At 72.8% G+C, this 111,006-nt stretch carries 102 protein-coding genes, 1 rRNA gene, 2 pseudogenes and 1 riboswitch; of the genes and pseudogenes, 42 read left to right on the top strand and 63 right to left on the bottom strand.

Annotation, left to right across the window (positions count from 1 at the left end; translation table 11 throughout):
• The first annotated feature begins 120 nt into the window (after positions 1-120).
• A complete protein-coding gene (locus ACFY1P_RS12815) occupies positions 121-861 on the top strand; it encodes a GntR family transcriptional regulator (protein WP_361529219.1) in 741 nt (246 codons plus the stop codon).
• An 18-nt stretch (positions 862-879) separates the two neighbouring features.
• Here the strand turns inward: ACFY1P_RS12815 and ACFY1P_RS12810 are convergent, their stop codons facing one another.
• From ACFY1P_RS12810 to purB, 4 genes are all read right to left on the bottom strand, one after another.
• On the bottom strand, positions 880-2,046 hold the full coding sequence (locus ACFY1P_RS12810; protein ID WP_361529216.1) for an ROK family protein: 1,167 nt from the start codon (positions 2,044-2,046) through the stop codon (positions 880-882).
• 84 nt (positions 2,047-2,130) lie between these two features.
• Complete coding sequence (gene mug, locus ACFY1P_RS12805) at positions 2,131-2,655, bottom strand: G/U mismatch-specific DNA glycosylase (RefSeq protein ID WP_361529246.1); 525 nt, start codon at positions 2,653-2,655, stop codon at positions 2,131-2,133.
• 25 nt (positions 2,656-2,680) lie between these two features.
• Positions 2,681-3,115, bottom strand: a complete 435-nt coding sequence (locus ACFY1P_RS12800; protein WP_361529213.1) for an MscL family protein — start codon at positions 3,113-3,115, stop codon at positions 2,681-2,683.
• 170 nt (positions 3,116-3,285) lie between these two features.
• The gene (gene purB, locus ACFY1P_RS12795; RefSeq protein ID WP_361529210.1) at positions 3,286-4,728 is read right to left on the bottom strand and encodes an adenylosuccinate lyase; all 1,443 of its coding nucleotides are present in this window, start codon (positions 4,726-4,728) and stop codon (positions 3,286-3,288) included.
• 162 nt (positions 4,729-4,890) lie between these two features.
• Here purB and ACFY1P_RS12790 point away from each other — a divergent pair, with 162 nt between their 5' ends.
• The 3 genes from ACFY1P_RS12790 to ACFY1P_RS12780 all read left to right on the top strand — a co-directional run bounded on the left by ACFY1P_RS12790 (position 4,891) and on the right by ACFY1P_RS12780 (position 9,462).
• A complete protein-coding gene (locus ACFY1P_RS12790) occupies positions 4,891-6,264 on the top strand; it encodes an NAD(P)/FAD-dependent oxidoreductase (protein WP_361529207.1) in 1,374 nt (457 codons plus the stop codon).
• Between the two features lie 91 nt (positions 6,265-6,355).
• On the top strand, positions 6,356-7,702 hold the full coding sequence (locus tag ACFY1P_RS12785) for a GNAT family N-acetyltransferase (RefSeq protein WP_390750626.1): 1,347 nt from the start codon (positions 6,356-6,358) through the stop codon (positions 7,700-7,702).
• 74 nt (positions 7,703-7,776) lie between these two features.
• The gene (locus ACFY1P_RS12780) at positions 7,777-9,462 is read left to right on the top strand and encodes a DUF885 domain-containing protein (protein ID WP_390750625.1); all 1,686 of its coding nucleotides are present in this window, start codon (positions 7,777-7,779) and stop codon (positions 9,460-9,462) included.
• Between the two features lie 49 nt (positions 9,463-9,511).
• On the opposite strand, the gene ACFY1P_RS12775 is transcribed toward ACFY1P_RS12780, so the two are convergent.
• Together ACFY1P_RS12775 and ACFY1P_RS12770 are read right to left on the bottom strand one after the other, a co-directional pair.
• Complete coding sequence (locus tag ACFY1P_RS12775) at positions 9,512-9,883, bottom strand: toxin Doc (protein WP_116210477.1); 372 nt, start codon at positions 9,881-9,883, stop codon at positions 9,512-9,514.
• Complete coding sequence (locus ACFY1P_RS12770; protein ID WP_116210478.1) at positions 9,883-10,113, bottom strand: hypothetical protein; 231 nt, start codon at positions 10,111-10,113, stop codon at positions 9,883-9,885. The genes ACFY1P_RS12775 and ACFY1P_RS12770 overlap by 1 nt, the downstream gene beginning before the upstream one ends.
• 150 nt (positions 10,114-10,263) lie before the next feature.
• On the opposite strand from ACFY1P_RS12770, the gene ACFY1P_RS12765 reads away from it, so the two are divergent.
• Positions 10,264-10,710: an Lrp/AsnC family transcriptional regulator gene (locus tag ACFY1P_RS12765; protein ID WP_361529197.1), complete on the top strand. Its 447-nt coding sequence runs from the start codon at positions 10,264-10,266 to the stop codon at positions 10,708-10,710.
• On the opposite strand, the gene ACFY1P_RS12760 is transcribed toward ACFY1P_RS12765, so the two are convergent.
• Together ACFY1P_RS12760 and ACFY1P_RS12755 are read right to left on the bottom strand one after the other, a co-directional pair.
• On the bottom strand, positions 10,700-13,762 hold the full coding sequence (locus ACFY1P_RS12760) for an AAA family ATPase (RefSeq protein ID WP_390750624.1): 3,063 nt from the start codon (positions 13,760-13,762) through the stop codon (positions 10,700-10,702). The two genes, ACFY1P_RS12765 and ACFY1P_RS12760, sit on opposite strands and share 11 nt — an antisense overlap.
• A complete protein-coding gene (locus ACFY1P_RS12755) occupies positions 13,759-14,925 on the bottom strand; it encodes an exonuclease SbcCD subunit D (protein ID WP_390750623.1) in 1,167 nt (388 codons plus the stop codon). The genes ACFY1P_RS12760 and ACFY1P_RS12755 overlap by 4 nt, the downstream gene beginning before the upstream one ends.
• A gap of 420 nt (positions 14,926-15,345) precedes the next feature.
• On the opposite strand from ACFY1P_RS12755, the gene ACFY1P_RS12750 reads away from it, so the two are divergent.
• Both ACFY1P_RS12750 and ACFY1P_RS12745 read left to right on the top strand, forming a co-directional pair.
• Positions 15,346-15,777 carry a roadblock/LC7 domain-containing protein gene (locus ACFY1P_RS12750; protein ID WP_361527761.1) on the top strand — a complete coding sequence of 144 codons (432 nt, stop codon included), beginning with the start codon at positions 15,346-15,348 and terminating at the stop codon, positions 15,775-15,777.
• An 86-nt stretch (positions 15,778-15,863) separates the two neighbouring features.
• The gene (locus ACFY1P_RS12745; RefSeq protein WP_390750622.1) at positions 15,864-16,238 is read left to right on the top strand and encodes a hypothetical protein; all 375 of its coding nucleotides are present in this window, start codon (positions 15,864-15,866) and stop codon (positions 16,236-16,238) included.
• A gap of 10 nt (positions 16,239-16,248) precedes the next feature.
• Here the strand turns inward: ACFY1P_RS12745 and ACFY1P_RS12740 are convergent, their stop codons facing one another.
• Entirely contained in the window at positions 16,249-17,091 is an 843-nt protein-coding gene (locus tag ACFY1P_RS12740; RefSeq protein WP_390750621.1) for an alpha/beta fold hydrolase, read from the bottom strand.
• Positions 17,092-17,211: 120 nt separating this feature from the next.
• On the opposite strand from ACFY1P_RS12740, the gene ACFY1P_RS12735 reads away from it, so the two are divergent.
• Positions 17,212-18,105, top strand: coding sequence for a LysR substrate-binding domain-containing protein (locus tag ACFY1P_RS12735; RefSeq protein ID WP_390750620.1), 894 nt, complete (start codon positions 17,212-17,214; stop codon positions 18,103-18,105).
• A gap of 85 nt (positions 18,106-18,190) precedes the next feature.
• On the opposite strand, the gene ACFY1P_RS12730 is transcribed toward ACFY1P_RS12735, so the two are convergent.
• Positions 18,191-18,862, bottom strand: coding sequence for a LuxR C-terminal-related transcriptional regulator (locus ACFY1P_RS12730; RefSeq protein ID WP_390750686.1), 672 nt, complete (start codon positions 18,860-18,862; stop codon positions 18,191-18,193).
• Between the two features lie 346 nt (positions 18,863-19,208).
• Here ACFY1P_RS12730 and ACFY1P_RS12725 point away from each other — a divergent pair, with 346 nt between their 5' ends.
• A complete protein-coding gene (locus ACFY1P_RS12725) occupies positions 19,209-20,105 on the top strand; it encodes a polysaccharide deacetylase family protein (RefSeq protein ID WP_361527770.1) in 897 nt (298 codons plus the stop codon).
• A 36-nt stretch (positions 20,106-20,141) separates the two neighbouring features.
• Here ACFY1P_RS12725 and ACFY1P_RS12720 read toward each other — a convergent pair whose 3' ends face one another.
• Positions 20,142-20,768, bottom strand: a complete 627-nt coding sequence (locus ACFY1P_RS12720) for a YigZ family protein (RefSeq protein WP_390750619.1) — start codon at positions 20,766-20,768, stop codon at positions 20,142-20,144.
• A gap of 58 nt (positions 20,769-20,826) precedes the next feature.
• On the opposite strand from ACFY1P_RS12720, the gene ACFY1P_RS12715 reads away from it, so the two are divergent.
• Complete coding sequence (locus tag ACFY1P_RS12715; RefSeq protein WP_361527774.1) at positions 20,827-21,234, top strand: CoA-binding protein; 408 nt, start codon at positions 20,827-20,829, stop codon at positions 21,232-21,234.
• Positions 21,235-21,255: 21 nt separating this feature from the next.
• On the opposite strand, the gene ACFY1P_RS12710 is transcribed toward ACFY1P_RS12715, so the two are convergent.
• From ACFY1P_RS12710 to ACFY1P_RS12700, 3 genes are all read right to left on the bottom strand, one after another.
• Complete coding sequence (locus ACFY1P_RS12710; protein ID WP_361527776.1) at positions 21,256-21,693, bottom strand: MarR family transcriptional regulator; 438 nt, start codon at positions 21,691-21,693, stop codon at positions 21,256-21,258.
• An 18-nt stretch (positions 21,694-21,711) separates the two neighbouring features.
• The gene (gene asnB, locus ACFY1P_RS12705) at positions 21,712-23,556 is read right to left on the bottom strand and encodes an asparagine synthase (glutamine-hydrolyzing) (RefSeq protein ID WP_390750618.1); all 1,845 of its coding nucleotides are present in this window, start codon (positions 23,554-23,556) and stop codon (positions 21,712-21,714) included.
• A gap of 307 nt (positions 23,557-23,863) precedes the next feature.
• The gene (locus ACFY1P_RS12700; RefSeq protein ID WP_361527780.1) at positions 23,864-24,436 is read right to left on the bottom strand and encodes an XRE family transcriptional regulator; all 573 of its coding nucleotides are present in this window, start codon (positions 24,434-24,436) and stop codon (positions 23,864-23,866) included.
• Between the two features lie 117 nt (positions 24,437-24,553).
• Here ACFY1P_RS12700 and ACFY1P_RS12695 point away from each other — a divergent pair, with 117 nt between their 5' ends.
• Positions 24,554-25,423, top strand: coding sequence for an EamA family transporter (locus ACFY1P_RS12695; protein WP_390750617.1), 870 nt, complete (start codon positions 24,554-24,556; stop codon positions 25,421-25,423).
• A 7-nt stretch (positions 25,424-25,430) separates the two neighbouring features.
• On the opposite strand, the gene ACFY1P_RS12690 is transcribed toward ACFY1P_RS12695, so the two are convergent.
• From ACFY1P_RS12690 to ACFY1P_RS12680, 3 genes are all read right to left on the bottom strand, one after another.
• On the bottom strand, positions 25,431-26,210 hold the full coding sequence (locus ACFY1P_RS12690) for an acyltransferase (protein WP_361527784.1): 780 nt from the start codon (positions 26,208-26,210) through the stop codon (positions 25,431-25,433).
• A 129-nt stretch (positions 26,211-26,339) separates the two neighbouring features.
• Positions 26,340-26,999: a DedA family protein gene (locus ACFY1P_RS12685; RefSeq protein WP_361527786.1), complete on the bottom strand. Its 660-nt coding sequence runs from the start codon at positions 26,997-26,999 to the stop codon at positions 26,340-26,342.
• Between the two features lie 176 nt (positions 27,000-27,175).
• On the bottom strand, positions 27,176-27,628 hold the full coding sequence (locus tag ACFY1P_RS12680) for a DUF4442 domain-containing protein (RefSeq protein ID WP_361527788.1): 453 nt from the start codon (positions 27,626-27,628) through the stop codon (positions 27,176-27,178).
• 83 nt (positions 27,629-27,711) lie between these two features.
• On the opposite strand from ACFY1P_RS12680, the gene ACFY1P_RS12675 reads away from it, so the two are divergent.
• Positions 27,712-28,758, top strand: a complete 1,047-nt coding sequence (locus ACFY1P_RS12675; protein WP_390750616.1) for a hypothetical protein — start codon at positions 27,712-27,714, stop codon at positions 28,756-28,758.
• A 21-nt stretch (positions 28,759-28,779) separates the two neighbouring features.
• Here ACFY1P_RS12675 and ACFY1P_RS12670 read toward each other — a convergent pair whose 3' ends face one another.
• Together ACFY1P_RS12670 and ACFY1P_RS12665 are read right to left on the bottom strand one after the other, a co-directional pair.
• On the bottom strand, positions 28,780-29,625 hold the full coding sequence (locus ACFY1P_RS12670; RefSeq protein ID WP_390750615.1) for a spermidine synthase: 846 nt from the start codon (positions 29,623-29,625) through the stop codon (positions 28,780-28,782).
• A gap of 50 nt (positions 29,626-29,675) precedes the next feature.
• On the bottom strand, positions 29,676-30,791 hold the full coding sequence (locus ACFY1P_RS12665) for a GTP-binding protein (RefSeq protein WP_361527794.1): 1,116 nt from the start codon (positions 30,789-30,791) through the stop codon (positions 29,676-29,678).
• A 431-nt stretch (positions 30,792-31,222) separates the two neighbouring features.
• On the opposite strand from ACFY1P_RS12665, the gene ACFY1P_RS12660 reads away from it, so the two are divergent.
• Entirely contained in the window at positions 31,223-31,933 is a 711-nt protein-coding gene (locus ACFY1P_RS12660; RefSeq protein ID WP_361527796.1) for a TVP38/TMEM64 family protein, read from the top strand.
• A 2-nt stretch (positions 31,934-31,935) separates the two neighbouring features.
• Here the strand turns inward: ACFY1P_RS12660 and ACFY1P_RS12655 are convergent, their stop codons facing one another.
• A complete protein-coding gene (locus tag ACFY1P_RS12655) occupies positions 31,936-32,742 on the bottom strand; it encodes a DUF4097 family beta strand repeat-containing protein (protein WP_361527798.1) in 807 nt (268 codons plus the stop codon).
• Between the two features lie 147 nt (positions 32,743-32,889).
• Between ACFY1P_RS12655 and ACFY1P_RS12650 the strand changes: the two genes are divergently transcribed.
• From ACFY1P_RS12650 to ACFY1P_RS12640, 3 genes are read left to right on the top strand one after another with little or no spacing between them, the layout of a single operon-like run.
• Complete coding sequence (locus ACFY1P_RS12650) at positions 32,890-33,213, top strand: nuclear transport factor 2 family protein (protein WP_361527800.1); 324 nt, start codon at positions 32,890-32,892, stop codon at positions 33,211-33,213.
• The gene (locus tag ACFY1P_RS12645) at positions 33,210-33,788 is read left to right on the top strand and encodes a hypothetical protein (protein ID WP_390750614.1); all 579 of its coding nucleotides are present in this window, start codon (positions 33,210-33,212) and stop codon (positions 33,786-33,788) included. The genes ACFY1P_RS12650 and ACFY1P_RS12645 overlap by 4 nt, the downstream gene beginning before the upstream one ends.
• 60 nt (positions 33,789-33,848) lie before the next feature.
• Complete coding sequence (locus ACFY1P_RS12640; RefSeq protein WP_361527804.1) at positions 33,849-34,907, top strand: enoyl-CoA hydratase/isomerase family protein; 1,059 nt, start codon at positions 33,849-33,851, stop codon at positions 34,905-34,907.
• 149 nt (positions 34,908-35,056) lie between these two features.
• On the opposite strand, the gene meaB is transcribed toward ACFY1P_RS12640, so the two are convergent.
• The 4 genes from meaB to ACFY1P_RS12620 form a co-directional block, all read right to left on the bottom strand.
• Positions 35,057-36,043, bottom strand: coding sequence for a methylmalonyl Co-A mutase-associated GTPase MeaB (gene meaB / locus ACFY1P_RS12635; protein ID WP_361527806.1), 987 nt, complete (start codon positions 36,041-36,043; stop codon positions 35,057-35,059).
• 4 nt (positions 36,044-36,047) lie between these two features.
• Positions 36,048-38,249, bottom strand: a complete 2,202-nt coding sequence (gene scpA, locus ACFY1P_RS12630; RefSeq protein ID WP_361527808.1) for a methylmalonyl-CoA mutase — start codon at positions 38,247-38,249, stop codon at positions 36,048-36,050.
• Positions 38,249-40,135, bottom strand: coding sequence for a methylmalonyl-CoA mutase small subunit (gene mutA, locus ACFY1P_RS12625; RefSeq protein WP_390750613.1), 1,887 nt, complete (start codon positions 40,133-40,135; stop codon positions 38,249-38,251). The genes scpA and mutA overlap by 1 nt, the downstream gene beginning before the upstream one ends.
• 105 nt (positions 40,136-40,240) lie before the next feature.
• Positions 40,241-42,343, bottom strand: a complete 2,103-nt coding sequence (locus tag ACFY1P_RS12620; RefSeq protein ID WP_390750612.1) for a SpoIIE family protein phosphatase — start codon at positions 42,341-42,343, stop codon at positions 40,241-40,243.
• Between the two features lie 68 nt (positions 42,344-42,411).
• Between ACFY1P_RS12620 and ACFY1P_RS12615 the strand changes: the two genes are divergently transcribed.
• Positions 42,412-43,839 carry a lipase maturation factor family protein gene (locus tag ACFY1P_RS12615; RefSeq protein WP_390750611.1) on the top strand — a complete coding sequence of 476 codons (1,428 nt, stop codon included), beginning with the start codon at positions 42,412-42,414 and terminating at the stop codon, positions 43,837-43,839.
• Between the two features lie 184 nt (positions 43,840-44,023).
• Here ACFY1P_RS12615 and ACFY1P_RS12610 read toward each other — a convergent pair whose 3' ends face one another.
• Complete coding sequence (locus ACFY1P_RS12610) at positions 44,024-45,445, bottom strand: NAD(P)/FAD-dependent oxidoreductase (protein WP_390750610.1); 1,422 nt, start codon at positions 45,443-45,445, stop codon at positions 44,024-44,026.
• Between the two features lie 130 nt (positions 45,446-45,575).
• On the opposite strand from ACFY1P_RS12610, the gene ACFY1P_RS12605 reads away from it, so the two are divergent.
• Both ACFY1P_RS12605 and ligD (ACFY1P_RS12600) read left to right on the top strand, forming a co-directional pair.
• Positions 45,576-46,592 carry a PHP domain-containing protein gene (locus ACFY1P_RS12605; protein ID WP_390750685.1) on the top strand — a complete coding sequence of 339 codons (1,017 nt, stop codon included), beginning with the start codon at positions 45,576-45,578 and terminating at the stop codon, positions 46,590-46,592.
• A gap of 57 nt (positions 46,593-46,649) precedes the next feature.
• The gene (ligD, locus tag ACFY1P_RS12600) at positions 46,650-47,603 is read left to right on the top strand and encodes a non-homologous end-joining DNA ligase (protein ID WP_361531468.1); all 954 of its coding nucleotides are present in this window, start codon (positions 46,650-46,652) and stop codon (positions 47,601-47,603) included.
• A gap of 3 nt (positions 47,604-47,606) precedes the next feature.
• On the opposite strand, the gene ligD (ACFY1P_RS12595) is transcribed toward ligD (ACFY1P_RS12600), so the two are convergent.
• Positions 47,607-48,509: a non-homologous end-joining DNA ligase gene (gene ligD, locus ACFY1P_RS12595; RefSeq protein ID WP_390750609.1), complete on the bottom strand. Its 903-nt coding sequence runs from the start codon at positions 48,507-48,509 to the stop codon at positions 47,607-47,609.
• A gap of 41 nt (positions 48,510-48,550) precedes the next feature.
• Between ligD (ACFY1P_RS12595) and ACFY1P_RS12590 the strand changes: the two genes are divergently transcribed.
• Entirely contained in the window at positions 48,551-49,552 is a 1,002-nt protein-coding gene (locus ACFY1P_RS12590; RefSeq protein WP_361531474.1) for a Ku protein, read from the top strand.
• A 29-nt stretch (positions 49,553-49,581) separates the two neighbouring features.
• Here the strand turns inward: ACFY1P_RS12590 and ACFY1P_RS12585 are convergent, their stop codons facing one another.
• The gene (locus tag ACFY1P_RS12585; protein WP_390750608.1) at positions 49,582-52,290 is read right to left on the bottom strand and encodes an ATP-binding protein; all 2,709 of its coding nucleotides are present in this window, start codon (positions 52,288-52,290) and stop codon (positions 49,582-49,584) included.
• 422 nt (positions 52,291-52,712) lie between these two features.
• Here ACFY1P_RS12585 and ACFY1P_RS12580 point away from each other — a divergent pair, with 422 nt between their 5' ends.
• From ACFY1P_RS12580 to ACFY1P_RS12560, 5 genes are read left to right on the top strand one after another with little or no spacing between them, the layout of a single operon-like run.
• Positions 52,713-54,221 (top strand): ATP-binding protein, encoded by a 1,509-nt coding sequence (locus ACFY1P_RS12580; protein ID WP_390750607.1) that lies wholly within the window; start codon positions 52,713-52,715, stop codon positions 54,219-54,221.
• A 50-nt stretch (positions 54,222-54,271) separates the two neighbouring features.
• Positions 54,272-54,658 (top strand): roadblock/LC7 domain-containing protein, encoded by a 387-nt coding sequence (locus ACFY1P_RS12575; protein WP_390750684.1) that lies wholly within the window; start codon positions 54,272-54,274, stop codon positions 54,656-54,658.
• Entirely contained in the window at positions 54,655-55,020 is a 366-nt protein-coding gene (locus tag ACFY1P_RS12570) for a DUF742 domain-containing protein (protein ID WP_361534176.1), read from the top strand. The genes ACFY1P_RS12575 and ACFY1P_RS12570 overlap by 4 nt, the downstream gene beginning before the upstream one ends.
• Entirely contained in the window at positions 55,001-55,639 is a 639-nt protein-coding gene (locus ACFY1P_RS12565; protein ID WP_390750606.1) for an ATP/GTP-binding protein, read from the top strand. The genes ACFY1P_RS12570 and ACFY1P_RS12565 overlap by 20 nt, the downstream gene beginning before the upstream one ends.
• Positions 55,636-57,069, top strand: coding sequence for a cytochrome P450 (locus ACFY1P_RS12560; protein WP_361534170.1), 1,434 nt, complete (start codon positions 55,636-55,638; stop codon positions 57,067-57,069). Before ACFY1P_RS12565 ends, ACFY1P_RS12560 begins: the two co-directional genes overlap by 4 nt.
• Here the strand turns inward: ACFY1P_RS12560 and ACFY1P_RS12555 are convergent.
• A complete protein-coding gene (locus ACFY1P_RS12555; RefSeq protein WP_361534167.1) occupies positions 56,961-58,142 on the bottom strand; it encodes a hypothetical protein in 1,182 nt (393 codons plus the stop codon). The two genes, ACFY1P_RS12560 and ACFY1P_RS12555, sit on opposite strands and share 109 nt — an antisense overlap.
• Positions 58,143-58,479: 337 nt before the next feature.
• Here ACFY1P_RS12555 and lnt point away from each other — a divergent pair, with 337 nt between their 5' ends.
• Positions 58,480-60,039, top strand: coding sequence for an apolipoprotein N-acyltransferase (gene lnt / locus ACFY1P_RS12550; protein ID WP_390750605.1), 1,560 nt, complete (start codon positions 58,480-58,482; stop codon positions 60,037-60,039).
• Here lnt and ACFY1P_RS12545 read toward each other — a convergent pair.
• From ACFY1P_RS12545 to ACFY1P_RS12535, 3 genes are all read right to left on the bottom strand, one after another.
• A complete protein-coding gene (locus tag ACFY1P_RS12545) occupies positions 60,026-60,163 on the bottom strand; it encodes a hypothetical protein (RefSeq protein ID WP_361534161.1) in 138 nt (45 codons plus the stop codon). The genes lnt and ACFY1P_RS12545 overlap by 14 nt on opposite strands.
• 75 nt (positions 60,164-60,238) lie before the next feature.
• A complete protein-coding gene (locus ACFY1P_RS12540; RefSeq protein ID WP_390750604.1) occupies positions 60,239-61,147 on the bottom strand; it encodes a Gfo/Idh/MocA family protein in 909 nt (302 codons plus the stop codon).
• Positions 61,144-62,355, bottom strand: coding sequence for an FAD-dependent monooxygenase (locus tag ACFY1P_RS12535; protein WP_390750603.1), 1,212 nt, complete (start codon positions 62,353-62,355; stop codon positions 61,144-61,146). The genes ACFY1P_RS12540 and ACFY1P_RS12535 overlap by 4 nt, the downstream gene beginning before the upstream one ends.
• 74 nt (positions 62,356-62,429) lie before the next feature.
• Between ACFY1P_RS12535 and ACFY1P_RS12530 the strand changes: the two genes are divergently transcribed.
• The 3 genes from ACFY1P_RS12530 to ACFY1P_RS12520 all read left to right on the top strand — a co-directional run bounded on the left by ACFY1P_RS12530 (position 62,430) and on the right by ACFY1P_RS12520 (position 64,361).
• Positions 62,430-63,026, top strand: coding sequence for a TetR/AcrR family transcriptional regulator (locus tag ACFY1P_RS12530; RefSeq protein WP_361524032.1), 597 nt, complete (start codon positions 62,430-62,432; stop codon positions 63,024-63,026).
• 41 nt (positions 63,027-63,067) lie between these two features.
• A complete protein-coding gene (locus ACFY1P_RS12525) occupies positions 63,068-63,583 on the top strand; it encodes a DinB family protein (protein WP_390750602.1) in 516 nt (171 codons plus the stop codon).
• A 106-nt stretch (positions 63,584-63,689) separates the two neighbouring features.
• Entirely contained in the window at positions 63,690-64,361 is a 672-nt protein-coding gene (locus ACFY1P_RS12520; protein ID WP_390750601.1) for a hypothetical protein, read from the top strand.
• Positions 64,362-64,415: 54 nt separating this feature from the next.
• On the opposite strand, the gene ACFY1P_RS12515 is transcribed toward ACFY1P_RS12520, so the two are convergent.
• The 6 genes from ACFY1P_RS12515 to ACFY1P_RS12490 all read right to left on the bottom strand — a co-directional run bounded on the left by ACFY1P_RS12515 (position 64,416) and on the right by ACFY1P_RS12490 (position 68,920).
• Positions 64,416-65,102, bottom strand: a complete 687-nt coding sequence (locus ACFY1P_RS12515; protein ID WP_361524040.1) for a uracil-DNA glycosylase — start codon at positions 65,100-65,102, stop codon at positions 64,416-64,418.
• A 101-nt stretch (positions 65,103-65,203) separates the two neighbouring features.
• Positions 65,204-65,956: an SDR family oxidoreductase gene (locus ACFY1P_RS12510; RefSeq protein ID WP_390750600.1), complete on the bottom strand. Its 753-nt coding sequence runs from the start codon at positions 65,954-65,956 to the stop codon at positions 65,204-65,206.
• Positions 65,957-65,973: 17 nt separating this feature from the next.
• On the bottom strand, positions 65,974-66,735 hold the full coding sequence (gene fabG / locus ACFY1P_RS12505) for a 3-oxoacyl-ACP reductase FabG (RefSeq protein ID WP_361524046.1): 762 nt from the start codon (positions 66,733-66,735) through the stop codon (positions 65,974-65,976).
• A 147-nt stretch (positions 66,736-66,882) separates the two neighbouring features.
• Positions 66,883-67,278 (bottom strand): DUF3037 domain-containing protein, encoded by a 396-nt coding sequence (locus tag ACFY1P_RS12500; protein ID WP_361524049.1) that lies wholly within the window; start codon positions 67,276-67,278, stop codon positions 66,883-66,885.
• A complete protein-coding gene (locus ACFY1P_RS12495) occupies positions 67,275-68,099 on the bottom strand; it encodes a HipA family kinase (protein WP_361524052.1) in 825 nt (274 codons plus the stop codon). Before ACFY1P_RS12495 ends, ACFY1P_RS12500 begins: the two co-directional genes overlap by 4 nt.
• 287 nt (positions 68,100-68,386) lie before the next feature.
• On the bottom strand, positions 68,387-68,920 hold the full coding sequence (locus ACFY1P_RS12490; RefSeq protein WP_390750599.1) for a hypothetical protein: 534 nt from the start codon (positions 68,918-68,920) through the stop codon (positions 68,387-68,389).
• Positions 68,921-69,133: 213 nt separating this feature from the next.
• Between ACFY1P_RS12490 and ACFY1P_RS12485 the strand changes: the two genes are divergently transcribed.
• The 4 genes from ACFY1P_RS12485 (at position 69,134) to ACFY1P_RS12470 (ending at position 74,504) form a co-directional block, all read left to right on the top strand.
• On the top strand, positions 69,134-70,276 hold the full coding sequence (locus tag ACFY1P_RS12485) for a type III polyketide synthase (RefSeq protein WP_390750598.1): 1,143 nt from the start codon (positions 69,134-69,136) through the stop codon (positions 70,274-70,276).
• Between the two features lie 162 nt (positions 70,277-70,438).
• Positions 70,439-71,746 carry a hypothetical protein gene (locus ACFY1P_RS12480; RefSeq protein WP_390750597.1) on the top strand — a complete coding sequence of 436 codons (1,308 nt, stop codon included), beginning with the start codon at positions 70,439-70,441 and terminating at the stop codon, positions 71,744-71,746.
• A gap of 255 nt (positions 71,747-72,001) precedes the next feature.
• Complete coding sequence (locus ACFY1P_RS12475; RefSeq protein ID WP_390750596.1) at positions 72,002-73,618, top strand: hypothetical protein; 1,617 nt, start codon at positions 72,002-72,004, stop codon at positions 73,616-73,618.
• A 160-nt stretch (positions 73,619-73,778) separates the two neighbouring features.
• Positions 73,779-74,504: a dienelactone hydrolase family protein gene (locus tag ACFY1P_RS12470; RefSeq protein ID WP_390750595.1), complete on the top strand. Its 726-nt coding sequence runs from the start codon at positions 73,779-73,781 to the stop codon at positions 74,502-74,504.
• A gap of 211 nt (positions 74,505-74,715) precedes the next feature.
• Here the strand turns inward: ACFY1P_RS12470 and ACFY1P_RS12465 are convergent, their stop codons facing one another.
• From ACFY1P_RS12465 to ACFY1P_RS12445, 5 genes are all read right to left on the bottom strand, one after another.
• Positions 74,716-76,458, bottom strand: a complete 1,743-nt coding sequence (locus ACFY1P_RS12465) for an ABC transporter ATP-binding protein (protein ID WP_390750683.1) — start codon at positions 76,456-76,458, stop codon at positions 74,716-74,718.
• Positions 76,459-76,565: 107 nt separating this feature from the next.
• Positions 76,566-77,000: a lasso peptide biosynthesis B2 protein gene (locus ACFY1P_RS12460; protein WP_390750594.1), complete on the bottom strand. Its 435-nt coding sequence runs from the start codon at positions 76,998-77,000 to the stop codon at positions 76,566-76,568.
• Positions 76,997-77,251 carry a lasso peptide biosynthesis PqqD family chaperone gene (locus ACFY1P_RS12455; RefSeq protein WP_390750593.1) on the bottom strand — a complete coding sequence of 85 codons (255 nt, stop codon included), beginning with the start codon at positions 77,249-77,251 and terminating at the stop codon, positions 76,997-76,999. The genes ACFY1P_RS12460 and ACFY1P_RS12455 overlap by 4 nt, the downstream gene beginning before the upstream one ends.
• A gap of 49 nt (positions 77,252-77,300) precedes the next feature.
• Positions 77,301-79,142 (bottom strand): lasso peptide isopeptide bond-forming cyclase, encoded by a 1,842-nt coding sequence (locus tag ACFY1P_RS12450; protein WP_390750592.1) that lies wholly within the window; start codon positions 79,140-79,142, stop codon positions 77,301-77,303.
• Positions 79,143-79,165: 23 nt separating this feature from the next.
• Positions 79,166-79,276: a keywimysin-related RiPP gene (locus ACFY1P_RS12445; protein ID WP_390750591.1), complete on the bottom strand. Its 111-nt coding sequence runs from the start codon at positions 79,274-79,276 to the stop codon at positions 79,166-79,168.
• Between the two features lie 313 nt (positions 79,277-79,589).
• Here ACFY1P_RS12445 and ACFY1P_RS12440 point away from each other — a divergent pair, with 313 nt between their 5' ends.
• Both ACFY1P_RS12440 and ACFY1P_RS12435 read left to right on the top strand, forming a co-directional pair.
• Positions 79,590-81,641 (top strand): prolyl oligopeptidase family serine peptidase, encoded by a 2,052-nt coding sequence (locus ACFY1P_RS12440; protein WP_390750590.1) that lies wholly within the window; start codon positions 79,590-79,592, stop codon positions 81,639-81,641.
• A 60-nt stretch (positions 81,642-81,701) separates the two neighbouring features.
• Positions 81,702-82,208, top strand: coding sequence for a Rieske (2Fe-2S) protein (locus tag ACFY1P_RS12435; RefSeq protein WP_361524083.1), 507 nt, complete (start codon positions 81,702-81,704; stop codon positions 82,206-82,208).
• Here ACFY1P_RS12435 and ACFY1P_RS12430 read toward each other — a convergent pair whose 3' ends face one another.
• On the bottom strand, positions 82,209-82,862 hold the full coding sequence (locus ACFY1P_RS12430) for a cysteine hydrolase (RefSeq protein WP_361524086.1): 654 nt from the start codon (positions 82,860-82,862) through the stop codon (positions 82,209-82,211). It abuts the gene before it with no gap.
• A gap of 133 nt (positions 82,863-82,995) precedes the next feature.
• Here ACFY1P_RS12430 and ACFY1P_RS12425 point away from each other — a divergent pair, with 133 nt between their 5' ends.
• Entirely contained in the window at positions 82,996-83,463 is a 468-nt protein-coding gene (locus ACFY1P_RS12425) for a pyridoxamine 5'-phosphate oxidase family protein (RefSeq protein ID WP_361524089.1), read from the top strand.
• Positions 83,464-83,633: 170 nt separating this feature from the next.
• On the opposite strand, the gene ACFY1P_RS12420 is transcribed toward ACFY1P_RS12425, so the two are convergent.
• The gene (locus ACFY1P_RS12420) at positions 83,634-84,539 is read right to left on the bottom strand and encodes a LysR family transcriptional regulator (RefSeq protein ID WP_390750589.1); all 906 of its coding nucleotides are present in this window, start codon (positions 84,537-84,539) and stop codon (positions 83,634-83,636) included.
• 74 nt (positions 84,540-84,613) lie between these two features.
• Between ACFY1P_RS12420 and ACFY1P_RS12415 the strand changes: the two genes are divergently transcribed.
• The gene (locus ACFY1P_RS12415) at positions 84,614-85,621 is read left to right on the top strand and encodes a DMT family transporter (protein ID WP_361524095.1); all 1,008 of its coding nucleotides are present in this window, start codon (positions 84,614-84,616) and stop codon (positions 85,619-85,621) included.
• A gap of 19 nt (positions 85,622-85,640) precedes the next feature.
• Here the strand turns inward: ACFY1P_RS12415 and ACFY1P_RS12410 are convergent, their stop codons facing one another.
• Positions 85,641-86,948 (bottom strand): aminotransferase class I/II-fold pyridoxal phosphate-dependent enzyme, encoded by a 1,308-nt coding sequence (locus ACFY1P_RS12410; RefSeq protein WP_390750588.1) that lies wholly within the window; start codon positions 86,946-86,948, stop codon positions 85,641-85,643.
• 35 nt (positions 86,949-86,983) lie between these two features.
• On the opposite strand from ACFY1P_RS12410, the gene ACFY1P_RS12405 reads away from it, so the two are divergent.
• The gene (locus ACFY1P_RS12405) at positions 86,984-87,727 is read left to right on the top strand and encodes a pyridoxamine 5'-phosphate oxidase family protein (protein ID WP_390750587.1); all 744 of its coding nucleotides are present in this window, start codon (positions 86,984-86,986) and stop codon (positions 87,725-87,727) included.
• Here ACFY1P_RS12405 and ACFY1P_RS12400 read toward each other — a convergent pair.
• The 4 genes and pseudogenes from ACFY1P_RS12400 to ACFY1P_RS12385 form a co-directional block, all read right to left on the bottom strand.
• Entirely contained in the window at positions 87,714-88,730 is a 1,017-nt protein-coding gene (locus ACFY1P_RS12400; protein ID WP_390750586.1) for a DMT family transporter, read from the bottom strand. The two genes, ACFY1P_RS12405 and ACFY1P_RS12400, sit on opposite strands and share 14 nt — an antisense overlap.
• Before the next feature lie 161 nt (positions 88,731-88,891).
• A pseudogene (locus ACFY1P_RS12395) lies at positions 88,892-89,885 on the bottom strand (DMT family transporter).
• A 12-nt stretch (positions 89,886-89,897) separates the two neighbouring features.
• The gene (locus tag ACFY1P_RS12390) at positions 89,898-90,467 is read right to left on the bottom strand and encodes a Clp protease N-terminal domain-containing protein (protein ID WP_390750585.1); all 570 of its coding nucleotides are present in this window, start codon (positions 90,465-90,467) and stop codon (positions 89,898-89,900) included.
• 154 nt (positions 90,468-90,621) lie between these two features.
• Positions 90,622-91,230 (bottom strand): PadR family transcriptional regulator, encoded by a 609-nt coding sequence (locus ACFY1P_RS12385; protein ID WP_361524113.1) that lies wholly within the window; start codon positions 91,228-91,230, stop codon positions 90,622-90,624.
• Between the two features lie 135 nt (positions 91,231-91,365).
• Here ACFY1P_RS12385 and ACFY1P_RS12380 point away from each other — a divergent pair, with 135 nt between their 5' ends.
• A complete protein-coding gene (locus ACFY1P_RS12380; RefSeq protein ID WP_361524115.1) occupies positions 91,366-92,181 on the top strand; it encodes a PhzF family phenazine biosynthesis protein in 816 nt (271 codons plus the stop codon).
• Positions 92,182-92,480: 299 nt separating this feature from the next.
• On the opposite strand, the gene ACFY1P_RS12375 is transcribed toward ACFY1P_RS12380, so the two are convergent.
• Positions 92,481-93,317, bottom strand: coding sequence for a CPBP family intramembrane glutamic endopeptidase (locus ACFY1P_RS12375; protein WP_390750584.1), 837 nt, complete (start codon positions 93,315-93,317; stop codon positions 92,481-92,483).
• 97 nt (positions 93,318-93,414) lie between these two features.
• Positions 93,415-94,917 carry a glutamate--cysteine ligase gene (locus tag ACFY1P_RS12370; RefSeq protein WP_390750583.1) on the bottom strand — a complete coding sequence of 501 codons (1,503 nt, stop codon included), beginning with the start codon at positions 94,915-94,917 and terminating at the stop codon, positions 93,415-93,417.
• A gap of 494 nt (positions 94,918-95,411) precedes the next feature.
• Here ACFY1P_RS12370 and ACFY1P_RS12365 point away from each other — a divergent pair, with 494 nt between their 5' ends.
• Both ACFY1P_RS12365 and ACFY1P_RS12360 read left to right on the top strand, forming a co-directional pair.
• Complete coding sequence (locus ACFY1P_RS12365; RefSeq protein ID WP_361524125.1) at positions 95,412-95,999, top strand: hypothetical protein; 588 nt, start codon at positions 95,412-95,414, stop codon at positions 95,997-95,999.
• 307 nt (positions 96,000-96,306) lie between these two features.
• The gene (locus ACFY1P_RS12360) at positions 96,307-96,513 is read left to right on the top strand and encodes a DUF5999 family protein (protein WP_361524128.1); all 207 of its coding nucleotides are present in this window, start codon (positions 96,307-96,309) and stop codon (positions 96,511-96,513) included.
• 155 nt (positions 96,514-96,668) lie between these two features.
• Here ACFY1P_RS12360 and gcvP read toward each other — a convergent pair whose 3' ends face one another.
• Positions 96,669-99,551, bottom strand: coding sequence for an aminomethyl-transferring glycine dehydrogenase (gcvP, locus tag ACFY1P_RS12355; protein WP_390750582.1), 2,883 nt, complete (start codon positions 99,549-99,551; stop codon positions 96,669-96,671).
• A gap of 185 nt (positions 99,552-99,736) precedes the next feature.
• A riboswitch (glycine riboswitch) is annotated at positions 99,737-99,844 on the bottom strand.
• Between the two features lie 131 nt (positions 99,845-99,975).
• Here gcvP and ACFY1P_RS12350 point away from each other — a divergent pair.
• Complete coding sequence (locus tag ACFY1P_RS12350; protein ID WP_361524134.1) at positions 99,976-100,410, top strand: PRC-barrel domain-containing protein; 435 nt, start codon at positions 99,976-99,978, stop codon at positions 100,408-100,410.
• A gap of 7 nt (positions 100,411-100,417) precedes the next feature.
• On the opposite strand, the pseudogene ACFY1P_RS12345 reads toward ACFY1P_RS12350, so the two are convergent.
• The 11 genes and pseudogenes from ACFY1P_RS12345 to rrf form a co-directional block, all read right to left on the bottom strand.
• Positions 100,418-101,774 (bottom strand): annotated as a pseudogene (locus ACFY1P_RS12345) (DNA polymerase IV); the annotation flags it as partial.
• 80 nt (positions 101,775-101,854) lie between these two features.
• Entirely contained in the window at positions 101,855-102,469 is a 615-nt protein-coding gene (locus ACFY1P_RS12340; protein WP_361524137.1) for a MerR family transcriptional regulator, read from the bottom strand.
• A gap of 179 nt (positions 102,470-102,648) precedes the next feature.
• Positions 102,649-103,122, bottom strand: a complete 474-nt coding sequence (locus tag ACFY1P_RS12335) for a bifunctional nuclease family protein (protein ID WP_006123076.1) — start codon at positions 103,120-103,122, stop codon at positions 102,649-102,651.
• Positions 103,123-103,174: 52 nt separating this feature from the next.
• The gene (locus ACFY1P_RS12330; RefSeq protein ID WP_361524140.1) at positions 103,175-103,948 is read right to left on the bottom strand and encodes a MerR family transcriptional regulator; all 774 of its coding nucleotides are present in this window, start codon (positions 103,946-103,948) and stop codon (positions 103,175-103,177) included.
• 43 nt (positions 103,949-103,991) lie between these two features.
• Entirely contained in the window at positions 103,992-104,837 is an 846-nt protein-coding gene (locus tag ACFY1P_RS12325; protein ID WP_390750581.1) for an FHA domain-containing protein, read from the bottom strand.
• Between the two features lie 133 nt (positions 104,838-104,970).
• Entirely contained in the window at positions 104,971-106,008 is a 1,038-nt protein-coding gene (locus tag ACFY1P_RS12320) for a DUF881 domain-containing protein (protein ID WP_390750580.1), read from the bottom strand.
• A 5-nt stretch (positions 106,009-106,013) separates the two neighbouring features.
• On the bottom strand, positions 106,014-106,346 hold the full coding sequence (locus ACFY1P_RS12315) for a small basic family protein (protein ID WP_030364457.1): 333 nt from the start codon (positions 106,344-106,346) through the stop codon (positions 106,014-106,016).
• Positions 106,343-107,266, bottom strand: a complete 924-nt coding sequence (locus ACFY1P_RS12310) for a DUF881 domain-containing protein (RefSeq protein ID WP_361524147.1) — start codon at positions 107,264-107,266, stop codon at positions 106,343-106,345. Before ACFY1P_RS12310 ends, ACFY1P_RS12315 begins: the two co-directional genes overlap by 4 nt.
• A 90-nt stretch (positions 107,267-107,356) precedes the next feature.
• Positions 107,357-109,852, bottom strand: a complete 2,496-nt coding sequence (locus tag ACFY1P_RS12305; RefSeq protein ID WP_361524150.1) for a mannose-1-phosphate guanyltransferase — start codon at positions 109,850-109,852, stop codon at positions 107,357-107,359.
• A gap of 104 nt (positions 109,853-109,956) precedes the next feature.
• Positions 109,957-110,577 carry a CDP-alcohol phosphatidyltransferase family protein gene (locus tag ACFY1P_RS12300; protein ID WP_361524152.1) on the bottom strand — a complete coding sequence of 207 codons (621 nt, stop codon included), beginning with the start codon at positions 110,575-110,577 and terminating at the stop codon, positions 109,957-109,959.
• A 165-nt stretch (positions 110,578-110,742) separates the two neighbouring features.
• Positions 110,743-110,859 (bottom strand): 5S ribosomal RNA (gene rrf / locus ACFY1P_RS12295).
• Between the last annotated feature and the right edge of the window lie 147 nt (positions 110,860-111,006).

The following is a 111,006-nucleotide window of genomic DNA, read 5'->3' as shown; positions in this document are numbered from 1 at the left end:
GGCCGGTCCGACAATCACGCCATTGGTCTTGACCAAGTCTGCGTGCCGCCTTATGGTCGCAGGCATACTGCAACAACCTTTAATAAAGAAGCGCGCGAAAAGCCTTTGCGGAGGATCAGGGTGGGGACCACGCAGCTGGACACGGTGCCGGAGCCGAAGTACTGGCACCTGAAGACCGTGCTCACCGACGCACTCGACTCCGAGTTCGCGGTGGGCGAGATCCTGCCGAACGAGCGCGAGCTCGCGGCCCGCTTCGGCGTCGCGCGGGCCACGCTGCGCCAGGCCCTCGAACAACTGGAGCTGGAGGGGCGCCTCCAGCGCCGCCGTGGCGTCGGCACCACCGTCGCCCCGCCCCGCATGGGCGTCTCCGTCGGCGACACCGACCACTCCTGGCCCGGCGCGGGCCCGGACGCCTGGCTCGCCGTCGGCTGCGAAGAGGCGGTCCCGCCCGCGGCCGTCGCCCGCTTCCTGGACACCCGCGGCGGCGAGCCGGTGCACACCGTCCGCCGCACCCGCCGCACCCACGGGCAGCCCGTGGCGGCCGAGTTGCTGTACGTCCCGCTGAGCAGTGTGCCCGGCCTCACCGGCATCGACGCGCCAGCGGGCGCGGCCCGGGCCCGTGCCGTGCTCCGGGAGTTGCAGCGCCTGGAGCTCGACGGCCAGGACCAGGCCGTGGAGCTCGGCTCCGCGCGCGCCGACGACGCCAAGCAGCTCGACCGGCTGCCGGGCTCGCCCGTGCTCGTCGTCACCACCCGCTATTTCACCGGGGGCCGCACGGGGGCGGTGGCCGTGGCCACCTATCGCGCGGACACCTGCCGGCTCACCTTCGGCGACTCGGGGATGCAGCTGCTGGCCGGCTGACGCCGGTCGCGGTCCGGCTCAGCGCCGCGCCGTCACCGTGCTCTCGACCGCGAAGAGTTGCTCCTCCACGTGGTCGAGGGCCAGCCGCAGCGCGCCCGTCGCCACCGCCGCCTCGCCCAGCAGCGACTGCACGACCCGCGGCGGGCGCAGGCAGTAGCGGGCCAGCTCGGCGCGCAGGGGTTCCAGGACACCGCTGAGCCCGGCGGCCCAGCCGCCCACGACGACGAGCTCCGGGTCGAGGGCGAGCACCAGGGCGGCCACGTCGTGCACGAGCCGCCGCATGAACCGGTCGACGGCCGCCCCGGCCCGCTCGTCGCCCTCACGCGCCAGCGTGAACACCCGTGCCACCTGCGCCTCGTCCAGCGGGTGCAGGGGTTCGCCCGTGGTGGACAGCACCACTTCGGGGGTGGCCTCGCGGCCCAGCAGGTGCAGCGCGCCGATCTCCCCGGCCGCGCCGCCGTACCCCCGGTGCAGCCGGCCGCCGATCAGCGACCCGGCGCCCGGGCTCAGCCCGGCGAGGACGAACACCACGTCGTCGGAGGCGGTGGCCGCGCCCTTCCAGTGCTCGGCCACGGCGGCGGCGTTGGCGTCGTTCTCGACCAGCACCGGACACCGGAACGAGCGCTGCAGCCGCTCCCCGAGGGGCAGTCCGGTCCAGCCCGGCAGGGCGGTGCCCAGCCGTACGGTCCCGTCGGCCTCCACGATGCCGGGGCTGGCCACTCCGACCGCCCGGAGCCGGCTGCGGGGCACGCCCGAGCGCTCCAGCAGGTCGGCGACCGCTACGCGTACGCAGCCCAGGCGCTCGTCCGCCGAGGCGGTCTCCGCGACGTCGAGGGAGGCCGAGCCCATGACCCGCCCGCCGAGGTCGGCCATCAGGGCGGCGATGCGGTGCGGGCCGATCTCGATGCCCATGAGGTGGCCGGCCTCCACGCGGAAGCGGAAGCGGCGCGCCGGGCGGCCCTGGCGCCGGGCCTCGCCCTCCTCGGCGGGCGCCTCCACCACCAGGCCGGACTCCATCAGGCCCTCGACCACGCCCTCGACGGTCGGCCGGGACAGGCCCGTCACCTTGGTCAGGTCGGTGAGCGTGGGGGCACCGGGTGGCGCCGCCGAGCGCAGCGCGTGCAGCACCACGGCCGAATTGATCCGCCGCAACAGAGACGGATCCCCGCCGGTGAGCCGCCCCAACGTCGCCGCCTCCTCGCTTTGCGTGTCCTTTGCTGTCGCGTCGGATGGTATCCGGTGCGAGGGAGAGCGGCGAGCCTCGGGACCTCACCCGGAGCGGGCGGCTCCGGGCAGCTCCGTCGCCGCGCGCAGCCGCTCGAATTCCTCGGTCATCTTCGGGAGCGGCCAATGGGCATTGAGACCGCTGGGGTTGGGGAGGGCCCAGATGCGGGTGGCGCCGATCGTCCGGTCCTGCGGGCCGATCCGGGCGCGCTTGTCGTCGAAGGCGACGCGGTAGGCGGTGATGCCGACGACGGCCAGCCAGCGCGGCCGCAGCCGGGTGACCTTCTCGACGAGGAGCCGTCCGCCCTCGCGGAACTCCTCGTCGGCGATCTCGTCGGCCCGCGCGGAGGGGCGCGCCACCACGTTGGTGATGCCCAAGCCGTACGTCAGCAGCTCGTCCTGCTCGAAGGGGGCGAGGCGGCGGGGGGTGAAGCCGGAGAGGTGGAGGACGGGCCAGAACCGGTTGCCGGGGCGGGCGAAGTGGTGGCCGGTGGCCTCGGACATCAGGCCGGGGTTTATGCCGCAGAACAGCACGCGGAGGTCTTCCGCGACGACATCGGGTACCACCAGGCGTCCCCTCCTTTTGGGGAAAACCCTATACCGGCGGTGCAGGCGGCTGGTCCGTGCCGCAGTGGAGGCACTTCCGGGCGCGCTCGGGCAGGTCTTCCGAGAGGCAGGCCGGACAGACCTTGAGCGGTCCGGGCTCGGCGAAGACGACGAGTCCGCGGCGGGCCTGGACGTGCTTGTAGGGCACGACGATGAGGAAGTAGACGACGGCCATGAAGATGAGGAAGTACACGAGGGCGGAGAGGAAGGAGCCGAGGTCGAGGTAGGTGGCGCGGTTGCCGGTCCGGCCGAGCTGCCAGCCCAGGCCCATGGAGTGGCCGCCCTGGGCGCGGGTGATGATCGGGTTGATCACGAAGTCGGTGAACGCCTTGATGAGCGTGCTCATCGCGAGGGCGATGATCAGCCCCACGGCGACGGTGACGATGTCACCGCGCATGACGAAGTTCTTGAATCCCTTGAGCACGGCCGTCTCTCCTAGCGTCGGGCATCCGATGAGACCACGCAGAACGGTACATTCCGGACTTCCGTCGTCGGCGGTACGGCGCGGCCGACCCGGATACGCCGACCGCCCGTGGCGGTGCCCCCACGAGGGAGGACACCGCCACGGGCGGCGAGGAACGGGACGCGTCGGCTCTAGAGGATCGACCCCGGGGCGTACGCGGCGGCCTCCGGGTGCTGCTTGGCGATCTCCTCGATGCGGGCGACGACCAGGGTCACCTGGTCAGCGGCGGCACCGCTGAAGGACAGCTTGTCGGCCATCAGGGCGTCCAGGCCCGCCCGGTCCAGCGGGATGCGGTCGTCGGCGGCGAGCTTGTCGAGCAGCTCGTTGCGCTCGGCGCCCTGCTCGCGCATGGCCAGCGCGGAGGCCACGGCGTGCTCCTTGATGGCCTCGTGCGCGACCTCGCGGCCGACCCCGGCCCGCACCGCGGCCATCAGGACCTTGGTGGTGGCGAGGAAGGGGAGGTAGCGGTCGAGCTCGCGGGCGACGACGGCGGGGAAGGCGCCGAACTCGTCGAGGACGGTGAGGAACGTCTCCAGCAGGCCGTCGAGCGCGAAGAACGCGTCCGGCAGCGCGACGCGGCGCACCACCGAGCAGGAGACGTCGCCCTCGTTCCACTGGTCGCCCGCCAGCTCGCCGGTCATCGAGGCGTAGCCGCGCAGGATCACCATGAGGCCGTTGACACGCTCGCAGGAGCGGGTGTTCATCTTGTGCGGCATGGCGGACGAGCCGACCTGGCCCGGCTTGAAGCCCTCGGTCACCAGCTCGTGGCCGGCCATCAGCCGGATGGTCTTGGCCAGCGAGGAGGGGGCCGCGGCCAGCTGCACCAGCGCGGTGACGACGTCGTAGTCGAGGGAGCGGGGGTAGACCTGGCCGACGGAGGTGAAGGCGTGCGCGAAGCCGAGGTGGCCCGCGATCCGGCGCTCCAGCTCGTCCAGCTTCGCGGCGTCGCCGCCGAGCAGGTCGAGCATGTCCTGGGCGGTGCCGACCGGGCCCTTGATGCCGCGCAGCGGATAGCGGCCCAGCAGCTCCTCCAGCCGGCCGTAGGCGACGAGCAGCTCGTCGGCCGTGGTCGCGAAGCGCTTGCCGAGGGTGGTGGCCTGGGCGGCGACGTTGTGCGAGCGGCCCGCCATGACCAGCTCGGCGTGCTCGCCGGCCAGCTTGCCCAGCCGGGCCAGCACGGCGACGGCACGGTCGCGGACGAGCTCCAGCGAGAGCCGGATCTGGAGCTGCTCGACGTTCTCCGTGAGGTCGCGGGACGTCATGCCCTTGTGGACGTGCTCATGACCGGCGAGGGCGTTGAACTCCTCGATCCGGGCCTTCACGTCGTGGCGGGTGACCTTCTCGCGCTCGGCGATCGAGGCCAGGTCCACCTGGTCCAGGACCCGCTCGTAGTCGGCGAGTGCGGCGTCCGGCACCTCGATACCCAGGTCCTTCTGGGCGCGGAGCACGGCCAGCCAGAGCTTCCGCTCCAGGGTGACCTTGTACTCGGGGGACCACAGGACGGCGAGCTCGGCGGAGGCGTAGCGGCCGGCGAGGACGTTGGGAATGCGGGGCTTCAAAGGCGCAGCTGTCACACGACCAGAGTCTACTGGCGGTTCGCGCAGGCCAGCGCCCCGGCCCGGTTCGTGCGTTGCTACGAGAGCAGCCACGACGGAAGCAGTGGGCGTGCCGCGGCGCCGCGGCGGTGGGATGGTGGGTGCGCACGCCCGGGACGCCGCGAGCGGAAGGTGGCACGCATGGCCGAGCAGGTGGACGTCGTCGTCATCGGCATGGGTCCGGGCGGTGAGCAGGTGGCGGGGCGGCTGGCCGAGGCCGGGCTGAGCGTGGTGGGTGTCGAGGCGGAGCTGGTCGGCGGCGAGTGCCCGTACTGGGGGTGCGTCCCGAGCAAGATGATGATCCGGGCGGGGAACCTGCTGGCCGAGGGGCGCCGGATCCCCGGCATGGCGGGGGCCTCGCAGGTGACACCGGACTGGGCGCCGCTGGCCCGCCGGATCCGTGACGAGGCCACCGACGACTGGAACGACCAGGTGGCGGCCGACCGCTTCACCGGCAAGGGCGGCAGGCTGGTCCGGGGCCGCGGCAGGCTGGCCGGGCCCGGCCGGGTCGAGGTGGACGGCCAGGTCTTCGAGGCCCTGCGCGGGGTGGTGATCGCGACGGGCACCAAGCCGTCCGTCCCGCCGGTGCCGGGCCTGGCGGACGTGCCGTACTGGACCAACCGCGACGCCGTCTCCGCGAAGGAGGCGCCGGGCTCGCTGCTCGTGCTCGGCGGCGGCGCCATCGGGCTCGAACTCGCCCAGGTCTACGCCCGCTTCGGCACCCGCGTCGAGATCGTCGAGGCCATGGAGGGCCTGCTCCCGGCCGAGGAGCCGGAGGCGGGCGAGCTGCTGGCGGAGGTGCTGCGCCGGGAGGGCGTGGGCATCCGGACCGGCGCCCGGGCGGCCGGGGTGCGGCACGGCGGGGACGCCTTCACGCTCACGCTCGCGGACGGCACAGAGCTCGCGGCAGACCGGCTGCTGGTGGCCACGGGCCGCCGGGCGGACCTCACGGACCTCGGCCTGGAGACCGTGGGACTCGACCCGCAGGCGCGGTCGCTGAAGGTGGACGGCCAGCTGCTCGCGGCGCACGCGCTGTGGGGCGTGGGCGACGTGACGGGGCACGGGGCGTTCACGCACGTCGCGATGTACGAGGCCGGGATCGTGGTCCGGGCCGTGCTGGGCGAGCCGGGGCCCGACGCCGACTACCGCGCGCTGCCGAGGGTGACGTTCACCGACCCGGAGGCCGGCGCCGTGGGGCTGACGGAGCATCAGGCACGGGAGAAGGGGCTGCGCGTGCGCACCGGCCTGGCGCGGGTGCCGTCCTCGGCACGCGGGTGGATCCACAAGGCGGGCAACGACGGCCTGGTCAAGCTGGTCGAGGACGCGGACCGGGGCGTCCTGGTCGGGGCCACGACGGTGGGTCCGATGGGCGGTGAGGTGATGTACGGCCTGGCCGTGGCGGTCCAGGCGGAGGTGCCGGTGGAGGCCCTGCGCCATATGATCTACGCGTATCCGACCTTCCACCGGGGCGTGGAGGACGCGCTCGCCGACCTCCACGGGCGGCCGGAGGGCTGACAACCGGGACAGTTGACGACAAGGCCGCCCTTTAACCCATCGGTCACAAGCCGTTCGTGATCACGCAACACCGTTCGGCCAGGGTGGGTCCATGACTGACGAGACCCGCACGAAGAGCGCCCGGGCGCGCCATCACTGGCGGCGGGATCTGGTGGAGCTGGCCGCCCTGTTCACCGCTGTCGCCGCCGCCGACTCCGTGGCCGACACCGTCGTGCACGGCGCGAACGGCCCCGTCCTGCTGGTCTCCTCGGCCGCCGCGCTGCTGGCCACGGCCGGCTTCCACACCTGGTGGGCACGGCGGCACGGCCCCGCGGCCCTCCCTCCCGCCGAGCCCGGCCGCGAGGAGCCCGAGGCCTGCGGGAGCACCGCACTGTGGCGGATGCGGACCACCGTGCGGGACGAGCCCGGCAGTCTCGCGGCGCTGTGCGTGGCGCTGGCCCACCACCGCGTCGACATCCTCGCGCTCCAGACGCACCCGCTGGCCGACGGCGCCGTCGACGAGCTGCTGCTGCGCGCCCCGGACGCCCTGACGCCCGCCGAGCTGGCGGACGCCGCCACCACGGGCGGCGGCAGCGGGACATGGCTGGAGCGCGCCGACGCCCACGACCTCGTGGACGCCCCGACCCGGGCGCTCACCCTCGCCACCCGCACGGCACTGGACGCCGCGGAACTGCCGCTCGCCCTGCGGCAGTTGTTCGGCCGCTGCACCATCCGCTCACTGCCCGGCACGGATCCGGCGGTGCCGCCGGAGGGGACGTGGGACGAGACGGTGATCCGGCTGCCGGACCCCTCGGGCGGGACGATCACCATCGAGCGCCCCCACCCGCCCTTCACCCCCACCGAGTTCGCGCGGGCCCGCGCGCTGGTCGAGCTGGACGCCCGCCTCGGCCCACGCGTCCCGCCGCTCAGCGACGTGCTGACGCTGCCGGAGGGCAACGAGATCACCGTGCGCCGCGCCGGCCCCGGCGACCTGGCCGCGGCGCGCGAGATGCACGACCGCTGCTCCCCCGCGACGCTCTCCCGCCGCTACCACGGGCCGGTCGGTGACGCGGACCGCTATCTCCGGCACCTGCTGAGCCCGCGCTTCGGCCGCACCCTGGCCGCGTACACGGCCTCCGGCCGGCTGGTGGCGCTCGGCCACCTGCTGTGGGACGGCGAGGAGACCGAGATCTCGCTGCTCGTCGAGGACGCGTGGCAGCGGCGCGGGGTCGGCGGTGAACTCCTGGGCCGGCTGGTCGCGATGGCCTCCGAGGCCGGGTGCGAGAGCGTCTACGCCGTCACCCAGTCGTCCAACACCGCGATGGTGGCGGCCATGCGCGCGCTCGGCCTGCCGCTGGACTATCTGATCGAGGAGGGCACGCTGGTCGTCACGGCCCGGCTGCCCCGGGAGCCGGCCAGGCCCGCGGCCCGTACGGGATCTTCCGCCCACAAGCGCTGAATTGCCGCACCGCTCCGATATCCGGAAGCCAAATCCCGGTGACGCGGCCGCCCCACGCGTACGAGGATGACCGCATGCCGAACGACACCAGGAACCTCCTCCCCCGCCAGGTCGCCGACGCCTACGTCGACGCGTTCATCGAAGTCGACCCGCTCACCGGCACCTATCTCGGAGTGGCGGAGTCCACGCGGCGGCTGCCGGACTTCTCCCCGGCGGGCCAGCAGGCCCTCGCCGACCTGGCCCGCGAGACCCTCGTCCGGCTCGCCGAGGCGGAGCGGCAGCCGGGCGCGGACAGCGACATCGAGCGGCGCTGCGCCCGCCTGCTGCGCGAGCGGCTCACCGCCGAACTCGCCGTCCACGAAGCGGGCGAGCCGCTGCGCGCGGTGAGCAACCTCCACTCGCCGCTGCACAGCGTGCGGCAGACGTTCACCATCATGCCCGCGGAGAGCACCGAGGACTGGTCGGCGATCGCCGAGCGGCTGCGGGCGGTTCCCACGTCGCTGGAGTCCTACCGCGCGGCGCTCGCCGAGGGCCTCGACCGGAAGCTGCCCGCCGGGCCGCGCCAGGTGACCACCGTCCTCGGGCAGTTGGACGAGTGGATCGGCACGGACGGCGGCTGGTTCGCGGACTTCGTCGCCCAGGGGCCCGAAGCGCTGCGCGCGGAGCTGGCGGAGGGCGCCGCCGCCGCGACGGGCGGGCTCGTGGCGCTGCGCGACTGGCTGCGCGACGTCTACGCCCCGGGCGTCGAGGGTGCCCCCGAGGTGGTGGGCCGCGAGCGGTACGCCCGTTGGGCGCGCTACTGGAACGGCACGGACCTCGACCTCGAGGAGGCGTACGCCTACGGCTGGTCGGAGTTCCACCGCATCCTCGGCGAGATGCGCGTGGAGGCCGAGAAGGTGCTGCCCGGCGCGCAGACCCCCTGGGAGGCACTGGCCCATCTCGACGCCCACGGCCCGCACATCGAGGGCGTGGAGGAGGTGCGCGAGTGGCTCCAGGAGCTGATGGACGAGGCCATCGAGGCACTGGACGGCACCCACTTCGAGCTGGCCGAGAGGGTCAAGCGGGTGGAGTCCCGGATCGCTCCCCCCGGCAGCGCCGCCGCCCCGTACTACAGCTCGCCGTCCGAGGACTTCTCGCGGCCGGGCCGCACCTGGCTGCCGACGATGGGCGAGACCCGGTTCCCGGAGTACGACCTGGTGTCCACCTGGTACCACGAGGGCGTGCCCGGCCACCACCTCCAGCTCGCGCAGTGGACGCACGTGGCGGACCAACTCTCCCGATACCAGACCACCGTCGGCCACGTCAGCGCCAACTGCGAGGGCTGGGCGCTCTACGCGGAGCGGCTCATGGACGAGCTGGGCTTCCTGACCGACCCCGGGCGCCGGCTGGGCTATCTCGACGCGCAGATGATGCGCTCCACACGCGTGATCGTGGACATCGGGATGCACCTGGAGCTCGAGATCCCGGAGCACTCGCCGTTCCACCCCGGCGAGCGGTGGACGCCCGAGCTGGCACGGGAGTTCTTCGGGCTGCACAGCGGCCGCCCGGCGGGCTTCGTCGACAGCGAGCTGGTGCGCTATCTGGGCATGCCGGGCCAGGCGATCGGCTACAAGCTCGGCGAGCGGGCCTGGCTGGCCGGGCGCGACGCGGCCCGCAAGGCGCACGGTGACGCGTTCGACGCGAAGGCGTGGCACATGGCGGCGCTGTCGCAGGGGTCGCTGGGTCTGGACGACCTGCTGGCGGAACTGTCGATCCTCTGAGCCGCGCGGGCGGGTCCGGTGCGGCAGCCGGGCCCGCCCCGCGCCGCGGTCAGATGCGCCAGGTCCGGATGCGGTCGGCGCACTCGTAGACGTCGACCCGGTATTCCTTGATGTCCCGCGCGAGATCCACTATGGAGCCGTAGGGCGGGTCGATGCCCTCGCCCGCGGCGGCCATGTAGGCGACGACGACCATGCAGGCGTAGAGGCTGCTGCGCACCGGCAGCGGCTGGAGCCTGACGAGGGTGTGCATCAGGGCGGCGGCCCGCCAGGCGGCGTCGGGCTCATGGTCGAACTTCGCGACGTCGAAGGCGTGCCGGGAGACCGCCGCGGCGAGGGCGGTGTAGTCGTGGACGGCGGGCTCCTCGTACAGCTTCTGCTCCTGCACGCCCAGGAGCCAGGGCAGATCGATGAGCAACGTCATCAGGCGGCCGCACCGCCCTCGGACGGAGGGGCCTCCTCGGGGAAGGCGGCGTCGAATTCCTCTATGTGTTCGTTCCAGAACTTCGCGGCACGCTCCACGAAGCGGCGCCGCTGCTGCTCGCGCACGGACAGGTCGTGCACATACGCCTTGATGCTCTTCCCGTCGGCGGCAGCGGCCTCACGGATGGCCGCGAGCTCCTCTTCCGTGAATTCAATGTTGAGTGCCGGCATGTCTCCACGGTACCGGCCCAGTACCGGCGGGGGCAGGGACACCGCGTGGCCGCCATGGCGGAAAATCCACGGCCCGACCACCCCTTCCCGAACAGTCAATCCCCGGTAAAAGCCTTGTTCAACCGGGGTTTCCACTGTTAGACATCACCCATGACCGGCTATTCCCCCGACGCCACCGACTGGCGCATCCTCGACGCCCTCCAGAGCAACGGCCGTGCGGGCTTCGCGGAGTTGGCGCGCGTGGTGAGCATGTCCTCCAGCGCCGTGACCGAACGCGTCCGCCGTCTGGAGGAGGCGGGAGTCATCGGCGGGTACACGGCCGTCGTCGACCCCGGGAAGCTGGGTCTGCCCGTCCTCGCCTTCGTCCGGCTGTGCTGTCCGAACGGCGACTACCAGCCCTTCCGCGACCTGCTGGCCACCACCCCGGAGATCCTGGAGGCGCACCACGTCACCGGCGACGACTCCTTCGTCATCAAGGTCGCGGCGCGGTCGATGCGGCACTTGGAGGAGGTGGCGGGGCGGATCGGCGCCCTCGGCTCGGTGACCACGAGCGTCGTCTACTCCTCGCCGCTCGCCCGCCGCGCGCTCAGCCGCTGACCCCCGCCGTGCGGTGCCGCACGGCGGACCCCGACCGGCCCTTGACGACCTGGAGTTGAGCCGGGACGCGCTGGCGGAGGTCGGCGACGTGACTGACGATGCCGACCGTACGGTCCCGCTCGCGCAGGGAGTCGAGCACGTCGAGCACCTCGTCGAGGGTCTGTTCGTCGAGGCTGCCGAAGCCCTCGTCGATGAAGAGCGTGTCGAGCCGGATGCCGCCCGCCTCCTCCGTCACCACGTCGGCGAGCCCGAGCGCGAGGGCCAGGGAGGCGAAGAAGGTCTCCCCGCCGGAGAGGGTCGCGGTGTCGCGCTCGCGGCCGGTCCAGGCGTCGACGACGTGCAGGCCGAGGCCGGAGCGGCGGGTGCCGCCGGAGCGGGCGTCGGAGTGCACCAGGGTGTAGCGCCCGGCCGACATCCGCTGGAGCCGCAGGGTCGCGGCGGCCGCGACCTGCTCCAGCCGGGCGGCCAGTACGTAGGACTCCAGGCGCATCTTCCGCTCGTTGTGGGCGGACGTCCCGGCGACGAGCGTGGCGAGGCCCGCCACGCGGTGGTGCTCCTCGCGCAGCGGGGCCAGGCGGCGGACGTCGGCGGCGGCCCGCGCGGAGAGCTGGTCCAGCTCCCGGCAGCGCGTGCGGGCGGCGGACTCGGCGGCCGAGGTCTCGCGCAGCCGCCGGGTCGCGGCGGCGAGCAGCGCGTCGGCGGCGGCCGGGTCGGCGGGGGGCCGCTGCGCGGCGGCCGCGTTCCGCGGGTCGGCCAGTTCGGCGGCGACGGCGGCCCGCTCGCTGTGCCAGTCGTCGAGGCGCTGCCGCAGGGCCCGCTGCTCGTGTCCGGGGAGTACGGCGCCGGCCGCGTCCGTCGGCGTGGGGAAACCGGCCCGCTCGGCCGCCGCGGCGAGCCGTGCCCCGGCCTTCTCCAGGTCGTCCGCGGCGCTCTCCGCGGCCCGTACCGCCTCGGCCGCCCCGGCGAGGAGGGTCAGGCGGTGCTCCAGCAGCGCGGCGTGCGCGGCGACGGACTCCGCTCCCCCGCGCGCCTTCGCCAACTCCTTCTCCAGCGCCGCCAGTTCGCCTTCGAGGTGTTCCCTGCGGGCCGTGCGGGCGGTGGCGCGCAGCTCGGCCGCCCGCTGCTCGGCGCGCCTGCGCTCGTACTCCCGCTCCGCGCCCTCCAGCGCTTCGCGGGCCTGGTGCGCGTCGGCCCCCGCCGCCCGGGCCTCGGCGTAGGAGCGGCTGATGTCCTCGGCGGCCGCGGCCAGTTCGGCGACGGGCGCCGCTCCCGCCTCGGCCTCGGCGTGGGCGAGGGCGTCGCGCAGTGCCTGGAGGTCGCGCTCGGACCGCTCGCGGACGGACTCGGCGTCCTGGAAGAGGCCGAGGGCGCGGGCCTCTTCGGCGCGGTCGACGTGGTCGGCCGCGGTGCGGGCGGGGTCGGGGTGCTCGGTGGATCCGCAGACCTTGCAGGCCGTGCCGGGGGTCAGCTCGGCCGCGAGTTCGGCGGCGATGCCGAGCAGGCGGCGTTCCTTGAGGTCGAGCCAGTGCTCACGGGCCGCGGTGGCCCGCTCCCGGGCTTCGAGCAGCCGGGCGCGGGCGGCGGTGACCTGACCGGCGAGACGGTCGCGTTCCCGGGCGGCGTCGAGCCTGCGCCGGGCGGGGGCCACCTCGCCCTCCAGGCGGGCGGCCCGCGTGGCCGCGTCCTGTGCGCGCTCGACGCGCCACTGATGGGCGGCGTGCCGGTCCTCCCAGCCGGCGAGCCAGTCGGCGGCCTCGGTGAGGGTGTCCTCGTCGAAGCGGGCCTCGCGGTCCAGGCCGGCCAGTTCGGCGGCGATGCCGGTGGCGCGCTGTTCGGCGCGGCGGGCGGCCGAGAGCGAGCCGAGCTCCTCGCGGTGGGCCCGCTCCAGTGCGGCGAGTTCCGCCGCGGGGGCGTCCCGGTGGGTGGCGGAGAGCCGGTCGCGGGCGGCCCGTTCGGCACCGGCGGCGGCGCGGTGCGCGCGCCGGGCCTCTTCGTGCAGTTCCAGGGCGGGCACCACGGACCCGGCGGCCTGCGCCCGTTCCAGGCGCTCGCGCAGCCGCTCGGCCTCGGCGTCGCGCTCCTCGAAGGCGGCGGCGCGCTGCCGGGCCGCCGCGTACCGCCCCTGGAGACCGGCCAGTTCACGGGTGTCGTCGGCGTGCCGCTGGGCCGCGCGGTGGGCGTCCTCCGCGGTGCGTACGGCGACGGCCGCGATGTCCCGCCGCTCCCGCGCCCCGGAGCGGGCCAGCGCGGCCCAGGTCAGCACGGCCTCGGCCAGCCCGGCGTCGCCGGGGGCCAGGGGCGCCCGGCCGGCGGATGCCGTACGGGAGGAGGTGCGCTGTCCGGGCACGGCGGCGATGCCCGGTTCGGGCAGCGAGGGGTCGGCGGCGGCCTGCCGCATCCGGTGGAGGAGGGCCAGGAGCTGCTCGTCGCCGGTGGTGACCTGCTTCTCGGCGGCCCGGCGCAGCTCGGCGAGGTGGTCCTCGACGGCGGCGAAGCGGCTGGTGTCGAAGAGCTTGCCGAGCAGCTTGCCGCGGGCGGTGTCCTCGGCGCGCAGGAAGCGCGCGAAGTCGCCCTGGGGCAGGAGCACGACCTGGCAGAACTGTTCGCGGCTCATGCCGAGCAGCTGGGTGATCTCCTCGCCGATCTCCTGGTGGGAGCGGCTGAGGCCCTGCCACTGTCCGTCGTCGTGGCGTTCGCGCAGCGTGCTGTGGGCCTTCTCGCGGGTGAAGCCGTCGCCCCGCTTCTTGGGGCGCAGTTGCTCGGGCCGCCGGGTGATCTCCAGGCGCCGGCCGCCGACGGTGAGGTCGAGCGTCACCTCGGTGAGGGTGGCCGGGTCGGCGTGGTCGCTGCGCAGGGTCAGGCCGCTGCCCTGCCGGGCGCCGGGGACCCCGCCGTAGAGGGCGTAGCAGACCGCGTCGAGCACGGAGGTCTTGCCGGCGCCGGTGGGGCCGTGCAGCAGGAAGAGCCCGGCGGACGACAGGGCGTCGAAGTCGATCTCCTGGGAGTCGCCGAAGGGCCCGAAGGCGTGCAGGGCGAGCCGGTGCAGCCTCATCGGGCCTCCTCGCCGAGGGTCTCGGCCAGCCGTACGGAATCTACGACGTGGGTCAGCACCGCGCTCTCGGCGGGGTCGGGGCCGAGGCCGCCGCGCACGTGGGCGACGAAGTCCTCGGCGATCTGGTGGTCGCTGCGGCCGCGGAGCCGCTGGGCGTAGGAGGCGAGGGGGTCCTCGGGTGCCCGGTCGGGATCGAGGACGAGGCTCACCACGTGCGGGAAGCGCGCGGCGAGGCGGGCCATGGGTTCCTCGGGGCGGTGCGGGTCGGTGAGGGTGGCCTCGACCCACGCCTCCTCGTGCTTCGTGAGGCGCGGGTCGCCGAGCAGGTCGTCGAGGCGGCCGCGGATGCGGGCGAGCGGGCGTGGCACGGGACAGTCCAGCCGCTCGGCGTCCAGCGCGCCGCCGGCGCCGAGGTCGACGAGCCACATCGTCTTGCGGTGGTCGGCCTCAGAGAAGGAGTACGCCAGCGGGGAGCCGGAGTAGCGGACGCGCTCGGTGATCGTCTGGCAGCCGTGGAGGTGGCCGAGCGCGGCGTAGTCGACGCCGTCGAAGGTCTCCGGGGCGACGGAGGCGACCCCGCCCACGGTGATGTCGCGCTCGCTGTCGCTGGCCGCGCCGCCCGCGACGAAGGCGTGCGCGAGGACGACGGACCGGGTCCCGGCGGGCCGTTCGGCGAGGTCGGCGCGCACCCGGTCCATGGCGGCCCGCAGCACCGCCTGATGACCGCCGCGCTCCGCGCCGAGCTCCTCGCGCACGAGGGCGGGCTCCAGGTAGGGCAGGCCGTAGAAGGCGACGTCGCCGTGCGCGTCGGCGAGCACGACGGGGGTGCCGCAGCCCGCCGGGTCGGTGCGCAGGTGTATCCCGGCCCGCCCGATGAGCCCGGCGCCGACGCCGAGGCGGCGGGGCGAGTCGTGGTTGCCGGAGATCATCACGGTGGGCACCCCGGCGTCGGCGAGCTTGTGCAGCGCCTCGTCGAAGAGCTCGACGGCGGCGAGCGGCGGCACGGCCCGGTCGTACACGTCACCGGAGACGAGCACCACATCCACGTCGTGCTCGCGCACGGCGCCCACGAGGTGATCGATGAAGGCCCGCTGTTCCCGGAGCAGGCCGATGCGGTGGAAGGACCGCCCGAGGTGCCAGTCGGAGGTGTGCAGCATTCTCACAGGAGGGCTCCGACCTGCATGTTCCTGTCCCTCCGCGCTCGCCTCGGCACGACGGGCACCACCATCGGCCACGCCGTCCCCGGACGGCACCCTGCCCGTCCGCCCCGTAAGTCTCCCATCCGGGCGGGGGTACGGGGGGCCGTGGGGCGGTTGTGGGCCGGTGGCCGTGATTTTCGGTCACGTTGGCGGACACCCGGCGGCTTCGGATGTGGCCGCACCCGCGCCCGCACGTCGAGGAACACCACCATCGCGCCCGGCCCGGCCCGAGGCCGGATTTTCCACTGACAAATGCCAAAACCCTGAGCCACACCCGCACGATCGGTTACCTTCCGTCGCAACGGACACGCCACTGGTAATCGCCCACGGGCTGGAGAGGAATGTGACCGTGCCGTGCAGCCGCCAGTTTCGACCGATCCCATGATGAGACGCGCTTTGAGGCAGTTCGCCGGAAGGAGGCAGTCGATGACCGCAGCACCGCCCGAAGTGCTCGGCGAGCTCCAGGAGTTACGGGTCCGGGTACCCCATCTGACCGGTTCGATGGTGGCGAGCACGGACGGGCTGGTGATCGCGCATCTCCTCTCCGGCGCCGAGCCCGACGGCATGGCCGCGCTGACCGCCGCGGCCCTGGGGGTGGGCGCCCGGCTGACGGACGCCGTGGGCCACGGGGGCTTTCGCGAGCTGCTGGTCAGCGGCGAGTTCGGCTATGTGGCCACCTACGCGGCCGGCGCGTCGAGCGTGCTGACGCTGCTGGCCGCCGCCGACGCCAATGTGGGCCGGCTGAATCTGGAGGCCCGCCGGGCCTGCCCCCGGATAGCGGCTCTCGTGGACGCCTCGCACCGGCGTCAGGCGTGATCGCCCGAGCCCCGCACCGAGGCGTGATCGCGCCGGCCCCGTACCGAAACCCATCACCGACACCCACACCGAAAGCGAAAACTGTCATGGCGAACACCGAAATGGCACTGAAGGACGCGATGAGCTCGATCGAGGGGGCCCTCGGCGTGGCCCTCGTCGATTACGGCAGCGGCATGGCGCTCGGCACCCTCGGGGGGTCCCAGGCGCTCGACCTCAATGTCGCGGCGGCGGCGAACACCGATGTCGTACGGGCCAAGCTGCGCGCCATGGAAATGCTCGACCTCCAGGACCGGATCGAGGACATCCTCATCACACTCGGCACGCAGTACCACCTGATCAGGCTGCTCACCGGGCGCGGCGGCAACGGCCTCTTCCTCTACCTCGTCCTCGATTCCCAGCGGGCGAATCTCGCCATGGCCCGGCACCAGCTCAGGCGCATAGAAGCGGAACTGGAGGTCTGAGCCCGAGGGCTCAGGGCGCGGGCAGCGGCTCCCGGTCCGCCGTGAGCCGCTCGTCCAGATAGGCGGCCAGCTTCGCCGCGAAGCCGGCCGGGTCCTCGCCGGGCGCGCCGTGCCCGGCGTCGATCTCGGCGTAGCGCGCCCGCGCGATGCCCGCCAGCAGCGCCTGCTGCTGCTCGGCGCCGATCAGCCGGTCGTGCGCGCTGGCCAGTACGAGCGTCGGGGCGGTGATCCGGCCGAGCAGGGGGCGCAGGTCGACGGCGAGGTCGGCTTCGGTCTGCCGGGCCGCGCCCTCGCCGTGGATCGTCGCGGCGAGCACGCGGACCAGCTCCTCGTGGGCCGGGGCGTCGGTGCCCTCCCAGTAGCGCGGGCCGAAGGCCATCAGCGGCACGGCTTGCGCGAACAGCGACGTCCCGTGTTCCGCGTCCACGCGCAACAGCTCCAGCCAGGCGCGGAATTCGGCCGCCATCCGCGTGTCGGTGCGCACCCAGCCGGCGTGCAGCGCGAGGGAGCGGACGCGTTCGGGGCAGGTGCCCGCGATGTGGGTCGCGACGGCGGCGCCGAGCGAGTGGCCGGCCAGGTGGAAGGAGTCGAGCCCGGCATGGTTGGCGGCCGCGAGCACCTCGTCGGCGAGATCGGCGAGGGTGACCGGCCCGCCGTGGTCGGTGGTGCCGCCCGAGCCCGAGAGGTCGGGGGCCACGACCGTGAACCGGTCGGCCACGGCCTCGGTCAGCGGTCCCCACTGCTCGCGGGTCGCCGCGGTGCCGTGCACGAGCACGAGCCCCGGGCCGTTGCCGGTGATGTCGTACTCGACGGTGGCCGGGCCGCCGCTGATCCGCAGGGTGGTGCTGGGCATCGCGAATTCCTCGTTCCTCGGTGTACGGCTGGGTGCGCACCACTCTCGTCGCGATGCCGCCGTCGGCCAACAGCCGAAGTGCGCCTACACTCATCGCGGATTCCGATCAATGGGGTGGGCATGGAGATCCGGCAGTTGCGGTACTTCCTGACCGTGGCGGAGGAGCTGCACTTCGGGCGGGCGGCGGAGCGGCTGCACATCGTGCAGTCGGCGGTCAGCCAGCAGGTGCGCAGGCTGGAGCGGGAGCTGGGGGTGGGGCTGTTCGACCGCACCACCCGCGCCGTGCGGCTGACCGAGGCGGGCCGGCGGCTGCTGCCGCACGCCCGGGAGGTGCTGGCCGCGCGGGACCGGGCGCGGGAGGCGATCGACGAGCTGCGTTCCGAGCGGGCCACCACGCTGCGGCTGGGCACCAGCGCCGGGCTGGGCACACGCCTGGAGGAGATCCTCGCCGAGTTCACCCGGCTCGCCCCGAAGGCTCAGCTCGAACTGGTCACGGCCGCAACCGACGACCGGCTCAAGCGGGTGCGTTCGGGCGAGCTGGACGCGACGCTGCTGCGGGGCGAAAGGGACGTACCGGAGCTGGAGTTGCTGCCCCTGTGGGAGGACGACCTCATGGTCGCGCTGCCCGCCCGCCACGACCTCGCCGTGCGCGGCACGGTCGGCATGGCGCAGCTGGCCGGGCTGCCGCTGCGGCTGGCCGCGCGGGCCAGGAACCCCACGCTGTACGAGCTGGTCATGCGCTCGTGCCGGGAGGCCGGGTTCGAGCCGGTCCTCGGCCCGGAGTACACCACCGACCAGGACACCCTGGCCACGATCGGCTACGGCAAGCCGTCGTGGACGGTCCTCTACGCGCCCTACGCGCGCCAACTGGCCGTACCGGGCGTGGTCTTCCGCCCGCTGCGCGACCCCGCCCCCTCGATGCCGGCCTTCCTCGCGGTGCGCCCGGATCCGCCCCGCGCCGAGCTGCGCGCCCTGATCGAGGCGTGCCACACCCGGCCGCCCGTCCCGGCCTGACGCCGTACGCGCGCTGCCGTCCCCCGTACGGCAGCGCGCGTCTTCGGGCAGGCCGGCGCGTGCCGGGTCCCGGTCCCCCGGTCCTTCAGCCGACGAAGTCCTCCACGACCTTCGGCGGCCACGTCCCCACCTTGAGGACCCCGAGGGAGTAGGCGCGCGAGACCAGCGCGGCCCGGTTGGGGACCCGTAGCTTCCGCAGCAGGCACGTCACGTGGTATTCGACGCCCTGTCTGCTCAGGTGGAGGCGGGCGGCGAGGGGGACGGTGGCCACCCCGGCGGCGATGCCCTCGATGATGCGCGCGTCCACCTCGCTCAGGAGCGGCTTGCGGCCCGCGACGACGTGGGTGTCATCGGTGCCCGGGGCGGTGGGCATCAGCACGAGGATGGTGGTGGCGTCGGGCGTCCCGCCGCGCACGGAGACGGCGGTGAGGGGGGTGGTGAACGCGGCGCCCTCCGGGCCCATGGCGATCACCTCGGTGCGGAAGCGGTCCTCGTGTCTGCCCTCGACCAGGCGGGCGAACCGGCGCATCAGGGGCTGCCGCACGCTGGGGTGCACCACGGTGTCGCAGAAGCCCAGGCCGCAGATCCCGGCCGAGGAGTCCCCGAACTTCCGGAAGAACTCCTGGTTCGCCTGCCGGATGGTCAGGGCCGGGTCCAGGCAGGCCGTGGCCACACCCAGGTGGTCGAACGGCCGGACGTCCGCGGACGGGCCGTCCGGTGCGGCAGGTGCGGGGTCCGCGAGCACGGGAGCGGAAATCACCAAGAGACTGAGATCCCTTCAAGGCATGCGAGGCGCGCCGAATCGCCGATGAGACCCGGCGTGCGCGAGATCAGGCCCCCTTCGCTCCCCCGCAGGGTGGCTCCCCCGAAAGGGCCTGGCAACTTGTCCTGAATGGAGACTAGATAGCCCTCGGAGCGCCGGTCAACGAAGATCGGCTCCGGCCCGTTAACCCTGTGGTCGGCCCACCCGATGGTTCGGTCCGGACCATGGACCCTTCGGTAGCACGGCCGGGCGACGGTCCGTCACCCCCGCGCGGCGGGCGCGGACCCGATGGGCGTAACCGGGCGCGCGCCCGCCGGATCCCGCTGCCAGGATCCGGACTATGCGACTCATACGCTCCGTACGCACTCCCCCGGCGGCCGCCCGCCGCCCCGTCACCCGTCTGCTGACCGCCTTTCTGCTCCTCGCCGGCGGCAGCGCCTGCGCCACCTGGGGGACGGCTCCCCTGGAGACCCACCAGGACGACGCGCACGCGCAGGCCGGTGTTGCCCAGGTGCAGCAGCAGACGCGCGAAGAGCGGATGTCGGCCGCCAGGAAGTGGGGGCTGGACCGGCCGCCGCTCGTCGCGCCGCCCCCGCCCAAGGTCAAACCCCAGCTGACGACGCCCGACTGGGCGGACCAGGGTCCCGGTCTGATCCCCGTCTTCGCGAGCGTGCCGACCAACGAGAAGGTCGTCTTCCTGACGATCGACGACGGCGCGGCCAAGGACCACGCGTTCCTCCAGATGCTGCGGGACCTCGACGTGCCGGTCACCGCGTTCCTCACCGACGAGTCGGCCAGCGACGACTACGGCTACTTCCGCGACCTGCACGCCCAGGGCGCGTCCATCCAGAACCACACCCTGCACCACCCGCAGATGATCACGATCTCCGAGGACGAGCAGCGCGCGGAGGTCTGCGGCCAGCAGGACATCCTGCAGAACGAGATCGGCGTCCGCCCGTGGCTGTTCCGGCCGCCCTTCGGCGACTTCGACGCGGGCACCCTCGCCGTCGCCGAGGAGTGCGGCGCGCGTGCCGCGCCGCTGTGGAACGAGGAAGCGTTCCCGGACCGGATCGACTACCGCGAGGACGACCCGCAGTTCCACCCCGGCGACATCATCCTCACGCACTTCAACGGCCCCCAGGCGTGGAACGCCACCATGCCGGACATGCTGCGCACGGTGCTGCGCCAGGCGACGGAGCAGGGCTACGCGCTGGCGCGGCTGGAGGACTACATCTGACCCGGAGGACCGGGCGGGCACCGCGGGCCCGGCGGTTCAGGCGTCGCCGTACGCCTCGCCGCCGAGCTCCAGGCCCGCCGTGCCGGCGGTGGTGTCGGCCAGCCAGGCGCGGAAGCCCTCGACCTCGGCCTCGGGCAGGCCGACCTCGATGCGGACGTCGGCGCCGTAACTCACCTCGCGCACGGCCCGCCCGGTGGCCCGCAGGTCGTTCTCCAGCTTCCCGGCCCGCTGGTGGTCGACGGTGACGGTGGCCAGCCGGAACCGCCGGCGGGTCACCGTGCCGAGGACGTCGAGCGCCTCGCCGACGGCACCGCCGTAGGCCCGGATGAGCCCGCCCGCGCCGAGCTTCACACCGCCGAAGTAGCGGGTGACGACGGCGACCACGTAGCGCACCTCGCGGCGCACGAGCATCTGGAGCATGGGGACGCCCGCGGTGCCGCCCGGTTCGCCGTCGTCGCTCGCCTTCTGGACGGAGCCGTCGGCGCCGAGGACGTAGGCGAAGCAGTGGTGGCGGGCGGTGGGGTGCTCCTTGCGGACGCGCGCGATGAAAGCCTGTGCCTCCTCCTCGGTCGCGGCGGGCGCGAGCGCGCAGAGGAAGCGCGACTTGTTGATCTCGATCTCGTGGACGCCTGCGCGCGCCACGGTGCGGTACTGGTCCTGCATCCCGCCACCCTATGCGCAGTGCGGGAATGGTCCGGCGGGGATGCTCGTTGAGCTCTGCATGTATGCAGAGGCGGGGAGCATCCGCAGGATCATCGAGGAGACCGGCGACACGTGGGCGGTCGTCGGTCTGTCGTCCAACGAGAACCGGGCGGCGTACGGCGTCGCCCAGGTGTTGCAGCGGCACGGCAAGCGCGTCGTGCCCGTCCACCCCAGAGCGGAGACGGTGCACGGGGAGAAGGGGTACGCGACGCTCGCGGAGATCCCCTTCCCCGTCGACGTGGTGGACGTCTTCGTCAACAGCGATCTCGCGGGCGCGGTCGCGGACGAGGCGGTGGCGATCGGCGCGAAGGCGGTGTGGTTCCAGCTGGGCGTCGTCGACGAGGAGGCGTACGCGCGGACGCGCGCGGCGGGCCTTTCGATGGTGATGGACCGCTGCCCGGCGATCGAGATCCCGCGCCTGGGCTGACCCGGCGATTCCAGGGGCCCTTCAGTCGGTGGTTTCCGCGAGCCGCCGCAGCAGCGGCCCCACTTCGACGAGCCGTCGGATCTCGTCGGGGCGCAGCGAGGCGAGGCGCTTGGCGAGCACCTCGGCCTCGCCGCGCGCGAGGTCGGCCAGGGCGGCGGCGCCGCGTTCGGTGAGCGTGACCCGGCAGGCGCGGCCGTCCGTCGGGTCGGCCGCGCGGCGGATCAGGCCCGAGGTCTCCATGGCCAGGACGGCGGAGGTGGCGGTCGGCTGGGAGCAGGGCACCCAGGCGGCGATCTCGCCGATCCGGGCGGGGCCCTTGGCCAGCAGCACCAGAACGGCGATGTGCGTGGGCTGGACGCTGCCGGCGGTGGAGGCCCTGCGCAGGCTCCGGGTGAGCCGGTGCAGGGAGATCACCAGGTGCAGTGCCTCGTCGTCACCGATCGTCATCGCTTTGCCCATCGCCCCGTACGGTTCTGATCAGGGGAGCATGATAGTGGGCGAGTACATGTCCAACCACAGAGCCAGGTCCAGCGTCCGCTCCAGGCCGTGCCGGGACGCCTGGGTGATCTGGGGCGCGTCGTCGTGCGCCGCCTGGCGCAGCCAGGCGCGGTCGATGATGCCGAAGACGGCGTGGGAGGGGCGGGAGAGCAGGTCCTTGGCCTGGCGCTGGAGGGCGACGGCGTACTGGGGGTCCTGGGTCGAGGGGTACGGGCTCTTGACGCGGTCGTAGACCGACTGCGGCAGGACGTCGGCGGTGGCCTCCCGCAGCAGGCTCTTCTCGCGTCCGTCGAAGGACTTGAGCGACCACGGGGTGTTGTAGACGTACTCCACGAGCCGGTGGTCGCAGAAGGGCACGCGCACCTCCAGCCCGACGGCCATGCTCGCGCGGTCCTTGCGGTCGAGCAGGATCCGCACGAAGCGTGTGAGGTGCAGATAGCAGATCTTGCGCATGCGGTACTCGAAGTCGCTCTCGCCGTCGAGGCGTTCGACGTCCTTGACGGCGGCGTTGTAGCCGTCCTGGACGTAGGAGTCCAGGTCGAGGGCGTCGGTCAGGCCCGCTGTCAGGATGCCGTCGTCGTTGCCGAAGTCCCGTGCGTGGCGCACCAGCCAGGGGAAGGTGTCGGCCCGGCGGGCCTCCTCGTCGAAGAACTGCTTGTAGCCGCCGAAGACCTCGTCGGCCGATTCGCCGGACAGGGCGACGGTGGAGTGCTTGCGGATCTCCTTGAAGAGGAGGTAGAGGGAGGCGTCCATGTCCCCGAAGCCGACCGGGATGTCCCGCGCCCGGATCACCTTGGCGCGCACCTCGGGGTCGGCGAGGGCGGCGGAGTCCAGGACGATGTCCTGGTGGTCGGTGCCGGCGAGCCGGGCGACGTCGTGCACGTAGGGCGTGTCGGGGGTGGCACGCAGGTCGTCGGCGACGAAGTTCTCGGTGCGGCCGACGAAGTCGACGGCGAAGCTGCGCACCGTCTCGCCGGCCTCGCCCAGCTGACGGGCCGCCAGGGCGGTCATGGCCGAGGAGTCGAGGCCGCCGGAGAGCAGGGTGCAGCGCGGCACGTCGGCGACGAGCTGGCGGCGGACGATGTCGTCGAGCAGGGTGCGGACGTGCGCGATCGAGGTGTCCTTGTCGTCCGGGTGCGGGCGGGTGCGCAGCGCCCAGTAGACGTGGCTGCGCAGGCCGTTGCGGTCGACGGTGACGACGGTGCCGGGCTCGACCTCGTGCATGCCTTCCCAGACGGCGTGGCCGGGCGTCTTGACGAACGAGAAGAGCTCGCGGAGCCCTTCGAGGCCGACGTTCCGCTCGGCGGCCGGGTTGGCGAGGATGGCCTTGGGCTCGGAGCCGAAGAGCACGCCGTCGGCGGTGGGGTAGTAGTAGAAGGGCTTGATGCCCATGCGGTCGCGGACCATGACGAGCCGTCGGCGCCGCTCGTCCCAGATCGCGAACGCGGCCATCCCGTTGAGGTGTTCGGCGACGGCCTCGCCCCATTCGAGGTAGCCGCGCAGGACGACCTCGGTGTCGGAGTCGGTGCGGAAGCGGTGGCCGCGGGACATCAACTCCGCGCGCAGTTCGGTGTAGTTGTACGCCTCGCCGGAGTAGACGAGGACGACCTCGCTGCCGTCCTCCCGCCGCACGGTCATCGGCTGCCCGCCGCCGGCCAGGTCGATGATCGCGAGGCGGCGGTGGCCGAGTGCCGCGGGCCCCTTGACCCAGGTGCCGCTGTCGTCGGGCCCGCGGCAGGACATCGTCTCGGTCATCGCGTCCACGGTCTTCTGTGCGGAGCGCAGATCACGGTCGAAGGAAATCCAGCCGGTGATGCCACACATGCCATGCCCTCCTGGTCCGGCACGGGGCCGCCGGGAAAACGGGAGCGGGCGCGACGGAGCGCGGCACCGGCTCGGCGACCCCCGCGTCTGTTGTATCGAGCACCTATATAAATCGTCCGCCCGCGGCGCGGCGCCGTCAACCTCGGCCGGGGCCGCTCCCCGGAAGCCCGGCGGCCGGTGCGAGGGGGGCGGGCACGGGCGAAGCGGACCCTGAACTGCGACTTCGCGGTACGCCTGGGTCCGCTTCGACCGCTGCGGTGCGCGCACGGTCGTGGGAGAGGTTTTACCCAAGCCCCCGGCCGGAGCGTCAGTGTGCGGGGGCGACCGCCACGGCCATCGTCATCGTGACGTCTTCCGGACCGTCGTTGCGGTAGGTGTGCGGGACGCCGCCGTCGAAGGTGGCGGACGTCCCGGCGGGCACGGCGTACTCCTCGCCGGCCACCACGAGCGTGAGATCGCCGGACGTCACCGTCAGCAGCTCGACCGTGCCGGGCGGGTGGGGATCGGAGACGTTGCTGTCGCCGGGGGCGATGCGCCAGTCCCACAGCTCCAGCGGCCCCCGGCCCTGCGCGCCGACGAGCAGAGTGGTGTGGCTGCCCGCCTCCGTCGACCACATGCGCACGGCCTCCGCCCCGGGCACGAGCCGCACCGTCGCGCCCCGCTCCTGGTCCAGCAGCGTGGTGATGCTGACGCCGAGCGCGTCGGCGAGCTTGACGGTCGTACCGACGCTGGGGTTGGTGCGGGCCTGCTCGATCTGGATGATCATGCCGCGGCTGACGCCGGAGCGGGCCGCCAGGGCATCGAGGGTGAAGTTCCGCTCGCCGCGCCAGCGCTTGAGGTTGCGGGCGAGCGACTGCGTGAGCTGATCGAGGTCCGTCACGGTCTTCAGTCTTCCTCAGGCTCTACGGTGCAAGATTTTGGGTGGCGTGGTCGAACAAACTGAACTACGGTGCGCTGTACCGCACCGTCCAGCACACTGTACTGCGAGGTTCCCCCGATGACAGCGGTCTTCGCCCTGACCACCAGCCTCCTGTGGGGGCTGGCCGACTTCGGCGGCGGGCTGCTCACCCGCCGCATCCCCGCCCTGACCGTGGTGCTGGTCTCCCAGCTGCTGGCCGTCGGCGTGCTCGGCACGATCGTCGTCGCCACCGGCGGCTGGACCGAGGCCGGGCCCCGGCTCTGGTTCGCGGCCGCCGCCGGCCTCATCGGCCCGGCGGCCATGCTCTGCTTCTACAGCGCCCTCGCCCGCGGCCCGATGGGCGTCGTCGCGCCCCTCGGCGCGCTCGGCGGAGTCGCCGTACCGGTCGGCGTGGGCATCGCCGTCGGGGAACGGCCCGGACTCCTCCAGTTCGCCGGGATCCTGGTCGCCGTCGCCGGGGTCGTCCTCGCGAGCGGCCCGGCACGCGGCGGCGCGCCCATCCAGCGGCAGACGCTGGTGCACACCCTCTGCGCGGCCTTCGGGTTCGGCGCCGTCATGACCCTGATCGCGGAGGCGTCCACCACCCTGACCGGGCTCTTCCTCGCCCTCTTCGTGCAGCGGGTGTGCAACGTGCTGGTCGGCGGGACCGCACTGTGGGTCTCCGTACGGCGCGGCGGCCGGGCCCTGCCGGAGGACGGCGGCATGAGCGCCGTACGGGCCGCGCTGCCCGCGCTCGCCTTCGTCGGACTCGCGGACGTGGCGGCCAACGGCACGTACAACCTCGCCGCGAACAGCGGACCCGTGACCGTCGCCGCCGTACTCGCCTCGCTCTACCCGGTCGTCACGGCACTGGCCGCACGCGGCGTCCTCAGCGAGCGGCTCCGCTCGGTGCAGGCGACGGGCGCGGGGCTGGCCCTGGTGGGCACGGTCCTGCTGGCGGCCGGCTGACGCCGCCTCACACCACCCGGCCGTCGGGCGCCGAGGGGCCCGGCTCCGCCTCCTCCAGCGCCAGCAGCTGCTCCGAGGTCACCCCGTCGGGGAGCGGCACGGGCGCGGGCGTCCGCAGCGGCGGCACCCAGCCGGTCTCCGCGTCCCAGCGGCGCACGACCTTGGCCGGGGCACCGGCCACCACGCTGTGGTCGGGCACCTCGCCCCGGACCACGGCTCCGGCCGCGACGACGACGTTCCGCCCGAGCCTCGCGCCCGGCAGGATCACCGCCCCCGTGCCCAGCCAGCTGCCCGGCCCGATCGAGACGGGCGCGCTGCGCGGCCACTGCCTCCCTATGGGCTGACCGGGGTCGTCGTAGGAGTGGTTGTCACTGGTGACGTAGACGTACGGGCCGCAGAACACGTCGTCGCCGAAGGTCACCCGCTGGGAGGCGACCACGTGGCTGCCCCGGCCGAGGACCACGCCGTTGCCGAGGCTCAGCACGGGTTCGGGGCCCAGGTCGAGGCCGGGCATCATGCCCGCCGTCAGGGTGACCTGCTCGCCGATGATGCAGTGGTCCCCCAGCTCGATCCACTGCTCGCCGAACACCGTACCCAGGGGGAACGCCAGCCGGGTGGCGGGCCCGATCCGGGCGAAGCGGTACGGGCCGGGGTGCTCGGCGGTCACCGCGCCGGCCCGCTGGACCCACCGCCAGCCGCGGTGGACCGCGCGGGACGCGGCACGACGCCCCCAGGCCCGGAGAGCCTCGGGGGCGTCGAATGAGAACGTGTTCCGGTTCTTCGGCACCCGCTCACCGTACTCAGCCGCGCCCGTCCCGGCAGAGGCGGTGAGCTGTGATCTTCCCCCTACCCGGCGAAAGCCCCGGGCCCCCGCCTCGCCGTGGAGGAGGGGGCCCGGGGCACGGACGCTCGCGGGTCAGTCGACCGTGGCGACGGCCTCGGTCCCGGAGGCCGCCTCGGCGGCCTCGGCCTTCTCCGCCTTCTTGGCCTTGATCCGCATGACGACGAACGAGCCCACACCGAAGAGCACCGCGGCCAGCAGGCCGAGGTAGGAGAACTGCTTGAGCCACTTCTCGGCGACCTTGCCGACGGTGTAGATCACCGCGACGGTGCCACCGGCCCAGGCGATGCCGCCGAGGACGTTGGCGATGAGGAACTTCCAGTACGGCATCTTCAGCACGCCCGCCAGCGGACCGGCGAAGATCCGCAGCAGGGCGATGAAGCGGCCGACGAAGACCGCCCACATGCCCCACTTCTTGAACGAGCGCTCGGCGGTGGCCACATGCTTCGGCCCGAAGTGCTTGGGGAACTTCCGGCCGAGCCAGTCCAGCAGCGGCTGGCCCCCCTTGCGGCCGATCAGATAGCCGATGGAGTCACCGACGATCGCGCCCGCGACGGCACAGACACCCAGGACGTACGGATTGATGTGGTCCTGCGTGGCCGCCATCAGCGTGGCGCTGACGAGGACGATCTCACCGGGAAGCGGGATGCCCAGGCTCTCCAGCCCGATGACCCCGCCCACCATCAGGTAGACGGCGACCGCCGGTACTGTCTCGAGCCACTCCTGGATGTGCAACGCCGGTTCCTCCCCGGTTGACGACCCTTACCCGGCGTACGCCGTTCGGGCGCACGCCGCGAAGCCTACTGGAGTGAAGGACTCGCTCAGCGGCCCGCGGGTTGCCACGGATGGCGTATGTGTTCGAGCACAGGGTGCGGCGGCACCGGGGGGAACAGGGCGGCCGACGGCCGTCCCTACGCGTTCGGCCGCAGCGTCCAGACCACCGTCATCTCGCCCGTCACCGCGCCGTCCTCGCGGGTGATCGCGATGTGGACGGGGAACTCCGGGCGCTCGCCCGCGTCCAGTTCCGCGACGACCTCGGGCGCCGGGCGGCCCAGTTCGGCGGTGGCGGTGACGGGGCCCTTGGCGAGCTTCTTGTAGCCGATCTCGGCGCGCACGGCCAGCGGTACGGCGCGGGAGAGCTGGTCGCCGAAGGCGGCGAGGACGATGGCGCCGCTCGCGGACTCGGCGAGGGTGAACATCGCGCCGGCGTGCGGGCCGCCGACGTGATTGTGGTAGTCGGGCTGGTCGGGCAGGCGGACGACGGCGCGCTCCGCGGTGGTCTCCTCGAAGACGAGGTTGAGCGTACGGGCCATGGGCACCGTGGCCACGAGCATGTCGCCGATCGAGGGCTGGGTCTCAGACATGCGGGATAAGTTACCAGCCAGTAGGAATGGCGGGAAGGGGCTCCCGTCGGCCGGGCCGCGGTATGCCTCTATGGTTATCGGCCATGTGGCCAGGACAGCAGCCGCCCGGGGGCGAGCAGAACCCGCAGGACCAGAATCCGTACCAGCAGCCGGGGTACCCGACGCAGCCCAACCCGTACCAGCAGCCGGGGTACGCGCAGCCCGGCCCCGGGCAGCCGAATCCGTACCAGCAGCCCGGTCCGGCCGGTCCGCCCACTCCGCCCATGGGGCAGCCCGGCCCGCCCATGGGCCAGCCCGCGCAGACCGTGCCGCAGTGGACGGGACCCGCCGGGCCCGGCGGGCCGAAGCCGCCGCGGGACAAGAGCAAGCGCACCACGGTCATCGCGATCACCGCCGCGGTGGCCGTGGTCGCCGCCGCCGTGATCACCGGCGTCGTCGTCATGAAGGGCGACGGCGAGAAGACCGTGGCGAAGGACGACCCCTCGTCGGCGCCCTCCTCCGCCGCGCCGTCCTCGCCCGCGCCCTCCTCGGACGCGCCCCTGGACAACCCCCGCGGCGGTGGCGCCGAGGTCAAGCCGGTCATCGACGGCTGGAAGGTGGTCGTCAGCAGCAAGCGGCACCTCGCCTTCGACGTCCCCGCGGAGTGGTCGGTCGACAGCCCCGGCATGTCCGTCGGCTTCTCCGACGCCAAGGGCAAGCCCTTGATCACCATGAGCTCCCCGGCCTACTACAAGCAGGGCTCGTGCGGGAAGAACTCGCAGAAGGCCGCCGCCGGCTCCAAGGGCGCGCAGGGCGCCAAGAGCGAGGAGAGCGCCGCCAAGATCGAGGCCGAGAACTGGCTGATCGCGGGCTACGACCAGAAGCAGACGGGCAAGCTCGACAGCACCGACGCCAAGCCCTTCAAGAGCGACCACGGCATCACCGGCTACGCGGCCTCCGCCACGGTGACCGGGGTGAAGAAGACCGACAAGTGCTCCTCCGACGGCAAGTCGTGGACGGTGACCTACAAGGACACCAATGACGACCTGGCGACATGGGTGCTCTACGCGGACAAGGGCGTCGACGACGAGCTGCCCGACGACACCGTCAAGAAGATCATGAGCTCGCTGCGCCCGCTCAAGAGCTCCTGAACCACCCCCGGCACGGCGCGCTCAGCCCACGCTGAACGCGCCGCCCGGCGGCTCGGGCGACCGCACCGCCTCCGCGTCCGTCACGACGGCCGACCCCGCCGCGAACCGCGCCAGCGCCTCTCCGTGCTCCACCCGCGCCGGGAAGGCGTCGGCGGCGGCACGGCGGACGAGGGCGGCCACCGGGAGCTCGTCGTGCGAGGCCACGAGCACGGCGTTGCCGAAGCGCCGCCCCCGCAGCACCGAGGGCTCCACGATCAGGCACAGGTGCGCGAAGACCGCGCCGAAGGTCGCCACCTGCGACCGCAGGAAGGCGAAGGGGGCGCCGTCGGCGAGATTGGCGGCGTAGCGGCCGTCGCGGCGCAGCACCCGGGCGGCCGAGCGCGCGAACTCCACCGAGGTGAGGTGGGCCGGCACCCGGGAGCCGCCGAAGACGTCGGCGACGATCACATCGGCGGAGGCGTCGGCCGCCGCCTCCAGTTCCGTGCGGGCGTCGCCGGCCCGTACGCCGATGCCGGAGTCCTCGCGCAGCGGGAGGTGTTCGGCGACCAGGGCGAGGAGGCCGCGGTCGGCCTCGACGACGAGCTGCCGGGAGCCGGGGCGGGTGGCCGCTGCGTAGCGGGGCAGGGTGAGCGCTCCGCCGCCGAGGTGCAGCACGTCCAGCGCGCGGCCGGGCTCCGCCGCGGTGTCCAGGACGTGGGCGACGCGCCGGGCGTACTCGAATTCGAGGTGCGTCGGGTCGTCGAGGTCCACGTACGACTGCGGTGCGCCGTCGACGGTGAGCAGCCAGGCTCTTCGGCGGTCGATGTCGGGCAGCAGCTTGGCGGTGCCGCAGTCGACGTCCTGGGTCACGGGTATGGGTTCGTCCACTCCCCCATTGTGCGGCGCCCGAGGGCCCTAGCCGGACGGAACGGGCCCGGCTACACCACCTCTCCCACGCCGATCGTGCGGCCGGCTTCACGAAGCATGAGCGGAAGGCCCCGTTCGAGGGGCGCGGCACGGTCCAGGGTGACCGTGAGCGTGAGCGGGCGGCCGGGGAGGGCGGGCCCGTGGGGTCCGAGGTCGACCGTGCCGGGTACGTCGGCCGTACGGAAGTGGAATTGCGCCCGGCAGCCGGTGGCGAGCGGCCGGGAGCGGCCCCCCTCCGCGGCCGGCAGCAGCCGCACGCGGGCGCGGAAGCGGCGCCCGGTCAGGACGCTTCCGGGCGCGGCGACGACGTCGCCGCGGTGCACCTCGTGGCGCTCCACCCCGCGCAGGAGCAGCGCGACGCCGTCCCCGGCCCGCGCGCCCGCCATGGGTTCGCCGAAGGTCTCCAGGCCGGTGACCTCGGTGCGGCGGGGTCCGGCCGGCCGGCCGACGATGTCGACGGCCGCTCCGGGGCGTACGGTGCCGCGCTCGACCGTCCCGGCGACGGCGGTGCCCCGCCCGGTGAGGGTGAACACCCGCTCCACGGGCAGCAGGAGGGGCCCGCCCGTGCGGCGCTCCGGCGTGGGCACATAGGTGTCGACGGCGTCGAGCAGCGCCTCGATCGTGCCCGTCCAGCGGGGGTCACCGTCCAGGGCGCGCAGCGCGGACACCCGGACGACGGGGGTGTGGGCGCCGTCGTAGCCGTGCGCGGTGAGGAGCGCCCGGGTCTCCAGCTCGACGAGTTCGGTCAGCTCCGGCCCGCCGGCGTCGGCCTTGCTGAGGGCGACGACCAGGTGCCGTACGCCGGACTGGCGGGCGAGCAGGAGGTGTTCGGCGGTCCTCGGTCCGATGCCGTCGAGCGCGGAGACGACGAGAATCGCCCCGTCGAGCCCCGCCGTCGCGGCGATCGTGTGCTTGACGCGACCGTCGCCGCCGGGCAGGTCGGCGTGGGCGTAGTGGCGGGTGCCCGTCTCGTAGGCGACGTGGGGGACGGGCGCGGTGCCGGGGGCGGGGCGGGTGCCGAGGAGGCGGGTGATGGCGGCGGTGAGCGTGGTCTTGCCATGGCCGGTGTGTCCCATGGTCGCGATGTTCAGGTGCGGCTTGGTGCGCACGTATGCCTGCTTGGGCATGGTTCCTTTCCCCGGGTGCTGTGGTGCGGTGCCTTCGCGCGGACCCCGGGGGCCGGCCGACCCTTCCCTTCGGGGTCCGTGGAGCGATCCGGGAAGAGTCAGCGTCGCCTGTGCTCGTGGGGGTGCGGGCCCATGGCACGGCGGGGGTCGGCGGCAGCCCACGGCGCGCCCGCGGCGGCGGGCGTCGGCAGAGGGTGGGCGGGCCGGCACACGCTGTCGATGCTCGCGCAACGGGTGCGGGGCGTCGAATGGTTTTCCCTCGCACGGGCGTTGGCGCTCCCCGCGGGTGTGCGGGGGCCACTCGGGGAAATGCCCGGTTCGTGGTGGGCATGATGTCCGGCGGGCGAACAGGCGACGACCGAATGTGCGCGTTCCGCACCGTCTCACCGCGATCACAGCGGCTTTACGGGCGGGTCGGTTAGGCTCCAGCGATGCTCGAATCCGCCGCGTCCTCCCCCGGTCCCGCAGGGCGCCGCGCCCGTGCGCCGCTGTCCCCGTGGTTCCGGCTGGGGCTGCTCGTCGCCCTGCTCGCCGGTGCCGCGGCGGCCGTGCTCGCCTTCCGGCCGGAGCGGCTGCTCGCCGACGGCTGGCCGCCGCACATGTCCGGCCCCGCGGCCGTGGTGCTGTTCGCCGGTGCGTACGGGCTGTGCACGGCGTCGTTCGTGCCGCGCCCGATCCTCAACCTCGCGGCGGGCGCGCTCTTCGGCGGTCCCGTCGGCACGGCGGTCGCCGTGGTGGGCACGGTGCTGGGCTCGGGCCTCTCCTTCGGTCTGGGGCGGCTGCTGGGGCAGGACGCGCTGCGCCCGCTGCTGCGCGGCCGGTGGCTGACGGCGGCGGACCGGCAGCTGAGCCGGCACGGCTTCCGGTCGATGATGGCGATCCGCCTGTTCCCCGGCGTCCCGTTCGCGGCCGCCAACTACTGCGCGTCGGTCTCCCGGATGGGCTGGGCACCGTTCCTGCTGGCGACCGGGCTCGGCAGCCTGCCGAACACCGCCGCGTACGTCATCGCCGGCAGCCACGCGTCCTCGCCGACGTCACCGGCCTTCCTCGCCGCCACGGCCTTCATCGCGGTCACGGGGATCGCGGCGGTGATCGTGGCGTGGCGCAGGAAGGGGCACGCGCTCCGGGCGACCCGTACGTAGCGTCAGGTCGCGTCGATCTTGACGTTGCCGGAGCTGGTGCGCACCGAGAGCTCGGCGTCGGCGGACTCCTCCTTGCGCACACCCACCTCGCTGCTGCCGGAGCTGGTGCCGGTCTCGACGTGGTAGGTGCCGTAGGGCACGGTCAGTTCGACGTTCCCGGAGGTGGTGCGGGCGGCCACCGAGGCGGGGCGCCTGGCGAAGGAGAGGTGCACCGGGCCCGAGGAGGCGGTCACGGTGGCCGTGGGGCCGGACAGTTCGGTCCCCGTGATCCGGCCGGAGTGCGTCCTGACGGCGAGCGGTCCGGTCAGCGCGGCGACGGTCACCTCGCCGGAACCCGTGCCGATGTCCGCCGCGGCCAGGCCGCGCACCGTGACGGGGCCGCTGCTGGTGCTGAGTCTGGCGTGGGCGGCGGCGGGCACGGTCAGCTCGTAGTCGACGAAGCAGTTCTGACCGCAGCCGCTGTGGAAGGTCAGCACGCCCGCTGACAGCTCGTGGGTCGGCCTGGGCTTCGTGGGGCCTCCGTAGTGGAGGGTGCGGCGGATGGTGACGCCGGGGCCGGTGCCGGGCGTGATCTCGATGGCCCCTTCGCGGTTGCCGAGGATCTCGACGGCCGTCACGGGTTCCGTGACGGCAACCTCCTCGGTCGCCGTCTTCCTGGCGCTGTCGCCGATGCCGCACCCGGCCAGCAGCAGACCCGCGGCCGTGGCGAGGGCCGCGAGCCCCAGGCCCTTCCGCCCTGACCGCGCCACCCCGCGGTTCTCGGCCACCGGCCGGGCTCGGTGCGGGAGGCGGTGGAACGTCTGAGGCATGGGGTGATTCCTTGAGGCGGAGGCGGCGGACGGGCACGGACGGATACGGACGGGTACGCGGACGGGGGAACACAACGGGCGCTCCAGGCCCGGCGGTGCTGTCCTGGACACGCCCACACATCAGGTGCACACGCGAGGAGCAGACCCGTGATCCCCACCGACGACCTCTCCGATCCTGCCGTACGCGCCCTGGTGAACGCCATCAACGCCAACGACGCCGCCGCCTTCCGGGCCGCGCTGGCCCCCGGGGCGACGATGTCCGACGACGGTTCGGACCGGGATCTCGCCCAGTGGGCGGACAAGGAGATCTTCTCCTCGCACGGGCACATGGACGTGGAGTCGGAGTCGGACGGCGGGCGCTCGCTCGTCGCCCGCTACAGCAACGACACCTGGGGTGCGATGCGCACACGGTGGCACTTCACGGTCGACGGCGGCGGCAAGGTCAGCCGCTTCGAGACCGGCCAGGCGTGACGCACGCTCGGCCCCGCGCGGCGCACGGGCGGGCCCGGCGCATGGGGCGGGGCGCCCTGGCCGCCGCGGGCACGCTGGCCGTCCTGACCGCCTGCGGGGGCAGCGGCGGCAAGTCGGCCGGGCACACGGTGTCCCCTTCGGGGGCGGCCTCCTCGGTGGGCGGCACCCGCGTGGTGGCGTTCGACGACACCTACGCGTACGAGGACGGGCTGAAGGTCAAGGTGACGAAGCCGACGGCGTTCAAGCCGAGCGTCACCTCGCTCGGCCACCGGCCGGAGAACTCCCCCATCACCTTCATGGTGACGCTCACCAACGGCACCGAGCAGACGTTCCAGGTGACCGGGGTGCTGGTCCGGGTCACGGCCGGGGAGAGCGCCGACCGGGCGGAGCAGATCTTCGACACCGCACGTGGCGTCGGCACCCCGCTCACCGGTCCCATGGCGCCCGGGAAGTCCGCCACGGCCACCTTCGCCTTCGACGTACCGCCCGCGGACACCGGCAGGGTGGACATCGAGGTCCGCCCGGACTTCGGCGAGAAGTACACCAGCGTCCACTGGGTCGGCCCGGTCCGCTGAGTCCGCGGACGTGACCGATCTCGCGTCCGCCGCCTGCCCTGGTCCTGCCAGAGTGGGACGATGACGAGCACTGACGACGACGCCGTACTCCTGCGCCGGGACGGCCGGGCGGGCCGCATCACCCTCAACCGCCCCCGTGCCATCAACGCCCTCACCCATGACATGGTGCGCCACGTCGACGCGGCACTCGCCGCCTGGGAGCGCGACGACGCGGTGGCCACCGTGGTGACGGACGGCGCCGGCGAGCGCGGGCTCTGCGCGGGCGGGGACATCCGCTTCATCCACGACGACGCCCGCGCCGGCGGCGGAGCGATGGCGACCCGGGCCTTCTGGCGGGACGAGTACCGGCTCAACGCCCGCATCGCCGCCTTCCCCAAGCCGTATGTCGCCCTCATGGACGGCCTGGTGATGGGCGGCGGGGTCGGCGTCTCGGCGCACGGCGGCGTACGGGTCGTCACCGAGCGCTCCGCGATCGCCATGCCGGAGACCGGCATCGGCTTCGCCCCCGACGTCGGCGGCACCTTCCTCCTCTCCCGGGCACCCGGCGAGCTGGGCACGCACCTGGCCCTGACCACCGCCCGGCTCGACGCGGGTGACGCCGTACGCGCCGGATTCGCCGACCACTTCGTGCCGGTGGCGCGGCTGGCGGACTTCGCCGCGGCCCTCGCGGACACCGACCCTGCCGAAGCGGTACGCGCCCACGCCGCGCCCGTCCCGGCCGGCGCGCTGGCCGCGCACCAGGAGTGGATCGACCACTGCTACGCCCCCGACTCCGTCGAGGAGATCCTCGCCCGGCTGCGGGATTCCGGGGTCCCCGAGGCGAAGGAGGCCGCCGAGGCGATCGGCTCGAAGTCGCCCACGGCACTGAAGGTCACGCTCGCCGCACTGCGCCGGGCCCGGCGGCTGGCGACGCTGGACGAGGTGCTGGACCAGGAGTACCGGGTGTCGTGCGCGTCGCTGTCCGATCCGGACCTGGTGGAGGGGATCCGGGCGCAGGTGGTGGACAAGGACCGCCGGCCGCGGTGGCACCCGGCGACGCTGGCGGAGGTCTCCGACGCGATGGTGGCACGGCACTTCGACTCTCTGGGCACGGACGAGTTGGGCCTGGCCCGGCGTTAGGGTGCGCCTGCTGGGGCGGGGCGTGAGCCCCGCGCCCCCGTAAGGGGCGCGGGGAACCGCGCGACCGGCCACACGCGACCCGCGGGCGCGTACCGGTCCCACGAGGCAACCCAGTGGGCGCGAGGGCCCGGGGGCGGAGCCCTCGGCGGTCACCCTTGCCGGAACGCGCCAAGCAGACGTTCCGCCGCCGTGCTCGCCGGAAGCGTGCCGTCGCGGACCGCGGCCTCCAGCGAGGGGGCCAGCCGCCGCACGTCGGCGTGGGAGCGCAGCTCCGTCAGGAGCTGTTCGCGGACCATCGTCCAGACCCAGTCCACCTGTTGGTCGCGGCGCCGCGCGGCCAGCGCGCCCGTCGCGTCGAGCACCCGCCGGTGCTGCTCCAGCCGTTCCCAGAGCGTGTCGAGGCCGGTGCCCTCGCGCGCGCTGCACGTGAGGACGGGCGGGTTCCAGGCGGCGTCGGGTGCCCGCAACAGCCGCAGCGCACCGGCGAGTTCGCGCGCCGCGGACTTCGCGTCGCGCTCGTGCGGGCCGTCCGCCTTGTTGACGGCGATGACGTCGGCGAGTTCGAGTACGCCCTTCTTGATGCCCTGGAGCTGGTCGCCGGTGCGGGCGAGGGTGAGCATGAGGAAGGTGTCGACCATGTCGGCAACAGCCGTCTCCGACTGGCCGACGCCGACGGTCTCGACGAGCACCACGTCGTACCCCGCGGCCTCCATCACCACGATGGTCTCGCGGGTCGCGCGGGCCACGCCGCCGAGGGTCCCGGCGGTGGGCGAGGGCCGGACGAAGGCGGCGGGGTCGACGGCGAGCCGCTCCATGCGGGTCTTGTCGCCGAGGATGCTGCCGCCGGTCCGGCTGGAGGAGGGGTCGACGGCGAGCACGGCGACCTTGTGGCCGAGCCCGGTCAGCATGGTGCCGAGGGCGTCGATGAAGGTCGACTTGCCGACTCCGGGCACACCGGTGATGCCGATGCGCCGGGCCGTGCCCGCGTGGGGCAGCAGCTCGGTCAGCATCCGCTGGGCGGCCTCCCGGTGATCGGCCCGGGTCGACTCCACGAGCGTGATGGCGCGGGCGACGGTCGCCCGCCTGCCGTCGAGCACACCCTTGACGTACGCGTCCACATCGATGCTGCGTGCCATGGGCTCACAGCTCGTGGCCGAGGACCCCGGCGAGGGTCTTCAGCAGGTCGTGGGCGGCGTCGGGGATGACGGTGCCGGGCGGGAAGACCGCGGCGGCGCCCATCTCCCGCAGCGGCTCGACGTCCTGCGGCGGGATGACGCCACCGACGACGATCATGATGTCCTCGCGGCCCTGCTCGGCCAGTTGCTCGCGGAGTGCGGGTACGAGCGTGAGGTGGCCCGCGGCGAGCGAGGAGACGCCGACGATGTGCACGTCGGCCTCCACCGCCTGCCGGGCGACCTCCTCGGGCGTCTGGAAGAGCGGGCCGACGTCGACGTCGAAGCCGAGGTCGGCGAAGGCGGTGGCGATGACCTTCTGGCCACGGTCGTGGCCGTCCTGGCCCATCTTGGCCACCAGGATGCGCGGCCGGCGGCCGTCCTCCCGCTCGAACGCCTCGACCAGCGCGCGGGTGCGCTCGACCCCGGACGACTGTCCTGCCTCTTCGCGGTACACACCGGAGATCGTACGGATCTGCCCGGCGTGCCGTCCGTAGACCTTCTCCAGGGCGTCGGAGATCTCGCCGACGGTCGCCTTGGCACGGGCGGCGTTCACGGCGAGGGCCAGCAGATTGCCCTCCAGGCCCGCGCCGGGGGCGGAGCCCGCCGCCGCGGTCAGGGCGCGCAGGGCGTCCTGGCAGGCGGCCTCGTCGCGCTCGGCGCGCAGCCGCCGCAGCTTCTCGATCTGCTGGGCGCGCACGGAGGAGTTGTCGACCTTGAGGACGTCGATCTGCTCGTCGGTCTCGACGCGGTATTTGTTGACGCCGATCACGGGCTGCCGGCCGGAGTCGATGCGGGCCTGGGTGCGGGCGGCGGCCTCCTCGACGCGCAGCTTGGGGATGCCCGCGTCGATGGCCTGGGCCATGCCGCCCGCGGCCTCGACCTCCTCGATGTGCTGCCAGGCGCGGCGCGCGAGGTCGTGGGTGAGCTTCTCGACGTACGCGCTGCCGCCCCAGGGGTCGATGACCCGGCAGGTGCCGGACTCCTGCTGGAGGAGGAGCTGGGTGTTGCGGGCGATGCGGGCGGAGAAGTCGGTGGGCAGGGCCAGCGCCTCGTCGAGGGCGTTGGTGTGCAGGGACTGGGTGTGCCCCTGGGTGGCCGCCATGGCCTCGACGCAGGTCCGCGCGACGTTGTTGAAGACGTCCTGCGCGGTCAGCGACCAGCCGGAGGTCTGCGAATGGGTGCGCAGCGACAGCGACTTGGCGTTCTGCGGTTCGAAGCGCTTGACGAGCTTGGCCCACAGCAGCCGGGCCGCGCGGAGCTTGGCGATCTCCATGAAGAAGTTCATGCCGATCGCCCAGAAGAAGGACAGGCGCGGTGCGAAGGCGTCGACGTCGAGTCCGGCGTCGATGCCCGCCTTCAGATACTCCACGCCGTCGGCGAGGGTGTAGGCGAGTTCGAGGTCGGCCGTCGCCCCGGCTTCCTGGATGTGGTAGCCGGAGATGGAGATGGAGTTGTAGCGCGGCATCTTCAGCGAGGTGTAGGAGAAGATGTCGGAGATGATCCGCATGGAGGGCCGGGGCGGATAGATGTAGGTGTTGCGGACCATGAACTCCTTGAGGATGTCGTTCTGGATGGTCCCGGCCAGCTTCTCGGGCGGCACGCCCTGTTCCTCGGCGGCGACGATGTAGAGGGCGAGCACGGGCAGCACCGCGCCGTTCATCGTCATCGACACGCTCATCCGGTCCAGCGGGATGCCGTCGAAGAGCTGCCGCATGTCGTAGATGGAGTCGATGGCGACGCCCGCCATGCCGACGTCGCCGGTCACGCGCGGGTGGTCGCTGTCGTAGCCGCGGTGGGTGGGCAGGTCGAAGGCGACGGAGAGGCCCTTCTGGCCGGCCGCCAGGTTGCGGCGGTAGAAGGCGTTGGACTCCTCGGCGGTGGAGAAGCCGGCGTACTGGCGGATCGTCCACGGCTGGTTGACGTACATCGTGGGGTACGGGCCGCGGAGGTACGGCGCGATGCCGGGGTAGGTGCCCAGGAAGTCCAGTCCGCGCAGGTCGTCGGCGGTGTAGAGCGGCTTGACGCCGATGCCCTCGGGGGTCTCCCAGACGAGGTCCTCGGGGCTGTGGCCGGTGCTCTCCTTGAGGGCGGCCCGCCAGGGTCCGGGGTCGGCGGGGGCGCGGTCGGCCGGGCCCAGGTCGATGCCGGTGAAGTCGGGGATGGGCATCACGCCACTCCCATGCGGTCGAGGACGGAGGTGAGGACGGTGACGGCGTCGCCGCCCGCGAAGACGAACTCGTCGACTCCGGCCCGTCGGTAGGTTTCCTGCTGTGCGGCGTCCGGGCGTCCGGCGAGGAACACCCGTTCCGCTCCCGCCTCCTTGAGGGCGGTGGCGACGGCTTCGGCCTGTTCGGCGTAGAGCTTGTCGCTGGAGCAGAGGCAGGCCACGCTAGCGCCGCTGCGGGCGAAGGCCCCGGCGGCGGTGTCCGGGCCGACGGCCACGGGGTCGTGGACGGGCTCGATGCCGCCCGCCTGGAAGAGGTTGGCGGCGAACGCCGCCCGCCCGGTGTGCGCGGCGGCGGGTCCCAGGGCGGCGAGGAAGACGCGGGGCCGGGTGCCGGTCGCGGTCAGGTGGGCGTCGGAGCGGGCCCGCAGCGCTTCGTAGGCCTCGTCCCGGCGGACCGTGGGCAGGCCGCCGCCGGGGGTGGCGGGCGCGGGGTCCCGGGGCACCGGGGGCTCGCCGAGGTTCGGGAACTCGCTGACGCCGGTGATGGGTTCGCGCCGGGTGGCGAGGTCCTCGGTCCGCTGCCGCCAGGTGTCGGCGAGGCGTTCGGCGATCAGGCCGGAGCGCAGTGCCGCGGCCTGGCCGCCGGCCCGCTCGATCTCCTGGAACCAGGCCCAGGCGGCGTGGGCGAGTTCGTCGGTGAGCCGTTCCACGTACCAGGAGCCGCCCGCGGGGTCGATGACCCGGGCCAGGTGCGACTCCTCCAGGAGGATGGAGGAGGTGTTGCGGGCGATGCGGCGGGCGAAGGCGTCGGGCAGGCCGAGGGCGGCGTCGAAGGGCAGGACGGTGACGGCGTCCGCGCCGCCCACTCCGGCGCCTAGGCAGGCGATGGTGGTGCGCAGCATGTTCACCCACGGGTCGCGGCGGGTCATCATGACCGACGAGGTGACGGCGTGCTGGCGCTGCGCGGCGCCGGTGGTGGTGGCTCCGCTGACCTCGGCGACGCGGGCCCACAGGCGGCGGGCGGCGCGGAGCTTGGCGATGGTGAGGAACTGGTCGGCGGTGGCCGCGTAGCGGAACTCCAGCTGGGCGCAGGCCTGGTCGACGCCGAGCCCGCGGTCGGTGAGGGCGCGGAGGTAGGCGACGCCGGTGGCGAGGGAGGCGCCCAGTTCCTGGGCGGCCGAGCCCCCCGCGTCGTGGTAGGGCAGGGCGTCGACGGTGAGGGCGCGGAGGCCGGGGCGGTCGCGCAGGCAGCGGGCGGCGAGGTCGGCGGCCGTCGCGAGCGCTCCGGCCGGGTCGGCGTCGGTGCCGGTGCGGGCGAGGGCGCCGAGCGGGTCGGCGCCGAGGTTGCCGGTGGCCGTCTGCTGGACGCCGTGCTCGTCGTGCAGGCGCAGCAGTTCACCGGCGGCCGCTGCCACATCGGGTCCGGCGTCGAGGACGACGGGGGCCAGGTCGAGGTAGACGCCTTCGAGGGCGGTGGCGATGCCGCTGACGGGCGTGCCGTGGGCGCCGACGGTCAGCCAGAGGGAGGTGACCCCGTTCTCCAGGTCGGCGAGCACGGCCTCGTTGGCGCGCCGGGGGTCGGGGTGGGCGTGGCGCTGGCGGACGTCCCAGCCGGACACGGCCGTTCCCTCCGTACGTCCGCCTCGGACGAACGGGTGGAAACCGGGGTAGCCGGGCGCGGGGGGCGCGTCCTCCGCGGTGTAGAGAGGGCGGGTCGCGAGCCCGTCCTGGAGCGGGGTGGTCAGCGCGCCTTCGGCGGCCGAGCCGGATGCATCCGATGTGCCCGCTTTGCGCAGCACGCCCTCCACGAGGCGCTGCCATTGCTCGCGGGTGGAGTCCGGGAACTCGGCGGCCAGGGAGAAGCCTTCGTCTGGCAGGACCGTCATGGGGGAAGGCTAGGGGAGCACCCGCGTCCGGCAGCAGCCCATACGGCTGTGACCTTGACCTCTTCGCTTCCGCTGAGCGCCCGGCGGGTTGACCGTCCGGCGCGCTCAGCCGGCCTCCGCCTCCCGCTCCTCCTTCCCTTCCGGCAGGACGAATTCGCACCAGACGCTCTTGCCGGTGCCCCGCGACTCCACGCCCCAGACGTCCGCGAGCCGGTCGACCAGCAGCAGGCCGCGCCCCGACACGCCCGACTCCCCCGGCTCGCGCCGCCTCGGCAGGGCGCTGGACTTGTCCTCGACCTCGACCCGCACCCGGCGCTCGGGTCCCGAGATCATGCGGATGGTGACCACGGCGGGGCCGTCGGTGTGGAGCAGGGCGTTGGTGACCAACTCGTCGGCGACCAGCTCGATCTCGTCGGAGCGCTCCCGGGCGCCCCAGGACCGCACGGCCGCGCGGATCATGTGCCGGGCGGCCTGGAGCGCCTCGGGGTCGGCGGGGGCGATGTGCTGCTGGAGGCGGCTGCCGCCGCGGGCGGTGGCGCCGTGGCGGCGCAGCAGGAGGACGGCCGTGTCGTCCTCGCCCATGCGTTCCTCGACGACGTCGCAGAGGCGGTCGGCGAGCTCGTGGAGGTCGTAGGAGCCCTCGCGGACGGTGTCGGCGAGCAGCCGCATGCCTTCGTCGAGGTCGGAGCCGGGCTGTTCGACGAGGCCGTCGGTGAAGAGCAACAGGGTCTCGCCGGGGTCGAGTTCGACGGTCGTGACGGGGTAGTCGAGGCGGCCGAACTCGGCGGAGAGGCCGAGCGGCAGCCCGCCGGCGACGGGCAGTCTGCGGCAGGTGCCGTCGTTGTGCCGCAGCAGCGGGTCGATGTGGCCGGCGCGGACGATCTGGACGAGTCCGGTGGAGAGGTCGGCCTCGGCGTAGGCGCAGGTGGCGAAGCGGTCGGTGTCGAGTTCGTGGAGGAAGGTGGAGGCGCGGGCCATGACGGTGGCGGGTGCGTGGCCCTCGGAGGCGTACGCGCGCAGGACGATGCGCAGCTGGCCCATGACGGCGGCGGCGTGGGTGTCGTGGCCCTGGACGTCGCCGATGACGGCACCGACCCGGCCGCCGGGCAGCGGGACGGCGTCGTACCAGTCGCCGCCGATGTCCCGGCCCATCCGGGCGGAGCGGTAGCGCACGGCGATCTGCGCGCCGGGGACGTCGGGGATGCGCCGGGGCAGCATGGACTGCTGGAGTCCCTCGGCGAGGTCGTGCTCCTGGTCGAAGAGCATGGCGCGGGCCAGGCTCTGGGCGAGGCTGCTGCCGAGGGCGATGAAGAGGTTGCGTTCCTGGCGGGTGAAGCCGCGTCCTTCGCGGTAGAGGAGGCCGAGGGCGCCGATGGGGCGGGCCTGGGCGATCAGCGGGAGGTAGGCGGCGGAGCAGATGCCGATGTCCTCGATGTTCTCCCAGAGCCAGGGGTAGGACCGGGCGAACTCCTCGGGGGATTCGATGAAGCGGGGCGAGAGGGTGCGGATGACCTCGCTCATGGGGAAGTTGTCGTCGATCCGGGTGTAGCGGGTGCCGGGGATGTAGTGCTCCTCGGGCCCTTCGGCGACCATGTGGATGCGTCCGGACTCCAGCAGGCCGAGGACGAGGAGGTCGGCGCCGAGGTGCCGCACGGCGCGCGAGTCCTTGAAGAAGTCGATGACGTCCTGGACGGTGCGCGCGTGCGCGAGGGCGGCGGTGGTGGTCTCGACGACGCTGGTCTGGTCGCGGTGCTCCTGCTGCGGCTCGCGCGGGTCGGCGGCGTGCCGCAGCTCCTCGGTGGCGTCGCGGATGATCCCGATGATGCGGCGGGGGCGGCCGTCGCCGTCGCGCAGGATCCGGCCCTGGCTGTAGGTCCAGCGCAGGGTGCCGTCGTCGGCGCGTACGCGGTAGTATGTGCCGTAGGTCTCGCTGCCGTCCTTCATGGCGCGGGCGACGAGGCCGTCGAGCCTGGCGGCGTCGGCCCTGGGGAGGTGGCCGCCGAGGTCGGAGACCCGGCCGTCGAATTCCTCCGGGGGGACGTTGAGGAGGTCCAGCGCCACGGCGTCCAGGTGCAGCCGGCTGCTGTCGAGGTCCCAGTCGAAGCTGCCGACGCGGTTGAGGGCAAGGCCGACTTCCGGGCGAGCGGGCCATTCGTCCGGTAGCGAAGCGTCCGGGACGGCCGCAGGCGACGCTCCCCGATCAACCATAGGGCTACTCTGACACCTTTTGCCTGTTTCTTCGATGTGACTGTGCGCTTCGGTGGTACGCATACGCCATGGAGTGGTTCACGGCGTCGGGGTACTGGCTGAGCAGGCTGGTCCTCCAGCGGGCGCTCGCCGCGGTCTATCTGGTCGCCTTCCTGGCGGCCCTCCTCCAGTTCCGCGCGCTCATCGGCGAGCGGGGCATGCTGCCGGTGCCGCACTTCACCCGGAGAGTGCCCTTCCGGCGCTCGCCCGGGGTCTTCCACCTCCACTACTCGGACCGTTTCTTCGCCGGGTGGACGGCGGTGGGCGCGCTGCTGTCGGCGACGGTCGTGGCGGGCGGCGCGGACGCGGTGCCGCTGTGGGCGTCGATGCTGATGTGGGCGGCGCTGTGGGCGATGTATCTGTCCGTCGTCAACGTGGGCCAGACCTGGTACGGATTCGGGTGGGAGTCGCTGCTGCTGGAAGCGGGGTTCCTGGCGGTCTTCCTCGGCAACGCGCGCACGGACCCGCCGGTGCTGGTGCTGTGGCTGATGCGCTGGCTGCTCTTCCGCGTCGAGTTCGGCGCGGGGCTGATCAAGATGCGCGGGGACAGCTGCTGGCGGGATCTGACGTGCCTCTACTACCACCACGAGACGCAGCCGATGCCGGGCCCGCTGAGCTGGTACTTCCACCGCCTGCCCCGCCCGCTGCACCGGGTGGAGACCGCCGCCAACCACGTGGCCCAGCTCGTCGTCCCGCTCGCCCTCTTCACCCCGCAGCCCGTCGCGAGCGTCGCGGCCGGCGTGATCATCTGCACCCAGCTCTGGCTGGTGATCTCCGGCAACTTCGCCTGGCTCAACTGGCTGACGATCGTGCTGGCCTTCTCCGCGGTCGACGGCGGGGCCCTGGCGGACCTCCTCTCCCTCCCCCGGCACACCCCGCTCGCCGGGCCGCCGCTCTGGTTCGAGGTGCTGGTCCTCGCCGCGGCGGCCATGGTGGCGGTGCTGAGCTGGTGGCCGGCCCGCAACATGCTCTCGCACCACCAGCGGATGAACATGTCCTTCAACGCGCTGCACCTGGTCAACACCTACGGAGCCTTCGGCAGCATCAACCGCCGCCGCCACGAGGTGGTCGTCGAGGGCACCGACGAGGAGCGGGTCACCCGGGCCACGGTGTGGCGGGAGTACGGCTTCAAGGGCAAGCCCGGCGATCCCCGGCGGCTGCCGCGCCAGTTCGCGCCGTACCACCTGCGGCTCGACTGGATGATGTGGTTCGCCGGGATCTCGCCCGCGTACGCCGAGCCCTGGTTCGGCCCCTTCGTGGAACGCCTGCTGGTCAACGACCCGGACACGCTGCGCCTGCTGCGGCACAACCCCTTCCCCGGCGCCCCACCCACGCATGTGCGGGCCCGGGTCTACCTCTACCGCTTCACCACATGGCGGGAGCGGCGGGAGACCGGCGCCTGGTGGCACCGGAGCCTCGAGCACGAATTCCTGCCACCGGTGGCCCTCCGCCGCTGACGCCCCGCCTTTCCGCGCACCTGGTGCCTCACCACCGCTGGGAGGCGACCCCAACAGGCGGGGGCGCGCACCCGCGTCAGCCGAAATCCAGCCCGTCCGGCGCTTGAGGACGCTCCCGCAGGGAGCTCCCGCCGCAGGCGGCGAACAGCCCACAGCCGAAGATCCGCCGGACACCACCGACCGCTCACCGCGGAGCCAAGCCGCACAGCTCCAGCTCGGCCGGGGTGATCGAGGGCCCGTCCTGCGCCCGGCGGCCCGGCCCGCGGGCCACACCGAGCGCCACCGACGGCCGGACCAGGTGCGTCATGGGCGCGGAGAGCGTCATGACGTCCATCAGCGCCCGCAGCACCAGCGGGTCGCCGGTCGCCGCCCACATCATGCGCTGGAAGTAGCCCCGTAGCAGCCGGGCCGCCGCGGGCGGCCTCTTGCCGATCGCGCCGGGGTAGTTGATGTCCTCCCCGGTGGCCAGGTCCCAGGCACCGCCCGTCACCCGGGCCACCGACCGCTGGATCCCCCGGGCCAGGCCCGGGGAGTCGACGCCCGCCTCCCGCAGGGCGTCCCGCAGCACGGTGGCGCTCTGGGCGGCCACGGACATGCCCTGCCCGTAGACCGGGTTGAACGTGGCGACGGCGTCGCCCAGCGCGACGAAGCCCTCGGGCCACGAGGGGAGGTTCTCGAAGAAGCGGCGCCGGTTGACGGTGCTGCGGGTGACGTGGATGCCCGTGAGGGGCTCGGCCCGGTCGATCAGATCGGCGATGAGCGGGTCGCGCAGGCCACGGGTGAAGGGCTCGAAGTCCTCGGCGGCGCGCGAGGGTTCACCGCCGCGCGTGCCGGAGACGGTGACCAGCCAGCGGCCGCCCTCGACGGGCAGCATGGTCGCGCCCTGGCCGGGCCGCCGCGAGCGGGGGTCGGGCTGCACGCTCACCACGGGGAAGCTCTCGGTGCCCGGCGGCGCCCGGAAGATCCGGGTGGCATAGACCAGGCCCGAGTCGACGGTCTCCTCGTGGACGACCGGCAGCCCGAGGTCCGTCAGCCGGCGCGCTGCCTGGGAGCCCCGGCCCGAGGCGTCGACGACCAGGTCCGCACCGAGCTCCCGCGAAGCGTGCTCCTCGGTGGCACGGACCCGCACACCCGTGACCCGGCCGGGGTCGCCCAGCAGCGCCAGCGCCTCCGTACCGTCCATCAGGACGACACCGGGCAGGGCCAGCACCTGCTCGCGGACCACCAGGTCCAGCAGGTCACGGGTGCAGCACAGGAAGAACTGCGTGCCGGGCAGCCGCGGGAACCACCCCTGGGGGCCCAGCACCACCAGCCCCGCCGTCAGCGGCATCCGCCGGGCGCCCGCCCGCAGCCACCGCTCCAGTGTGCCGGGCAGCAGCGCGTCGACGGCCCGCGCCCCACCGGACATCAGCAGGTGGGCGTGGCGGGCCTGCGGCAGCCCCTTCCGCGGGCGGGCGCCGTCGGGCATCCGGTCACGGTCGACGATCACCACCTCGTCGACGTGGCGGGCGAGGACGGACGCGGCCAGCATTCCGGCCATGCCCGCGCCGAGGACCACCGCCCGGCGGCCGGGGCGAGTGGCACTGCTGTTGTGGGAGGCACTCATGCCGGAACCCTCCCCGGGCGGGCCGGGCGTTACTCACGGACTCACCCGCCGGGACACGGGAGTGCGCGAGGCCGCACGATCCCGCACCGTGGGGACTGGAGGCGGCCGACGAGGCGAGGCGGTGGCAGTCATGGACCCGGTGGAGGCCCTGGACCGGATCGCGTTCCTGCTGGAGCGCGCGCAGGCGCCCACCTACCGCGTGAAGGCGTTCCGTACGGCCTCCGAAGTGATCGAGTCGCTGGCCGCGGACGAGGTGAGCCGACGGGCGGAGACCGGCTCCCTGACCGAGAAGAAGGGCATCGGCCCGAAGACGGCCGCCGTGGTGGCCGAGGCGCTGAGCGGTGCCGTCCCCGGCTATCTGGCCCGGCTGGAGGAGGAGGCCGCCGAACCGCTGGCCGAGGGCGGGGAGAGCCTGCGCGCCCTGCTGCGGGGCGACTGCCACCTGCACTCGGACTGGTCGGACGGCGGCAGCCCGATCGAGGCCATGGCCCGCGCCGCGCGCTCGCTCGGGCACGAGTGGGCCGTCCTCACCGACCACTCCCCCCGTCTGACCATCGCCCGCGGGCTGTCACCCGAGCGGCTGCGCGCCCAGCTCCGCGTCGTGGCCGAGGTCAACGAGCGACTCGCCGCGGACGGCGGCGGCTTCCGGCTGCTCACGGGGATCGAGTGCGACATCCTCGACGACGGCTCGCTCGACCAGGAGCCGGGGCTGCTGGACGAGCTCGACGTGGTGGTCGCCTCCGTCCACTCCAAGCTGCGCATGGACGCCGGCAGCATGACCCGCCGGATGGTCGCGGCCGTCGCCAATCCCCTCGTGGACGTCCTGGGCCACTGCACCGGACGGCTGCTCGGCCACCGCCCGGAATCGGACTTCGACGCGGCGATGGTCTTCGCCGCCTGCGCCCGCTTCGACACGGCCGTGGAGATCAACAGCCGCCCGGAGCGGCTGGATCCACCGCGCCGGCTCATCCGGCAGGCCGTCGACGCAGGCGTGCTGTTCTCCATCGACACCGACGCGCACGCCCCGGGCCAGCTGGACTGGCAGGCGTACGGGTGCGCGCGGGCGGTGGAGTGCGGCGTACCGGCGGAGCGGGTGGTGACGACGTGGCCCCTGGAGGAGTTGCTGGCCTGGACCGGGGCCCGGTGATCCACCCCGGTCCCGGCCGAGCTGCGCCCGCACCCGTTGACCACGATCATCGAAGACATGGGCGCCCCCATCCCCACGATCCAGCCGATGCTCGCCACCTCCGCCCCGCTGCCGGCCGAGGGCGAGGACGCCGAGTGGGGCTTCGAGGTCAAGTGGGACGGCGTGCGGTGTGTCGTCGAGGCGCCCGGCGACGGGAGCCTGCGGCTGGTCACGCGGGCGGGCAACGACGCGACCGTCACCTATCCCGAGCTGCGCGCGCTCGGCGAGCGGTTCCGGCGCCGGGCCGCGGTCCTCGACGGCGAGGTGGTGGTCCTGGGCGCCCAGGGGCAGCCGGACTTCGGGCTGTTGCAGCGCCGGATGGGCGTGCTGAACCCGCGCCGCGCGGCACAGCTGGCCATGGAGTACCCCGTCCATCTGATGCTGTTCGACGTCATGTTCCTCAACGGCCGGCCGCTGCTGGCCACCCCCTATCGCGACCGCCGGGCCGCCCTCGCGGCGCTGGGCCTGGGCGGGCCGCACTGCTCGGTGCCCGCCCACATGGAGGGGCACGGGCGAAGAGCGTGGCAGGCCACGCTGAAGGCGGGCTACGAGGGCGTCGTCGCCAAACGGCTGGCCTCCCCCTACACCCCGGGCATCCGCTCACCCGAATGGCGCAAGACCAAGCACGTGAACACCGTCGACGTGATCATCGGCGGCTGGACGGAGGGCCGCGGCATGCTCACCGGCATGCCCGGCGCCGTCCTGGTCGGGCTGGCCGAGCCGGCCGGCCTGCGCTGCGTCGGCTCCGTGGGCTCCGGCCTGTCCGAGCGGGAGCGGCGGGAGCTCGCCCGCTATCTGGAGGTGCTCGCGCGCCCCGACCCGCCCTTCGCGGGCCCGGTGGGCGTGCCGGCCGCGCACTGGGTCGAGCCCAAGCTCGTCGCCGAGATCACGTTCTCCGGCTGGACCCCCGCGGGCCACCTGCGGCACCCCGTCTGGCACCGGCTGCGCCCGGACCTGACCCGGCTGGGGTGAACGTCACGGCAGCGCGGCGCGCGTGGCGTCGCCGGTGAGCGGGGCCAGCAGGTCCCCGTAGTCGGCGACGCGGTCGAGGACCTGCTCGGGGGTGAAGGCGAGTTCACCCGGATCGCGGCAGGCCGCGACCTCGTCCCAGGTGACCGGGGCGGCCACACCGGGCCGGTCGCGCAGCCGGACGGTGTAGGGCGCGGCGGTGGTCTTGGCGCTCGCGTTCTGCGACCAGTCGATGAGCACCTTGCCTCGGCGCTCCACGCGGGCCATGGAGACCACCACGAGACCGGGGTGCTCGCCCATCATGCGGGCGGCCAGCTCCTTGGCATAGGCCGAGACGGTGCGTCCGGGCGTGGGGTGCAGCGGGGCGTAGAGGTGCAGGCCCTTGGAGCCGGAGACGACGGCGTGGGCGGTGAGCCCGTCGTCGTCGAGGAACTGGCGCAGCCGCTGGGCGACGCGGCAGCACACGACGAGGTCGGTGCCCGGCCCGGGATCGAGGTCGAGGACGAGGCGGTCGTGCGCGCCGGGCCCGGCGGCGGCCGTCCACTGGGGGACGTGGAACTCGTACGCCCCGAGGTTGGCCATGGCGATCAGGGCAGCGGTGGAGTCGACGACGACCTGCTCGGTGACTCCCTCGCGGTGTTCCACCGGGACCAGGGGCACCCAGCCGGGCGCGCCGCCGGGCGGGTTCTTGGCGATCCAGGACTGGCCCTGCGGCCCCTCGGGGGCGCGCACGAAGGAGGCCGGGCGGCCGGCGGTGTGGGGCACCATCACCGCGGCGACCTTGGCGTAGTAGTGCAGCACCTGGGCCTTGGTGTGTCCCGTGGCGGGGAAGAGGACGCGGTCGAGGTGGGTGAGGGAGAGCCGGTGCCCCTCGATCTCCACCGCCTGCCTCTCCGAAGATGCGGGCATAAGGTAGGAATTCCCCTCGGAGGGAAAAAACTATGCGAACCATGTGGAAGGGTGCAATCGGCTTCGGGCTGGTCTCGGTGCCCGTACGGCTCTACGCCGCCGTCCAGGAGCACGGCGTCAAGCTGCACCAGGTCCACGACGCCGACGGCGGGCGGATCCACCTGAAGCGGGTCTGCGACGCCTGCGGCGAGCAGGTCGACTACGAGCACATCGCCAAGGGCTTCGAGGACGACGAGGGGCACACCGCCGTCGTCACCCAGGAGGAGCTGGCGGGGTTGCCGCTGCCCAGCAAGAAGCTCATCGACGTGCTGGCGTTCGTCGACTCCGGCCGGATCGACCCGCTCCAGCTGGCGAGCTCCTACTACCTGGCGCCGGAGAGCGCCGCGGCGAACAAGCCGTACGTCCTGCTGCGCGAGACCCTCAAGCAGACCGACCGGGTCGCCGTGACCAAGATCGCGCTGCGCACCCGGGAGTCGCTGGCGCTGCTGCGGGTCCACGGCGAGCTGCTGACCCTCCACACGATGTACTGGCCCGACGAGATCCGCGACAACGCGGGCCTGGCCCCGCCCGGCTCGGTGACCGTGCGGCCGCAGGAGCTGAAGATGGCCACGAGTCTGATGGACACGCTGTCCGAGGACTTCGACCTGGACGAGCTGGAGGACGAGTACGAGGTCGCGCTGGGCGAGCTCATCTCGGCCCACCTCTCCGACAAGCCCGCGCCCTCCAGGAAGGAAACGGCTCCGGCACCGGACAATGTCATCGACCTGATGGCGGCTCTGCAGGCGTCCATCGACACGGCCGCGAAGAAGCCCGCGGAGGAGTCCGGGAAGGCCGGGCCCGCCCGGAAGACGACTCGGGCCCCGGCGAAGAAGCCGGGCGCGGAGAAGGGGGCGTCCGCCAAGAAGGCGGCACCCTCGGCGGCTTCTTCCCGGGCCAGGAAGACCACGGCGAAGAGCACCGCCAAGAGCACCGCCTCGGCGAGCTCCACCGGCAAGGGAACGAAGAAGGCCGCGGCGAAGAAGTCGAGCCGCCGCGCCTCCTGACCCGCTCCCCCGCCGGGCTCACCCCGTGGTCATCGGCAGCGCGACTCGACCTCCCCGGTGGCGACGGCCAGTTCGGTCTCGGCGCGGACCGTCTCGACCAGGCCGTCGGCGCCGCACTTCTCGGCCAGGTTCAGGCCCTCGCGGAAGCGCTCGGCGGCCTCCTCCGCGCGGCCCGCCTTGCTCAGCGCCACGCCGTGGTCGACCAGCGCCGCCGCGAACTCGTACATGCAGGGCGACCTGCGCAGGTGGGTCACCGCCTGGTCGAGCTTCACCAGCGCCTCGGCCGGCTCGCACAGCGCTGCCGCGCGGCGCAGCGCCTCGCCGACGGCGGTGTCGGTGCCGAACCGGGCGGCGTGCCGCACCGCTTGGTCGACGAGCGACCGGGCGCGCCGGGGGTCCTCGGGCGCGATCGCCTCGGCCAGGTCGAAGGCCCACGGCGCCCAGAGGGTGTTGTGCCTGCCGCGGTCCTCCAGCCTGCGGCCCGCGGCCTCCAGCTCGGCGATGGCCTCCTTGGTCCGCCCCCGGGCGAGCAGGAGCCGGCCCGCCAGGCAGGCGGCGTCCGGGATGACGATCGCCGGTGAGTAGGGTGCGCGGAATCCGTTCTCCTCGGCGACGACCTGTGCGGCCTCGACCTGGCCCCGGGCCAGCAGGGTGTCGATCAGCAGACAGGTGCCGTCCCACTGGATGGGCAGGTTGGGGCCGAGACGGCTGGCCAGCCTGAGGCCGTTGCGGATCAGCTTCTCGGCCTCGATCAGCTCACCGCGGCGCCGGTGGGCCAGGCCGAGGAAGTGGTGGGCGAACGCGAGGTGGGCGCCGCGCCAGCCGGAGAGCTCGAAGTCGTGCACGGCCTCGCTGAAGAGCTCCTCCGCCTGGTCGAGCCGGTCGGCGAAGGCATAGGCGATGCCGATCATGCTGGGGAGCTCGAAGCCCCACTGGCCGTTCGTCCAGTCCAGGCCCTTGGGCAGCCGTCCGTCCACCATGACGCGGTCGAGGAGTTCGACGACGTGGACGGCGTCCTCACCGCGGATCATGCCGTCGAAGGCACGGAGCACGAGCAGCGCGCGCTCGGAGTTGTCCCGGCCGGGCAGGTGGTCGGCGAGCTCGGCGATCCGGCGGGCCCGGCTGTGGGAGTCCCTCTCCTCGACCTGGATGCCCTGCCACAGAAAGTGCGCCGCCTGGAGCCGCATCCTGCCGGGCCCCGGCGGGGTGTGCTCGGCCTGGACGGCGACCACGTCCGCCGCTTCCTGGAGCTGGTTGTTGTGGGCGTACGCCTGGGAGAGCCGGAAGGTGGCGTCGACCCGCAGCTCGTCGGTGAGGTGCGGCAGGGCGAGCGCCGTCCGGAGGTGGTTGACGGTGGTGGGCGGCGACGTCAGCAGGGTGGCGCAGCCCAGTTCGTAGAGCAGCGAGGCCCGCTCCTCCTCGGGCGGCGGCTCGTTCAGCGCGCGCTCCAGACAGCGGCGGGCCGCGTCGGGGGCGCCGACGGCGAGGTGTTCGCGGGCCGCCACCCGCAGCTGTGCGACCAGCTCGGCGTCGTCGTCCGGGTGGACCTCCAGCAGGTGGCGGGAGGCAGCGGCCGCGCCGTGCCCGGCGTCGGTGACCGCCCAGGCGGCCTGACCGTGCATGGCCGTGCGGGTGGCCGCCGGGATCGCCCGGTAGAAGGCGGTGGCGATCAGCGGGTGGACGAACTCCAGGCGGTCGGAGCCGTTGAGGATACGGGCCTTGCGCAGCTTGTCCGCGCAGTCGTCGGCCTGCGCGGGGCCCATGGCCGCGAGGTTCGCGGCCATGGTCGGCGAGATCTCGGTGCCGAGGACGGCGGCGGCGAACGCGAACCGCAGCACCGGGGCGCCGAGCTGCTCGACGGAGGACACCAGACCGCTGCCCCGGGTCTCCGCGCCGAGGTCGCGCAGGAGGGAGGCGGATTCCTCGATCGGTTTCAGTTCGCGGTCGCGGGACTTGGCGATCAGCTCGACGGCCTCGTAGGGATTGCCGCCGGTGACCGCCCAGATCTCGCGGCAGAACGGAGCGTCGGCCTTGTCCCCGTAGGAACCGTGCACCAGCCGGGCGACGGCGTCGGGCGTCAGGGCCCGCAGCTCGACCGGCCGGGAGGTGCGACCATGCACCAGTTCGCGGAACGCCGGTGTGTGCTCGGGCAGTTCGGCCGGGCGGTAGGCGAGGACCGCGAGCATCGGGATCTCGGACAGCCGCGCGGCGAAGGCGGTGAGCCAGGACAGCGACTCGGCGTCGGCCCAGTGGGCGTCGTCGATGACGAGCACCACCGGCCCGTGGATGCTGGCGAGTTGGGTGATGAGCCAGTCGAGTCCGTCGCGGACGCCCTGGGGGTCCTGCGGTCCGATCGGCGGGGCGATGCCGAGCGCCGGGCCCGCGATGTCGTACCAGCCGCTGAGCAGCTCCTTGCGCGCCGCCGACGACATCCCGGCGAGCAGCGGCTGGACCAGCTGCCGCACGACGTTGAACGGGACGGCCTGCGCGGACTCGCTGCCGCGGGCGAAGAGCACGGTGCATCCGCAGCTCTCCGTGGCGTACCGCCGGATCTCGGTCAGCAAGGCCGTTTTGCCGAGGCCCGCTTCGCCGCTGTAGAGCAGCAGGCCACCGAGCCGGGTCCTCCCTTCTTCGACGTGCCCGCACAAGCGGTGCACGGCCTGCACCGCGGTCTTGAGCTCGAGCTCACGCTCGAACAGGGCGGCGGATGCGTTCTGTTCACGCTGAGGCCCTGACATGGCGTTGTCTCCCCGGAGGATGTGGTGGGGCGAGCCTAACCCCGTCCGCTCGACCAGGGGCAGCGTTCGGCAGAGGCACCACTCGGGAGCGTGACCTTCAGGCCGGAGCCGGAACCGGCCTGAACGCGATGTCCGAAACTCGTCGAACCTTTATGCAGGTAATTCGGAAGCGCTTTCGGAATTTACCCCGCGGGGCATTATGAAGGCTTTCGAATTCCCTCGTCAGTCCAATCAGCGAATATGACAACTTCACGCCGGAGCGGCGTGCGACAGGCTACGCTCCAGACGCGCAACGGGTCGTGACGACCACGGCACGCTGCGGACAAGTGCTGTGCTGCCGCCGTTCCCACAGGCCTTCCCACAGGTCATAGGAGAACGCTGCGCTCCGGCACCCACGCCTTCCGAAAGTTCCGAGGATCTCGATGGTTGGTACCGGTTCGTCTGTTCAACGGCGTCCCGTCTCCGCTCTGATATGGCTGATCTCCCCATTGGTGCTGGCGGTATGCACGGGAGCGGCGGTTTTCGCCGTGACGCCGGAAGCCCGCGCGCCGGTGGCCTGGTGCGGATCCGTCGCCACGGTGGCGGTGGCGCTGGCCGCCTCGGAGGCCGCCCGGCGGGGACGGGTGATCGCCGCGCTGCGCCGCCGGTGCTCCGAGCAGGAGGCGGGGCTCCGCCACCAGCTCGACGAACACGAGGCGGAGACCCGGCGGTTGGCCAAGGAGCTGCTGCCCAAGGCGATCCACCTGCTCCAGCGGGGGGAGCCGACGGAGGTCGTCCTGCGCCACACCCTCCCCTTCCACGACCTGGAGCCGGGGTACGCGTCCGCGCACCGCTCGGTGCTGAAGTCCGTGATCGAAGCGGTGCAGGCGGAGGAGGGGCTGCGTGACTCCGCGCAGCGCGCCTTCGTCAACATCGCCCGCCGGGTGCAGGCCATCGTCCACCAACAGGCCTATGACATCAGGGAGATGGAGCACAAGCACGGCAACGACCCGGATGTCTTCGGCGATCTGCTCCACCTGGACCACGGCAACGCCCTGACCGGCAGGCTCGCGGACAGCATCGCGGTGCTGGGCGGCTCCCGCCCCGGCCGCCAGTGGAAGAACGAGATCCCCCTCTACAACGTGCTGCGCGGCGCCATGTCGCGGATCCTGGAGTACCGGCGGGTCGACCTGCACTCGGTGGCGGACGTCGCCGTGGTCGGGGCCGCCGTCGAGCCCGTGATCCACGCGCTGGCCGAGCTGCTGGACAACGCTACCCGCTACTCACCCCCGCAGACCCGGGTGCACCTCACCGCCGTCGACATCCAGTCCGGCATCGCGGTGGAGATCGAGGACGCCGGCGTCGGCCTGACCGACGAGGCCCGGCGCCGGACCGACCGGGTGCTCAACCGCGAGGGCGCCCTGGACCTGGACGACCTCGGCGAGGCGCCGCGGCTGGGCCTGGCGGTGGTCAGCAGGCTCGCCCGCGACTACAACTTCCTGGTGTCGCTGCGGCCCTCCGCCTATGGCGGGGTGCGCGCGGTGCTGGTCATCCCCATGGACCTGATCACCGCGAGCAAGCACCCCGGAGGCGACATCGCGCGCGCCCCCAAGCTTCCTCCCTTCAAGTCCAAGCGGCGGCCCGGCCAGAAGATCCCCGCGCCCGGACCCGAGGCGCCGCCGCCGATGATGGAGCACCTCGTGCCCCCGCCGCTCGGCGACAGCGGGCTGCCCCAGCGCCGTCGGCGCCGCGGCCCCGCGCCGCTCCCCTTCGGCCGGGCGGCGGCCGCCCAGCGGGAACGGGAGCGGGAGCGGGCCGAGACCGCGCGGCCGGTCCGGCACGCCGATCCGGAGGAACCCCCCAAGCAGCCCGGCATGTGGCTGGGCGCCTTCACCAGAGGACTCAACGGGGAGACCCCGGAGCCGGACGCCGGCCGGCCGGCCGAACAGTGACACCCCGTCAGACAAGGAAGAGTAGCCAAGTGACGCAGCCGCGGTTCAACATGGACTGGATGCTCAAGGACCTGGCAACCAGTGTTCCGCAGACCCGCCACGTGATCGTGCTGTCCTCGGACGGCCTGCGCATGGCTCAGCACGGCACGGATCCGGATGCCGCGGACCGCCTCGCCGCCGCCTGTGCCGGTCTGCAGAGCCTCTCGACGGCCATCGCCGCGGAATTCCCGCACGGGGACGGGCAGATGCGCCTCGTCGTCATCGAGGTCGACGGCGGGTTCTTCTATCTGATGGCCGCCGGGGCCGGCGCCTTCCTGGCGGTGCTGGCCGACGACGACGTCGACGCCGAACTGATGGGCATGCGGATGCGGGACCTGGTGGCCCGCATCGGCTCGCACCTCACCAGCCCGCCGCGGGTGAGCGGATCCATGACATGAGCGGCGCCGGACCCGACCCCGCGACGGCGCCAGGCAGTCCGGACCGGCTGTACATCCTCACTGGCGGTCAGACCCGCGCGGAGAAGAAGGCGGAGCTCGATCTGGTGACGCTGATCGTGTCCCGGACGGAGACCGACCCCGGGCTCCAGCCCGAGCACGCCGCCATTGTCAGGATGTGCGACTACCCCCTGTCGGTCGCCGAGATATCGGCCTATCTGGAGCTGCCCGTCAGCACGCTGACGCTGCTGCTCACGGAGCTGCTGACCGGCAGCCAGGTGGAGGCCCGGCCGCCGGTGCCGGCGGCCGCGCTGCCCGACGTCCAACTTCTGGAGGCGGTGATGAATGGACTGCAAAGGCTCTGACGCCCGCGGCTCCGACACCCACGCGGGGCCACGCAGCGAGGACGTCCTGCCGGCCTCGGCCACCGCGGCCGTCAAGGTCGTCATCGTCGGCGGGTTCGGGGTCGGCAAGACGACCCTGGTGGGGGCGGTCAGCGAGATCCGGCCGCTGACCACCGAGGAGACGATGACCCAGGCCGGGGTCGGCGTCGACGACCTCGCCGGCATCGAGCACAAGACCGAGACCACCGTGGCCATGGACTTCGGCCGGATCAGCATCAACGAGCAGCTGGTGCTGTATCTCTTCGGCACCCCCGGCCAGGAGCGCTTCTGGTTCCTGTGGAACGGCCTCTTCGAGGGCGCGCTCGGCGCGGTGGTGCTGCTCGACACCCGGCGACTGGAGGTCAGTTATGACGTGATCGGCCGGCTGGAGGAGCGCGGCGTGCCGTTCGTCGTCGGCGTCAACCGCTTCCCCGAGGCACCCACCTATCCCATGGCCCAGCTGCGGGCCGCGATGGACCTCGACGAGTCCGTCCCCATGGTCGAGTGCGACGCCCGGGACCGGGCCTCCTGCCGCGACACCCTGCTCACCCTCATGCGCTATCTCTACACCCTCACGACCGTCTCCCCGGAGCCCCAGTGAACCTCCCCCCAGAACACTCCCGCGCCGACGCTGCCGTCGCGCCTCCCCCCCAGTGCCCGGCGGCCCACGGCCCGGGCGGCGTCACGCGGCTCTACGGGCCTGAGGCCGAGAACAACCCCATGGGGCTGTACGAGCGGCTCCGCAAGGAGCACGGCCAGGTGGCACCCGTCCTGCTGCACGGCGACCTCCCCGCCTGGCTGGTCCTCGGCTACCGCGAGAACCTGGACGTCGCCCGCACCCCCTCGCGGTTCTCCCGTGATTCCCGGCTCTGGCGGGAGGCACAGGAGGGACGGCTGACGCCCGAGCACCCGCTGGCGCCGATCGCCACCTGGCAGCCGATCTGTGTCTTCGCCGACGGCCAGCAGCACGAGCGCTGGCGCGGCGCGGTCAACGACAGCATCGCGCGCTTCGACAAGCGCGGGATCCGGCGGTACGTCACCCGCTTCTCCAACGAGCTGGTGGACCGGTTCTGCCGGTCGGGCCGCACGGACCTGGTGCACCAGTTCGCCGAGCAGCTGCCGATGATGGCGATGACGCAGCTGCTGGGCATGCCGGAGGCGTACAGCCCGCAACTGGTCAATGCCGCCCGGGACATGATCAAGGGGACCGAGACGGCGGTCGCCAGCAACGAGTTCGTGCTGGAGACGCTCCGCAAGCTCGTGGCCCGCAAGCACGTGGAGCCGGGGGCCGACTTCACCAGCTGGCTGCTGGAACACCCGGCGGGGCTGACGGACGACGAGGTGATGCAGCACCTGCGGCTGGTGCTGATCGCGGCGTACGAGACGACGGCGAACCTCATCGCCAACACGCTGAAGATGGTGCTCACCGACGTCCGCTTCCGGGCCTCGCTCGCGGGCGGCCACATGACACTGCCGGACGCGGTGGAGCAGGTGCTGTGGGACGAGCCGCCGTTCATCACCATCCTCGGCCGCTGGGCGACGCAGGACACCGAGCTGGCCGGGCAGCCCATCAAGCAGGGTGACGCCCTGGTGCTGGGGCTGGCCGCCGCCAACATGGACACGGTGGTCCGCCCCGATCCCGACACCCCCATCCACGGCAACCGCTCGCACCTGGCCTTCAGCGGGGGCCAGCACGAGTGTCCGGGCCAGGACGTGGGCCGGGCGATCGCGGACACGGGCATCGACGCCCTGCTCCTGCGGCTGCCCGACCTCACGCTCGCGGTGGAGGAGTCCGAGCTGCGGTACTCCTCGGCGCTGATGTCCCGTCATCTGATGGAACTGCCCGTCAAGTTCACGCCCCGCGCGCCGGCCCCGCCGGAGGACACCCAGGAACCCGGTCCGGTGGAGCCGGACCGGGTCGCTCAGCCGGTGCAGCCGGTGGCCACGCCCGCTCCCCCGGCCCAGGCCCCGGCGTCACGGGGCTCGTGGTCGTGGTGGCGGTCGCTGCGCAGCTGGCTGCGGCGCGGGTAGGGGCCGGTCTCCAGCTGGTCCCACCACCAGGCGATGGAGGGGATGGGCAGCGGTGCCAGGCTGTCGTCCGAGGGTGCGGACTTCCACCACTGAGTGACGGCCGCGCCGTAGGGGTCGGCGTAGCGGGCGCACTCCGAGGCCCAGTCGAGGTGGCCCCGGACGAAGTGCCCCAGGGCCACCAGGTAGCAGCGCAGCTCGACTCCGGCCCGTGGCCAGAGCTGATCGCGTAAGCGCAGGAAGAGGATCATGACACGGTCCCGCATCGCCATGGCCTCTTCCTGGACGCGGGCCGGCTCGCGGTCCCGCTCCTGGGCGAGGACGTCGATCAGGTTGAGGTTGTCACCGGCCCGCTGGATCTCCTTGTTCCGTGAGTAGAAGTCGTTGTCCCAGGCCACGAGGGTCCAGGTCATCTCGGTGAGGGCCCGGACCTCGGGCCGGTCGAGATCGTGGTCGTGGAGGTCGTAGCCGCCGGCGACGTCCATGAGGGCCGTGGACGGGGCCATGCCGATGGCGCGCATCCACATCGCGGCGTAGTCGTTGAGGGACGGCAGCGCCCGGTCCCGACGGCAGGCCGCCTCCCACACCAGACCGGACAGATAGGTGCGCATGCCTTCGGTCCAGCGCCGTAGTTGGCGGGGCGTCGCGTGCCCGGCCAGCTCCGTGCGGATGGCGCGAAGTGCCGCCGCGTGGGGGGTGTCGTCCGGCCACTGCGGCGTGGGCGCCTCCAGGACCCGCATGAGGCGCGAGGTCACATGGGCCAGACCGTGAGCCGTCGCGCCCGCCTCGTCGCAGACCCCGTCGTCGAGGGAGAAGAGCACCGAGTGCAGCTTCGCGACCACGCCCAGCGGGCCGGCCTGGCCGTAGGGCATGGTCCTGGCGGTGAGGCCGCCGAAGTCGCACCGGACGAGACGCTGCCGTTGATGGGGCGAGGTGTCGAGCTCCCGCTCGAGCATCCAGTCCACCGAGGCGGCGTCGATCTCCCGGACGCGGGGGTGCACGGCGGGCGGTATCGGGCAGTAGAAGGGCATGCTCTCCAAGGGCTGTACTGCGATGCGGTCTCGCACACCTGTCACGCCGCCTCCCCATGCCGACCCACAGCGTTCCTGTCCACTTTTGCGCGGTTCCCTGCCCATGGTGGACCACGGATAACCAACTGCACATACCCGGTCACACCTTTCCAGCGTGGGACGCAAGGTTCGCATTGGACCGTTTTTGATCGAATCAAGCCAAAGGCATTTTCCGGGTGGGTAGGAACGGTTGAATATTGCGCGCCGTTGTCGGGGTTTTTTCCCGGGCGGTGTGCACTGTTCGAAGATCCCCGGGATGGCCGGAACTCGCTCACGCGTGGGACGGACGAGCGATCGACGATCTCCGGAGCCGGAAGGCCGTGGAGCACATGGGAGGCACGGGATGGCGAGCACACCGTCGACCGAGCGGCGCACCGCTCTTCTCACCCGCCCCTGGCCGCGGGCCGCCGCTACGGTCCTGGTGGGCGCCCTGCCGGCGCTGACGTTCCCGGTGCCGGCGTGGTGGTGGCTTGCCTATGTGGCCCTTGTGCCGTGGCTGCTGCTGCTCCGCTCGGCCGCGGACGGCCGCCGGGCGGCGTTCGAGGGCTGGCTCGGCGGCGCGGGCTTCCTGCTGGCGGTTCATCACTGGCTGCTACCGAGCCTCCATATCTTCATTCTGGTGCTGGCTGCGCTGCTGGGGCTCTTGTGGGCCCCCTGGGGCCTGCTCGTACACCGGTTGCTGCGCGGTTCACCTGGGACAGGCCGGGCCGCGGCCGCTCTCGTGCTGGTGCCGTCCGGCTGGTTGATGGTCGAACTTGCCCGTTCCTGGGAGTATTTGGGCGGTCCATGGGGGGTGTTCGGGGCCAGCCAGTGGCAGGTGGCACCCGCTTTGAAGGTCGCTTCGGTGGGTGGGATCTGGCTGGTTAGTTTCCTCCTGGTGGCGCTGAACACCGCTGTCGCGTTGATGATTCGGCCGCTTGGCGTACGTACGAGCGGGCCGGTGACCGGCCTCGCGGGGGCGCTGGCGTGTGTGCTCTGCGTAACCGCCGTATGGCTGTGGGCCCCTGAGCCGCGGAGCGCGGGCAGCGTGCGGATCGCCGTCGTCCAGCCGGGGGTCGTCTCCGGCGACCGGAGCCCGCGGCGGCGCTTCGACCGCCAGGAGGAGCTCACCCGCCAACTGGCGGGGAAACACGTGGACCTGGTGGTGTGGGGCGAGAGCAGCGTCGGCGAGGACCTGGGCCGCGACGCCGACCTGCGGGACCGGCTGGCCGCGCTGTCCCGTGCGGTCGGCGCCGATCTGCTGGTGAACGTCGACGCGCGGCGCTCGGACCGGCCCGGCATCTTCAAGAGCTCCGTGCTGGTCGGGCCGGACGGGCCCACGGGCGACCGCTACGACAAGATGCGGCTGGTGCCGTTCGGGGAGTACGTACCGGCGCGCTCGCTCCTCGGCTGGGCCACGTCCGTGGGCAAGGCGGCGGGCGAGGACCGCAAGCGCGGCACGCGTCAGGTGGTGATGAAGGTGGCCACCCGTCAGGGCGGCCTGCGCATCGGGCCATTGGTGTGCTTCGAGACGGCGTTCCCGGACATGAGCCGGAAGCTGGCGGACGACGGTGCCGACGTGCTCGTCGCCCAGTCCTCGACCTCCACCTTCCAGCACAGCTGGGCCCCGGAGCAGCACGCCTCCCTGGCGTCCTTCCGCGCCGCCGAGAGCTGGCGCCCGATGGTCCACGCGACGCTGACGGGCGTCAGCACGGCGACCGACGCCCGCGGCCGGACGGTGGGCCACCGCCTGGGCACGGACCGCAGTGCGTCGGAGATCTACGACCTCCCGCTGGCGCGGGGCACGAGCCCGTACGCGCGCACGGGCGACTGGACCCCGATCGGCGCGGCGGCGTGTGTGGTGCTGTACGTCTGTGGGCTGGTGGCCGGCCGCCGGCGGCCGGCCCGGTCTACGCGGCCGTGAAGCGGGCCGGGGCGCCCTCCTGGAGGCGGCCCGGCGGGAGCTTGCGGCCGAAGAGGAGCAGGAGCAGATCCTGAGCCGTGCCGGACACCGGGGCGCCGGCGCCGAAGGTCCAGTCGAGGTCCACCGCCCGCAGTTCGCCCGTCCAAGAACAGTCTTTCTCCTGGGCGGCACCATTCGGATATGGCCTGTCCCCCGACGCTCAGGAAGTGGCCTGCTCCAACGCGGTCAGGACGATCCGCTCGCACAGTTCGTGCGTGCGCAGGGCGTCGGTCGCGTCGAGCGGTTTGCCCGCCCGCACCGCGTCCAGGAACGCGAGCACGCTCTGCTCGATGCCGCGCTGCCGCGCGACCGGCACCCAGTCGCCGCGGCGGCGGACGGTCGGCTGGCCCTTGTGGTCGATCACCTCGGCGAGGTTGACGACCTGCCGCTTGGTGTCCTGGCCGGAGACCTCCAGGATCTCCTCGGTGGAGCCGCTCAGCCGGTTCATGGTGCCGATGGCGGTGAAGCCGTCGCCCGAGAGCTGGAGCACGACGTGCTCCATGAGGCCGCCGCGGATCCTGGCCCGCACGTCGACGTGGTCGACCGTGCCGGGCACGAGGAAGCGCAGGGTGTCGACGACGTGGATGAAGTCGTCGAGGACGAGCGTGCGGGGGTCCTCGGGCAGGCCGACGCGGTTCTTCTGCATGAGGACGAGCTCGCGCGGGTGGTCCGCGCACTGGGCGTAGGCGGGCGCGTGGCGGCGGTTGAAGCCGACCATCAGGCCCACCCCGCGCTCCTGGGCGAGGCGCACGAGCTTCTCGCTGGTGGCGAGGTCGTAGGCGAGCGGCTTGTCCACGTAGACCGGGACGCCCGCTTCGAGGAGGCGGGTGACGATCTCGGGGTGCGCGGCGGTCGGGGCGTGCACGAAGGCGGCGTCGAGGCCGGCCGCGAGGAGCCCGTCGAGCGTGGTGTGACGCCGCTCCTCAGGGACGCGGCAGGAGTCACCGACGCGGTGGAGGGTGGCCTCGGTGCGGGTGTGGAGGTGGAGCTCCAGCTCCGGCCGGAAGGCGAGGACGGGAAGGTAGGCCTTCTCCGCGATGTCTCCGAGTCCGATACAGCCGACCTTCACAGAGCCTCCTGGGATCGCGATTCCGTTTGAGCAGCATACGGCTGTACGGGTGGCCGCCAGTCGGCCACTCCGTCGAGGCTCCGCAGGGCCAGGCGGGGGCCGACGCGGTTCACCACGGCGACGGCCGCGTCGCGCAGGGCGCAGGCGGGCGCGGACGAGAGGGCGGTGAGCCGGCCGACGCGGGCGGAGCGGCGGACGACGTCCGTGGTCCGGGGAAGGCGCTGGCGTGTGTAGGCGGGCAGCGCGCGGGAGGCGTCGCCGTCGGCCTCACCGAGGAGGTGGGCCAGGACCACGGCGTCCTCGACGGCCTGGCAGCCGCCCTGGCCGAGGTGCGGGGTCATGGGGTGGGCCGCGTCGCCGAGCAGCGCGACCCGGCCGCGGTGGTAGGCGGGCAGCGGCGCCGCGGAGGTGTGGACGTCGTTGCGCAGCACGGCCGCGGGGTCGGCGGCGGCGAGGATGCCGGGGACGGGGTGGTGCCAGCCGCCGAAGAGGCGGCGCAGTTCGGCGAGTTCACCCTCGGGCGCGCGGCTTCCGGCGGGCGCCTTGGCCTGCGCGTAGGCGTAGACGCGCCCGTCGTGCAGCGGGACGGTGCCCCAGAGCAGGCCGCGGCCCCAGGTCTCGTGGGCGGGGAAGGGCCGGGCGGGCGGCGGGACGACCATGCGCCAGGTGGTGAGGCCGGTGAAGCGCGGGGCCGGGTGGTGCGGGAAGAGGGTGCCGCGGACGGCGGAGCGTATGCCGTCGGCGCCGACGACGAGGGCGGCCTCCAGCTCGCCTTCGGCGGCGGCCACCCTCGCGGGGCGCCCCGGGCCGCCGGGATCGGCGAGCGTGGCGGGGGCGCCGGTGCGTACGGCCCCTTCGGGAAGTCTCGCGGCGAGGAGCGCGACGAGTTCGGCGCGGTGGGCGACGACGACCGGGCCGCCGAAGCGCTCGGCCGCCGCCTCGCTGTCCGTACGGGAGAGCCAGCGGCCGCTCGGCACGCGCAGCCCGCCCTCGGCCTGCCAGCCGGCCAGGGCCCGGACGGCGTCGCCCGCGCCGAAGGTGTCGAGGGCGCGCAGGGCGTTGGCGGCCAGGGCGATGCCCGCGCCGACGGGTTCGAGCGAGGCGGCGCATTCGAGGACGGTGACGGTCCAGCCGCGGTGGTGCAGGGCGGCAGCGGCGGTGAGCCCGCCGATACCGCCGCCGATGACGACCGCACGGAGTTCGCGCATGATTCCCTCCATTACTACGGGTGTAGTTCCCGTCAGATTACTACTGTTGTAGTGATGGCGATAGGTTGGGGCGCATGTCAGTCGAGAAGACCGCCACCGGTCCCGCGCGCGCCCAGCTGATCGCCGACACCGCTCTCGCCCTGCTCGCCGAGCGTGGCATGCGCGGGCTGACCCACCGCGCCGTGGACGAGGCGGCCGGGCTGCCGCTCGGCTCGACCTCCAACCAGGCCCGCACCCGGCTCGCTCTGCTGGAGGCCGCGGTGCGGCGGCTCGCCCTGCGCGAGAGCGAGGTGCTGGGCGTGCCCGGACTGCCGGGCCCGGACGCCGGGCGCGAAGCGCTCGCCGAGGCCGTCGCGCTCGCGCTGCACCGCTCGCTGACCGGGCAACGGGCCCTGCTGATCGCCCGCTACGAGCTGGCCCTGGAGGCGGCCCGGCGGCCCGAGCTGCGGCGGATCTACGACTCGGCGGGCCGCGTCTTCCGCGATCCCCTCACCCGCCTGATGGCCGCGAACGGATCCCCCGATCCGGAACGGCACGCGCTGTCCCTCGTGGCGTGGTGCGAGGGGATGATGTTCTCCTGCGTCGCCGGGTCCTTCCACACCACCGCACCGGACCTCGGACAACTCCGCGCCGGTGCCGGTGAACTGCTGCGCGGCATGCTGGAGCGATAATCCGTGGCGGCGCCACGCGTCCGGGGGTGAGGATGCCCACCATGACCACCACGAGCGAACGCCGCGAACCGCCCACCGTCTCCGACGAACGCACCAGCCTGGAGAGCTGGCTCGACTACCACCGCGCGACCCTGGCCCTCAAGTGCGCCGGGCTGGACGACCGGCAGCTGCGCGAGCCCTCGGCGCCGCCCTCGCCGCTGACGCTCATGGGGCTCGTACGGCACATGGCCGAGGTCGAACGCGGCTGGTTCCGGCGCGTGCTCGGCGGCGAGGAGTCGGCCGGGCCGATCTTCTACAGCGACGCGGACCCCGACGGCGACATCCACGTCACCGAGCAGGACACCTGGGAAGAGGCGTACGCCACCTGGCAGGCGGAGATCGCCGCGGCTCGCGAGGCGGCACGCGGCCGCTCCCTCGACGACCGGGGCGTGCACAGCCGCCACGACGCGGAGTTCGACCTGCGCTGGATCTACACGCACATGATCGAGGAGTACGCCCGCCACAACGGCCACGCGGACCTCATCCGCGAACGCATCGACGGGGCGACCGGGGACTGAGGGCCCGGGGGCCGAGCCGGGACAGCCGGCCGAGGGCCGGCGCAGCCCGCACGTCACCCATGCGGGGAATTCCCAACGCACCCGAGCGGGCAGCAGAGTTGACCGAATGCATCGTCTGCCCGCGGCGACCGTCCTGGTGGCAGCGGCCCTCGTGGCCGCCACCGGGTGCGTGTCCGTCTCCCCTCAGCCCACCGGCCACGGCCGGCAGCACTCCCTCTCCCGTCCCGCCGGGCCGGTCGGCCCGGGCCGCGCCCGCGAGGCCCTGGTCGACATCGGGCCGGACGCCTCGGGCGGCCCGCCGGGCGATCCCTCGCGGGACCCGACCTCGCACGCGCCACCAGGGACACCCACGGATGGCTGGAGCCCCGAAGACCCCAGGGATCCCAGGCCCCCCAGGGACCCCGCCGACCCCGCTCCGGCGGACCCGGCCGGCCCAAGGGAGCCGGTGGACCGTTCGCACACCTCGCACGGCTCCCGCCCCTCGGAGTCCGCGAAGAGCCCGCCGGGGAACTCCTCGTCCCCTTCCCGCGATTCAGGCCGGGGCGAGACGTCAGGCCGCCCGCCGGAGCCGCCGAGCCGGCCCGCTCCCGCCGGCGAGGACTCCCCCCTCCCCCGCAACCCCCCGCAGGCACCGCCCACGTCCGGCCGCGCCGCCGAGCCCCGGCAGGCACCGCCCCGGAGGTCCGGCGGGGGCGTCTGCTCGCTCGGCCGCACCTACGGCCACTGGGAGCAGGGCAGCGACGCCTCCCGCATCTGCGGCCAGGTGTACGGGCACTGACTCCCTTCGACGGAGGCGGCGTGAGAGGGCCGCACCCGTCGAGCGCGCGCCGGGTCAGACGGCGAGGTCGGGGATCTGCCAGGAGATCGGCTCGTGGCCCTGGGCCGCCACCGCCTCGTTGATCTGGGTGAAGGGGCGGCTGCCGAAGAACTTCTTCGCCGACAGCGGCGAGGGGTGGGCGCCCTTGACGACGGTGTGGCGCGCCTCGTCGATCAGGGGGAGCTTCTTCTGGGCGTAGTTGCCCCACAGCACGAAGACGGCCGGGTCGGGCCGGGAGGCCACCGCGCGGATGACCGCGTCGGTGAACTTCTCCCAGCCCTTGCCCTTGTGGGAGTTGGGCTCGCCGCCGCGGACCGTGAGGACGGCGTTGAGCAGCAGCACGCCCTGCTGCGCCCACGGCATCAGGAAGCCGTTGTCCGGCACCTCGTGACCGAGCTCCTCGCGCATCTCCTTGTAGATGTTCCGCAGGGAGGGCGGGGTCTTCACGCCGGGCCGCACGGAGAAGCACAGGCCGTGCCCCTGTCCGGCGCCGTGGTAGGGGTCCTGGCCGAGGATGAGGACCTTCACCCGGTCGTACGGCGTGGCCTCCAGCGCGGCGAAGACCTCGCCGCGCGGCGGATAGACCGGTGCCTTCGCCCGCTCCTCCTCGACGAAGTCGGTGAGCTCCTTGAAATACGGCTTCTCCAGCTCTTCGCCGAGGACTCCGCGCCAGGACTCGGGCAGCATGTCGGTGACGGTCACGCCAACAACCTCCGGGGTTCGTTCCACTCTCATCGGAGAACCTACCGGCGACCACTGACAACGCCTGACGCCCGGCCCCGCGACGAAGGGCCGGGGGCCGGTCAGAAGCCCGCGTTGAGGAGGATCCCGCCGTCCATGACGAGCGTCTGCCCGGTGATCCAGCCGGCGGCGTCGGAGAGCAGGAACGCGGCCGCGCCCCCGATGTCCTCCGGCACCCCCAGCCGCCCGAGCGGGTAGGAGGCGACGGCCTCCGCCTCGCGCCCCTCGTAGAGGGCGGCGGCGAACTTGGTCTTCACCACCGCGGGGGCGATGGCGTTGACCCGCACGCCCGGCGCCATCTCGTGCGCGAGCTGGAGCGTGAGGTTGACCATCGCGGCCTTGCTGATGCCGTAGGCGCCGACGAAGGGCGAGGCACCCAGCCCGGCGACGGAGGCGATGTTGACGATCGCGCCGCCGTTCTCCTTCTGCCACGCCTTCCAGGTCTGCTGGGCGAAGCCGAGCGCCGAGATGACGTTGGTCTCGAAGACCTTCCGGGCGACCGCGAGGTCGAGGTCGGCGATCGGGCCGAACACCGGGTTCGTACCGGCGTTGTTGACGAGGTGGTCGACGCGCCCGAAGGTCTCCATCGCGCGCTCCACGGCCGCGGCCTGGTGGGCCTCGTCGTGCGCCTTGCCCGCCACACCGATCACGCGGTCGGCGCCGAGGGACTCGACGGCGGCCTTGAGGGCGTCCTCGTTGCGCCCGGTGATGACGACGCGGTCGCCGCGGGCGACCAGCGCCTCGGCGATGCCGTAGCCGATGCCGCGGCTGGCGCCGGTGACCAGCGCGACCTTTCCGCTGTCCTGCACGGTCATGTGTCCGTCCTCCCCCGTCAGTTGAGCGGTCCGCCGGCCACGTACAGCACCTGGCCGGAGACGAAGCCGGCCTGCTCGCCGGTGAAGAAGGCGACGGCGTTGGCGATGTCCGCGGGCTCGCCGACCCGCTGCACGGGGATCTGGCTCGCCGCCGCGGTCTTGAAGTCCTCGAAGCCCATGCCGACGCGGGCCGCGGTGGCGGCGGTCATGTCGGTGGCGATGAAGCCGGGGGCGACGGAGTTGGCGGTGACGCCGAACTTGCCGAGCTCCTTGGCGAGCGTCTTGGTGAAGCCCTGCATGCCGGCCTTGGCGGCGGCGTAGTTGGCCTGCCCGCGGTTGCCGAGCGCCGAGCTGCTGGAGAGGTTGACGATGCGGCCGAAGCCCGCGTCGACCATGTGCTTCTGGCAGGCGCGCGACATCAGGAACGCGCCCCGCAGGTGCACGTTCATGACGGTGTCCCAGTCGTCCTCGCTCATCTTGAACAGCAGGTTGTCCCGGAGGACACCGGCGTTGTTGACGAGGATCACCGGGGCACCGAGCTCGGCGGCGACGCGGGCGACGGCGGCCTCGACCTGGGCCGCGTCGGAGACGTCGCAGCCGACGGCGAGGGCCTTGCCGCCCGCCGCCGTGATCTTCTCCACGGTGTCCGCGCAGGCCGCCTCGTCGAGGTCGAGGACGGCGACCGCCCGGCCCTCCTCGGCCAGCCGGACGGCGGTCGCCGCGCCGATGCCACGGGCCGCGCCCGTGACAACGGCTACGCGCTGCTCGGTGGTGGACATGCGGGGGCTCTCCTCACCTCGGAAACGTCGACGGTGCCGAGGGGCCCCGGCGGACCGCCCTCCCGCACCGGCGGGTGAGCGACCGCTTAGTACCTTCGGCGGATCAGACGCTAGAAGCCCCGCCACCCGCTGTCAACGCCTCGCCGCTCACCTGACCAGCAGGTCGAGGAGGCGCTCCGGCTCGCACTCCGGGTCCGCGGTGAGGCCCGTGTGCACGGGACCGGGCTGCACGACGGTGCTGCGCGGGGCGATCAGCCAGCGGAAGCGCCGCCCCGGATCGTCACCGGCGGCCTGCCCGGCCCGCTCCCCGCCGAGGCAGACGCCCTCGACCGCGCCCAGCGCGGCGCGTACGCCCGCGACGTCGGCCGTCGGGTCCAGGGCCAGCAGCCGCGCCTCGTCCAGGTGGACGCGGGCGGCGACGAAGGACTTCGCCTGGCAGTAGACGACGACGCCGGCATTGATCAGCTCACCCCGCTCGACGCGGGGGACGACACGCAGCAGCGCGTATTCGAAAACGTCACGTCCGTTGTGGCGCCCGGTCATTTCACGGCCCTTCCGTCGAGCCTGACACGCACCCACTCCGGCGCCTGCGAGGGCTTGTCCTTGCTGCGTTCGCCGAGGGTGATGCGGTCGCCGATGGAAGCGGCGCGTTCCAGCAGCACCTCCACGTAGGCGCGGCGCACGGCGTCCGGGCCGTCGAAGCCCGGTTCGTCCAGGAGCCACTCGTCGGGCACGTCGGCGGCGACCGCCGTCAGCAGCTCCTCGGTGACCCGCGGGGCGAGGGCGGCCGTGGCGGCGGCGAGGTCCGGGCCGAAGGAGGCGAGGACGTGGTCGGAGGCGTCGTACGCCTTGCCGGCCGCGGCCCGCGCGCTCGGCCAGTTGTGGTGCCAGATCATGGTGGCGCCGTGGTCGATGAGCCACATCTCGCCGTGCCACACCAGCAGATTGGGGTTGCGCCAGGAACGGTCGACATTGTTGATGAGCGCGTCGAACCACACCACGCGCCCGGCCTCGGCCGCGCCGACCTCGAAGGCGAGCGGGTCGAAGCCGAGGGCGCCGGGCAGGAAGTCCATGGCGAGGTTGAGCCCGCCGCTGGCCTTGAGCAGCCCCTGCACCTCCTGGTCCGGCTCGCCCCGCCCGATCACCGGGTCGAGCTGGATCCGCGCCAGGTCGGGGACGCGCAGCCCGAGCGCGCGGCCGAGCTGTCCGCAGATCACCTCGGCGACCAGCGTCTTGCGGCCCTGTCCCGCGCCGGTGAACTTCATGACGTACGTACCGAGATCGTCGGCCTCGACGATCCCGGGGAGAGAGCCACCCTCACGCAGGGGCGTGACATAGCGGGTGGCGGTGACTTCTGGCAGCATTTTCCCAGGCCGTCCCGCTTCTCAATCTTGCATTCGACAGCGGAGGCCGACCAATGCAGGGTGAGACGTCGGCCGCCGATCAGCCCTGGGGAGAATCTGGGGAGTTCCGGCCGGCAGCCTGATCTCCTCATCTCCCCAACAGTCCATCGACGGCGGCGCGACCCTTGCTCCCGGCCTCCGGCATGAAGTGAGCATAGTAACCGAGCGTGATGGCCGGTGACGAATGCCGAGTCGGTGCGCCAGTCAGGCCGGACAGCACCTGTCCGCTGGTGACGTGGGGCGCGTCCCTACGGGTGGATGCTCAGCCGGGTCAGTGCCGTGGTGTGCCGGATGCCCTCACCGATTACGCAGTCGGTCGGAAGGCTGCCCGGCACTGTCTGGATGGTCTTCTCGGCAGCCGCCCCTTCGCCGCGGCCGCCGACGACTGTTCCCTTGAGCAGGGCGGTGTTGAAACCCGCCACGCGCACAGAGGGCCCGGCCTGGTAGGCGATGACCGTAGTGGCACCGTCCGCGTAGTGCAGGACCTCCTTGGACCGGTTCCAGGAGAGGAGCAGGCAGCTCCCTCCGGTCTCCCCCTCGGTGTGGTACGCGGCCGTGACGCCGTGACCTGAGGCGTCCTTGCAGTGGTACGTCCCATCGACGGTGACCTCGGCGGATCCGGCGGAGGACAGGCCGAGCCCTGGCCCGTAGGTGATGTTCTCCTGGCCCTTGCAGTCCATGGCGGTATGGTCGTGCGCCTGCGCCTCGGGTGCCCCGGCGACGGTGGCCGCGAGCAGGGCGAGGGAGGACAAGGTGACTCCTGCGCCGCGCTTGCCGATCACGGTGAGTCCTTTCGTAGCCCGAACACGGTGTGGACAGCGCCACTTGGCTACCCACTGACATCTCGGATCGCACCGCCTTCCTGGACAGTCAGGAGCATCATGGCGTCCCCACATCCCGGTGTGCGCCCTGCGCCTCACCGCACGCCCTACCCGGGGCATCGCGGCGGCGTCACCGTGAACCATCACGGGACCCACGCGCAAAAGGAGTTACCGATGAGTGACGCGCGTCCGGCAGCGCCCAGGGTGGCCTCCGTGGCGATGGCCGCGCCTCCGCACCGGCACCGGCAGCAGGAGATCGCGGCCGTGTTCGCCGAGGCGTTCCTCGGTGCCGGCGCCGCCGCGCGCCGGAAGTTCACCGGACTCGCGGCCCGTTCCGGCATCGAGTACCGCAACCTCTCCCTGCCGTTGGCCGAATACCGCAAGCCCCGTGACTTCACCGAGTACAACCGGACGTGGGCGGCGATGGCCCGTCAAGTCGGCCAGCAGGCCCTGACCCGCGCCCTTCAGGCGGCGGAGATCTCACCCGACGAGGTCGGGGCCATCGTCACGACCACCACCACCGGGGCCTCGGTCGCGTCCTTCGACGCCGGCCTCGTCCAGCAGGTGGGCCTGGATCGGCATGTGGTCCGGATGCCACTGTTCGGCCTCGGCTGTGCGGGGGGCGCCGCCGGACTGGCTCGGGTGCATGACTATCTGCGCGGCCATCCGGACCAAGTGGCCGTCCTGGTCTCCGTCGAGCTGTGCTCGCTGAATTTCCAGTGCGCCGACACCTCGGTGGAAAATCTGGTGGCCACCGGCCTGTTCGGCGATGCCGGGGCGGCCGTCGTGGTCCTCGGCGCCCACCGGGCGCGGCGGGCTGTCGGTCCGGAGCTGATCGCGGCCCGCAGCTGCCTGCACCCGGGCACCGAACACCTGATGGGCATGCACTTGGGGACCGACGGGTTCGCAGTGTTCCTGGCCCCGGACGTCCCGGACGCCGTCGAGAAGCACCTGCCCGGCGAGGTGCACGGCTTTCTGGCCCAACACCGGCTGACCACGGCGGACATCACCTCCTGGATCTGCCACCCCGGCGGCCCGAAGGTCCTCGAGGCCCTGGACCGTTCCCTCTGCCCGCCGCCGGGTGCGCTCACCCACAGCCGGACCTCGCTGGCCCAGTGCGGCAACATCTCGTCCGCCTCTGTCCTGGACGTGCTGCACCGGACCTTGGCCGATGCCGGCGGCCCGCCCGCCCCCGGATCGCACGGCCTGCTGCTCGCCCTCGGCCCGGGACTCACCACCGAACTGGTGCTGCTCAACTGGCCGACGGACCGTGTTCCTTACCGCCGGGCCCGGCCATGTGGTCACGCTTTGGAGTGATCGCAGGGTATCGGGGAGGCTCTTCTCGTGACCCTGAACTCTGCGACAAGGTTCAGGAGTTCACAGGGACCGTGGCCGGAGGCGCTCCGTCCCTGTTGACTGCCCGCGCCCCGCGGGATTGGCTGCTCCGGTCCGTACCGAAGCGGCACCGTGGAGGGAAACATGCGCCTCAGACGAATTGCTGTGCTCGCCGCCGCATTGTGTGCCTGTGCGACGGCCGCACCCGCCGCCTCGGCGGACACCTCCGCACGGCCCCACCACCCGCGCATCGAGCGCGTGAGTGTCGCCGCGGACGGTACCCAGGGGGACGCTTCGTCGTCCGAGCCGGCGATCAGCGCCGACGGCCACTACGTCGCCTTCCTCTCCCGCGCCCGCACTCTGCTGCCCGGCGCGCCGAACGCCGAGAAGCTCTACCTCAAGGACCTGTGGACCCGAGCCGTCGAGCAGGCCAATGTGGCGAACGACCCCGATCCCGACCTGCGTTGGGTGTACTCGTTCTCGCTCAGCGCCACCGGCCGGTACGTCGCCTTCTCCTCCACCGCCGAGCAGAACGGCCCCGGTCATGTCACGGACCAGCACATCTACGTCCGCGACCGGCTGACGGGACGGACCGAGCCCCTCCTGGGGGACAAGAACCGGAAGGGCTACGCGACGTCCCCCGCGATCAGCGCCAACGGCCGGTATGTCGCCTTCACTTCCGACCGCACCGACCTGGTCCCCGGCGGCGGCGAGCGCCAGTGGGACGTGTACCTGCGGGACCGCTGGAGGCACACCACCCGGCGGGTGAGCGTCGCCTCCGACGGCAGCCGGGCGAACTCGCTGTCCAACTGGCCGGTCATCAGTGCCGACGGCAGCAGGATCGGCTTCAATTCGCTGGCCGACAATCTGGGGGCGGCGAGACTTCACTCCTGGAGCGAGGCCAGCTTCTACGTCCACGACCTGCGCACCGGACGCACCGTGCCCGCGGCCCGGACCCGGGACGGCAAGGCGGCCGTCACCGTGCTCAAGTCGAGCCTCAGCCCCGACGGGCGGTACGCCGCCTTCTCCTCCAGGACGCCCGGCATCGCGCCGGGCCGCGACCACGACACCGGCCGCTGGGACTGCTACGTCACGGACCTGGGCAGGGGATCCACCCGGCGGGTCAACCTCGCGCGGGACGGCTCCCCGACCGACGGCGACTGCAGCGGCCCGGTGATGAGCCCGGACGGCCACCGGGTGTTCTTCACCGCGGTCCCCGGCAGCATGGTTCCGGGCTCCCCCGGTTGGCGGGGCATCTACATGCGGGATCTGCGCACCGGCACCATCGAGCGGCTCGACGTCTCCGCCGAGGGAGCCGAGGGCGACGCCGGCTCGGGTGCCATCTCGGTCGACCGGTCCGGACACCGCGTGGTCTTCGACAGCTGGGCGGACAACCTCGTCCCCGGCGACACCAACGAGACCGGCGACATTTTCCTGCGCCTCCTGCCCTGACGGGCAAGGAGCTGGACAACACTCCGGGCGCCCGGCGCCTCCTGCCTCTGACGTCTCGAACACCCTGTTGTCCAGGGCACATGCGGCGAGTACCTCTTCTGGGGGACCGGCTCCGCACCACACTGGGTCTGAGGGGGCCGTTCCCGCCCGTCGGGTCCGGCCCTGAAAACCCCGTTTCCCGGGGCCGATCGACCCGCATCCCCGATGATGGGTACCGCCTGGGGCAACGGATCAAGGGACGCGGGAGGGACGCACATGGCGGTGGAGGCCGGTACGCGGCAGGAGGAGCAAGTCGCGGGGCGGGTATGGACGGTGCGCCTGGATCCCTACGGCCGCCCTTCCGCCGGCACGGTGAGGCTCTCCTGCTCCCGCCCGGCCTGCACCGATCAGCACTTCCCCTGCGGCGCCGCCGCAGGGCGCAAGGCCGCGATCGACCACGTCAACACGCACCTGGCCCGCATCCGCGCAGGCGGAGGGCCGCGCGGCGAGGCATGGTGCGCCTGCCGCGCCGCCGACTGCGCGTGGCACACCCCCGAGCCCGTCACCGGACGGCCGGGCGGTACGCGACCGGGGGCGGTGCGGTGCGGCGGCCCGGTGGTGTTGACGGTGTACGCAGACCGTGCCGGACGGCTGTGGCGCATCGCCGAGATGTGCGCGCGCTGCGCGGCCGCCGCCCCCGGCTGCCGCGTCCTGGACACAGCCCCGCCCCCGGCCGGGACGAACCAAGCGGCGGGACAGCCGGACACGGAGCAGGAGAGGGCAGACGGCACGCTGGGGAAGGGCGTGGCAGCGGTCTTCTCCGACCACGCCCCCGCCGGTGCGCCGTCGTCCGCGGCCGCCACACCGGCGCCGGACCCTCGCGCCCGCCCCGCCACACCGGGTGGGGCGCCCCGGCGGGCGAAGCGGCGGGGAAAGATCGCCCAAAGGATCGTGCCGCCAGGCCTCGAGCCCGAGGTCCTGCGCCTGGAACTCATCGAGCTCGGGGACGCGTTCCGCGCCTACCAACGGCGCACCGAACCCGACCTCGCCCTCCTCGCCACCCTCCACGAGCGCAAGGCCCGCGCGTTCGCGCTGTGGGCCGACGTGAGCGGCGACGGCTCCCTGCGCCACGAGGCGAAACGCGCCGAGACGGCCGCGCAGACCACCCGCGAGATGCACGAAAACCGTGGCGGCCGGCCCGCCGACGGCACGGCAGGCGATCAGCCGGTGGTGGAACGGCTGCTGACCCGCCCTCAGGCCGCCCACACCCGCGCCGTGCTGGACTACGCCGCCGCCCACGCCCCGTACCCGCAGGCCGAGGTGCGGCTGGCGGTGCTCATGCTCACCCTGCGGGCCGCGAAGGCCGGCTCCGGGAACGTCACCGGCCAGGAGCTCACCGGCTGGCTCCAGAATGACGCCGAGGAGGTGGTTCAGCGGCTGGTCGCGGCCGGCTGGCTGCGTCTGCCCGGCACCGTCGCCGAGCTGATGGCATCCCGTTCCGAAGACCCCACCGCCGTCACCGTCCCCACTCTGCTGCCCGACCGGCCCCGCCCGTTCGACTTCGGCAAGATCACCCGCGCCAGGGTCTCAGGCTGGGCCCAGAAGGTGGTGGGCGACCGGAAGATCCGCAAGAAGAAGGCCACCGCCGCCACCCGGCTCCTGGCGCTGTACACCGCTGCCCACACCCGCCCCGACGGACGGCTCGGACGCGCCGAGGACGGCGGGCTCCACCTGGACCAGGCCGCCGCATTCTGCACTCTGCCACCCGACCAGGTCGGCGAGCACGCCGAACTCCTCATCGCCGCCGACTGGCTCACCGAATGCGACACCATCGCAGGGCGGCTGCGCGGGCGGCTCACCGAGCGCGTCCTGCCGCTGGGCGGTCTGCTGTGACAGGACCCCGGTGCCGATGGGGCCAAGGGATGATCTTGAAACCCTGAGCGCCCGTCGGTTGTTGTGAGCCCTCGGCGTATTTCAGAGGGACACCCGCGCTGTTCTGCCGGCGGCAGAACACCGGCCGGACCGGGCTTGACGATCACTACAGTCCAGTCTCATGACGACGATTACGACGCGTACGGTCGAGTACCCGGCCGACGGTCTGACGATGATCGGGCACCTCGCGCTCCCGGCCGGTGTCGACCGCCGGCCCGCGGTGCTGCTCGGACCGGAGGGCATGGGGCTCAGCGACGTCGAGCACCGCCGGGCCGATGCTCTCGCCGAACTGGGATATGCAGCGCTGGCCTTCGACCTTCACGGCGGGCGCTATTTGGGTGACCCCGAGGAGATGCTGGCCCGTTGCATGCCACTGCTCGATGATCCCGACCGGATGCGGGGCATCGGCCGTGCGGCGCTCGACGTGTTGCGCGCCGAACCGCGGACCGACCCCGACCGGATCGCCGCCGTCGGTTACGGCACCGGGGGCGCCATCGGGCTGGAGCTCGGGCGTGATGGCGTCAGCCTGCGCGCGATCGGGACAGTCAACGCACTGACCACGGGCCGACCGGGCGAGGCGGCGCGCATCCGCTGCCCGGTGTGGGCCGGGGTCGGGTCGGAAGACCCGATCATGCCGCCCGCGCAACGGAACGCGTTCACCGCTGAGATGCAGGCCGCGGGCGTCGACTGGCGCCTCGCGGTCTACGGCGGCGCCTTGCACGCCTTCCACCACCCGCCGGTCGACCACCCCACAGTCCCCGGCGTCGGCTACCACCCCCGGCACGCGCAACGCGCCTGGCGCGACATCGTCGGCCTGCTCGCCGAGTGCGTGCCCGTGACGACCTGACCGAGCTGCGTGTCCGGCCCCCCGATCTGGCCACGCGGTTCTCCGAACTCCGTGAACTGCTCGAACCGCACCCCCTCTCGACCAGGTCAACGCCTTCCACAAGGCGCTGACAGGCACACCGGGCCCCGACGCCGAGCATCGGATCGCCGCTCGGAAGACGATCTGTACCGAGGTGACCGCGGACTCCCCTGCCCCGGGACCTGAAAAGCGGTCATGGCCCGGGTGCCCAGCCCTTGTCGCCCGTCTCCCGCAGGGTCTGCGCAGTGGCCAGCCTCCGGTAGGCGGCGCTGCGCAGCAGCAGTTCGTCGTGGGTGCCGGAGGCGATCACACGTCCGGCGTCGAGCACATGGATCCGGTCGCTGTTCTGGACGGTCGAGAGCCGGTGGGCGATGACCAGCAGCGCGCACTCCTTCGCGATGTCCCGCAGCACCTGGCTGAGCGCGGCCTCGTTGATCGCGTCCAGGTGGGAGGTGGGCTCGTCCAGCAGGAGCAGCGACGGCCGGGTGAGCAGGGCCCGGGCCAGGGCGACGCGTTGGCGCTCGCCGCCCGAAAGGGTCGCCCCGCGCTCGCCCAGGACGCATGCCATGCCGCCGGGGAGCCGCTCGACGACATCGGTGAGGTTGGCCAGGCGCACCACACGGTCGACCTCCGGGGCGGCGGCGTCCGGCACCGCGTAGGTGATGTTCTCCCAGAGGGTGCCGTGGACGACGTGGGTGTTCTGGTCGACCAGGGCGATGCGCTCGCGGCACTGCCGCCGGGTCAGCTCGGCCGCGGGCCGCCCGTCGAAGAGCACGGCGCCCTTCTCGGGTTCGTAGAAGCGGGCGACGAGGGAGAGGATCGTGGTCTTCCCGGCACCGGAACGGCCCACGAGCGCGATCTGACCGCGGTGCGGTACGTCCAGTGAGACCCCGCGCAGCACGGGCCGTCCGGGGCCGTAACCGAAGTGGACGTCACGCAGCGCGAGGGCGCCGGACGGTCGGGCGGCGGCCGGGACGTGGCTCCGGTCACCAGTGGTGCCTGCGGCGCCGGTGGTCTCCCGGGGCAGGGCCAGCGCTTGTTCGACGCGGCGGTAGGCGCCCATGCCCCGCTGGAGGAGGCCGACGGCCCGGAAGACGGACGAGAGCGGGACGACGAGGTAGGAGGCGTAGAGCAGGAACGCCAGCAGTTCGCCGAGTGAGTCGGCGCCGCCCACGCGCATGCCGCCGACGACCAGGACGACGAGGAAGGAGCCCTGGACGGCGAGTTCGACGGCGGAACTCATGAAGGAGGCGAGCTTGGCCGTCTCCACCCCGGCGCGGTACGCGCTGTCGACGCGGGTGCCGATTCTGGCCGCCTCGCGGTCCTCGGCGCAGTGGACGCGCACCATGGGCAGCGCGCCCAGGGCCCGTTCCAGGTCGGCGGCGATGCCGCCGATGGCACCCTGGGTGCGCTCGGAGGCACCGCGGATGCCGGACAGCAGCGAGGAGACGACGACGGCCGCCGCGGCCACCGTGGCGGCGACCAGCAGGAGCAGCACCGGGTCCAGCCACGCCATCAGCGCCAGGGCCCCGGCCGAGACGAGGAGCCCGGTCACCAGGTCGACCAGGGCCTGGGCGGTCGCCTCGCGGATGACGGTGGTGTCGGCGGTGACGCGGGAGATCAGATCACCGCTGCGGTGGCGGCCGTACTCGCGCATGTCGAGCCGGAGCAGGTGCCCGACCAGCCCGTGCCGCAATGTGCGGACGACGCCCTCGCCCATGCGTTCCAGCAGGAAGCGGCCGACGGCGCCGGTCACGGCCTCGGCCACGAAGAGGCCGGCCAGGAGCAGCAGGAGACCGGCGACGGAGCCGTGGCCGGTGGCGTCGACGACGTGCCGGGCCAGCAGCGGCTGGGCCAGCCCCATCGCCGAACCGGCCAGGCTGAGCGCGCAGGCGACGGCGATGGCGGGGCGGTGTCCGACGGTCAGGCGCACCATCGTGGCCACCGCGCGCGGGGTCGCGCGGCGGCCACCGGCCCCGGAGTCCGGCGCGGGAGCGCCCGGTTCGCCGGGGCGGGGCCCGGCCTCCGTGATGAGCTGCCCGGTCACGGCGCGTCCCGGCCCGCGGGCTCCACGGTCAGCAGACGGCTGAAATAGTTGTCGGGCACCCCCTCGCCCACGGGCCGGCCCTCGGCCTCGATCCAGGCGTGGGCGGCGAAGGGCGGCACCACCCGGACCCCCGCGCACCAGGTCGGCCACACGCCCCACACGCGGCACAGCAGCGCGGCGGCCACCGAACGCGGCAGACAGCCGCGCGGGCCCGCGCAGTACAGGCTGACCGCGCACACCGCGTCCCGGGCGGCCTGCGCCCGCCCGCGGCCGGCCGGTGCGGCGCCACGGCGCAGTACGGCCAGCAGGGCCCGGAGGCGGCGAGGGCTCAGCCGGGCCAGAAGCAGCGCGGACGGCAGGACCGCGCGGGCGGCCAAGCGATGCCCGAGCGGCACGCCGACCGGGCGGGCCAGGGCGCTCGGGGTGCTCATGAGGCCAGTCCGCTGGTGCGCAGTTGCTCCGTCAGCTCCGCGACGTCCCGCGTCGCCCGGTCCCGGTCGATGTCGAACTCCGCGACGAGGGCCTCGACGGCGTCGTCCTCGTCGCCGCCCTGGAGCAGGGTGCGCACGACGAGAGTGCCGGTGGGGTTGAGTTCCCAGTACTCCCCGGTGCGCTGGTCCAGCAGGACGGTGCCGTACTCGGTGGTGGCGGTAGAGACGTCGGAGCCGAGCCGTAGTGCCATGTGCCGTACTCCTCTTCTCGGCGTGCTTCTTCGTGCTTCTCTGGGCTTCTCACGAACCGGTGCCACGGGTCAGGCTCCGCAGCCACACCTCGCAGGCGATGGTGGAGTAGAGGATCGCGTCCTTCAGACCGGGGGCGTTCGGGCGCTGGGCCAAGGCGCACAGGGCGTCCCGGTCGACCAGCCCCATCCGGGCCAGTTGGGAGTCCTCCCACAGGGCCAGCAGGTCACCGCGGTGCTCGCGCAGCCCGTCGGCGGCGTCCATCGACGCCTGGGCCTTGCTGGTGCGGCGCAGGGACTCGTCGGGGACGATGCCGCGCATCGCCGCGGTCAGCAGGGGTTTGTACGCCCAGGGGGTGACCCGGTCGGCGGGCCGGACGGCCAGGGACGCCTCGATGACCCGGTCGTCGAAGAACGGCGAGGCCATGGGCAGGCCCGCGCGGCAGGCCATGGCGTCCCACTGGCGGACGATGCGCGTGCAGGTGCGGATGGCCGACAGGTCGGTGTGCAGGCCGCGGTCGGGGTGCAGCGGCCGGGCGCCGGCCGCCGCGTCGGTCAGGGCGTCACGGGCGAGGGCGGCGGCCTCGTCGGTGACCCAGTCGAACAGCCGGGGTGCGGCCGTCCAGCCCAGCGTCCCGGCGACCGGCACCGGAAGGGGGTCCCGCAGGCCGGCGGCGGCGCCGGCGAGCCAGCGGTGGTACGGCCGGGAGTCGGCCAGCGCCCGCACCATGCCGGACAGCGGCCAGTCGAAGAGGACCTTGAAGCCGCGCAGCCGGCCCAGCGCGAACAGCGGCCTGCGGCGCAGCAGTCGGTGGTAGTACCCCTCCGAGCACCAGGCGACGTGGTCGCCGCCGATGCCGGTCAGGTGCATCCGGCTGCCGCGGTCCCGCAGGCCGGGCAGGTGGTGCAGCACCCGGGCGCGGTCCATCACGCCGATGGTGGGCTCGTCCATGGGGTCGTCGATGTCCAGCAGGTCGGTGTAGACCAGCGGGGAGGCGTGGGCGTCCCAGACGACGTGCTCCACCTCGGGCAGGTGCCCGGCGGCGCGCTTGGCCCACTCCAGGTCGTCGTCGGCCGGATCGCGGCCCGGCCAGGTGCTCGCCACGACGCGTGCGGGGGAACGGTCGGCCAGGAAGCACACGGACGTCGAGTCCAGGCCCCCCGACAGGTCGCAGCTGACGACGCCGCCCTGCCGGGTGCGGGCGCCGACCGCCGCGGTGAGCGCCTCCCGTACCGCCGGCGCGCCGTCCGCGAGGGGGCGCACCGGTTCGGGCGGGGTCCACCAACGGGACGTACGGGTGCCGCGTCCGTCGGCGGAAAGGTACAGGGCCTCGCCCGGGGGCACGGCGCTGACGCCTTGCCAGACGGACGTCTCGTAGAGGGGGTGGGGGACGGGCCACAGCAGGCGGACGGCCAGTTCGCGACGGTCGGGACCCGCTCCGGCGGCCTCGGCGAGGAGCCGGGCGTCGGTGGCGGCCACGTGGACACCCTCGAGGGATGTGTGGAAGACCAGGCGCAGGCCGGAGGCCGTGCCCTGGGCCCTGATCCTTCCGTCGAGGGAGGCCACCAGGTGGAAGCTGCCGGGCAGGGCGCGGGCGAGGCAGTCGAGTCCGTCGAGTCCGGTCAGCCGCTCGGCGTGGCGCCGGAGTGTGCCGGCGTCCACGGGGCAGCAGCCCAGTACGGCGAGGGCGGCCCGCCGGGTGGTGACGGCGACGCACTCGTCATCCGGCCAGTGGCCGACGATCCAGGGCCTGCCGGAGGGGTGGTCGAGGGTGCGGATTCCGGAGTGGCTGGGCAGAGCGCGGGCCGCGGCCCGCGCGCCCTCACAGTCCGGCAGGACCGTGAAGTACGCGCTGCCGCGACCCGCCTCCGCACGATCATGCGGTGACGACATGGCGTGCGATCAGCTGCCCTGCCTCAGTTCTTGCTGAGGATCAGACGGTCGTTGCCCTTGAATTCGAGCAGACCGGTCTCGGTGCGGAAGTCGCCGCGCCGGACGAGGGAAGGGGCTTCGTACGTCTTCTTCATGAGCTTCTCCTCATTCACTGGGAGCGGGAACCAGCCCTGCGACAGACGTATCTCCGCCTGAGGCAGAGAGGTTTGCTGCTACGGAGAATGTAGCAACGACCCCCGCCGGTAGGACAATACGCTCATGTGCGTATCCATAAGGACGATCGCACACATATCCACAGCACCGGTTTTCGGCCACCATTCCGCTTTCCGTTCGCGGAACGAATCGGCCGCGGCTGGCGGTGACTTGGCCGCGCCCTGCCCCCAGGCCACTGCGGGACGAGCGGAATTCGGTCGCCGTCGCAGGCCGCCCCCTGTCAGGGTGCCCGCCATGGACATCTCCGCCTTCCCTCGCCGTTTCGCTCTCAGCCGGCGCTTCTCGCTCGGCGCCCCGGCCCGCTTCACCGTCTCCCCCGACGGCCGCCGCGTCGTGTTCACGCGCACGCGCGGCGGCCTGGATCCGCTCGGCGAGCTGTGGCTGTACGCGGACGGACGGGAACGGCTGCTCGCCTCGCCGGAGATGGCGGACGGCCCGATACCGGAGGCGGAGCGGATCCGGCGCGAGCGGGCCCGTGAACGCACCGAAGGCATCGTGTCGTACGCGACGGACCGGGACGTACGCCTTGTCGTCCACACCGTGGGCGGTGCCCTCCACGCGGTCCGTACGTCGGGCGGGCCGTCCTTCCCCCTGCCGGCCGCGGGCCCCGCGGTGGATGCCCGGCCCTCCCCTGACGGCCGTCACGTCGCCTATGTCAGCGAGGGCGCGCTGCGCGTGATGGCCTTGGACGGCACGGAGCGGCTGTGTCTCGCGCCGGAGGCGCCCGAGGTCACCTACGGCCTGGCCGAGCACGCCGCCGCCGAGTCGATGGGCCGGCGGCGCGGGTACTGGTGGGCACCCGACGGCAGCGCCCTCCTCGTCGCCCGTGTGGACCCCACACCCATGCCCCTGTGGCACCTCGGCGACCCGGCCGACCCGGCGAAGCCGCCCCGGGCGTTCCGCTATCCGGCGGCGGGCACCGCCAACGCCGAGGTCACCCTCCACGCGGTGAGTCTGGACGGCGGGCGCACGGAAGTGCTGTGGGAGCGCGCGGAGTTCGAGTATCTGGCCACGGCTCACTGGGACGCCCACGGCCCGGTGATCAGCGTGCAGAGCCGCGACCAGCGGCTGTCGCGCGTGCTGGCCGTCGATCCGGCCACGGGCGCGACCCGGCCGCTGTGGCAGCGGCAGGACCCGGCGTGGGTCGAGCTGGTGCCGGGCACCCCGGCCCGTACGGCCTCCGGCACACCGGTCGCCCCCTGGGAGAAGGACGGCACCAGAGGGCTGGAGGTCGGTGACTACCGCACGCCGGACGGGCTCCAGCTAGCCGAGGTGCTCGGGACGGACCGCGAGCGGGTCCTGTTCACCGCCTGGGACGGGCCGTTCGAGCGGCATGTGTACTCCTACGAGCCGGAGACCGGCCTCACCCGGCTGAGCCGGCAGCCCGGGGTGCACACGGCGGCCATGGGCGGGCCCACCGTGGTGCTCGACAGTCAGACCCCGAACGGGCACACGGTGACGGTCCTCCGCGACGGCGAGCCGGTGGGCACGCTCCGTTCCCTGGTCGCCGATCCCCTGGTCGTACCGCGCCCGGAGTTCCTGACGCTCGGCGGACGGGAGCTGCCCGGCACGCTCTTCCTGCCGTCCTGGCACGAGCCCGGCACGCGAAAGCTGCCGGTGCTGCTGTTCCCGTACTCCGGGCCGGGGTTGCGGCTGGCCGTGCGGGCGCGCACGTGGGCGGCGTGCGTGGCGCAGTGGTTCGCCGAGCAGGGCTTCGCCGTGCTCACGGTCGACGGCCGGGGGACACCGGGGCGGGGGCCGGTGTGGGAGAAGGCGGTCCACGGCGACCAGCTGACGCCCGTGCTGGAGGACCAGATCGACGGGTTGCGGGCCGCCGCCGCGCACTGCCCGGACCTGGACCTGGGGCGGGTGGGCATCCGGGGCTGGTCGTTCGGCGGCACGCTGGCGGCGGCCGCGGTGCTCAGGCACCCGGAGGTCTTCCACGCGGCGGTCTCCGGCGCGGCCCCGAGCGACCAGCGGCTGTACGACACGCACTGGAAGGAGCGGTTCCTCGGCCACCCGAACGAGCAACCGGAGAATTACGCCCGCTCGTCGACGATCCATGACGCGCCGCTGCTGCGCAGGCCTCTGCTACTGGTCCACGGCATGGCGGACGACAACGTGGCCGCGGCCCACACGCTGCGGATGTCGGCGGCGCTGCTGGCGGCGGGCCGGCCGCACTCGGTGCTGCCGCTGTCCGGCGCGACTCATATGGCGGGCGGTGGCACGGCCGGGCAGTTGCTGCTGTTCGAGCTGAACTTCCTGAGAAACGCTCTGGGTGGTTGAACACCGGTGCCGCCGGTTCCGTATGACTTCGAGGAAACCGACAACCCCAGAGGAGCGAACATGACGCATACGTCACCGGTCCGGCCCGGCGCGAGCCGTCGTACCGTCGTCGCGGCCGCCGGAGCCTCCGGCCTCGCGGCCGTGCTCGCGGCGTGCGGCTCGGACGACAGCTCGGGCGACAAGAAGACCGCCCCGGCACCGGCATCCTCCGAAGCGCCCGGCGCCTCGGGGACGTCGGCGAGCGCTCCCGAGGCCTCCACCGCTCCCCCCTCGGGAGCGGCCGGGGCCCTGGCGAGGACCGCCGACATCCCCGTGGGCGGCGGGAAGGTCTTCCCGGACACCAAGGTGGTGGTGACCCAGCCCGCGAAGGGCGAGTTCAAGGCGTTCTCGGCGGTCTGCACGCACGAGGGCTGCCTGGTGCGCGACATCTCGGGCGGCACCATCAACTGCCCGTGCCACGGCAGCAAGTTCAGCGCCGAGGACGGCAGCGTGCGGCACGGCCCGGCGCACAAGCCCCTGACCGCGGAGCGGGTCACGGTGCGGGGGGACACGATCCATCTGGCGTGATCAGTCCGTGCGGCGGGGGCGGTGCCACTCGCGCAGCAGCTCCTCGGTGGTGGTGAGGGTGGCGACGAGCGCGAGGGTGTGCCGGATCATCGCCGCCGTGTAGTCGGCGGGCACGCCGGCGATGGCGTCGGTGGGCACGACGGCGGTGTAGCCGAGGTTGACGGCGTCGAAGGCGGCGTTGGGGATCGCGACGTTCGCCGAGACGCCGGTGATCACGAGGGTGCGGCAGCCGAGGTTGCGCAGCAGCGCGTCGAGGCCCGTACCGGCCAGCGGCGAGAGCCCGTGCAGCCGCCGTACGACGAGGTCCGCGTCACCGACCGGTATCGGGTCGGCGACGCGGACTGCCGTGCTGCCGGCCAACTGCCGTACGGGCAGCCGCTCGGCGGCGCGCAGGAGCGGCGCGTTGCGCCCGGCACCTCGGCCGTCGGGGCGCCGCTCGGCGAGGGCGTGCACGACCTGGATGTCCGCGGCGTGGGCGGCGGCCACGAGACGGGCGACGCGGCCGAGGGCACCGGAGGTACGGGCGGCCGCGGCGAGCTCGGGCAGGGCGCTGTCGGGCCCTATGACGCCGCGCTGGCATTCCACGGTGAGCAACACGGTCTCGGACGGCACGGCGGGCTCCCTTGCGGCAGGCGAGGTCGGATGGGTGCTCACGCGATTCTCCCCGCTGCCGCGCGGTTCCGCCGGAAAAGCGGACCCGCGGGATCAGGGCCGCCGGCCATTGCGCGCTACGGCGGTGAGCCGCAAGCTTTCTGGCGGACAGTCAGCAACGCGAAGGGGCAGACACATGGCCATCGCCCAACGCCGGGGCCGCCGCGTCATGATGACGCGCGCCGAGCTGGACACCTTCCTCATGGAACAGCGCACCTGCCGGGTGGCGACACTCGGACCCCAGGGGCGTCCTCACGTCACTCCCCTGTGGTTCGTCTGGGACGGTCACGCCCTCTGGCTGTACTCCCTCGTGCGCAGCCGCCGCTGGGCCGAGCTCCGGCGCGACGCCCGCACGGCAGCGGTGGTCGACGACGGCGAGGCGTACGGAGAGCTGCGCGGGGCCGAGCTCACCGGGACAGCCGAATTCGTCGGCGAGGCACCCCGGACCGGGCTGCCGTGCCCCGGACTCGACGCCCCGGAGGCCCTGTTCGCCGCGAAATACTTCGGCCTTCCGGCCATGCCGCACGACGGCCGCCACGCCTGGCTGCGGCTGGTCCCGGCGACGCTGACGTCCTGGGACTTCCGCAAGCTGCCGCACAGCTGACCGGGGATCCCGGGGCAGAGCGCCCGTCCCTGAGCGGGCTTGACGAAGTCCGGTGCGGTTCGGCAGCGCCCCGAAGGGGCGCGGGGCTGCGTCGGTGTGCGGCTCCGCCGCGCGGGCGCGACCAGCCACGAACCACCCGCAGATGACTCACCGGACTTCCAGCGGAGCGCTCAGGCGGAGACCTTCTCCCCCGCCGCGCGCAACGCGTCGACGGCCGCGCGGATCGAGGGCCTGCGGTCGGCGTCGGCGCGCCAGACCGCGTAGACGTGGCGGCGCATCGTGTGGCGGACGGGCAGCACGCGCACGCCTTCCGGCACCGGTCCCCGGCCGAGGCGGGGCGCGATGCCCACCCCGAGCCCGGCCGCGATCAGCGCGAGCTGGGTGGGGTGTTCCTCGGCCATGTGGGAGATGCGGGGCTCGACGCCCTTGCCGCGCAGCGTGAGCATCAGCCAGTCGTGGCAGAACTCGCCGTCGGGCCAGGAGATCCATTCGTCGTCGGCGAACTCCTCCAGCTCCACCTCCCGCCGGCCGGCGAGCGGGTGGCCGACCGGCACGGCGACATCGGCGGGGTCGTCGAGGAGGGGCGCCTTGGCCAGGCCCTCCGGCATGGGCAGCGGCTTGTTGTACCAGTCGAGGACGACCGCGAGATCGATGTCGCCGCGCACCACGCGCGGCACCGCGCTGTCCGGGTCCATCTCCGTCAGCCGCGCCCGCAGCTGGGGGTGGGCCTCGCGCAGTCCGGCGAGCGCGGCCGGGAAGAGGCCGCGGGCCGCGGTGGGGAAGGCGCCTACCAGCAGTTCGCCGACGGCCTGGCCGCGCCGGGCCTCCAGGTCGGCCTGGGCGAGCTCGACCTGGGAGAGGATGCGCGAGGCGTGGTCGGCGAGCAGTCGTCCGGCGTCGGTGAGGCGCACGCCGCGGCCCTGCTTGGCCAGGAGTTGCTGGCCGGTCTCCCGCTCCAGCTTGGCGAGCTGCTGCGACACGGCGGAGGTCGTCACGTGCAGTCCGTCCGCGGCGCCGCTGACGGAGCCGTGGCGGGCGACGGCGCTGAGGGTGCGCAGGCGGTCCAGGTTCAACATATAAGCGATGCTACGCGATAGTGACCATTTTTATTTGCTTGTTCTAATCCGTTGTCTCGATCATTGTTGTGCACATGCGCACCGTGACCACCACTCCCGCCTCCTCCACGCCCACGTCCTCCGCACCTTCGACCGCGGACTCGCCGCCCGCGGCGGCTTCGAACAGCGCGGCTGCCGGCCAACGGGGCCGGCCCACCGTGGACTGGAGGATCCGGTTCGGCGCGCTCGCCGTCATCTGGGGGTGCAGCTTCCTCTTCATCAAGGTGGGCACCGACGGCTTCGCGCCGCTCTACGTCTCGCTCGGCCGCATGCTGTTCGGCACGGCCGTGCTCGGCGTGGCGCTGGCCGTCAAGCGGGAGCGGCTGCCGCGCGGCGTCCGCACCTGGGGCCACCTCACGGTGGCCGCGTTCCTGCTCAACGCGCTGCCGTTCACGCTGTTCGCGTACGCCGAGCTGAGCATCCCCTCCACGCTCGCGGGCATCTGCAACGCCACGACCCCGCTCTGGGGCATGGTGCTCTCCCTCGTCGCCCTCTCCGAGGACCGGCCCACCCGCCGCCGCTTCGCCGGACTGGGCATCGGCTTCCTCGGCGTGCTGACCGTGCTCGGCGCCTGGCAGGGCTTCTCCGGCCAGGACCCGGCGGGCACCGTGATGGCACTGATCGCCTCGGCCTGCTACGCGATCGGCTGGATCTACGTGCGCCGCACCCTCTCCTCCACCGGTGCCTCCCACCTGTCGATGGCCGGCGGCCAGCTCCTCCTCGGCACCGTCCAACTCGCCGTCGTGGCCCCGCTGGTCAGCCCCCTGCCGACCTCCTTCCCCGCCGTGTCCGTGCTGGCGGTCTTCGCGCTCGGCGCGCTGGGCACCGGCATCGCCTTCCTCGTGCAGTACGGCCTGGTGGCCGAGGTGGGCCCCACGACCGCGACGCTGACGACGTACTTCACCCCGGTCGTCGCCACGGTGGTGGGCGTCGCCGTCCTCGGTGAGCGGCTCTCCTGGAACACACCGGTCGGCGCGGTCATCGTGCTCGCCGGCGCGGCGCTCACCCAGAGCAAGCCCAGGCGGAAGGCCGAGCAGGGCTGAGCCCGAGGGCACGGGCACCTCAGTCGTAACGCCCGTAGTACCCCGCCCCGACCGGCCCTATGTCGTCCATGGACAGCGGGGAGACGGTCAGCCGCACGGCCGGGGGCGACGCGAGGCGGAAGCGGGCGCCGGGCGCCACCGCCCAGCCCGCGTGCAGCAGGCGCGCCACCGCCGCCGTCTCGTCGGGCACCGGCAGCCAGACATTCATCCCGCTCCGCCCGTACGCCGTGACGCCGCGCTCGCGCAGCGCCGCGACGAGCGCCTCCCTGCGCCGCCCGTACGACGCGGCGACCGCCGCCAGGTCCACCGCGCCGCTTCGCGACAGATGGGCTACGGCGTCCTGGAGGAGATGGCTGACCCACCCGGGCCCGAGGCGCTGCCGCCCGCGCACCCGGTCCACGGTGACGGCGTCCCCGGTGAGCGTCGCGAGCCGCAGGTCCGGGCCGTACGCCTTGGCGGCCGAGCGGACGACGACCCAGTGGTCGGTGGCGCCGGCCAGCGGCCGCAGCGGCAGGTCGACGATGCCGTGGCCATGGTCGTCCTCGATCAGCAGGACCTGTGGGTGGCCCGCGAGGACGGCGCGCAGCTCACGCGCGCGTGCCGCGCCGATCACCGCGCCCGTGGGGTTCTGCGCCCGGTCGGTGACGACCAGGGCCCGCGCGCCCTGGCGCAGCGCGCGGTCGGTATCCTCCGGCAGCGGGCCGTCGTCGTCGACGCGCACGGGGACGGGCCGCAGCCCGAGCGCCGGGACGAGGTCGAGCAGGCTGCCCCAGCCCGGGTCCTCCACCGCGACGGCGTCACCGGGCCGCAGGTGCGCGACGAGCGCGCGCTCCATGGCGTCGAGCGCGCCCGAGGTGACCGCGACCGGCCCCTCCGGCACCCCGTCGGCGGTGAAGGCGGCGCGTGCCATGCGCTCCAGCTCGGTGTCCACCGCGGGCTCGCCGTAGAGCACCGGGCGCTCGGCGCTGCGGGCGGCCGCGGCGGCGAGCGCCGCGCCGAGCGGGGGCAGCAGCGCGGGGTCGGGGTTGCCCGTGGAGACGTCCCGCACGCCTTCGGGCGCCTCCACGCGGATGAGCTCGCGCGAGGTGCTGGCCGGGCGGTGGCGCACCCGGCTGCCCCGGCGCCCGGCCGTCTCGATCACGCCCCGGTCACGCAGGAGGCGGTAGGCGGCCCCGACCGTATTGGGGTTGACGTCGAGCTGCACGGCCAACTCGCGGATGGGCGGCAGCAGTTCGCCGGGCGCGAGCAGCCCGGCCCCCACGGCCCGCTCCACGCTCGTGGAAATGTCCGCGGCACGGCGTCCTTCGATCCGATACTCTCCTAGCACAATACCCAGTATGCACTAGTGCAATGGAGTCCGCCATGGCAATTCCCGTCGACCCGGCCCTGTCCGCCGCATCCGCGACGCCTGACGCTCCCGCCCCGACCGCCCCGTCCGCCCCGCACGACCGGGGTTCGTACGAGCCCACCGAGCGGACCACGCCGACCCGCTACCGCGACCGCGCCTCCTACGACCGGGAGCAGGTCCACGCGATCCTCGACGCGGGCAGCGTCTGCCACCTCGGCTTCCTGCGAGACGGCGCCCCCGCGGTCCTGCCGACGCTCTACGGCCGGATCGGCGACCGCCTCTACGTGCACGGCTCCACCGGCTCGCGCCCCATGCGGGACGCGAGCCGGGAGGAGGAGGCCGGCATGCCGGTCTGTCTGACCGTCACCCACCTCGACGGCCTGGTCCTGGCCCGCTCCGCCTTCCACCACTCCCTCAACTACCGCTCGGTCGTGGTGCACGGCACGGCCCGGCCGGTGACGGAGGAGGGCGAGCTCCGCGCCGCCCTCGACGCCCTCGTGGACCAGGTCGTCCCGGGCCGGTCCGCGGACTCCCGCCCGCCGACGGCCAAGGAGCTCGCGGCGACGGCCGTCCTGCGCGTCGACCTCACGGAGGTGTCCGCGAAGATCCGCTCCGCCGGCCCCTCGGACGAGGCGGAGGATCTGGCCCTCCCGCACTGGAGCGGTGTCGTCCCCGTGACCACCACCTACGGCACGCCGGTGCCGGCCGACGACCTGGCGCCGGGCATACCGGTGCCCGCCTACGTCACCGCGCTCTGACCGGTCCGGGCACCACCGGGGCGCGCGTCTCGGCGACGGCCAGCCCCGCGACCGCGCACAGCAGCACCGCCGTGCCCAGCGCGGTCGCGGCGGTCAGCCGTTCCCCGAGCAGCAGCACCGCGACCACCGCGGCCGTGACCGGCTCCAGGAGGGTGATCACGGTGACGGTGGTGGCCCGTACGACGGCCAGGCCCGCGAAGAACAGCGCGTAGGCGAGCGCGGTCGGCACGCTCACCAGATACGCCGTCATCGCCAGCGTGCCGCCCAGCTCACGGGTGTGCGGCCACAGGCCCTCGGCCGCCGCGAGCGGCAGCAGGCACGCCGCGCTGACCGCGAAGGACGTCAGCGTCGTGGTGAACGGGTCGTGGGCGCGCCCGGTGCGTCCCACGTGGCGGCCGTGCACGGTGACGACGGCGTAACCGGCGGCCGAGAGCAGCGCCAGCCCCACGCCGGCGGGGCGCACCGCGCCCGTACCGTCGTTGCCGAGCAGCAGCACGGCCAGCCCGGCGAAGACGCCGGACACCGCCAGCCGACCGCCCGCGCCGAGCCGTTCACCCATGAACAGCCGCCCGCCCAGCGCGGCGAGCACCGGAGCGGCGCCCAGCGTGACCACGGTGCCGACGGTGACACCGGTCGCGTCCACCGCCGCGAAGTAGGCGGCCTGGAAGACGGTGAGCCCGAGGCCCGTGACGAGCAGCCGCGCGCACCGGCTCGGCAGCGGCTCGTACGGCCGGGCGGGGCGCGCCGCTCCCGTACGGCGCGGCATCAACGCCCGGAACGCCAGCAGGAGTACGAGGCCGCCAGCCGTGCGCCAGAAGGTGAGGGCCACCGGCCCGAGCCCGCTGGCACGCATGATCAGGTCGGCGCAGGGGCCCGTGGTCCCCCAGGAGGTGGCCGCGAAGGCGACGTACAGAAGCCCCCGGCCGACGGGAAGCCGGCCGGCGGGGCGGGGTGGCGTGCCCGAGGAAGGGCATGACGGAAGAGAGGAAGGGGCGGATCGCATGACTGGTTCTCCCGCGGAAGACATGAGGTGATCGCGTGGTCCCTGTGCGGGCAGCGGCGATCCGCCCGGGGGTGGTGACACCCCGGGCCCGGTCCTCCGGGAGCGGCCGCCCGCGCTAGGCGGCGGGAGGCGGCAGAACGGTCATCGGCATGATCGACACCCTATGCGGGCCTGGATCCGCCGGACAACTCCCTTTCGGCGGCGGCCGGTACGCCCTCGCCACGGGCCACCGGCTCCGGCGCGGGCGCCTTGGGTGTCGAGCTCTGCGCGATGAAGGCACCCAGCAGCACTACGGCCCCGCCCACCGTCTGCGGCAGGGAGAGCTTCTCGCCCAGCAGCACCCAGGCCAGCACGATGGCGACGACGGCCTCCAAACACGCGACCACACCGGCCACTTGGGGCGACAGCCGCCGCACGGCGAGCACGCCGGTGAGGTAGGCGGCGACGGTGGCGATCAGCACGATCCAGGCGAGCAGCAGCACGGCGGGCACCCGGGTCCCGTCCATCTCCGCCGAACCGGCCAGCACGGCCCAGTCCATGCCCCAGGGGCGCGCGACGACGGTCACGACGGCGGCGCCGACGAGGAGCCCGTAGGTGATGACACCGACCGGATCGGCGGGCCGGTCGCCGCCGGAACCGTGGTCCGCCAGCACGAAATAGCCCGACCTGGCAGCAGGCGGCGCCGAAGGCGAAGACGAGCCCCAGCACGTCGAAGCCCAGCCCCGACCACACCTCCACCACACAGGCGAGGCCACCCACGGCGAGCACGACCCCCACGGCCGCGGCCCGGCTCACCGGGCGCCGCTGGACGAAGCGCACCCAGCCGAGCAGCAGCGCCGGGCCGAGGTATTCGATGAGCAGCGCGACGCCCACGGGGATGCGGGAGATGGCCGCGAAGTAGCACGCCTGCACGCCCGCGACGCCCAGCAGGCCGAAGCCGACGAGCAGCGCGGGACGCCGGGCCACCAGGGCGCGGTGCCGCCAGGCGACGGGCAGCAGCACCAGCGCGGCCCCGGCCACCCTCAGCCATACGACGTGCAGCGGGTCGAGGCCCGCCTGGATCAACGGCTTGGCCGCGACACCGGATCCGCCGTACGCGAGCGCCGAGACCACGGCCAGGCCGAGTCCGGCGCTTCTCCCCCGAGACGTCTGCATGCGAGCAGCATGTCAGCCGCCGACAGGACTGTCACCCTTTTCGCTCATGACAGTTGGCGTCTCGAAGCCGGCGACCGCGTCGAGCCGCGCGGCGAGCGGGCCGGTGTCGACCCCGGCCCGGCCCAGCACTTCCGCGGCCCGGCAGCCGTGGTCGCGGGCGAGCACGGCGAGCAGGTCCACCCCTTCCGCCCGCTCCGCGCCCCGCGCACGGGCGCGGGAAACCGCGCCCTCCATCGCGGCGGCGGCAGCGGGTGACCACTCCGGCGACCGGCCCGCCGGGAAGAGAGGCAGCGCGCCGGAGTCCTCGGCCGCGCCGCTCCAGCGCAGGCCGTAGCCGATGGTCCGCTGGACGAGATAGCCGAGCAGCCGTACGACGGTGTCCGCGCCGCTCCCGTCCAGCGCCCGCCGCACCTCGGGGTCGGCCTCCAGCAGCGTGTGCAGCAGGTGGGCGGTGTCGATCTGGCGGTCGGCGTCGCGCACGGCACGCCTGCGGGCACCCGCGGCGGCCGAGGCCAGCTCGGCGCTGAACAGGCTCGCGCAGGCGGAGTCGGCCGGTCCGCTGTCACATGTACGGCTTTGCACCCTTCCACCCCACCAGGAACGCGCCGTGAGAGCATCCCCGGCGGGAAGCATTCGCGCATCCGACGAGAGGTGGGCACGGGCGGCGGGCGCCTCCTCCTTGAGGAGGACGGCGGGTGCCGGCGCCTCGGGGCACCCGCCGCCCGTGCTCGTCGGCTCAGCCCTCTTCGGCGAGGATCAGATAGAGCTTCTTGCGCGACTCGTTGATGACCTCCAGCGCCTTCTCGCGCTGCTCCTTGCTGCCGGTCCGCCAGACCTGGCCGAAGGCTTCCATCAGCCCGAAGCCCGCCTGCCGGATCTCCTGCGCCGCCTCCCGGTCGAACCCCCGGCCGACCTCTTCCCATGGCGTCGGCGAAGCCGTGTCCGCCTCGGCGCGGCCCGCCTCGGTGAGCGTGAACAGCTTCTTGCCGCCCTCGCTCGCACTCTCGATCAGGCCCTCGTCCTCGAGCATCTGGAGCGTCGGGTAGACGGATCCGGGGCTCGGCTTCCAGCCGCCGCCGGTGCGCTCGGCGATCTCCTGGATCATCTCGTAGCCGTGCATCGGCCGGTCCTTCAGCAGCGCCAGGATCGACGCGCGCACATCGCCGCGCCGGGCCCTGCCGCCCGGACCGCCGCCGCGCCCGCGCCCCCACGGCCCGCCGCCGCCGAACGGCGGACCGCCGAAGCCGGGGCCGAAGGGCCCGAAGGCGGCGCGCCGCCCCTCGAAGTCGCCCGCACCGTGCCGCCGATGCGCGTCACGGTGTTCGTGTCCTTGTGAACGCCACATGACGTTCCTCCCATCGTTGATCGGTCGCGATACCTCAACGATATATCGGAAACGAACGAACGACAACGTCTTTCCGGTCCAGTTCCCGGGCATTGGCTCTGGCCTGCGGCTTCGCGGGACTTCTACCGTCGCGCCATGCGGATACGAATCGTCGACGCCTTCACGGACCGCCCCTTCGCCGGGAACCCGGCCGGGGTCCTCCTCTTCGACACCGACGCCTTCCCCGACGACGCCCGGCTCCAGCGGATCGCCGCCGAGGTCAACCTCTCCGAGACCGCGTTCGCCCGCCGGCTGCCGGAGGGCGGCGACGCGGACTGGGCGCTGCGCTGGTTCACCCCGGCCGCGGAGGTCGACATGTGCGGCCACGCCACGCTCGCCACCGCCCACGTCCTGCACACGACGGGCGCCGCCACCGGCACGGTCCGCTTCTCCGCCCGCTGCGGGATCCTCACCGCGACCGCGCACGAGGACGGCTCGATCACCCTGGACTTCCCGACCTCGCCGCTCGTCCCCACCGCCGTCCCCGACGGTGTCGCGGCCGCCCTGGGCGCCGAGCCGCTCGGCACTCACGACACAGGCCCGCACGTGGGCGACCTCCTGGTGGAGCTCGCCGACGAGCGGACCGTACGCGCGCTGACCCCCGACACGGCGGCGCTCGGCCGGCACTCCCGCCGGGGCATCATCGCCACCGCCGCGGCCGAGGACCCCTCATCCGGCTACGACTACGTCTCGCGCTGCTTCTTCCCCAACGTCGGCATCGCCGAGGACCCGGTCACGGGCAGCGCACACACCGCCCTGGCCCCCTTCTGGTCCGCCCGCCTGGGCCGCGACGACCTGACGGGCCTCCAGGCCTCCACACGCACGGGCCTCGTACGCACGTCGGTACGCGGCGACCGCACACTTCTGACGGGTAGAGCGGTAACGGTCATCGAGGGCGAACTGCTCGCCTGAAGAACCCCGGCCGATCAGCCCGCTGGGGGCACCCCCGGACGGAGTCTGGGGGAGGTAGCGGGGGGATTTGAGGCCGCCCGCCGCAACCCGCACCATCCAGCCCGTCCGGCGTTTGAGGACGCGCCCGCTGGGGGCACCTCCCAGCGGTAGCTGGGGGAGCTCCCGCCGCAGGCGGCGAACCGGCCCGCAGCCGGGGGTCTGGGGCACGAGCCCCAGTTTCGGGAAGGGGCGGGGTAGGGGAACAAAGCGCCGCAGGCGCACACAACCCGCACCCGGAAGCGCCCCCGGCATCCACTCGGTCAAGCCGTAGGCAACCACCCCACCCGCCCCGCCAGCACCGCATAGCCAACAAAAGCCACAACATCGATCAGCGCATGCGCGGCGACCAACGGCCCCACCCGCCCCCAGCGCCGATAGAGAAGCACGAAGACCACGCCCATCACCATGTTCCCGACGAACCCGCCGATCCCCTGGTACAGGTGGTACGAGCCGCGCAGCACCGCGCTCACCGCCAGGGCGGCCATCGGCGTCCAGCCGAGCTGCCCGAGCCTGCGCAGGAGGTAGCCGACGACCACGACCTCCTCCAGCACCGCGTTCTGCACGGCGGAGGCGACCAGGACCGGCAGCTTCCACCACACGTCGGGCAGGGACTCGGGCACCACCGTCAGGTTGAAGCCCGCGGCCCGTACACCGAGGTAGAACAGCAGCCCGGTGCCGCCGATGGCCGCGGCGACCGCCGTGCCCCGGGCCAGGTCCGGGCCGGGGCGCCGCCGGTCGAAGCCGATGGCCCGCAGGCCCGCGCCCTCGCGGAGCAGCAGATGGGCGACGAGGAAGACGGGCACCAGCGCGGTCGCGATGCCAAAGACCTGCCAGGCGAGGTCCAGCCAGGGGCGGCCGGGGGCGTGCGAGGCGTTGAGGCGGGCGGCCTGTTCCTTCAGGCCACCGGGCCGGGTGGCCGCGCCGACGAAGCTGATCAGCGCGGACACGGCACTGGCCCCGAGCGACAGGGCCAGGACGAGGAGGGTCTCGTTGCCCAGCAGCCGGCGGGCGGCCGCCTCGGGCGCCGGCAGCGTGCCGCCTTCGTCCCGCACGTTCTGCGGCACAACCGCCTCCACCTTGGGTGTCCCCTGCGTCATGGGCCCCAAGCTTGTCAAACGCCGGACGGGCTGGAAAATCCAGGCCGCCGTCGGGGGCGGAGGCGGGGACACGCGGCATGGCCGTACCGAAGGCCCGTCAGTCCCCGGGACCCGTGGGCCACAAGTGCACCGGCTCCCCCGTCCGCATCAGCTCGCAGTACCGGCGCGTGGTCGCGGCCAGCGCCTTGTCCCGCCCCAACCCCCGCTCCCGCGCCCGGTGGTACGTGGCGGCCTGCCAGGAGGCGCCGTTCGCGCGGCGCAGGCAGCGCCCCTCGATGACGCCGAGGTAGCGGTCGCGGTCGGCGGGTTCGATGCCCCACGCGTCGAGCCCGGCGGCGGCCATCGGCAGCAGGTCCTCCAGGACGAGCCGCACGGCCGGCATGCGGGCGAGCGGCGCGTTCCGGCCGCCCTTCGGCCAGCGCAGCCAGGCGTCGATGCCGTGGCGGCAGGCGGTGTCGAAGTTGTCGGCGGCCACCGGGAAGGGCATCCGGGTCCACACCGGCCGGGGTTCCTCCGCGAGCGCGCGGATCAGCCCGTAGTAGAAGGCGACGTTGGCGATGACGTCGGTGACCGTGGGGCCCGCGGGCAGCACGCGGTTCTCGACGCGGAGGTGCGGTACGCCGTCGGCTATTCCGTAGACCGGCCGGTTCCAGCGGTAGACGGTGCCGTTGTGCAGCGTCAGTTCGTGCAGCGCGGGCACCCCGCCCTCCTCCAGCACCCGGAGCGGGTCCTCCTCGTGGGAGATGGGCAGCAGGGGCGGGAAGAAGCGCAGGTTCTCCTCGAAGAGGTCGTACGCCGAATCGATCCAGCGCTCCCCGAACCAGGTCCGCGGCCGGACCCCCTGCGCCTTGAGCTCGGGCGGGCGGGTGTCCGTGGACTGGACGAAGAGGGGCGGCCTGGACTCGCGCCACAGCTCCCGCCCGAAGAGGAAGGGCGAGTTGGCCCCGACGGCGATCTGCGCGGCGGCGACGACCTGGGCGGCGTTCCACACGGCGGCGAACCGGCGCGGGGTGACCTGGAGATGCAACTGCACGGAGGTGCACGCGGATTCGGGGGCGATCGAGCCCGCGGTGCAGGTCAGCCGCTCCACGCCCTCGATGTCGATCGTGAAGTGCTCTCCGCGCGCGGCGACCACCTGGTCGTTGAGGAGGGTGTAGCGGTGGTCGTCGGAGAGGTTCGAGAAGACGAGGTGCCGGTCGTCCAGGGTCGGCAGAATGCCGATCATCACAATCCCGGAATCGACCTCCATGGCCTTGCGGTCGGCATAGGAAAGTCCGGTGCGCAACTCCTCGGCGAGCTGGTCGAGAACGCGGCCGGACAGCCGGTGGGGAACAATGTTCACTTCAAGGTTGAAGCGGCCGAGTTCGGTCTGGAAATCCCCACTGGCGATACGTTTCAGCACTTCGGCGTTCACCATGCTCGGAGTTCCGTCGGACCCCGCGAGATTCAGCTCGATCTCCAGACCCATAAGGTTCCTGGGACGGTCGAACCGCTTCTCCGCCAGCAGCCGCGCCAGCACGTCCAGGCACTGCCGGAGCTTGTCCCGGTGGCGCTGCCGGTCGGCGGGGTAGAACCCCCCGGCCACCAGCTTCTCACCCATCGCAACGCCCTCCTCACCTGGTCGTCCCCGGCGCCGGCGGCCCCGCGTCACGGTCGATGATGCCCAGCCATTGTGATCCATAACGCCCCCGTGGGCACCGCATACGCAGTAGGCTCTGCAAGGGGTGCGCCGTGGCACATTCCGTCGGCATGGTGCAATACTCCGGTTTTGCGCATTGCGCTGGTGATAAACACCGACGAGATCCGGCCTACCCTTCTCGGTAAATAACCCGAGGTGACGGCTTGGAATTCGGCACAGAATCACCGAAATCGACCCGGCGCAGCGCGCCGGATTTCCCCTTGCCGGAAATACTCGCGACAGGTAGCCGAAACACCATGTGAACACGTGTCGTATAAACTGCGGAACAGGGCAGAGAGCAGCGCCCCGGCCCCGCGCAGTCGGTTCGGTCCCCGGCCCCCCTCTGACCCCGCACGCCGACAGCGTCGTCCGCACCTGCCCAGCACCACGGTCTCCGAAGTGAGAGGCGACCCACCATGCCGCTGCATGCCCTCCCCGCCCCCGCGCCCGCCCTGCTCAGCATCGTCGCAGCCCTCGGCTCCCCCTCCGCCGTGCGCGAGGCCCGCACCCCCTCCCTGCGGTCCGCGCAAGGGCCGCTGACCCCCGAACTCCCGCTCCCCGTGCACGTTCTGGAGCAGATCGGCCCGCGCGGCGGCACCCCTCGCACCAAGCTCACCGGCTGGCGTTTCCTGATCCGGGGGCCCGAGCGCGCGGTGGCGGCGGGCGAGACGGCGCCGACCGCCGAGGGCTGGGTGTTCTCCCACTTCTTCGAGGGGCCGTATCTGGCCTCCACCGAGCTCGCGGTGCGCCAGGCCGAGGCGCTGCCGACGCCGTACCAGCCGCGCCTGCTGTCGGTGCCCGAGCTCTACATGCTCACCCTCTGGCTGCACGGTGACCTCGCGGCGGACGCGGCCTCCGGCCTGCCCGGCCCCGGCGACCTGCTGGTGCCGCTCGCCCCGGCGCCGCCCGGCATCGCCGCCCACCGAGCGCACCGCTTCAGCGACCTGCTGTCCGTGCTCACCCACCGGCTCACACCGCCGCCGCTGCTCAAGACCCCGGCCTGAACCCCCTCCGCGAAGGACCGGACACGCCCCGTGGTCACACCCGCCACGGGGCGTACATCTGTGCTCACCCTCCCGGACTAGCCCGTCGCGGCCACCCCGAACCCCCCGAACAGGCAGTCTTGTTGGCAGCAACCGCCCGCATGGGTGATGCGTCCTCTTCGGCAGAGGAGCGCTGCCGGGAAATCCCTGCGGAATCGCGCCCGTGGGGCAACACTGGTATCGACCAAACCATTCGCCAACGGGGGGCGGCATGACCACAGCATCGAGCCGCAGGACAGCCACCACATCAGAGCGAAAGAACCTTCCCATGTGCCAGCACCAGCCCACCTGCCCGTCAGCCGACTCCGCCGACCGGGAGGCCGCCCACCTCGTGGCGCACTTCCCGGAACAGGGCTGGAGCCTGCTGTGCAACGGCGTCCTCTGCTTCGAGGACACCGGGGAGCTGCTGCCGGACGGGCAGATCATCGCCCCGCACCGGCCGCTGGGCAGCGGTCACGTGGTGACCGCTGCCTGAGAGGGCACTACGGCACACGCGGTACGGAAACACACCGCACCGTACGCATACGCACCACGCACAGACAGGGGCCGGCCCGGCGCACATCGCCGAACCGGCCCCGACTCGCGTCCGGCCTCAGGGGACCCGGACAGTGCGCCCGGGCCCCGCTGGGCTCAGTTCTCGTAGTCCTCCATCGGAGGGCAGGAGCAGACGAGGTTGCGGTCGCCGTACGCACCGTCGACGCGGCGCACCGGCGGCCAGTATTTGTCGGCGGACACCCCGGCCGGGTAAGCGGCCTCCTCGCGGGTGTACGGGTGCTCCCACGCGCCGGTCACCGAGGCGGCGGTGTGCGGGGCGTTCCGCAGCGGGTTGTCGTCCTTCGTCCACTCGCCGGAGCCGACCTTCTCGATCTCGGCGCGGATGGCGATCATCGCATCGCAGAAACGATCCAGCTCGGCGAGGTCCTCGCTCTCCGTCGGCTCGATCATCAGGGTGCCCGCGACCGGGAAGGACATGGTCGGCGCGTGGAAGCCGTAGTCGATCAGCCGCTTGGCGACGTCGTCGACGCTCACTCCCGTCGCCTTCGTCAGCGGCCGCAGGTCCACGATGCACTCGTGCGCCACCAGTCCGTTCGGACCGGTGTAGAGCACGGGGTAGTGCGGCTCCAGCCGCTTGGCGATGTAGTTGGCGCCGAGCACCGCGACCTGCGTGGCGCGCTTGAGGCCCGCGCCACCCATCAGCCGGACGTACGCCCAGGAGATCGGCAGGATGCCCGCGGAGCCCCACGGGGCGGCCGAGATCGGGCCGACGCCGGTGGCCGGGCCCGCGGCGGGCTGGAGCGGGTGGTTGGGGAGATACGGCGCCAGGTGGGCGCGCACGGCGACCGGGCCGACGCCCGGACCGCCGCCGCCGTGCGGGATGCAGAACGTCTTGTGCAGGTTGAGGTGCGAGACGTCGCCGCCGAAGCGGCCCGGCTTGGCCACCCCGACCAGGGCGTTGAGGTTCGCCCCGTCCACGTAGACCTGGCCGCCCGCGTCGTGCACCAGCGCGCAGATGTCGCTGATGTGCTCCTCGAACACCCCGTGCGTGGAGGGGTAGGTGACCATCAGGACGGCCAGTTCGTGACCGTACTGCTCTATCTTCGCGCGCAGGTCGTCGGCGTCCACCTCGCCGTCCTCGCCGGTCTTGACGACGACGACCTTCATCCCGGCCATCACGGCGCTGGCGGCGTTGGTGCCGTGCGCGGAGGACGGGATGAGACAGACGGTGCGCTGCTCGTCGCCGTTCGCGCGGTGGTACGCGCGGACGGCCAGCAGGCCCGCGAGCTCGCCCTGGGAGCCGGCGTTCGGCTGGAGGGAGACCTTGTCGTAGCCGGTGATCTCGGCGAGGCGCTCCTCCAGCTCCGTGATCAGCGTGAGATAGCCGTCGGCCTGCGACGCGGGCGCGAAGGGGTGCAGCGCGGCGAACTCCGGCCAGGTCACCGACTCCATCTCGGTGGTGGCGTTGAGCTTCATGGTGCAGGAACCGAGCGGGATCATGCCGCGGTCCAGGGCGTAGTCCCGGTCGGCCAGGCGGCGCAGGTAGCGCAGCATCGCGGTCTCGGAGCGGTGCTCGTGGAAGACCGGGTGGGTGAGGAAGTCGTCGGAGCGCAGCAGGCCCTCGGGGAGCGCGTCCGGCGTGGCTGCGTCCAGCTCCTCGATGTCGGCGTCCACCCCGAACGCCGACCACACGGCGGCCACCAGCTCACGGGTGGTGGTCTCGTCGCACGCGATCCCGACGTGGTCGGCGTCGGCCAGGCGGAGGTTGACGCCGCGCTCGAGTGCACCGGCGACGACCTCGGCGGCGCGGCCGGGGACGCGCACGGTCAGGGTGTCGAAGTACGAGCCGTGCGCGACCTCGACGCCACCGGCCCGCAGCCCCGCCGCGAGCAGCGTGGCGTAGCGGTGCGTGCGCCGGGCGATCGCGGCGAGGCCGTCCGGCCCGTGGTAGACGGCGTACATGCCGGCCATGACGGCGAGCAGCACCTGCGCGGTGCAGATGTTGCTGGTGGCCTTCTCGCGCCGGATGTGCTGCTCACGCGTCTGGAGGGCCAGGCGGTAGGCCTTGTTGCCGTCGGCGTCGACGGAGACGCCGACGAGGCGGCCGGGGAGGCTGCGGGCGAACTGCTCGCGTACGGCCATGAATCCGGCGTGCGGACCGCCGAAGCCCATGGGGACGCCGAAGCGCTGGGTCGTGCCGACCGCGATGTCCGTGCCGAGCGCGCCCGGCGAGGTGAGCAGGGTCAGCGCGAGCAGGTCGGCGGCGACGGTGACGATCGCGCCGAGCTCGTGGGCGCGCTCGATGACCGGCCGCAGGTCGCGCACGGCACCGGAGGCGCCGGGGTACTGGAGCAGCACGCCGAAGACGCCGCGCTCGGCGGCCTCCTCGGGGATGCCCTGCGAGAGGTCGGCGACGACGACCTCGACACCGGTCGGCTCCGCGCGGGTCCGGATGACGGCGACGGTCTGCGGCAGGGTGTCGGCGTCCACGAGGAAGACGCCCTGCTTGACCTTGCCGACGCGGCGGGAGAGCGCCATGGCCTCGGCGGCCGCGGTGCCCTCGTCGAGGAGGGAGGCGCCGGAGGTGGGCAGGCCGGTGAGGTCGGCGACGACGGTCTGGAAGTTGAGGAGCGCCTCCAGCCGGCCCTGGGAGATCTCCGGCTGGTAGGGGGTGTACGCGGTGTACCAGGCCGGGTTCTCCATGACGTTGCGCAGGATCACCGGCGGGGTGAAGGTGCCGTAGTAGCCGAGCCCGATCATCGGGGCGAGCACCTGGTTGCGGTCGGCGAGCGAGCGCAGCTCCGCGAGGACCTCGGCCTCGCTGCGGGCGTCGGGGAGCCCGGACTCCTCGGTGGCCTTGATCACGTCCGGCACGGCGGCGTCGGTGAGTTCGTCGAGGGAGCCGAATCCGACCTGGGCGAGCATCTTGGCCTGGGCCGCGCTGTCGGGCCCTATATGGCGCCGCTCGAAGGGCGTGCCACGCTCCAGGTCGGAAAGGGAGATGCGGTGGGCGGTCATCTGCGGAGGCCTCCTGGTCATTGCGACCTGCGAGGGGTACCACGGCGCGGGTACCCGGACGGCCTCCCCCTCTGTCATCTCAACCTGAGAGCTTCACCGGGCCGCAGGGGCCCGGCTTTCACCGTCGGTGAGGACGGGCTTCGGCGTCGTGCCTGACCGGGGCCCGCCCTGCTTTCCAGAGTGACCTCGTCCGTGCGGTACGTGTGCCTGAGAGATTCCGGGGAGGATTTGCTCCTTCGGCGCCCCCGTCGATGCCCGGCTGGGCTCTCGGAGGACTCTCCCGCACGGGGTCTGCGGCCACTCGCCAGCCTACCAGCGCGGACAGGAGCGGAACCCTCGAGTGGCCGGTTCCCGCTTTGTGCCTTTTCGTTGTTGTCGGGAGGGTCTTGAGGGGTTGCCGAGGCGGTCGAGGGGCACGCGAACCATGGGAGGAACGGTGCAGACCGATATCGATCCACGCAGTCTCATCGGCCGCAAGGCGTTCGACCGTGACGGCTCGAAGATCGGCACCGTGGACGAGGTGTATCTCGACGACGAGACGGGCGAGCCCGAGTGGGCGGCCGTACGGACCGGGCTGTTCAGCCGGGACGTCTTCGTGCCGCTGGAGCCCAGCGAGGTCGTGGACGACGCCCTGCGCGTCCCCTACGAACGCGCCCTGATCAAGGACGCCCCGGACTTCGGGGTCGGCCGGCACCTCTCCCCCGAGCAGGAGCTCCAGCTCTACCACCACTACGGACTCGCCCTCCCCACGGCGGGCTCACCGCCGGCCGGCGACGCCGGTGGCGCCGGGTCCGGGCCGGACGAGCGGGCCGGCGAGGGTCTCGGCACCGTCAACGGCTCCGGCGGCTCGGGCGGCTGATCCCCGGTCCGGATCAGCGGCAGGGGCTCCGCCGGCTCCAGCGCGGGGTCGTCGACGGCGAAGGTGCGCACTCTCCCCGGCGTCGACCAGGGCTGTTCGAAGCGGACGGTGACGCGCCCGACCCCGCTGCCCTGGATCCAGCCCGCCCCGAACTCCGCGTGCCGCACGTCCAGCCCCGGCAGCCAGCGGCGCGGCGGATGCGACTCGGCGGCCTCGGGCACCTCGGCGGGCTCCTCGCCCTCGGTCTGGTGGATCTCCGCCGCGGCCGCTTCGGCAGCGGCCGCCGCCTCGCTCGCGGCCTGGGCGAAGAGATCCTCCTGGGTGTAGTCGGCGAGGCCCGTGACGCCGACGCCCAGGAGCCGTACGCCCGCCGTCGTGTCCACGCCCTCCAGCAGCCGCCCCGCCGCCTCCCGCACCACGCCGAGGTCGTCGGTCGGCCCGCGCAGCGTCTCCGAGCGGGTCAGGGTGGAGAAGTCGTAGCGCCGCACCTTGATCACGACCGTCCGCCCCGAGCGCCCGGCCGCGCGCAGCCGCTGGACACATCGCTCGGCGAGCCGGGCGAGCTCCAGCTGGACGCGGACGCGGTCGGTCAGATCCTCTTCGAAGGTGTCCTCCACCGACACCGACTTGGCGTCCCGCTCGGCGACGACGGGCCGGTCGTCATGGCCGGTGGCCAGCGCGTACAGCCCGGCGCCGTGGGCCTTGCCCAGCAGCCGCACCAGCTCCGCCTCGCCGGCCTCACCGGTCTCCGCGACCGTCGTGATGCCCGCGCGGCGCAGCGTCTCCGCGGTGGCCGGGCCCACGCCGGGGATGGCGCGGACGGACATCGGGCCCAGCAGCTCGGCCTCGGTGCCCGGCTCGATGAGGAACAGGCCGTCGGGCTTGGCCCGCTCCGAGGCGATCTTGGCGAACATCTTGGACCCGGCGAGCCCCACCGAGCCGCTCAGGCCCGTCGCCGCGCGGATGTCCCGGCGCAGCCGCTCCCCCACGGCGCGGACCGCGGCCACGGAGGGCTCGGTGCCGCCCGCTTCGAGGTCCACGAACGCCTCGTCGAGGCTGAGCGGCTCCACCAGCGGCGAGAGCTCACCCAGCAACCCCATCACCACCTCGCTCACCTCGCGGTAGAGCGTGAACCGCGGGGTGAGATAGGCGGCGTTGGGACACAGCCTGCGCGCCTGGGCGGTGGCCATCGCCGAGTGGACGCCGAAGACGCGCGCCTCGTAGGAAGCCGTGGCGACCACGCCGCGCGGGCCGATCCCGCCGACCACCACGGGCTTTCCGCGCAGACTCGGCTTGGCCGCCTGCTCCGCCGAGGCGTAGAAGGCGTCCATGTCCAGGTGCAGGATCGTCGGTGCGGACCTCACACCACTGATGTTCCCGCACACCACTGACAATCGCGCTGACGTGCGACGGAGCGTCGGCGGCGGGCCCGCGCCCTGGGCCTTCAGACCGCGCGGTTGCGGCGCCTCGCCAGCTCGTCGGCGGGGTTGTGGCCGATCAGGGTCTCGCCCGTGTCCACCCGCTCGCCGTGCAGCTGGGAGAGCACGTGCTCGATGTCGCGCCAGACGACGCCCACGGCGATCCCGAAGACGCCCTGGCCGCCCTGGAGCAGGTCGACGACCTCGTCCGGCGAGGTGCACTCGTAGACCGTGGCGCCGTCGCTCATCAGCGTCATCTGCGGGAGGTCCCCCATCCCGCGGGCCCGCAGGTGCTGCACGGCCGTGCGGATGTTCTGCAGGGAGACCCCCGCATCCAGCAGCCGTTTCACGATCTTGAGGACGACCACGTCCCGGAAGCTGTAGAGCCGCTGGCTCCCCGAGCCGTAGGCCGGCCGTACGCTCGGCTCGACCAGGCCCGTACGCGCCCAGTAGTCGAGCTGCCGATAGGTGATGCCCGCCGCGGCGCACGCCGTCGGCCCCCGATACCCGATCTTGTCGGTGTCCGGCCCCTGCGGGGTGCTGACCGCCGCCGGGACGGTATGACGGGAGGGCTGTTCGACCGTTCCCCCATACAGCGGATACGGACTGCCGACCGCTGTACCGTCGCCCATGCTTCTCACGCCGACCTCCGTCCTTGACCTGCCTTCTCGACGGTAGGCAGTCACCCGGGGCGCGTCAACGATCGCCACACTCGGCACGCCGAGTGATAATCACCCAGAGAGTGGTTTTACGTATCCGTGTGCCGGGAAAGGCTAATCGAATGCGCCGCGCCCGCCACACCGGAGGGGCGCCGCAGGCCTCACTGGCTGTTGGTGCCGAAGTCCTCGGGCGAGATCTGGTCGAGGAACTCGCGGAACTTCTCGACCTCGTCCTCCTGCTCGTCCGGGATGGCGATCCCGGCGTCGTCGAGCACGCCGTCGCTGCCGTAGATCGGCGTACCGGTGCGCAGTGCCAGCGCTATGGCGTCGGACGGCCTGGCGCTGACCTCCACCCCGCTGGCGAAGACGAGCTCCGCGTAGAACACGCCTTCGCGCAGGTCCGTGATGCGGACCTCCGTGAGCTCCTGCCCCACAGCTTCCAGCACGTCCTTGAACAGGTCGTGGGTCAGCGGACGGGCCGGCGCCATGCCCTGCTGGGCGAAGGCGATCGCCGTCGCCTCTCCCGGTCCGATCCAGATCGGGAGGTATCGATCGCCTCCCACTTCACGCAGGAGCACGATCGGCTGGTTGGAGGGCATTTCCACCCGGACACCCACGACATCGAGCTCGTTCACACAGCAACCCTAGGACGTGCCCGGCCGGTTTGGGTAGTCGGGCACTCGCCGGTCAGTGCGAACGCGTCCGCAGCGCGGCCTGAACGAGTGCTGCGTGCAGGCGTACGGAGAGCGCCGCGAGCTCCCGCGTGGTGGCCTCGGCGTGGGCCCTGGTCTGCGGGTTACGGTGCCTGCGCAGCGGTGCGACCACCTGTTCGACCAGCCCGGCCTGGCGGTCGGCGGCGGCCTTCATGGCGCGAAGGTGCCGGGGCTCCAGGCCGAACCGCCCGAGGTCCGTCACGAGCTTCGCGACATTGACCGAATCCACGTCGAATCCGCCGTCCGGGTGGGCGGCGATCAGGCCGTACGACTCCCACTCCGCCAGCTCACTCTCCGTGACGCCGGTGGCGCTCAGGAGCTCCGGCCTGCCGAGGCGGGCGGCCGTGGGGCGCTCGAAGGCCGCCACAGCGACCTCACCCGCCCCCTGAGCCCCGTCGGAGGGGCCGTCGAGGCCAGGTGCCTGACCGGCGGCCGGGAGCTGCACCTGCTCGCCCCTGGCGAGCGCGTCGAGGTGCTCCCTGATGACCCGCAGCGGCAGATAGTGGTCGCGCTGCATGCGCAGCACATAACCCAGCCGCTCCACGTCCTGTGCGCTGAACTTCCGGTATCCGGAGGGCGTGCGCTGAGGCTCGACCAGGCCCTCCGACTCCAGGAAACGAATCTTGGAGATCGTGACCTCGGGGAATTCCTCACGCAGCAGACTGAGCACCGTACCGATGCTCACCAGTCGCCCTTCGACACCGGCGGCACCGGTTGACCCGGCGCCGCCTGACGGTGTTCGCAGCATGGCCCTTCCCTGGAGGTCCCCCCGGACGGCGTCCGGGACGGGTTCAGATCCCCCGCTGGCTGCCGTAGAAGACCAGACGGTACTTACCGATCTGCACTTCGTCGCCGTTGGACAGCTCGACCGAGTCGATCCGCTCCCGGTTCACATAGGTGCCGTTGAGGCTGCCGACGTCCGCGACGGTGAAGCCGCCGTTCTGCCCACGGCGGAATTCCACATGCCGGCGCGAGACGGTGACGTCGTCGAGGAAAATGTCGCTCTGCGGGTGACGGCCCGCGGTGGTCAGGTCGCCGTCCAGCAGGAACCGGCTGCCGGAGTTGGGCCCGCGGCGGACCACCAGCAGCGCCGAGCCCAGCGGAAGGGCGTCGACGGCCGCCTGGGCCTCGGGCGAGAGGGTCGGGATCGGCGTCTGACCGGTGGTCTCGGAGTCGTACGCCTCGAGACCGGAGATGGAGATGGTCGAGGTCGTCTCGGAAGCCCGCTCCGCCACGGCCCCGGGACGCAGCGGCGCCCCGCAGTTGGAGCAGAACCGACTGGCCTCGGCATTGCGATGGCCACACCTCGTACACACCGGCAAGGCAAACCCTCCACCCGCACTTGAGGTCGCTGGTGCCCCGAAACCTATGCGTCCTGCCGCGGAAGGGTCAACAGCGGACGCGCCGGACCCTCCCGAAATGTCTCCTCCGGGCGCATCCACCTGGTCCCGGAACAGCGGGCGCCCCTCCTGGGCACCTTCCGCGCCTTCCACGGGGCGCGACGCCCGGTGGCGGGCCGAGCCGCTGCCACCCTCCTGGCGTGCGCTCTTGCCGAACAACTTCGCAAACAACTTCACGGGCGATTCCCCTTGACCGAAACAGACCCGCCCGTGGGGCAGGACGAACCCTCGATGCACACACCGTCCGACCTGGACATCCTTACAACGTCCGTGGTCAACAGACAGTTTCCACCACGCACCCTCGACTTGGTGCGCCGACCCCCCGCAACCTCCTGGCCTCCGCTCGAAGCCCCCGGACCCGCCCGTCTCACTACGATGACGACCGAGCGTAGTCAGGCCGCTTCGCCGGGCGCAAGGCATCCACAATGATCTTCTCAGACCTGCTGACCGAGACGCCCGCCTGCTCCTTCTCCAGAGTCTGCACGACACCACCAGGGATGTTCAGGGCCGGCTCCAGGTCCTGCGGCTTGCCGATCACCTTGAACAGATAAGGCTGCGAGACCTTTTTGCCGTCGATCTCCACCTTCCCCGCGGCGCCCGAGAAATACGTGTCGGCGGTGACCCGTACGTCATTGATCTGGATCGCCTCCGCGCCCGCCGCCCGCAGCTCCTGGATCGTGTCCAGCAGCTTGTCCGGCTCGACCGACCCCTTGGGGTCGCTCACCGTGAGCTCGATGCCGGGCCCCTGCGCCGCGACCGTGCCCGCGAGCACGCCGAGCTGCTGCTCCTTCTGCGCGGTCTGCTTACGGGCCTCGGCGGCCTGGTTGGAGCTGCTCTCCAGCTCCGTCCGCTGGTTCTCCAGCCGCCGCTTCTCGTCCTCGAGGCGCTTGGTGCGGTTGTCCAGCTCGTCCAGGATCCGTACGAGATCCTCCTGCCGGGCGCCCCGCAGAGCGCTGTTGTCGCTCGTCGAACGGACCTGGATGGCAAGGCCCAGACCGAGCACGCAGAGCAGCACGGCGACCGTGAGCTGGGCCCGCGTCAGCCGCGGTGGCCAGAGCCCCTTCAACAGCCGCTGACGCCCGGTCAACGGCTCCGGCGCGGCCGTCCCTTCCGGTGGCGGCGGCGCAGCCTCGGGCTCGGGCTCGGGCTCGGCCTCGCGCTCGGCTTCGGCGGGAGGCGCGGGCTCCGGCTCCGGCTCGGCACCGGCCTGTGCCGCGCCGTCCGGCTCACCGGGCACGGCGGAAGCAGCCGCTCCGCCCGACTGCGCGCCCTCGGGCTCGTCAGCCGGCCGCTCGGACCTGCCGGGCTTGTCGGACTCCTTCTCCGGCCCGTTCCCGGGCTTCGGCTCGCCGGGCTTCGCCGGGCCGCCCGCCGGGGTCGGCTCCTCGGGCGTGTCGTCGGTGCTCATCGGCCTCACGCCCGGAAGACATGCCGCCGGATGGCGGCCGCGTTGGAGAAGATGCGGATGCCCAGGACCACCACGACACCGGTGGACAGCTGCGCGCCGACCCCGAGCTTGTCGCCCAGGAAGACGATCAGGGCGGCCACCACGACGTTGGACAGGAAGGAGACGACGAACACCTTGTCGTCGAAGATCCCGTCCAGCATCGCCCGGAGGCCGCCGAACACCGCGTCGAGCGCCGCCACGACGGCGATGGGGAGGTAGGGCTCGACCACCGTCGGCACCACGGGTCGGACGACGAGGCCCACCACGACTCCCACGACGAGGCCCAATACGGCGATCACGATGTGCCCTTCCCTGTGTCGGCGCCGCGCTCTGCCACGGCACCCTCCTGCGGCTTCGCTGTTCGTACGATCAGGCTCGGCGCGGCCGGCAGCCGTACCTCGCCCTGAGCGGAAATGCTGGTGCGGATCCCGTAGTTCTGCTGCAAGGCACGCAGATAGAGCCCGTCGGCGCTGTTCTGGAACGCGCTGCTCAGGCGGTCCCCGTCACCGATCGCCAGCACCGTGTACGGCGGCGCCAACGGCTTGTTGTCGACCAGTATGGCGTCACCGGCGGCCCTGATCGCGGACAGCGCGGTCAGCCGCTGCCCGTTCACCGCGATCGCCTCGGCGCCCGACTGCCACAGACCGTTGACGATGCGCTGCATGTCCCGGTCACGCACCCGGCCCGTGTCGGAGAAGCCGTTGCTCTCCCGCGGGCCATTGCCGGCGCCCTGCTTGGTCTGCTTGGCGTCGTCCACGACGAGCTTGACGCCGGGGCCCTGCACCGCGGTGGCACCCGCGAGCAGGGCCACCAACTCGGCCTTGTCCCCGCCGTGTTTCTGCAGCACGTCGCGCTGCTTGTTGCCGACCGCGTCCCGCAGGGTGTCGACGTTCTTCTGGAGCGCGTCGGCGCCCGAGGACTCCCTGTTGATGCGGTCGATCAGCTGCTGGCGCTCCTTGGCCAGCGTCGGTGCCGATATCCGCGCCTGCGCCGCCCCCAGTGTCACCACCACCGCGGCGAGCAGCAACGCGGCGGCGAGCCCCAACTTGGCGCGGAGCCTGGTCGGCAGCCCCTTGCCGCCCTCGGCCTCCCGCCGGGCCGCCGCCTCGGCATACCCCTCGTCGAGGCTGTGGTCCATCACATTGGTCAGCAGCGACATGGAGGCATCGGGGCGCGGGGGCGGCGATGGCGTCGTCCGAACGGGGGGCTGCTGCGACATGCCGCACATCGTCGCACGTCGGCGGCGCCGTCTCCCAATGGCCCCACCGGCGTGCCGGATCGGGAACGAGGAGACGGCGCCCGCCCGGGCTCAGCGCCCGGCGCCGTCCACGACCGCCGACCACTCGTCGAGCAGCGCCTGCGCCGAGGCGTCGTCAGGGCCCTCCGCCCAGAGGTGCGTCACGGCCTCAGCGGGGTCGGGGAGGACCATCACCCAGCGGCCGTCGGCCTCGACCACCCGCACGCCGTCGGTCGTGTCCACGGACCGGTCACCGGCCGCCTCGACCACATGACGCATCACCAGTCCCTTGACCGCCCATGGCGTCGCGAGGTCACGACGCAGCACATGGGCCCGCGGAATCCTGGCGTCTATCTGGCTGAGCGTGAGCTGAGTGCGCGCCACGAGCCCGATCAGGCGGACGAACGCGGCCGTGCCGTCGAAGACACTGCTGGACTCCGGCACGATGAACCCGCCTCGCCCGTCACCCCCGAAGATGGTGGTCTCCGCGCGGCCGACCCTGGTCAGGTCGTCGGGCGAGGTGGTCGTCCACTCCACCTGCGTACCGTGGTACGCGGCCACTTGCTCGGCGATCCGGGTCGTGGTCACGGGCAGCGCCACCTTCCCGCTGCGCCGCTCGGCGGCCACCAGGTCCAGGAGCACCAGCAGCGCCCGGTCGTCCTCGACGATGCGGCCGCGCTCGTCGACGAGGGAGATGCGCTCGCCGACCGGGTCGAACCGCACGCCGAAGGCGGCACGTGCCGAGGCGACGATCTCACCCAGCCGCACCAGGCCGGCCCGCCGGGCGTCGGCCGTCTCGGTCGGGCGGGACTCGTCGAGCCCGGGGTTGATGGTGAACGCGTCCACGCCGAGCCGGCCCAGCAGGCTGGGCAGCACCAGGCCCGCGCTGCCGTTCGACGCGTCGACGACGACCTTCAGCTCGGCCTCCGCGACCCCACTGGTGTCCACGGACCTCAGCAGCGATCCCGTGTAGGAGTCGTAGACGCTGGAGGGGAACGACAGGTCGCCGATCTCACCGGGGAAGGCACGCCGGTACTCCTGGCGGGCGTAGACCCGGTCGAGCTTGCGCTGGCCCGCCTGGGAGAGGTCGGCGCCGCGCTCGTCGAAGAACATGATGTCCACCGAGTCCGGCACGCCCGGCGACGTACGGATCATGATGCCGCCGGCGCTGCCCCGTGCGGTCTGCTGACGCGCGACCGGCAGCGGCACGTTCTCCAGGTCCCGTACGTCTATGGCGCTGGCCTGGAGCGCGGAGATCACCGCGCGCTTGAGCGCCCGGGCACCGCGGGAGTGGTCACGCGCGGTGGTGACCGTTGATCCCTTCTTGAGAGTGGTGGCGTACGCGCCGGCGAGCCGCACCGCGAGCTCGGGGGTGATCTCGACATTGAGGATGCCGGAGACCCCACGCGTGCCGAAGAGATGGGCCTGGCCCCGGGACTCCCAGATGACCGAGGTGTTGACGAACGCGCCGGCCTCGATCGTCTTGAACGGGTAGACGCGGACGTTGCCCTGAATAATCGATTCCTCGCCGATGAGGCACTCGTCGCCGATCACGGCGCCGTCCTCGATGCGGGCGGCCCGCATGATGTCGGTGTTCTTGCCGATCACGCAGCCGCGCAGATTGCTCTGCTGGCCGATGTAGACGTTGTCGTGGACGACGGCCTTGTGCAGGAAGGCACCGCTCTTGACGACCACGTTGGAGCCCACGACGGTGTGCTCACGGATCTCGGCGTCGGCCTCGACCTTCGCGTAGTCGCCGATATAGAGCGGGCCGCGCAGCACGGCGTCGGGATGGACCTCGGCGCCCTCGGCCACCCACACGCCCGGCGAGATCTCGAAACCGTCTATGTCGACGTCGACTCTGCCTTCGAGGACGTCGGCCTGGGCCTTGCCATAGCTCTCGTGGGTGCCGACGTCCTCCCAATAGCCCTCGGCGACATAGCCGTAGATCGGCTTGCCGTCCTTCATCAGCTGGGGGAAGACATCGCCCGACCAGTCGACCGGCACATCGGGCTGGACGTAGTCGAAGACCTCCGGCTCCATGACGTAGATGCCGGTGTTCACGGTGTCGGAGAAGACCTGGCCCCAGGTGGGCTTTTCCAGGAAGCGCTCGACCTTGCCGTCGTCGTCGACGATGGTGATGCCGAATTCCAGTGGGTTGGGCACCCGGGTGAGACAGACGGTGACCAGGGCGCCTTTGGCCTTGTGGAAACGGATCAGGTCGGTCAGGTCGAAATCGGTGAGGGCGTCTCCGGAGATCACCAGAAAGGCGTCGTCCTTGAGCGCTTCCTCGGCATTCTTGACGCTGCCCGCGGTGCCGAGTGGCTTTTCCTCATTGGCGTAGGTGAGCTCCATGCCGAGCTCCTCGCCGTCCCCGAAGTAGTTCTTGACGAGGGAGGCGAGGAACTGCACGGTCACCACGGTCTCGGTGAGCCCGTGCCGTTTGAGCAGTCTCAGCACATGCTCCATGATCGGCCGGTTGGCCACCGGCAGGAGCGGCTTGGGCATGCTCGAGGTCATGGGGCGAAGCCGCGTGCCTTCGCCACCGGCCATCACGACGGCCTTCATGTCGGAAGCGTCCTCCTTGAGAGACGACGGTCATCCCGACTGCACCCGCCCGGGCCGGTCTGCGTAACGCGCATACGACATCCGGCCCTGCTGGGGCACTTGAACTACGGCGAGGCCAGTCGGGTCTGTCGGTCCGTCTTGACGAGTCGGCGGACCTGAACCACATAGAGGATTCCTGCCCACCAATAGAGGGTTGTACCCCATCCGGCGAACGCCCATCCGAAAATCGCCGCGAGTGAGCGCAACAGGCCCTCACCCTCACTGAGAAGCAGCAACGGGAACGCGTACATCAGATTGAACGTGGCGGCCTTGCCGAGGAAGTTGACCTGCGGCGGCGGATAGCCGTGGCGGCGCAGAATCCACACCATGACCAGCAGCATCGCTTCGCGTGCCAGAAGGGCGGCGGTGAGCCAGAGCGGAAGGATCTCCCGCCAGGTGAGGCCGACCAGCGTGGAAAGGATGTAGAGCCGGTCGGCGGCAGGGTCGAGGAGCCGGCCGAGGCTGCTGATCTGATTCCAGCGTCGGGCGAGCTTTCCGTCGAGGTAATCACTGATCCCGCTCAGCGCGAGCACCAGCAACGCCCATCCGTCACTGCGCGGGCCACCGAACTCCGGCCGGAGGATCAGCCACAGGAAGAGAGGAACGCCGAGCAGGCGAGCCATGCTGAGGATGTTCGGGATGGTGAGGACGCGGTCGGTCTGTACGCGCGTCTCCTGGACCTCCACCCGGGGGCCTCCTGTGGGGATATGTACCAACGATGCCTCATGACCCTACCCTCAGTCGCGACCGCACCGTGCAGAGGGGTCGGGGCGGGCTCGCAATGAATGCGCCATAAACGCAAAAATGCCTCAGGCCCCGGGTCTATGACCCAGGGCCTGAGGCTAAAATTTGTTCGGCGGCGTCCTACTCTCCCACACGGTCCCCCATGCAGTACCATCGGCGCTGAAAGGCTTAGCTTCCGGGTTCGGAATGTAACCGGGCGTTTCCCTAACGCTATGACCACCGAAACACTATGAAGTTAACCAACCGGACAACAACACGGTCGTTACTTCAGAACCTACACAGTGGACGCGAGCAACTGAGGACAAGCCCTCGGCCTATTAGTACCAGTCAGCTCCAACCGTTACCGGTCTTCCACACCTGGCCTATCAACC

The organism is Streptomyces sp. NPDC001407 (assembly GCF_042895325.1).
Lineage (GTDB): Bacteria > Actinomycetota > Actinomycetes > Streptomycetales > Streptomycetaceae > Streptomyces.
Note: the sequence above shows the minus strand (reverse complement) of the source record. Positions and strands in the feature narration are given on the sequence as shown.

Bases quoted from the DNA above. Each gene is read 5' to 3' on its own strand.
- ACFY1P_RS12765 (WP_361529197.1), top strand. From the start codon at position 10,264: ATGACCGGCTATTCCCCCGACGCCACCGACTGGCGCATCCTCGACGCC.
- ACFY1P_RS12585 (WP_390750608.1), bottom strand. From the start codon at position 52,290: ATGTCAGGGCCTCAGCGTGAACAGAACGCATCCGCCGCCCTGTTCGAG.
- ACFY1P_RS12605 (WP_390750685.1), top strand. From the start codon at position 45,576: ATGGACCCGGTGGAGGCCCTGGACCGGATCGCGTTCCTGCTGGAGCGC.
- ACFY1P_RS12500 (WP_361524049.1), bottom strand. From the start codon at position 67,278: ATGACCGGGCGCCACAACGGACGTGACGTTTTCGAATACGCGCTGCTG.
- gcvP (WP_390750582.1), bottom strand. From the start codon at position 99,551: ATGACCGCCCACCGCATCTCCCTTTCCGACCTGGAGCGTGGCACGCCC.
- scpA (WP_361527808.1), bottom strand. From the start codon at position 38,249: ATGCCCATCCCCGACTTCACCGGCATCGACCTGGGCCCGGCCGACCGC.
- ACFY1P_RS12715 (WP_361527774.1), top strand. From the start codon at position 20,827: ATGTATGCAGAGGCGGGGAGCATCCGCAGGATCATCGAGGAGACCGGC.
- ACFY1P_RS12760 (WP_390750624.1), bottom strand. From the start codon at position 13,762: ATGAGGCTGCACCGGCTCGCCCTGCACGCCTTCGGGCCCTTCGGCGAC.
- ACFY1P_RS12750 (WP_361527761.1), top strand. From the start codon at position 15,346: ATGAGACGCGCTTTGAGGCAGTTCGCCGGAAGGAGGCAGTCGATGACC.
- ACFY1P_RS12575 (WP_390750684.1), top strand. From the start codon at position 54,272: ATGGACTGGATGCTCAAGGACCTGGCAACCAGTGTTCCGCAGACCCGC.
- ACFY1P_RS12655 (WP_361527798.1), bottom strand. From the start codon at position 32,742: ATGCCTCAGACGTTCCACCGCCTCCCGCACCGAGCCCGGCCGGTGGCC.
- ACFY1P_RS12660 (WP_361527796.1), top strand. From the start codon at position 31,223: ATGCTCGAATCCGCCGCGTCCTCCCCCGGTCCCGCAGGGCGCCGCGCC.
- ACFY1P_RS12695 (WP_390750617.1), top strand. From the start codon at position 24,554: ATGACAGCGGTCTTCGCCCTGACCACCAGCCTCCTGTGGGGGCTGGCC.
- ACFY1P_RS12465 (WP_390750683.1), bottom strand. From the start codon at position 76,458: ATGGTGCGCCTGACCGTCGGACACCGCCCCGCCATCGCCGTCGCCTGC.
- ACFY1P_RS12740 (WP_390750621.1), bottom strand. From the start codon at position 17,091: ATGCCCAGCACCACCCTGCGGATCAGCGGCGGCCCGGCCACCGTCGAG.
- ACFY1P_RS12720 (WP_390750619.1), bottom strand. From the start codon at position 20,768: ATGCAGGACCAGTACCGCACCGTGGCGCGCGCAGGCGTCCACGAGATC.
- ACFY1P_RS12375 (WP_390750584.1), bottom strand. From the start codon at position 93,317: ATGACGCAGGGGACACCCAAGGTGGAGGCGGTTGTGCCGCAGAACGTG.
- ACFY1P_RS12310 (WP_361524147.1), bottom strand. From the start codon at position 107,266: ATGTCGCAGCAGCCCCCCGTTCGGACGACGCCATCGCCGCCCCCGCGC.
- mutA (WP_390750613.1), bottom strand. From the start codon at position 40,135: ATGACGGTCCTGCCAGACGAAGGCTTCTCCCTGGCCGCCGAGTTCCCG.
- ACFY1P_RS12495 (WP_361524052.1), bottom strand. From the start codon at position 68,099: ATGCTGCCAGAAGTCACCGCCACCCGCTATGTCACGCCCCTGCGTGAG.
- ACFY1P_RS12675 (WP_390750616.1), top strand. From the start codon at position 27,712: ATGTGGCCAGGACAGCAGCCGCCCGGGGGCGAGCAGAACCCGCAGGAC.
- ACFY1P_RS12640 (WP_361527804.1), top strand. From the start codon at position 33,849: ATGACGAGCACTGACGACGACGCCGTACTCCTGCGCCGGGACGGCCGG.
- ligD (WP_361531468.1), top strand. From the start codon at position 46,650: ATGGGCGCCCCCATCCCCACGATCCAGCCGATGCTCGCCACCTCCGCC.
- ACFY1P_RS12580 (WP_390750607.1), top strand. From the start codon at position 52,713: ATGGTTGGTACCGGTTCGTCTGTTCAACGGCGTCCCGTCTCCGCTCTG.
- ACFY1P_RS12525 (WP_390750602.1), top strand. From the start codon at position 63,068: ATGACCACCACGAGCGAACGCCGCGAACCGCCCACCGTCTCCGACGAA.
- ACFY1P_RS12775 (WP_116210477.1), bottom strand. From the start codon at position 9,883: ATGACGTTGCTCATCGATCTGCCCTGGCTCCTGGGCGTGCAGGAGCAG.
- ACFY1P_RS12790 (WP_361529207.1), top strand. From the start codon at position 4,891: ATGGCCGAGCAGGTGGACGTCGTCGTCATCGGCATGGGTCCGGGCGGT.
- ACFY1P_RS12610 (WP_390750610.1), bottom strand. From the start codon at position 45,445: ATGAGTGCCTCCCACAACAGCAGTGCCACTCGCCCCGGCCGCCGGGCG.
- ACFY1P_RS12770 (WP_116210478.1), bottom strand. From the start codon at position 10,113: ATGCCGGCACTCAACATTGAATTCACGGAAGAGGAGCTCGCGGCCATC.
- ACFY1P_RS12365 (WP_361524125.1), top strand. From the start codon at position 95,412: ATGCCGCTGCATGCCCTCCCCGCCCCCGCGCCCGCCCTGCTCAGCATC.
- asnB (WP_390750618.1), bottom strand. From the start codon at position 23,556: ATGTGTGGCATCACCGGCTGGATTTCCTTCGACCGTGATCTGCGCTCC.
- lnt (WP_390750605.1), top strand. From the start codon at position 58,480: ATGGCGAGCACACCGTCGACCGAGCGGCGCACCGCTCTTCTCACCCGC.
- ACFY1P_RS12455 (WP_390750593.1), bottom strand. From the start codon at position 77,251: ATGGCACTACGGCTCGGCTCCGACGTCTCTACCGCCACCACCGAGTAC.
- fabG (WP_361524046.1), bottom strand. From the start codon at position 66,735: ATGTCCACCACCGAGCAGCGCGTAGCCGTTGTCACGGGCGCGGCCCGT.
- ACFY1P_RS12745 (WP_390750622.1), top strand. From the start codon at position 15,864: ATGGCGAACACCGAAATGGCACTGAAGGACGCGATGAGCTCGATCGAG.
- ACFY1P_RS12680 (WP_361527788.1), bottom strand. From the start codon at position 27,628: ATGTCTGAGACCCAGCCCTCGATCGGCGACATGCTCGTGGCCACGGTG.
- ACFY1P_RS12370 (WP_390750583.1), bottom strand. From the start codon at position 94,917: ATGGGTGAGAAGCTGGTGGCCGGGGGGTTCTACCCCGCCGACCGGCAG.
- ACFY1P_RS12780 (WP_390750625.1), top strand. From the start codon at position 7,777: ATGCCGAACGACACCAGGAACCTCCTCCCCCGCCAGGTCGCCGACGCC.
- ACFY1P_RS12615 (WP_390750611.1), top strand. From the start codon at position 42,412: ATGGAGTGGTTCACGGCGTCGGGGTACTGGCTGAGCAGGCTGGTCCTC.
- meaB (WP_361527806.1), bottom strand. From the start codon at position 36,043: ATGGCACGCAGCATCGATGTGGACGCGTACGTCAAGGGTGTGCTCGAC.
- ACFY1P_RS12665 (WP_361527794.1), bottom strand. From the start codon at position 30,791: ATGCCCAAGCAGGCATACGTGCGCACCAAGCCGCACCTGAACATCGCG.
- ACFY1P_RS12360 (WP_361524128.1), top strand. From the start codon at position 96,307: ATGTGCCAGCACCAGCCCACCTGCCCGTCAGCCGACTCCGCCGACCGG.
- ACFY1P_RS12475 (WP_390750596.1), top strand. From the start codon at position 72,002: ATGGCGGTGGAGGCCGGTACGCGGCAGGAGGAGCAAGTCGCGGGGCGG.
- ACFY1P_RS12735 (WP_390750620.1), top strand. From the start codon at position 17,212: ATGGAGATCCGGCAGTTGCGGTACTTCCTGACCGTGGCGGAGGAGCTG.
- ACFY1P_RS12435 (WP_361524083.1), top strand. From the start codon at position 81,702: ATGACGCATACGTCACCGGTCCGGCCCGGCGCGAGCCGTCGTACCGTC.
- ACFY1P_RS12470 (WP_390750595.1), top strand. From the start codon at position 73,779: ATGACGACGATTACGACGCGTACGGTCGAGTACCCGGCCGACGGTCTG.
- ACFY1P_RS12460 (WP_390750594.1), bottom strand. From the start codon at position 77,000: ATGAGCACCCCGAGCGCCCTGGCCCGCCCGGTCGGCGTGCCGCTCGGG.
- ACFY1P_RS12570 (WP_361534176.1), top strand. From the start codon at position 54,655: ATGAGCGGCGCCGGACCCGACCCCGCGACGGCGCCAGGCAGTCCGGAC.
- ACFY1P_RS12405 (WP_390750587.1), top strand. From the start codon at position 86,984: ATGGCAATTCCCGTCGACCCGGCCCTGTCCGCCGCATCCGCGACGCCT.
- ACFY1P_RS12350 (WP_361524134.1), top strand. From the start codon at position 99,976: ATGGGAGGAACGGTGCAGACCGATATCGATCCACGCAGTCTCATCGGC.
- ACFY1P_RS12415 (WP_361524095.1), top strand. From the start codon at position 84,614: ATGCGCACCGTGACCACCACTCCCGCCTCCTCCACGCCCACGTCCTCC.
- ACFY1P_RS12510 (WP_390750600.1), bottom strand. From the start codon at position 65,956: ATGACCGTGCAGGACAGCGGAAAGGTCGCGCTGGTCACCGGCGCCAGC.
- ACFY1P_RS12725 (WP_361527770.1), top strand. From the start codon at position 19,209: ATGCGACTCATACGCTCCGTACGCACTCCCCCGGCGGCCGCCCGCCGC.
- ACFY1P_RS12445 (WP_390750591.1), bottom strand. From the start codon at position 79,276: ATGAAGAAGACGTACGAAGCCCCTTCCCTCGTCCGGCGCGGCGACTTC.
- ACFY1P_RS12485 (WP_390750598.1), top strand. From the start codon at position 69,134: ATGAGTGACGCGCGTCCGGCAGCGCCCAGGGTGGCCTCCGTGGCGATG.
- ACFY1P_RS12425 (WP_361524089.1), top strand. From the start codon at position 82,996: ATGGCCATCGCCCAACGCCGGGGCCGCCGCGTCATGATGACGCGCGCC.
- ACFY1P_RS12440 (WP_390750590.1), top strand. From the start codon at position 79,590: ATGGACATCTCCGCCTTCCCTCGCCGTTTCGCTCTCAGCCGGCGCTTC.
- ACFY1P_RS12330 (WP_361524140.1), bottom strand. From the start codon at position 103,948: ATGCTGCGAACACCGTCAGGCGGCGCCGGGTCAACCGGTGCCGCCGGT.
- ACFY1P_RS12565 (WP_390750606.1), top strand. From the start codon at position 55,001: ATGGACTGCAAAGGCTCTGACGCCCGCGGCTCCGACACCCACGCGGGG.
- ACFY1P_RS12590 (WP_361531474.1), top strand. From the start codon at position 48,551: ATGTGGAAGGGTGCAATCGGCTTCGGGCTGGTCTCGGTGCCCGTACGG.
- ACFY1P_RS12305 (WP_361524150.1), bottom strand. From the start codon at position 109,852: ATGAAGGCCGTCGTGATGGCCGGTGGCGAAGGCACGCGGCTTCGCCCC.
- ACFY1P_RS12420 (WP_390750589.1), bottom strand. From the start codon at position 84,539: ATGTTGAACCTGGACCGCCTGCGCACCCTCAGCGCCGTCGCCCGCCAC.
- ACFY1P_RS12480 (WP_390750597.1), top strand. From the start codon at position 70,439: ATGCGCCTCAGACGAATTGCTGTGCTCGCCGCCGCATTGTGTGCCTGT.
- ligD (WP_390750609.1), bottom strand. From the start codon at position 48,509: ATGCCCGCATCTTCGGAGAGGCAGGCGGTGGAGATCGAGGGGCACCGG.
- ACFY1P_RS12520 (WP_390750601.1), top strand. From the start codon at position 63,690: ATGCATCGTCTGCCCGCGGCGACCGTCCTGGTGGCAGCGGCCCTCGTG.
- ACFY1P_RS12320 (WP_390750580.1), bottom strand. From the start codon at position 106,008: ATGAGCACCGACGACACGCCCGAGGAGCCGACCCCGGCGGGCGGCCCG.
- ACFY1P_RS12400 (WP_390750586.1), bottom strand. From the start codon at position 88,730: ATGCGATCCGCCCCTTCCTCTCTTCCGTCATGCCCTTCCTCGGGCACG.
- ACFY1P_RS12620 (WP_390750612.1), bottom strand. From the start codon at position 42,343: ATGGTTGATCGGGGAGCGTCGCCTGCGGCCGTCCCGGACGCTTCGCTA.
- ACFY1P_RS12530 (WP_361524032.1), top strand. From the start codon at position 62,430: ATGTCAGTCGAGAAGACCGCCACCGGTCCCGCGCGCGCCCAGCTGATC.
- ACFY1P_RS12785 (WP_390750626.1), top strand. From the start codon at position 6,356: ATGACTGACGAGACCCGCACGAAGAGCGCCCGGGCGCGCCATCACTGG.
- ACFY1P_RS12535 (WP_390750603.1), bottom strand. From the start codon at position 62,355: ATGCGCGAACTCCGTGCGGTCGTCATCGGCGGCGGTATCGGCGGGCTC.
- ACFY1P_RS12450 (WP_390750592.1), bottom strand. From the start codon at position 79,142: ATGTCGTCACCGCATGATCGTGCGGAGGCGGGTCGCGGCAGCGCGTAC.
- ACFY1P_RS12710 (WP_361527776.1), bottom strand. From the start codon at position 21,693: ATGGGCAAAGCGATGACGATCGGTGACGACGAGGCACTGCACCTGGTG.
- ACFY1P_RS12385 (WP_361524113.1), bottom strand. From the start codon at position 91,230: ATGTGGCGTTCACAAGGACACGAACACCGTGACGCGCATCGGCGGCAC.
- ACFY1P_RS12380 (WP_361524115.1), top strand. From the start codon at position 91,366: ATGCGGATACGAATCGTCGACGCCTTCACGGACCGCCCCTTCGCCGGG.